Source organism: Gordonia sp. w5E2 (assembly GCF_036540975.1).
Taxonomy (GTDB): Bacteria; Actinomycetota; Actinomycetes; order Mycobacteriales; family Mycobacteriaceae; genus Gordonia; species Gordonia jacobaea.
The window spans coordinates 4,666,654-4,781,996 of the sequence record NZ_CP144213.1; the positions used below are offsets into that span (position 1 = coordinate 4,666,654).

94 protein-coding genes and 1 pseudogene (2 of these 95 only partly in view) are annotated in these 115,343 nt (G+C 66.1%); 42 read left to right on the forward strand and 53 right to left on the reverse strand.

All coding sequences use genetic code 11. The features are described 5' to 3' along the window. Both pta and RND64_RS21180 read right to left on the reverse strand, forming a co-directional pair. A protein-coding gene (gene pta, locus RND64_RS21175) for a phosphate acetyltransferase (RefSeq protein ID WP_049700389.1) crosses the window boundary here: on the reverse strand, positions 1-1,987 show its 5' portion. The gene continues 116 nt to the left of window position 1, outside the view; the window shows 1,987 of its 2,103 coding nt (coding positions 1-1,987); its start codon is at positions 1,985-1,987; its stop codon lies beyond the left edge, outside the window. A gap of 54 nt (positions 1,988-2,041) precedes the next feature. Further along, on the reverse strand, positions 2,042-2,590 hold the full coding sequence (locus RND64_RS21180) for a TetR/AcrR family transcriptional regulator (protein WP_049700388.1): 549 nt from the start codon (positions 2,588-2,590) through the stop codon (positions 2,042-2,044). A gap of 111 nt (positions 2,591-2,701) precedes the next feature. On the opposite strand from RND64_RS21180, the gene RND64_RS21185 reads away from it, so the two are divergent. After that, positions 2,702-3,247 (forward strand): GNAT family N-acetyltransferase, encoded by a 546-nt coding sequence (locus tag RND64_RS21185; RefSeq protein ID WP_049700387.1) that lies wholly within the window; start codon positions 2,702-2,704, stop codon positions 3,245-3,247. Here RND64_RS21185 and RND64_RS21190 read toward each other — a convergent pair. Next, positions 3,164-4,165 carry a DMT family transporter gene (locus RND64_RS21190; RefSeq protein ID WP_200903286.1) on the reverse strand — a complete coding sequence of 334 codons (1,002 nt, stop codon included), beginning with the start codon at positions 4,163-4,165 and terminating at the stop codon, positions 3,164-3,166. The genes RND64_RS21185 and RND64_RS21190 overlap by 84 nt on opposite strands. Positions 4,166-4,248: 83 nt before the next feature. Here RND64_RS21190 and RND64_RS21195 point away from each other — a divergent pair, with 83 nt between their 5' ends. Beyond that, positions 4,249-5,169, forward strand: a complete 921-nt coding sequence (locus RND64_RS21195; RefSeq protein ID WP_049700385.1) for a LysR family transcriptional regulator — start codon at positions 4,249-4,251, stop codon at positions 5,167-5,169. 101 nt (positions 5,170-5,270) lie between these two features. Here RND64_RS21195 and fgd read toward each other — a convergent pair whose 3' ends face one another. Next, on the reverse strand, positions 5,271-6,293 hold the full coding sequence (gene fgd, locus RND64_RS21200; protein WP_049700384.1) for a glucose-6-phosphate dehydrogenase (coenzyme-F420): 1,023 nt from the start codon (positions 6,291-6,293) through the stop codon (positions 5,271-5,273). Positions 6,294-6,420: 127 nt separating this feature from the next. After that, positions 6,421-6,936, reverse strand: coding sequence for a hypothetical protein (locus RND64_RS21205; protein WP_049700383.1), 516 nt, complete (start codon positions 6,934-6,936; stop codon positions 6,421-6,423). A gap of 123 nt (positions 6,937-7,059) precedes the next feature. Between RND64_RS21205 and RND64_RS21210 the strand changes: the two genes are divergently transcribed. After that, a complete protein-coding gene (locus tag RND64_RS21210; RefSeq protein WP_049700382.1) occupies positions 7,060-8,979 on the forward strand; it encodes an ABC transporter ATP-binding protein in 1,920 nt (639 codons plus the stop codon). 248 nt (positions 8,980-9,227) lie between these two features. Here RND64_RS21210 and RND64_RS21215 read toward each other — a convergent pair whose 3' ends face one another. The 3 genes from RND64_RS21215 to RND64_RS21225 form a co-directional block, all read right to left on the reverse strand. Further along, entirely contained in the window at positions 9,228-9,470 is a 243-nt protein-coding gene (locus RND64_RS21215) for a hypothetical protein (protein WP_049700381.1), read from the reverse strand. Beyond that, positions 9,467-10,684: an acyl-CoA dehydrogenase family protein gene (locus RND64_RS21220; RefSeq protein WP_049700380.1), complete on the reverse strand. Its 1,218-nt coding sequence runs from the start codon at positions 10,682-10,684 to the stop codon at positions 9,467-9,469. The genes RND64_RS21215 and RND64_RS21220 overlap by 4 nt, the downstream gene beginning before the upstream one ends. Before the next feature lie 276 nt (positions 10,685-10,960). After that, entirely contained in the window at positions 10,961-11,935 is a 975-nt protein-coding gene (locus tag RND64_RS21225) for an alpha/beta hydrolase (protein ID WP_049700379.1), read from the reverse strand. A gap of 369 nt (positions 11,936-12,304) precedes the next feature. Here RND64_RS21225 and RND64_RS21230 point away from each other — a divergent pair, with 369 nt between their 5' ends. Next, the gene (locus RND64_RS21230; protein ID WP_200903285.1) at positions 12,305-16,270 is read left to right on the forward strand and encodes a Pls/PosA family non-ribosomal peptide synthetase; all 3,966 of its coding nucleotides are present in this window, start codon (positions 12,305-12,307) and stop codon (positions 16,268-16,270) included. A 77-nt stretch (positions 16,271-16,347) separates the two neighbouring features. Here the strand turns inward: RND64_RS21230 and RND64_RS21235 are convergent, their stop codons facing one another. Next, on the reverse strand, positions 16,348-16,920 hold the full coding sequence (locus tag RND64_RS21235) for an HdeD family acid-resistance protein (protein WP_049700378.1): 573 nt from the start codon (positions 16,918-16,920) through the stop codon (positions 16,348-16,350). A gap of 180 nt (positions 16,921-17,100) precedes the next feature. Between RND64_RS21235 and RND64_RS21240 the strand changes: the two genes are divergently transcribed. Both RND64_RS21240 and RND64_RS21245 read left to right on the forward strand, forming a co-directional pair. Beyond that, positions 17,101-18,024 (forward strand): acyl-CoA thioesterase domain-containing protein, encoded by a 924-nt coding sequence (locus RND64_RS21240; RefSeq protein ID WP_235434436.1) that lies wholly within the window; start codon positions 17,101-17,103, stop codon positions 18,022-18,024. A 70-nt stretch (positions 18,025-18,094) separates the two neighbouring features. Further along, complete coding sequence (locus RND64_RS21245; protein ID WP_235434435.1) at positions 18,095-19,195, forward strand: DUF4185 domain-containing protein; 1,101 nt, start codon at positions 18,095-18,097, stop codon at positions 19,193-19,195. Positions 19,196-19,305: 110 nt separating this feature from the next. Here the strand turns inward: RND64_RS21245 and RND64_RS21250 are convergent, their stop codons facing one another. The 3 genes from RND64_RS21250 to RND64_RS21260 form a co-directional block, all read right to left on the reverse strand. Next, complete coding sequence (locus RND64_RS21250) at positions 19,306-20,010, reverse strand: DUF305 domain-containing protein (protein WP_083444456.1); 705 nt, start codon at positions 20,008-20,010, stop codon at positions 19,306-19,308. Between the two features lie 69 nt (positions 20,011-20,079). Continuing rightward, positions 20,080-20,508: a hypothetical protein gene (locus RND64_RS21255; RefSeq protein WP_235434434.1), complete on the reverse strand. Its 429-nt coding sequence runs from the start codon at positions 20,506-20,508 to the stop codon at positions 20,080-20,082. 28 nt (positions 20,509-20,536) lie between these two features. After that, the gene (locus tag RND64_RS21260; RefSeq protein WP_049700376.1) at positions 20,537-21,634 is read right to left on the reverse strand and encodes a phosphatase PAP2 family protein; all 1,098 of its coding nucleotides are present in this window, start codon (positions 21,632-21,634) and stop codon (positions 20,537-20,539) included. A 287-nt stretch (positions 21,635-21,921) separates the two neighbouring features. On the opposite strand from RND64_RS21260, the gene RND64_RS21265 reads away from it, so the two are divergent. From RND64_RS21265 to RND64_RS21275, 3 genes are all read left to right on the forward strand, one after another. Beyond that, entirely contained in the window at positions 21,922-22,134 is a 213-nt protein-coding gene (locus RND64_RS21265; protein WP_049700375.1) for a hypothetical protein, read from the forward strand. Positions 22,135-22,224: 90 nt separating this feature from the next. Further along, positions 22,225-22,995 (forward strand): deoxyribonuclease IV, encoded by a 771-nt coding sequence (locus RND64_RS21270; RefSeq protein WP_049700374.1) that lies wholly within the window; start codon positions 22,225-22,227, stop codon positions 22,993-22,995. A gap of 225 nt (positions 22,996-23,220) precedes the next feature. Further along, positions 23,221-25,053, forward strand: a complete 1,833-nt coding sequence (locus RND64_RS21275) for an acyl-CoA dehydrogenase (RefSeq protein WP_005209041.1) — start codon at positions 23,221-23,223, stop codon at positions 25,051-25,053. Between the two features lie 251 nt (positions 25,054-25,304). Here the strand turns inward: RND64_RS21275 and RND64_RS21280 are convergent, their stop codons facing one another. The 3 genes from RND64_RS21280 to RND64_RS21290 all read right to left on the reverse strand — a co-directional run bounded on the left by RND64_RS21280 (position 25,305) and on the right by RND64_RS21290 (position 27,318). Next, positions 25,305-25,757, reverse strand: coding sequence for a hypothetical protein (locus RND64_RS21280; RefSeq protein ID WP_235434433.1), 453 nt, complete (start codon positions 25,755-25,757; stop codon positions 25,305-25,307). A 136-nt stretch (positions 25,758-25,893) separates the two neighbouring features. After that, positions 25,894-26,670 (reverse strand): SDR family NAD(P)-dependent oxidoreductase, encoded by a 777-nt coding sequence (locus tag RND64_RS21285; RefSeq protein WP_049700373.1) that lies wholly within the window; start codon positions 26,668-26,670, stop codon positions 25,894-25,896. Positions 26,671-26,748: 78 nt separating this feature from the next. After that, on the reverse strand, positions 26,749-27,318 hold the full coding sequence (locus RND64_RS21290) for a TetR/AcrR family transcriptional regulator (protein ID WP_049700372.1): 570 nt from the start codon (positions 27,316-27,318) through the stop codon (positions 26,749-26,751). Between the two features lie 105 nt (positions 27,319-27,423). On the opposite strand from RND64_RS21290, the gene RND64_RS21295 reads away from it, so the two are divergent. Continuing rightward, positions 27,424-27,900 carry a hypothetical protein gene (locus RND64_RS21295; protein WP_049700371.1) on the forward strand — a complete coding sequence of 159 codons (477 nt, stop codon included), beginning with the start codon at positions 27,424-27,426 and terminating at the stop codon, positions 27,898-27,900. Between the two features lie 86 nt (positions 27,901-27,986). Here RND64_RS21295 and RND64_RS21300 read toward each other — a convergent pair whose 3' ends face one another. Both RND64_RS21300 and RND64_RS21305 read right to left on the reverse strand, forming a co-directional pair. Continuing rightward, complete coding sequence (locus tag RND64_RS21300) at positions 27,987-29,690, reverse strand: VanW family protein (RefSeq protein WP_235434432.1); 1,704 nt, start codon at positions 29,688-29,690, stop codon at positions 27,987-27,989. Between the two features lie 239 nt (positions 29,691-29,929). Continuing rightward, positions 29,930-31,225 (reverse strand): acetyl-CoA C-acetyltransferase, encoded by a 1,296-nt coding sequence (locus RND64_RS21305; protein WP_049700369.1) that lies wholly within the window; start codon positions 31,223-31,225, stop codon positions 29,930-29,932. A 161-nt stretch (positions 31,226-31,386) separates the two neighbouring features. Here RND64_RS21305 and RND64_RS21310 point away from each other — a divergent pair, with 161 nt between their 5' ends. After that, positions 31,387-32,751: a 3-oxoacyl-ACP reductase gene (locus RND64_RS21310; protein WP_049700470.1), complete on the forward strand. Its 1,365-nt coding sequence runs from the start codon at positions 31,387-31,389 to the stop codon at positions 32,749-32,751. Next, a complete protein-coding gene (locus tag RND64_RS21315) occupies positions 32,751-33,653 on the forward strand; it encodes a MaoC family dehydratase (RefSeq protein ID WP_049700368.1) in 903 nt (300 codons plus the stop codon). Before RND64_RS21310 ends, RND64_RS21315 begins: the two co-directional genes overlap by 1 nt. 134 nt (positions 33,654-33,787) lie before the next feature. Here RND64_RS21315 and RND64_RS21320 read toward each other — a convergent pair whose 3' ends face one another. Next, complete coding sequence (locus RND64_RS21320; protein WP_049700367.1) at positions 33,788-34,435, reverse strand: TetR/AcrR family transcriptional regulator; 648 nt, start codon at positions 34,433-34,435, stop codon at positions 33,788-33,790. Positions 34,436-34,525: 90 nt separating this feature from the next. Further along, positions 34,526-35,731, reverse strand: coding sequence for a glycoside hydrolase family 3 N-terminal domain-containing protein (locus RND64_RS21325; protein ID WP_200903284.1), 1,206 nt, complete (start codon positions 35,729-35,731; stop codon positions 34,526-34,528). Positions 35,732-35,745: 14 nt separating this feature from the next. Here RND64_RS21325 and RND64_RS21330 point away from each other — a divergent pair, with 14 nt between their 5' ends. From RND64_RS21330 to RND64_RS23190, 3 genes are all read left to right on the forward strand, one after another. Beyond that, positions 35,746-36,351, forward strand: coding sequence for a universal stress protein (locus tag RND64_RS21330; protein WP_049700366.1), 606 nt, complete (start codon positions 35,746-35,748; stop codon positions 36,349-36,351). Between the two features lie 31 nt (positions 36,352-36,382). After that, positions 36,383-36,580 (forward strand): DUF2613 domain-containing protein, encoded by a 198-nt coding sequence (locus RND64_RS21335; protein ID WP_005205438.1) that lies wholly within the window; start codon positions 36,383-36,385, stop codon positions 36,578-36,580. 112 nt (positions 36,581-36,692) lie between these two features. Beyond that, entirely contained in the window at positions 36,693-41,165 is a 4,473-nt protein-coding gene (locus RND64_RS23190; protein ID WP_049700365.1) for an alpha-(1->3)-arabinofuranosyltransferase, read from the forward strand. Positions 41,166-41,179: 14 nt separating this feature from the next. On the opposite strand, the pseudogene RND64_RS21345 reads toward RND64_RS23190, so the two are convergent. After that, a pseudogene (locus RND64_RS21345) lies at positions 41,180-42,253 on the reverse strand (acyltransferase family protein); the annotation flags it as partial. 170 nt (positions 42,254-42,423) lie between these two features. On the opposite strand from RND64_RS21345, the gene RND64_RS21350 reads away from it, so the two are divergent. The 3 genes from RND64_RS21350 (at position 42,424) to RND64_RS21365 (ending at position 47,636) form a co-directional block, all read left to right on the forward strand. After that, on the forward strand, positions 42,424-43,725 hold the full coding sequence (locus RND64_RS21350) for a DUF3068 domain-containing protein (RefSeq protein ID WP_049700364.1): 1,302 nt from the start codon (positions 42,424-42,426) through the stop codon (positions 43,723-43,725). A gap of 1,188 nt (positions 43,726-44,913) precedes the next feature. Further along, entirely contained in the window at positions 44,914-45,870 is a 957-nt protein-coding gene (locus tag RND64_RS21360) for an HpcH/HpaI aldolase/citrate lyase family protein (protein ID WP_049700363.1), read from the forward strand. A 44-nt stretch (positions 45,871-45,914) separates the two neighbouring features. After that, positions 45,915-47,636, forward strand: coding sequence for a hypothetical protein (locus RND64_RS21365; protein WP_049700362.1), 1,722 nt, complete (start codon positions 45,915-45,917; stop codon positions 47,634-47,636). Here RND64_RS21365 and RND64_RS21370 read toward each other — a convergent pair. Beyond that, positions 47,618-48,760 carry a glycosyltransferase family 4 protein gene (locus tag RND64_RS21370; protein WP_049700361.1) on the reverse strand — a complete coding sequence of 381 codons (1,143 nt, stop codon included), beginning with the start codon at positions 48,758-48,760 and terminating at the stop codon, positions 47,618-47,620. The two genes, RND64_RS21365 and RND64_RS21370, sit on opposite strands and share 19 nt — an antisense overlap. 110 nt (positions 48,761-48,870) lie before the next feature. Here RND64_RS21370 and RND64_RS21375 point away from each other — a divergent pair, with 110 nt between their 5' ends. Next, positions 48,871-49,599: a class I SAM-dependent methyltransferase gene (locus tag RND64_RS21375; protein ID WP_049700467.1), complete on the forward strand. Its 729-nt coding sequence runs from the start codon at positions 48,871-48,873 to the stop codon at positions 49,597-49,599. Between the two features lie 27 nt (positions 49,600-49,626). Here the strand turns inward: RND64_RS21375 and RND64_RS21380 are convergent, their stop codons facing one another. The 8 genes from RND64_RS21380 to RND64_RS21415 form a co-directional block, all read right to left on the reverse strand. Further along, entirely contained in the window at positions 49,627-50,433 is an 807-nt protein-coding gene (locus tag RND64_RS21380; protein ID WP_049700360.1) for a hypothetical protein, read from the reverse strand. Positions 50,434-50,634: 201 nt separating this feature from the next. Continuing rightward, positions 50,635-53,193: an ABC transporter permease gene (locus tag RND64_RS21385; protein ID WP_049700359.1), complete on the reverse strand. Its 2,559-nt coding sequence runs from the start codon at positions 53,191-53,193 to the stop codon at positions 50,635-50,637. A 3-nt stretch (positions 53,194-53,196) separates the two neighbouring features. Further along, positions 53,197-54,093 (reverse strand): ABC transporter ATP-binding protein, encoded by an 897-nt coding sequence (locus RND64_RS21390; protein WP_049700358.1) that lies wholly within the window; start codon positions 54,091-54,093, stop codon positions 53,197-53,199. A gap of 101 nt (positions 54,094-54,194) precedes the next feature. Then, positions 54,195-55,217 (reverse strand): esterase-like activity of phytase family protein, encoded by a 1,023-nt coding sequence (locus tag RND64_RS21395; protein WP_049700357.1) that lies wholly within the window; start codon positions 55,215-55,217, stop codon positions 54,195-54,197. A gap of 44 nt (positions 55,218-55,261) precedes the next feature. Beyond that, positions 55,262-57,088 (reverse strand): phosphoenolpyruvate carboxykinase (GTP), encoded by a 1,827-nt coding sequence (locus RND64_RS21400; RefSeq protein ID WP_049700356.1) that lies wholly within the window; start codon positions 57,086-57,088, stop codon positions 55,262-55,264. 217 nt (positions 57,089-57,305) lie between these two features. Continuing rightward, a complete protein-coding gene (locus tag RND64_RS21405; protein WP_049700355.1) occupies positions 57,306-57,656 on the reverse strand; it encodes a DUF6802 family protein in 351 nt (116 codons plus the stop codon). Further along, entirely contained in the window at positions 57,653-59,038 is a 1,386-nt protein-coding gene (locus RND64_RS21410; protein ID WP_049700354.1) for a hypothetical protein, read from the reverse strand. The genes RND64_RS21405 and RND64_RS21410 overlap by 4 nt, the downstream gene beginning before the upstream one ends. A 1-nt stretch (position 59,039) precedes the next feature. Next, positions 59,040-59,873, reverse strand: coding sequence for a hypothetical protein (locus RND64_RS21415; protein WP_049700353.1), 834 nt, complete (start codon positions 59,871-59,873; stop codon positions 59,040-59,042). A 115-nt stretch (positions 59,874-59,988) separates the two neighbouring features. Between RND64_RS21415 and trmB the strand changes: the two genes are divergently transcribed. From trmB to RND64_RS21430, 3 genes are all read left to right on the forward strand, one after another. After that, on the forward strand, positions 59,989-60,840 hold the full coding sequence (trmB, locus tag RND64_RS21420) for a tRNA (guanosine(46)-N7)-methyltransferase TrmB (RefSeq protein ID WP_049700466.1): 852 nt from the start codon (positions 59,989-59,991) through the stop codon (positions 60,838-60,840). Beyond that, complete coding sequence (locus tag RND64_RS21425; protein ID WP_049700352.1) at positions 60,837-61,628, forward strand: hypothetical protein; 792 nt, start codon at positions 60,837-60,839, stop codon at positions 61,626-61,628. The genes trmB and RND64_RS21425 overlap by 4 nt, the downstream gene beginning before the upstream one ends. Positions 61,629-61,754: 126 nt before the next feature. Next, positions 61,755-64,898, forward strand: a complete 3,144-nt coding sequence (locus tag RND64_RS21430; protein ID WP_049700351.1) for an MMPL family transporter — start codon at positions 61,755-61,757, stop codon at positions 64,896-64,898. A 13-nt stretch (positions 64,899-64,911) separates the two neighbouring features. On the opposite strand, the gene RND64_RS21435 is transcribed toward RND64_RS21430, so the two are convergent. From RND64_RS21435 to RND64_RS21445, 3 genes are read right to left on the reverse strand one after another with little or no spacing between them, the layout of a single operon-like run. After that, positions 64,912-65,580, reverse strand: coding sequence for a response regulator (locus tag RND64_RS21435; protein WP_049700350.1), 669 nt, complete (start codon positions 65,578-65,580; stop codon positions 64,912-64,914). Continuing rightward, entirely contained in the window at positions 65,577-66,710 is a 1,134-nt protein-coding gene (macS, locus tag RND64_RS21440; protein WP_049700349.1) for a MacS family sensor histidine kinase, read from the reverse strand. Before macS ends, RND64_RS21435 begins: the two co-directional genes overlap by 4 nt. Then, positions 66,707-68,095 (reverse strand): AI-2E family transporter, encoded by a 1,389-nt coding sequence (locus tag RND64_RS21445; protein WP_049700348.1) that lies wholly within the window; start codon positions 68,093-68,095, stop codon positions 66,707-66,709. Before RND64_RS21445 ends, macS begins: the two co-directional genes overlap by 4 nt. A 34-nt stretch (positions 68,096-68,129) precedes the next feature. Between RND64_RS21445 and RND64_RS21450 the strand changes: the two genes are divergently transcribed. Both RND64_RS21450 and RND64_RS21455 read left to right on the forward strand, forming a co-directional pair. Continuing rightward, positions 68,130-69,263 (forward strand): lysylphosphatidylglycerol synthase transmembrane domain-containing protein, encoded by a 1,134-nt coding sequence (locus tag RND64_RS21450; protein ID WP_049700347.1) that lies wholly within the window; start codon positions 68,130-68,132, stop codon positions 69,261-69,263. A 61-nt stretch (positions 69,264-69,324) separates the two neighbouring features. Then, a complete protein-coding gene (locus tag RND64_RS21455) occupies positions 69,325-69,768 on the forward strand; it encodes a DUF3054 domain-containing protein (RefSeq protein WP_049700346.1) in 444 nt (147 codons plus the stop codon). Here RND64_RS21455 and RND64_RS21460 read toward each other — a convergent pair. Then, positions 69,744-71,396, reverse strand: a complete 1,653-nt coding sequence (locus RND64_RS21460; RefSeq protein ID WP_083444453.1) for an NTF2-like N-terminal transpeptidase domain-containing protein — start codon at positions 71,394-71,396, stop codon at positions 69,744-69,746. The genes RND64_RS21455 and RND64_RS21460 overlap by 25 nt on opposite strands. A 297-nt stretch (positions 71,397-71,693) precedes the next feature. Here RND64_RS21460 and RND64_RS21465 point away from each other — a divergent pair, with 297 nt between their 5' ends. The 7 genes from RND64_RS21465 (at position 71,694) to RND64_RS21495 (ending at position 80,410) form a co-directional block, all read left to right on the forward strand. Beyond that, positions 71,694-72,461 (forward strand): pirin family protein, encoded by a 768-nt coding sequence (locus RND64_RS21465; RefSeq protein WP_049700345.1) that lies wholly within the window; start codon positions 71,694-71,696, stop codon positions 72,459-72,461. Positions 72,462-72,493: 32 nt separating this feature from the next. After that, the gene (locus RND64_RS21470) at positions 72,494-74,488 is read left to right on the forward strand and encodes a M13 family metallopeptidase (protein ID WP_049700344.1); all 1,995 of its coding nucleotides are present in this window, start codon (positions 72,494-72,496) and stop codon (positions 74,486-74,488) included. Then, positions 74,463-75,008: a potassium channel family protein gene (locus RND64_RS21475; protein ID WP_049700343.1), complete on the forward strand. Its 546-nt coding sequence runs from the start codon at positions 74,463-74,465 to the stop codon at positions 75,006-75,008. The genes RND64_RS21470 and RND64_RS21475 overlap by 26 nt, the downstream gene beginning before the upstream one ends. Positions 75,009-75,084: 76 nt before the next feature. Further along, complete coding sequence (locus RND64_RS21480; protein ID WP_049700342.1) at positions 75,085-77,247, forward strand: MMPL family transporter; 2,163 nt, start codon at positions 75,085-75,087, stop codon at positions 77,245-77,247. Between the two features lie 93 nt (positions 77,248-77,340). After that, positions 77,341-78,297, forward strand: coding sequence for a R2-like ligand-binding oxidase (locus RND64_RS21485; RefSeq protein ID WP_049700341.1), 957 nt, complete (start codon positions 77,341-77,343; stop codon positions 78,295-78,297). 48 nt (positions 78,298-78,345) lie between these two features. After that, positions 78,346-79,203: an alpha/beta fold hydrolase gene (locus RND64_RS21490; protein WP_331436297.1), complete on the forward strand. Its 858-nt coding sequence runs from the start codon at positions 78,346-78,348 to the stop codon at positions 79,201-79,203. 490 nt (positions 79,204-79,693) lie between these two features. Then, entirely contained in the window at positions 79,694-80,410 is a 717-nt protein-coding gene (locus RND64_RS21495) for a slipin family protein (protein WP_049700339.1), read from the forward strand. A gap of 25 nt (positions 80,411-80,435) precedes the next feature. On the opposite strand, the gene RND64_RS21500 is transcribed toward RND64_RS21495, so the two are convergent. The 3 genes from RND64_RS21500 to RND64_RS21510 form a co-directional block, all read right to left on the reverse strand. Beyond that, positions 80,436-82,046 carry an HNH endonuclease signature motif containing protein gene (locus RND64_RS21500; protein ID WP_331436298.1) on the reverse strand — a complete coding sequence of 537 codons (1,611 nt, stop codon included), beginning with the start codon at positions 82,044-82,046 and terminating at the stop codon, positions 80,436-80,438. A 223-nt stretch (positions 82,047-82,269) separates the two neighbouring features. Beyond that, positions 82,270-84,441 (reverse strand): 3-hydroxyacyl-CoA dehydrogenase NAD-binding domain-containing protein, encoded by a 2,172-nt coding sequence (locus RND64_RS21505; RefSeq protein ID WP_049700337.1) that lies wholly within the window; start codon positions 84,439-84,441, stop codon positions 82,270-82,272. A gap of 24 nt (positions 84,442-84,465) precedes the next feature. Continuing rightward, positions 84,466-85,677: an acetyl-CoA C-acetyltransferase gene (locus RND64_RS21510; protein WP_039856095.1), complete on the reverse strand. Its 1,212-nt coding sequence runs from the start codon at positions 85,675-85,677 to the stop codon at positions 84,466-84,468. Between the two features lie 126 nt (positions 85,678-85,803). On the opposite strand from RND64_RS21510, the gene RND64_RS21515 reads away from it, so the two are divergent. Next, positions 85,804-86,976, forward strand: a complete 1,173-nt coding sequence (locus RND64_RS21515) for a TetR/AcrR family transcriptional regulator (protein ID WP_049700336.1) — start codon at positions 85,804-85,806, stop codon at positions 86,974-86,976. 60 nt (positions 86,977-87,036) lie between these two features. Continuing rightward, positions 87,037-88,056 carry an adenylate/guanylate cyclase domain-containing protein gene (locus RND64_RS21520; RefSeq protein ID WP_083444446.1) on the forward strand — a complete coding sequence of 340 codons (1,020 nt, stop codon included), beginning with the start codon at positions 87,037-87,039 and terminating at the stop codon, positions 88,054-88,056. Here the strand turns inward: RND64_RS21520 and RND64_RS21525 are convergent. Genes RND64_RS21525 through RND64_RS21540 form a run of 4 tightly spaced genes read right to left on the reverse strand, consistent with a single transcriptional unit; the run spans position 87,978 to position 91,150 of the window. Then, positions 87,978-89,105, reverse strand: coding sequence for a sulfate/molybdate ABC transporter ATP-binding protein (locus tag RND64_RS21525; protein WP_049700335.1), 1,128 nt, complete (start codon positions 89,103-89,105; stop codon positions 87,978-87,980). The genes RND64_RS21520 and RND64_RS21525 overlap by 79 nt on opposite strands. Next, the gene (locus RND64_RS21530) at positions 89,102-89,884 is read right to left on the reverse strand and encodes an ABC transporter permease (RefSeq protein ID WP_049700334.1); all 783 of its coding nucleotides are present in this window, start codon (positions 89,882-89,884) and stop codon (positions 89,102-89,104) included. The genes RND64_RS21525 and RND64_RS21530 overlap by 4 nt, the downstream gene beginning before the upstream one ends. Before the next feature lie 7 nt (positions 89,885-89,891). Further along, on the reverse strand, positions 89,892-90,713 hold the full coding sequence (gene modA, locus RND64_RS21535; RefSeq protein ID WP_049700333.1) for a molybdate ABC transporter substrate-binding protein: 822 nt from the start codon (positions 90,711-90,713) through the stop codon (positions 89,892-89,894). Between the two features lie 32 nt (positions 90,714-90,745). Further along, positions 90,746-91,150 (reverse strand): TOBE domain-containing protein, encoded by a 405-nt coding sequence (locus tag RND64_RS21540; RefSeq protein WP_049700332.1) that lies wholly within the window; start codon positions 91,148-91,150, stop codon positions 90,746-90,748. Between the two features lie 170 nt (positions 91,151-91,320). Here RND64_RS21540 and RND64_RS21545 point away from each other — a divergent pair, with 170 nt between their 5' ends. Continuing rightward, the gene (locus RND64_RS21545) at positions 91,321-92,388 is read left to right on the forward strand and encodes an ATP-binding cassette domain-containing protein (protein WP_270486213.1); all 1,068 of its coding nucleotides are present in this window, start codon (positions 91,321-91,323) and stop codon (positions 92,386-92,388) included. Then, complete coding sequence (locus RND64_RS21550; RefSeq protein WP_049699416.1) at positions 92,385-93,233, forward strand: ABC transporter permease; 849 nt, start codon at positions 92,385-92,387, stop codon at positions 93,231-93,233. The genes RND64_RS21545 and RND64_RS21550 overlap by 4 nt, the downstream gene beginning before the upstream one ends. A gap of 46 nt (positions 93,234-93,279) precedes the next feature. Here RND64_RS21550 and RND64_RS21555 read toward each other — a convergent pair whose 3' ends face one another. Next, positions 93,280-94,596 (reverse strand): ROK family protein, encoded by a 1,317-nt coding sequence (locus tag RND64_RS21555; protein WP_082938102.1) that lies wholly within the window; start codon positions 94,594-94,596, stop codon positions 93,280-93,282. A 557-nt stretch (positions 94,597-95,153) separates the two neighbouring features. Here RND64_RS21555 and RND64_RS21560 point away from each other — a divergent pair. Further along, positions 95,154-96,242: a sigma-70 family RNA polymerase sigma factor gene (locus RND64_RS21560; protein ID WP_049699415.1), complete on the forward strand. Its 1,089-nt coding sequence runs from the start codon at positions 95,154-95,156 to the stop codon at positions 96,240-96,242. Between the two features lie 168 nt (positions 96,243-96,410). On the opposite strand, the gene RND64_RS21565 is transcribed toward RND64_RS21560, so the two are convergent. Next, on the reverse strand, positions 96,411-96,830 hold the full coding sequence (locus tag RND64_RS21565; protein WP_049699414.1) for a VOC family protein: 420 nt from the start codon (positions 96,828-96,830) through the stop codon (positions 96,411-96,413). A gap of 63 nt (positions 96,831-96,893) precedes the next feature. On the opposite strand from RND64_RS21565, the gene RND64_RS21570 reads away from it, so the two are divergent. After that, positions 96,894-97,640, forward strand: a complete 747-nt coding sequence (locus tag RND64_RS21570) for a histidine phosphatase family protein (protein WP_049699413.1) — start codon at positions 96,894-96,896, stop codon at positions 97,638-97,640. A gap of 34 nt (positions 97,641-97,674) precedes the next feature. Here the strand turns inward: RND64_RS21570 and RND64_RS21575 are convergent, their stop codons facing one another. The 4 genes from RND64_RS21575 to RND64_RS21590 form a co-directional block, all read right to left on the reverse strand. Continuing rightward, entirely contained in the window at positions 97,675-98,688 is a 1,014-nt protein-coding gene (locus tag RND64_RS21575) for a phosphotransferase family protein (RefSeq protein WP_049699412.1), read from the reverse strand. After that, on the reverse strand, positions 98,685-99,908 hold the full coding sequence (locus RND64_RS21580) for an acyl-CoA dehydrogenase family protein (protein ID WP_049699495.1): 1,224 nt from the start codon (positions 99,906-99,908) through the stop codon (positions 98,685-98,687). The genes RND64_RS21575 and RND64_RS21580 overlap by 4 nt, the downstream gene beginning before the upstream one ends. A gap of 137 nt (positions 99,909-100,045) precedes the next feature. After that, positions 100,046-100,696, reverse strand: a complete 651-nt coding sequence (locus RND64_RS21585; RefSeq protein ID WP_049699411.1) for a TetR/AcrR family transcriptional regulator — start codon at positions 100,694-100,696, stop codon at positions 100,046-100,048. 4 nt (positions 100,697-100,700) lie between these two features. Next, positions 100,701-101,333, reverse strand: a complete 633-nt coding sequence (locus RND64_RS21590) for a TetR/AcrR family transcriptional regulator (RefSeq protein WP_049699410.1) — start codon at positions 101,331-101,333, stop codon at positions 100,701-100,703. A 66-nt stretch (positions 101,334-101,399) separates the two neighbouring features. Between RND64_RS21590 and RND64_RS21595 the strand changes: the two genes are divergently transcribed. Further along, on the forward strand, positions 101,400-102,248 hold the full coding sequence (locus RND64_RS21595) for an oxygenase MpaB family protein (protein ID WP_049699409.1): 849 nt from the start codon (positions 101,400-101,402) through the stop codon (positions 102,246-102,248). Here RND64_RS21595 and RND64_RS21600 read toward each other — a convergent pair. From RND64_RS21600 to RND64_RS21610, 3 genes are all read right to left on the reverse strand, one after another. After that, positions 102,190-103,452 (reverse strand): alpha/beta hydrolase family protein, encoded by a 1,263-nt coding sequence (locus tag RND64_RS21600; RefSeq protein ID WP_235434375.1) that lies wholly within the window; start codon positions 103,450-103,452, stop codon positions 102,190-102,192. The two genes, RND64_RS21595 and RND64_RS21600, sit on opposite strands and share 59 nt — an antisense overlap. Positions 103,453-103,517: 65 nt before the next feature. Continuing rightward, positions 103,518-106,271 (reverse strand): AfsR/SARP family transcriptional regulator, encoded by a 2,754-nt coding sequence (locus tag RND64_RS21605; protein ID WP_049699493.1) that lies wholly within the window; start codon positions 106,269-106,271, stop codon positions 103,518-103,520. A gap of 61 nt (positions 106,272-106,332) precedes the next feature. Next, a complete protein-coding gene (locus RND64_RS21610) occupies positions 106,333-107,619 on the reverse strand; it encodes an alpha-hydroxy-acid oxidizing protein (protein ID WP_049699408.1) in 1,287 nt (428 codons plus the stop codon). 125 nt (positions 107,620-107,744) lie between these two features. On the opposite strand from RND64_RS21610, the gene RND64_RS21615 reads away from it, so the two are divergent. After that, on the forward strand, positions 107,745-109,985 hold the full coding sequence (locus tag RND64_RS21615; protein WP_049699407.1) for an MMPL family transporter: 2,241 nt from the start codon (positions 107,745-107,747) through the stop codon (positions 109,983-109,985). 104 nt (positions 109,986-110,089) lie between these two features. On the opposite strand, the gene RND64_RS21620 is transcribed toward RND64_RS21615, so the two are convergent. Continuing rightward, a complete protein-coding gene (locus tag RND64_RS21620) occupies positions 110,090-110,599 on the reverse strand; it encodes a hypothetical protein (RefSeq protein WP_049699406.1) in 510 nt (169 codons plus the stop codon). Between the two features lie 123 nt (positions 110,600-110,722). Here RND64_RS21620 and RND64_RS21625 point away from each other — a divergent pair, with 123 nt between their 5' ends. Together RND64_RS21625 and RND64_RS21630 are read left to right on the forward strand one after the other, a co-directional pair. Then, positions 110,723-111,865, forward strand: coding sequence for a sensor histidine kinase (locus RND64_RS21625; RefSeq protein ID WP_235434374.1), 1,143 nt, complete (start codon positions 110,723-110,725; stop codon positions 111,863-111,865). A gap of 36 nt (positions 111,866-111,901) precedes the next feature. Further along, the gene (locus RND64_RS21630) at positions 111,902-112,549 is read left to right on the forward strand and encodes a response regulator (RefSeq protein WP_049699404.1); all 648 of its coding nucleotides are present in this window, start codon (positions 111,902-111,904) and stop codon (positions 112,547-112,549) included. A 483-nt stretch (positions 112,550-113,032) separates the two neighbouring features. On the opposite strand, the gene RND64_RS21635 is transcribed toward RND64_RS21630, so the two are convergent. Beyond that, a complete protein-coding gene (locus tag RND64_RS21635; RefSeq protein ID WP_049699403.1) occupies positions 113,033-113,653 on the reverse strand; it encodes a LysE/ArgO family amino acid transporter in 621 nt (206 codons plus the stop codon). Between the two features lie 70 nt (positions 113,654-113,723). Here RND64_RS21635 and RND64_RS21640 point away from each other — a divergent pair, with 70 nt between their 5' ends. Beyond that, complete coding sequence (locus tag RND64_RS21640; protein ID WP_049699402.1) at positions 113,724-114,665, forward strand: LysR family transcriptional regulator ArgP; 942 nt, start codon at positions 113,724-113,726, stop codon at positions 114,663-114,665. Here RND64_RS21640 and RND64_RS21645 read toward each other — a convergent pair. Together RND64_RS21645 and RND64_RS21650 are read right to left on the reverse strand one after the other, a co-directional pair. After that, positions 114,654-115,142 carry a cupin domain-containing protein gene (locus RND64_RS21645; protein ID WP_049699492.1) on the reverse strand — a complete coding sequence of 163 codons (489 nt, stop codon included), beginning with the start codon at positions 115,140-115,142 and terminating at the stop codon, positions 114,654-114,656. The two genes, RND64_RS21640 and RND64_RS21645, sit on opposite strands and share 12 nt — an antisense overlap. Positions 115,143-115,177: 35 nt before the next feature. After that, a protein-coding gene (locus RND64_RS21650) for a DUF4267 domain-containing protein (RefSeq protein WP_049699491.1) crosses the window boundary here: on the reverse strand, positions 115,178-115,343 show its 3' end. 206 nt of this gene lie beyond the right edge of the window; only the last 166 of its 372 coding nucleotides appear in the window; its start codon lies off the right edge, out of view — the gene reads right to left on this strand; its stop codon occupies positions 115,178-115,180.

Here is a 115,343-nt window from a genome sequence, read left to right on the forward strand (position 1 = left end):
GTCCCTGCAGCACAGGGCCGATCGCGACAGCACCCGCACTACGCTGCACAGCCTTGTAGGTGTTGTTACCGGTGTTGAGGTCGGGGAAGATCAGGACCGTCGCGCGGCCGGCAACCTCGGAGTCGGGCATCTTCGTCGCAGCGACGCTCGGTTCCACGGCGGCGTCGTACTGGATGGGACCCTCGACGGAGAGCTCCGGAGCTCGTTCCTGGACGAGATCGGTTGCGACGCGCACCTTGTCGACGTCGGCGCCGGTTCCCGAGCGACCCGTCGAGTACGAGAGCATCGCGACCCGCGGGGAGATACCGAACGCGGATGCCGTTGCGGCCGAGGAGATCGCGATGTCGGCGAGCTCTGTGGCGGTCGGATCAGGGACGATGGCACAGTCGCCGTAGGTGAGCACCTTGTCGGGTAGGCACATGAAGAACACGCTCGACACCGTCGAGACTCCGGGGACCGTCTTGATGATCTCGAACGCCGGTCGGATCGTGTGCGCGGTGGTATGCGCTGCGCCGGAGACCATTCCGTCGGCGCGTCCCGTGTGCACGAGCATCGTGCCGAAGTACGAGACGTCGCGCATCCGCTCCTGGGCGTGTTCGAAATCCATTCCCTTGTGCTTGCGGAGTTCTGCGTAGATGCGCGCGAATTCGTCTGTCAGCTCGGAGTTCGCCGGATCGATGAGTTCGACGCCGTCGAGATCGACCCCGAGCTCGTTCGCACGGGCGGTCACCGATTCCGGGTCGCCGAGGATGATCAGCTCCACGACTCCGCGCCGCAGCAATTGCCCTGCGGCACGCAGGATTCGGTCGTCGCTGCCCTCGGGAAGGACGATGCGCTTGAGATCCGACCGCGCACGGGTGATGAGCCCGTACTCGAACATCTGGGGGGTGACGACCTCCGACGGCTTGACGTCGAGCACCTTGATCAGTTCCTCGGGCTCCACGTACTGCTCCATGAGTCCGAGCGCCGCGTCGATCTTGCGTGCCGACCCGATCGCGATACGTCCGCGGGTGTCGGCGGCGATTCGTGCGGTGTCGTAGGTGCCCTGTTCACAGGTGATGACCGGAAGCTTGGACTTCAATCCGCTGACCAGGGCGTCGATCATCGGATGCGGTTTGAGACCGCCGTTGAGGATGATGCCGGTGAGTCGCGGAAAGCCTTGTGCGGCATTTGCATTCACCAACGAGAGCAGCACGTCGGAGCGATCGGCCGGGGTGATCACCACCATGCCCTCGGTGAGTCGTTCGAGGATGTGCTCCGCGGTCATGCCGCCGACCATCACCCGTAGCGCTTCGCGGTCGAGGAGTTCCGGGTCGCCGCTGTACATCTCGGCGCCCAACGACTTCTTGAGCTCGGCCATCGTCGGCGCGAAGAGCACGGGCAGTTCTGGCAGGCACCAGCACGGGACGTCGAGTTTGGCCAGTGCGGCGCCGATCTCGTCGATGTGCGCGGGATCGCAGCGGTTCGCGACTATGGCCGCAGTGGTCGCATGCATCGCTGCGATCTCGGTGCGCAGGTGTTCGGCGAGGTCGCGTATCTCGGTGGGTGTGCGGTCGAGTGCCTTGAGCGCCAAGATGATCGGAGCCGAGAGGTTGGCCGCGATGCGCGCGTTGTACGTGAGCTCCGACGGGTTACCGACGTCGGTGTAGTCCGAACCGACGATGACGACGGCGTCGCACTGTGATTCGACGGCGTGGAAGCGCGCGACGATGTCGGCGATGGAGCCGCTCGGGTCTGCGTGTACCTGGTCGTACGTGACGCCGATGGCGTCGTCGTAGCTGATGTCCGCAGAGGTGTGTTCGAGCAGGAGTTCGAGGAGGTAGTCACGCTCATTGTGTGCGGCCCGCGAGATGGGCCGGAACACGCCGACCCTGCCTCCGGTTGCCGTCAGCAGCGACAGCACACCGAGCGCCACCGCCGATTTTCCGGTCTCCGCTTCCGCGGACACGATATAGATCTTCGTTGCGCTCACAGCGTCGGGCGACATAGTGGTCAGCGTAGTTGGTGCCCCGACCGCGCGTCGCGGGTGAGGTGGCCCCGGTCAGGTCACGATTGCCCGAACGATCAGGTCGGCGATCTGCTCGTCGGTGAGGCTGCTGTCGGGAATCAGCATCAGCGAGTAGATGGTCCGGACCATGAACTCGGCGGCGCCACGCGCATCGGGGAACAGTTCGGCCTGCACCTGCGGTGCGACGTCGGGCAGCGTGGCGTCGACGATCTTCTCGATCAGGTCGGGTCCGTCATCGTCGTTGGTCGCGACCAGCGCGCGCACGATCTCCTCGGGCTCCTGACGGAGGACGTACTGCAGCGCCTCGTGCTCGCGGATGTGGGGCAGCACGCCGAGCACCTGTGCCCGCACCTTGCCCGCGGCGTCGGGTGCGGTGTCGGACCATTCGCGTAGTTTCACCCGCAGGAGCGCGATCTCGCGGTCGAGCATGGCAGCGACGAGAGCGTCACGTCCGCCGAACATGCGGTAGGCCGTCGCCCGAGCCACCCCCGCGTGACGGGCCACAGACGTCAGGCTGAGTGCCTTCGCACCGAAACGCGACACCAGCGCGACGCCCACATCCACAAGACGATCCGATTCCATGCTTGAGAAGTTAGCGAATCGGGCAGACGTCGGCGCAGGGTACCGGTCACTTTCGCTGCACGGCGCAGTGCACGCGGTGGCACGTGACCTCATGCCCTAGGCTCGGCGCCCATGGAGATTCGCGACGCGCGCGCAGGCGACGTCCCCGGCATCACGCCCATCTACAACGATGCCGTCGAGAAGACCACCGCGATCTGGAACGAACAGATCGTCGACGACGCGAACCGGCTGGCGTGGTTGACGCAGCGCCAGGACGCGGGGTTCCCGGTGCTGGTCGCGGTCGACGATTCATCGGCAGCTGCGCCGGTCGTCGGCTACGCGACCTACGGACCGTGGCGGCCGCACGACGGCTACCGGCACACCGTCGAACATTCGGTGTACGTGCGTTCCGATCAGCGCGGAAAGGGCACCGGGCAGGCGCTGATGCGCGCACTGATCGACCGCGCGCGAGCCGAGGGATTCCACGTCATGGTCGCTGCCATCGACGCCGCCAACGAGGGGTCGATCCGCATTCACGAGCGGCTCGGCTTCACGCGCGTCGGGCTGCTGCCGCAGGTCGGGACGAAGTTCGGCTCATGGCTTGACCTCGCACTTCTCCAGCTCACTCTCGACGGGCATGCTCTGGATGACGGGGCGGCTCGCGACGCTCACGACTGAGGCGCGCGCCCTGCGCCGCGGAAGGCGGATCAACCCGCGCGTCATCGCCACGCCCGCGAGGCAGAGGACACCTCCGGCGATCCGCAGCGGCGTCGGCACCTCGCTGAGGACCAGCCACGACAGCACGATCACCAGAGCGGGCACGACGAGTGACGTCGCCGCCAGTGCACCTGCACTCGTACGCGAGAGCGCATATGCCCAGGTGGTGAAGGCTATGGCGGTTGGGCCAACGCCGAGGAAGATCATCGCGGCGATGTCGGAGGCAGGTGCCGCGGCAACCTCCCGCACGGCGGCGGGAGCAACCGGCACCGTCGCGAGCACCCCGGCCATGACTCCCCAGAACGTCGCCGAGAGGGCGTCGATGTGGCTGAGCGCCACCTTCTGCACGAGCACGCCCGTGGCATAGAGCACCGCGGCCGCCACTCCGAGCGCGATACCGAGCCAGTCCGCATGCGGCCCCGAGCCGCCGGCCGTGATCAGCACGACGCCCGCGAATGCCACCCCGATACCGACGAGCAGTCTGTGTGAGAACCCCTCACCGAGGAACAGTCCGGCGAACACCGCAACAAGGATCGGCGCGAAGTTCACGAGAAGTGCCGCCGTGCCGGCGTCGAGATGCTGCTCGGCCCAGTTGAGCGTCACGGTGTAGAGCGCGAACCACGCGACGCCGTACACGAGGACCAGCACCAGTCCCCGGCCGCGCGGGAGTGGCGGCAGGCCGCGCCCGAGCCCGTTGCGGCGTCGCATCACCACGACGATCGGCACGAGCGCGACCAGGGCGGTCGCCAGTCGGCCGAATGCCAGCGCACCGGGCGAGAACGACTCGCCCGCCGACCGGATGGCGATGAAGGCCGACGCCCACAGGATCACGGTGACCGTGGCAGCGATGGCGGCAAGGTCGGGGGTTCGACGCGTCATGCCTTTCATGATCTGCCCGAGAATAATTCAGCACAAGTTCATATTTCTTCACGACTCTTGAGTACCGCTGTATATTCACGGGCATGATCGATCCCCACCGTCTGAGAGTGTTCCGAGCCGTCGTTGCGGAGGGCTCCGTCGGTGGCGCGGCGTCGGCTCTCGGCTACACCCCGTCCGCGGTGAGCCAGCATTTGGCGACGCTGCAGCGCGAGACCGGACTCACGCTTGTCGAGCGCGACGGTCGCGGCATCGTCGCGACCGAAGCGGGTCGAACGTTGGCGGCGGAGTCCGAGGGCATCTTCGACCACTTCGCGCGGCTCGAGGGGCTCGTCGCCGATCTGCGGCAGGGCCGGGCGGGCACGCTGCGTGTCACCTACTTCGGGTCCGCGGGGGCGGCGTGGATGCCGACGGTCGTGGCGCAGATCCGCCGCGAATTCCCCGCGCTGCGGCTCGACCTTCGACTCCTCGAGATCACCGATCCCCTCGTCGCGCCACCGGATGTGGAGATCGGCATCGACGACCCCACGCCCGCGATCGGCAGCTCGTCGTCGAACGATTTCGACGTCATGCCACTCGTCTCGGATGCCTACCACGTGGTGGTCACACCCGACTCCCCTTTTGCGACAAGGGATCACGTGTTGCTGCGCGAGCTTGCCGACGAGGTCTGGATCGACAACGATATCGCGCGTGGCCCCTGCCGCGCAGCGCTGCTGCGCGCCTGCACCGCAGCGGGTTTCAGCCCGTGCTTCGGCGTGGAGACGCACGACTACCTGACCGCGATCAACTTCGTCGCCGCCGGGGTCGGGCTCACCGTGGTGCCCGCGCTGGCGCTCGTCGACGTTCCCGACTCGGTCCGCGTGGTGCCGATCGCCGAACCGACTCCGCGCCGGGCGATTTCGATTCGACGCCGCCACACGATCCGCGAGCACCGCGCCGCCGACCGCGTCGTCGAACTGGTGCGGGAGCAGGCGCGGCGGACACACGGCGCGCTGGTCGGGGCGTGAGGCGCGGCCCCGGGGCGCGCAGAAAAGTACACGCCCTGGGCCGTTGACGTGTACCGGTACAGGTCAATAGCCCAGGGCGCGTAGGTTTCTGCGCGTGGTTTCTAGTCGGCCACGGACAGCTTGCGCAGCCGCGGGGCGAGGTCTTTCTCGAAGTTGTCGAGGAAGCGCTGCTGATCGTGGCCGGGCGCGTGGAAGACCAGGTGGTTCAGGCCGGCGTCGGTGTAGAACTTGACCTTCTCGACGGCCTCGTCGGGGTCGGATGCGACGATCCACCGCTTGGCGACCTGCTCGATGGGCAGTTCGTCGGCAAGGCGTTCCATCTCGGTCGAGCTGTTGACGCTGTTCTTCTGGTCGGCGGTCAGCGACAGCGGCGCCCAGAAGCGGCAATTCTCCAGTGCGAGTTCAGGATCGGGGTCGTACGAGATCTTGATCTCGATCATGCGGTCGATCTCGGCAAAGTTCCGGTCGACCTTCTCCGCACCCTCACGAACGGCCGGAATGAGCTTCTCGGTGTAGAGCTCGGGACCCTTGCCGGACGTACAGATGAAGCCGTCGCCCGAGCGGCCCGCATACCGTGCGACGACAGGTCCGCCCGCGGCCACGTAGACCGGGATCTGGTGCTTGGGCAGGTCGTACATGTAGGCGCCCTTGGTGTGGTAGTACTCCCCCTCGAAGGTCACCTCCTCGCCGGTCCACAGCTCGCGCATGAGCTTGATGGCCTCGCGCAGACGAGCGAATCGCTCCTTGAAGTCGGGCCACTCTCCCTGAAATCCGGTGGCGTACTCGTTGAGCGCCTCGCCCGTGCCGACGCCGAGCATGATGCGGTCGGGATACAGGCAGCCCATCGTCGCGAACGCCTGCGCGATGACTGCGGGGTTGTAGCGGAAGGTCGGGGTCAGGACCGACGTGCCGATCTGTACGCGGTTGGTGCGCTCGCCGACCGCGGCCATCCACGACAACGAGAACGGCGCGTGGCCGCCGTTGTGCCGCCACGGTTGGAAGTGATCGCTGACGGCCACCGAGTCCATGCCGTGCTCCTCGGCCGCGACGGCGATCTCCACCAGCTCACGGGGCGCGAACTGCTCCGCCGAGGCCTTGTATCCGAGCTTGAGTTGCTGTGCCATGCCTTCACCTCACTGCCGACGACCGTCTATGTGATCCAACGTACTCAGGCAGCAGGGCCGACAGTTGCGTGGGATCCAGGGGTGCATTTTTGTACCCGTGCGTCCCACACAACTCGACCCGCGAGGCTCACGGGGTGATCGCGTCGGCGGACCGCCCGCGGGGAAGTTCGACGGCGTAGCTGTAGTGACAACCGAGGTCGGTCCGATCAGGCGCGTCGGAGTTGTCACGAAACCAACTGATGCACGCCTCCGCAGCGAGTAGCCGATCGCGCGTGTAGAGGTACCCGTCGGTGCAGTCGTCGAACGGATCGTCGTCCTGCCAGGTTTCGATGGGCATCGATGATGCGTCGTGGTCGACGAAGCGCAGTGTCCGCAGAGCGGTGCGCGACCTCCGCACCAGGAATATGCCGTCACTCAGGACGTAGACCTGCACACAGATGGCGTCCGGCGCGGCGAAGTCGGCCTCGTCGTCGATGTCGAGATCGTCCTCTTCGACCTCGGCTTCCAGCTCGTCCCAATCATCTGCCAATCGGACATCGTTGGGGCCGAGGCTGAACTCGAGTCCGGGCGGTTGGTCGTCGAGCGATTCGGCGACCCACGCAAGCATCGAGTCCCAGTCGTTGATCGGATAAATCTTGGCCATGACTCACATTCTCGACTGTGGGTATGACACGCAGCGCTCTGCGATGGGCCGACTTGGCCCGTCCGCTATTAGCGCAACGCACGGCTGGACTTAAACCTTACTTGAGCTTCTACTCTTGAACTCATGAGTATGCAGTCCGTCGCCTGGGACATGATGTACAAGTCGTCGAACTCGCCGTCGCGCAAGCGGCTGCGCGGTGACCGACGAAGCACGCTGCGTCGCATCATGACCTTCGCGCGCCCACACCGCGCCCGTATCGGGGTGTTCCTCGCGCTGTCGGTGTGCACCGCGGTGCTGACGGTGGTGACGCCGATCCTGGCAGGGCGCGTGGTCAATCTGATCAGCGAGGCTGGATCGGGCGGGACGATCGTCGGACTCGCGGTGTTGATCGCGCTGATCGCCGTCGCCGAGGCCGCAGCGGGAATCGGCACGCGCTGGTTGTCGGCGCACATCGGTGAGGGGCTGATCCTGGATCTACGACGCTCGGTCTTCGACCACGTCCAGAAGATGCCCGTCGCGTTCTTCACGCGTACCCGAACCGGCGCGCTGGTGAGCCGACTCAACAACGACGTCATCGGCGCGCAACGCGCGTTCAGCGACACGCTCTCGGGTGTGGTGTCGAACATCGTGACGTTGGCGTTGACGCTCGGCGTGATGTTCGCGATCAGCTGGCAGATCACCCTGTTGGCGTTGGTTCTGTTGCCCGTCTTCGTGATTCCCGCACGCCGCATGGCTCGACGGATGGCCGCCCTCTCCCATGAGGCAGCCGAGCACAACGCGCGGATGTCGACACAGATGACGGAACGCTTCTCGGCACCTGGCGCGACCTTGGTCAAGCTGTTCGGCAGTCCGACGTTGGAGAGTCGTGAATTCGCCACGCGCGCAGACAGGGTCCGCGATATCGGCGTGCGACGCGCGATGCTGCAGGGCGTCTTCATCACAGCACTGACGTTGGTGTCGGCGTTGGCACTCGCGCTCGTCTACGGACTCGGCGGCTGGCTCGCAGTGCATCAACACCTCTCCGCGGGAGCCGTTGTGGCACTGGCGCTCTTGCTGACGCGCATGTACGCGCCACTCACCGCACTCGCGAACGCGCGAGTCGAAATCATGAGTGCGCTGGTCAGTTTCGAGCGGGTCTTCGAGGTGCTCGATCTCGCGCCCCTGATCGACGACAAGCCCGACGCCACCGACGTTCCCGACGCCGACGACGGTGTGAGCGTCCGATTCGACCACGTCTCCTTCGGCTATCCATCGGCCGACAAGGTCTCCCTGGCCTCGCTGGAAGAGGTTGCGCAACTGGACAGTCGGGGCGGGACTCAGGTGCTGCACGACGTCGACATCGACGTCCCGGCGGGCTCGATGGTCGCGCTGGTGGGGAGTTCCGGCGCGGGCAAGTCGACGATCGCGAGTCTTGCCACCCGCCTGTACGACGTCGACGAGGGCGCCATCCGCCTCAACGGCGTCGACGTGCGCGACCTGCGCAGCGAATCGGTGCACCGGAATGTCGGATTGGTGACCCAGGACGGACACCTATTCCACGACAGCGTCCGCGCGAATCTCGTTCTGGCTCAACCAGATGCATCCGACGCTGCCATCTGGGACGCGCTCCGCAGAGCGCGGCTCGACGAGTTGGTCGCGAGCCTGCCCGACGGCCTGGACACGATCGTCGGCGAACGCGGGTATCGATTGTCGGGCGGCGAACGTCAACGCATGACCATCGCGCGACTCCTGTTGGCACACCCCGCCGTCGTGATCCTCGACGAGGCGACCGCGCACCTGGACTCAACGTCGGAAGCCGCGGTTCAGGAAGCGTTGGCTGAGGCACTGCAGGGGCGCACGTCGATCGTCATCGCGCACCGGTTGTCGACGATCCGTGCCGCCGACCAGATCGTGGTGATCGAAGCAGGGCGCGTCGTCGAACGCGGTGATCACCGAACACTATTGGCGGCCAACGGACGATACGCGCAGCTCTATCGCACACAGTTCGCCGACGCGAGCTCCGAGCAGCAGGCGGAGTGCCGCCCGGAGACGTTGAGCGCGTAGTGGTTTCGACACGGCTGCTCGCTACGCTCGCGGCCTGCTCAACCAGCGGGAGGGGACGGCCTGCCGGCGGGGCGGCTGGCCAGCCAGCGGGATGGAACTGCCTGCCAGCGGGGTGAGCTCGCTCAACAGCGAGCGGGAAGGCGACCAGCGGGGTAAGCGGGCAGAGCGCGTAGCGGTTTCGACACGGCTGCTCGCTGCGCTCGCGGCCTGCTCAACCAGCAGGTCGGCCCGGACCGGTCCGTTTAGCGTTAGTCCTCGTCGTCGTGGCGGTCCGGAATGGGCGGGGCGAGTTTGGCTTTGCGGAACGTGAGCCCGACCATCGCGATGTTCACGACGATGATCCCGATGCCGAGTACCACCCACAGCCACTGCTGGTTGTTCCACCAGTTGACGACGAGCAGCCCGACGCACACCATCAGCACGACGGAACCGAAGATCACCATGCCGCGGGAGAAACCCTGTGCGGCGCGCTGGAATTGGGGATTGGTCACCGGAAGGCATCCTGTCCGGTGAGCGCCTTGCCGATCATCAGTTGGTGCATCTCGCTTGTGCCTTCGTAGGTGAGCACGGATTCGAGGTTGTTGGCGTGCCGCATCACCGGGTATTCGAGTGTGATTCCGTTGGCGCCCAACAGTGTTCGACACTCTCGGGCAACGGCGATCGCTTCGCGGACGTTGTTGAGTTTGCCGAGGCTGATCTGCTCGGGTGCGATCTTGGTCTCGTCCTTGATGCGCCCCAACTGGATGGCGAGCAGGAATGCCTTGCCCACCTCGAGTGCCATGTCTGCGATCTTGGTCTGGCTGATCTGGTACCCCGACAGCGGCTTGTCGAAGACCTCGCGGTCGGCGGTGTAGGAGAGTGCGCTCTCCAGACAGTCGCGCGCCGCGCCGACGACACCGAAGACGATGCCGAACCGCGCTTCGTTCAAGCAACTCAGCGGACCCTTGAGTCCGGTCACCTCGGGCAGCATCGCTGAAGCCGGCAACCGCATGTCCTCGAAGGACAGCTCGGCGGTGATCGACGCCCGCAGCGACAGCTTGTGCTTGACCACCATCGACCGGAAGCCGCGGGTATCCGTGGGGACGACGAATCCACGAATTCCGCGCGATCCCTCTTCGAGATCGGTGCGCGCCCACACGATGGCAACGTCGGCGACGCTGCCGTTCGTGATCCACATCTTGGAACCGTTGATGACCCAGTCGTCGCCATCGCGTTTCGCGACGGTCCGCATGCCCGCCGGGTTCGAGCCGAAGTCGGGTTCGGTCAGGCCGAAGCAACCGATCGCCTCGCCCGCAGCCATCTTGGGCAGCCATTCTTCGCGGTGTTCTTCGCTGCCGAAGGCGCGGATCGCGAACATCGCGAGCGATCCCTGCACCGACATGAAACTGCGCAGACCTGAATCGACGGCCTCGACCTCCAGGCAGGCCAGCCCGTACTCGGTCGCAGACGTTCCGGCGCAGCCGTATCCCTCGAGGTGCATGCCGAACAGGCCGAGCTTGCCGAACTCGCGGGCGAGGTCTCGGACGGGAAGCGTGCCGTCCTCGAACCACTCGCCGACGTGGGGACGCAGACGTTTGGCGCCGAAGTCGCGAACTGTGTCGACGATCGCCCGCTCCTGGTCGTCGAGCAACCTGTCGAAGCCGAAGAGCTCTCCGACCGTCTTGGTCTTACTTGCCCCAGTCGAATGTGACGCAGTCGCACTCACCGTTGTCCACCACCTGTTTCTCGACGCCGCGCGGGATGTCTGCCGCGCCTCTCCACTATGGCAGTTCGACGCCGCGCTTACGTCGACGACCGGGAGGTTGGGCGTTCGACGCCGCGGGGTTGGGCGTTCGACGCCGGGGGGAGTGGTCTCGACAAGCTCGACCAGCGGGCGCAGCTCGACCAGCGGTGGGGTGGTCTCGACAAGCTCGACCAGCGGGCGCAGCTCGACCAGCGGGCTCGGCTCGACCAGCGGCTCGGCTCGACCAGCGGCGTCCGCTCAGCCGACCGCCTTGGCGTCGCGCTCGTCGGCGGCCTTGGCGTCGCGGACCGCCTGCGTGGTGAAGGCGGCGGTGGTCTCGACGGCGTGCAGCGTCTCGGTGTGGCGGGCGTTCATGACCGGGAACGCGTGCACCTGCCAGGAGTAGCTGTGCGCGACGGCGTCGACTCCCGCCTCGTCGAGCCGTTCGATCAGTTCGATCACGTCGGCTTCGAGCATCTCGTTCTCTGCCGTGATCATCACCGTCGGTGGGAACGCCTCGGCATCGATGTCTGCGGCGCGGCGAGCACCGCGCAACGGGATCGGACCCCGGTCGAGCAGCGGGACGAGGCGAGCCATCTTGCTCATCGGCAGATAGGCGTCGGAACGGCTACAGCGGTCGGGGTTGGTGCCCAGGTCGAGGTCGAGTAGCGGGGAGAACCCGATGAGGGCCACCGGTGTCGGCAGACCGGCCGTGTAGGTGCCCTCGGCGACCTTCATCGCCAAGAAGCCGCCCGCGGAGTCGCCCGCGACGATCAGCCGTCGGTATCCGCGCTCGCTGAGCAGTTCGCGGTAGGCGGCCATGGCGTCGTCGACCGATGTCCCGACGCCCGCCTTCGGCAGCTGGCGGTACTCGAGCGAGAAGACCGGCAGCGCGCACGCCTTCGCGAGTCGGGCGACAATCGAGCGGTGTGTTCCCAGACCTCCGACGACGAATGCACCGCCATGGAGGTAGAGGATCGCGGTATCGGCGTCGCGCCGCGACGGTCCGCTCGGCATGACCACCTCTGTGGGTCGGCCTGCGAGCTCCATCTGCTCACGAACAACGTGTCTCGGTTCTGGCGCTCCGGCGAACAGACGATCGATCAAGAAGAGTCCGGCCAACCCTGGCCTGTTCAACGGCCACACCGCGAGCGTTGGTTTCAAGAGTGCACGAGTCGCAAACCACAGTGGGTACGAGAGCGCACTCGCCTTTCGGTGATGCACAATTGGCATGCTGTTTCTCCTCACCCCAACCCAACCGCGAGAAAGTGATGCGCGATCAGAATCGTGTGGCGGCGTCGACGGCAACCACGGGCCGAATTCCCTTGGCTAGTATTCCTGCACAGAGTGCTCCCGCGAGGTTTCCCACGGTGAGATATCTACAGTGCAACTACCTACAGTGTGTTCGGAACCGATGAATGTGAAGCTACACCCGTTTCGGGAGACCGACAGTCTGGCGCCGGGATTTCCGAGCGCGATCTCACCAGCCGCGCAAATCAGAGAGCTAGGACACTCCACAGCAGCCATGTCAGCGACACCATGTGATGCGTACGCATCCGCATCAGGGTCAACATTCACTCTCGAGAATCGGCGGTACCCGGCGTGACTGACACGGATTCGCGTCCTCTCGGGTTGCCCAATTCCATTCCCTCCGAGTTTCTACTGTCGGCTCAGGCGGCACCGCCACGCACATTGTGCGACATCCTCGACGCCTCCGCCGCGCGGTACCCCGACGCTCCCGCCATCGACGACGGCGACCAAATCCTCACATATGCGCAGCTCACCGCCGTAGTACGACGCGGCGCGGCACGGTTGGAGCAGCTCGGGGTGCGTCGTGGTTCGCGAGTCGGCATCCGGATGCCGTCCGGTTCACGCGACCTCTACACCGCTATCTTGTCGGTGCTCTACGCGGGAGCCGCCTACGTTCCGGTCGACGCAGACGACCCGGAAGAACGCGCGACGCTGGTCTTCGGTGAAGCGAAAGTCGACGCGATCGCCGACGCTGAGGGAATTCACGTCACGGCCGGTGCATCCCCCGACCCCGCCGCCGCTTCCCTCACTCCTGACCCAGCAGCCCCGGAATCAACAGCCACGGCCGCCTCATCCGACGCCAACCGCCCGACCCCTGGGGACGACGCGTGGATCATCTTCACGTCGGGATCGACCGGAACCCCCAAGGGCGTCGCGGTCACGCATCGCAACGCCGCCGCATTCGTCGACGCCGAGGCGACGATGTTCTGCCGCGACGAACCGCTCGGCCCGGGCGACCGGGTACTCGCAGGCCTGTCTGTCGCCTTCGACGCCTCGTGCGAGGAGATGTGGCTCGCGTGGCGTCACGGAGCATGCCTGGTTCCCGCACCTCGGTCGCTGGTGCGCAGCGGCATGGACCTCGGGCCGTGGCTCGTCGCGCGCGACATCACCGTCGTGTCGACGGTGCCGACCCTCGCATCACTCTGGCCCCCGGAGGCGCTCGAAGCCGTTCGACTGTTGATCTTCGGCGGCGAGGCGTGTCCGCCCGAACTCGCCGACCGGCTCGCCGTCGATGGCCGCGAAGTGTGGAACACCTACGGCCCCACCGAGGCGACAGTCGTCGCATGTGCGGCTCTCCTGGGTGGCCCCGGCCCGGTCCGCATCGGATTGCCTCTACCCGGTTGGGATCTCGCCGTCGTCGGAGCCGACGGACTGCCCGTTGCCGAAGGAGAAACCGGTGAGCTGATCATCGGCGGCGTCGGCCTCGCGCACTATCTCGACCCGGCCAAGGATGCTGAAAAGTACGCTCCCATGCCAACTCTCGGCTGGGACCGCGCCTATCGAAGCGGCGATCTGGTACGCCTCGACCGTGAGGGCCTGGTGTTCGGAGGTCGCGCCGACGATCAGGTCAAGGTCGGCGGCAGGCGAATCGAACTGGGCGAGATCGACAACGCACTCCAGCACCTGCCCGGAGTGAGCGGCGCGGCGACCGCGGTCCGAAAGACAGCCGCGGGCAACAGTTTGCTCGTCGGCTACCTCGTCTCCGCCGACCCCGAGTTCGACGTCGCCAACGCGCATAGCCTTCTCGCAGAACAACTTCCGGCACCGATGGTGCCGCGACTCGCGCTCGTCGACGAACTGCCGACCAGGACGTCCGGCAAGGTCGACCGCGACGCACTCCCGTGGCCGCTACCGGGCACCGACAACTCCGACGACGAGGACGCAAGCGACCTCAGCAGCACCGAAGCGTGGCTGGCTGCGAGGTGGACAGATGTTCTCGGCGCGACCGTGACGAGTGCAGGGACCGACTTCTTTGCCGAGGGCGGCGGCTCGCTCGCCGCGGCGCAGTTGGTGACGGCAGTGCGCGAGCGCTACCCCGAGATCACCGTCGCCGACCTCTACGACCACCCGCGGTTGGGCTCACTCGCGGAGTTCCTCGGCGAGACGACAGCCGCGGAGGTCGTCGACCCGCGTGAGGTGAAACCGACCCCCGCTGCCACCGGTGTCGCGCAACTACTCCTGTCGGTGCCGCTGTCGACGCTGACCGGACTGCAATGGGCGACGTGGCTCGGCGTCGTCAACAACATCGGTGCGTGGGCCGCCCGCAGGCTGGATGTGTCGGTGCCCTGGCTCGTCGAGGTCAACTGGTGGGTCGTGCTCGTCGCGTTCCTCATCTTCATCACACCGCCCGGCCGGATGGTCATTGCCGCGATCGGATCGCGCATCTTGCTCGGCGGCGTCGATTCGGGCACCTATCCTCGCGGCGGCAACGTGCACATTCGACTCTGGGTCGCCGAGCGACTGCTCGTCGCCAGTGGCGCCGCCAACCTGTCGGGTGCGCCGTGGATGATCTATCTGGCACGCGCGCTCGGCTCGTCCGTCGGGCGCGGCGTCGACCTGCACACGATTCCACCTGTGACCGGAAAACTGACCATTGGCGACGGCGCGTCCGTCGAACCAGAGGTCGACGTCGCTGGCTGGTGGATCGACGGCGACCTCGTCCACATCGGCGAGATCGTGATCAAGCGCGGTGCGACGATCGGTGCGCGGTCGACGCTCGCCCCCGGCGCCGTCGTCGGCAAGGATGCTGAGGTCAGCCCCGGATCTGCGGTGTTCGGTCGAGTCAAGGCCGGGCAGCACTGGGCCGGATCGCCCGCGGTGAAGATCGGTAAGGCGACGCATTCGTGGCCCGATCACCGTCCCCGTCGCGCAAGCATCTGGGTCCCGCTCTACGGGCTGTCGTCGATGGTTCTCGCTGCGATCCCACTGATCTCCCTGGGTGTCGGGCTGCTCGTCATCGGGACATGGGCGCTGCACGCCGACCGGCTCCGCGACGTCGCAATCCGTTCGCTGATCCTGCTACCCGCCGCGACCATCGTCAGCCTCGCTGTGTTCGCCGCGATCACCGCAATCCTCGTGCGCGCGATGTCACTCGGTCTCGAGAAGGGCTATCACCCGGTGCGTTCGCGCGTCGGGTGGCAGGTGTGGATGACCGAGCGACTGCTCGACTCCGCCCGCACCTATTTGTTCCCCCTCTACGCCGGCCTGCTGACACCGTGGTGGTTCCGCGTTCTCGGCGCGAAAGTCGGCAAGGGCACCGAGATTTCGACGGCGCTGGTGCTGCCGAAATTCACGACCATCGCCGACGGCGCGTTCCTCGCCGACGACACCATGGTCGCGTCGTACGAACTCGGCGGCGGCTGGATGCACATCGACGACGTCAAGATCGGCAAACGCTCGTTCCTCGGCAACTCCGGAATGGCAGCGCCAGGCCGCAAGGTACCCAAGAACGGTCTCGTCGCCGTGCTGTCGGCCGCACCCGACCGAGCCAAGTCGGGGTCGAGTTGGCTTGGTAGTCCACCGATTCGACTTCGACGCACCGCCGCGACAACCGACACGTCGAGGACGTTCGATCCGCCCGTGCGCCTCAAAGTGGCACGCGCAGTGATCGAGACGCTGCGACTGATCCCGGTGATGATCTCGTTCGGTCTCGGCATCTTCATGCTGCTGAGCCTGCAGTACATCGCCCAACAGGCGAACTACGCGATCGCCGGTCTGGTCAGCGGCCTGCTGTTGATCCTGTGCGGTGCCATCGCGTGTTGCATTGCGGCAGCGGCGAAGTGGGCCGTCGTCGGCCGGATCGAAGTGTCCGAGCATCCGCTGTGGAGTTCGTTTGTGTGGCGTAACGAGCTTTCCGACGCCTTCGTCGAAACCGTTGCGGCACCGTGGTTTGCCAACGCCGCGACCGGAACTCCGGTCCTGAATGTGTGGCTCCGGCTTCTCGGCGCCCAGATCGGCAAGGGCGTGTGGTGCGAAACCTATTGGCTCCCTGAGGCCGACCTCGTGTCGCTCGGTGCGGGCGCGACCGTCGAGCGCGGCTGCGTCGTCCAGACGCACCTGTTCCACGATCGGGTCATGGCCATCGACCGCGTGGTTCTCGCCGACGGCGCGACGCTCGGACCGCACTGCGTCGCGCTACCCGCGTCCGGCCTCGGCGAATCGGCGACCGTCGGCCCCGCGTCGTTGGTCATGCGTGGCGACGTCGTGCCCGCGCACACCCGCTGGCAGGGCAATCCCATCGCCCCCTGGCACGACTGAGTCCCGGACCGGCCGTCCAACGAAAAGCGGTGGCTCCCCGTTGCCGGGGAGCCACCGCTCGAGGACAAGAGGGGCGGTCAGACCGCCTGGTCGGAGACCTTCTTGGGGAGGTTGAACAGCGTGATCACCGAGATCACGATGAGGAAGATTCCCGCGACCCACACCAGCACGCTCAGCGCCCACATCGACGAGCCGATCAGCAGCACGAGACCTGCCAGTATCGAGATCACGCCGGTGAGGATGAGGTACCAGGTCGGGGCGTGCGCGGTCTTCGAGAACGCGGTCACCAGGTCGCCGATTCCGTCGAAAAGCCAAGCGAAACCGATGAAGAGCGCGAGGAACCAGACCGCATTCGCCGGGCTGAACAGGGCAATGACGCCCATGACCAGAACCAGGAAGCCAAGTATTCCGGTAAGGATGCGCCAGCCCGTTCCGAGGAACTTTGCAGCGAACGCCACATAGATGCGGAAAATGCCCGCAACAATGAGCGCGATACCGAAGAGAACCGCGAGCACGACCACCGTTGCCGAAGGCCACACAACCGCGATGATGCCAAGCACGATGCCGATGATCGATGTCACGATCATGGCGGTCCGAATAGAGCTGATCAATTCGTCAGGGATCTGTTTTGCATACGGCGCAAAGGTCATGCGGTTACCTTATCCCCGCAGCGGTCGTTGTGACGGGATTCAGACGCAACTGAGTGAAAGCGCGTTGCTCGAGGGGGCGGTTCCGTGCACGCGTCTGTGTCCGAGTAAGAGTGATTCGTGTCAAAAACCCGCTCATTTTTCACCCCAAACAGCTCAGCAGCGTCGTCCGACAACGGCGTCGTGACCCCCACTTCGTATGCATTGAGCCTCTGGGCTCCCGGCACGCTCAACGGGCCCGCGGTGTGCGCTCTTGCCGCGCACCGCGTCGAGCAGCAGTTCGGCGAGGACGGTTTTCGACCTGCGCGGTTCACGATCGACATGTTCAAAGTGGCGCGAGAGGTACCGACATTCACCCGTGGCCGACTCGTCCGCGCGGGTCGTCGAATCAGGGTCGCAGAGCTCGACGTTGTGCAGTTCGACGGCGCTGTGCAGTTTGGGGGCGCGAGCACCGGCGACTCGGATGCTGGCGACTCCAGCGCCGAAGAGGTCGTCGTGGCACGGGCGACGGCGGTGTTCCTCCGGACGTCTGCGAACCCGCCGGGCACGCGGTGGCGGCGGCCCGACGAGGCTGTCACCTTCCGACCGCCGACCGAGCCCATCGGTGCCTCGGATGTCATGTCTCGCTTCTCGTCGGATGTTCCAGAAGCAGGTGTTCCAGAAGCAGATGCCTCAGACACAGATGTCCGCGACGCCGCGGGGCCGTCGAACGGCGCGTGGAACACCGACATGGGCGCGCATCAGAACGGTGGGCGCAAGCGGCTCTGGTCGCATCCGCTGCCCGCAATCGACGGCGAACAAGTGACAGCTTTCGTGAAGGCGGTGACCGCTGCGGAGTCGACGAGTCTTGTCACGAACTGGGGATCGAGCGGTATCGGCTTCATCAACTGCGACCTCACCGTCGAACTTGCTTGTCTCCCGCAGGGCGACTGGGTGGGCGTCGAGGCGGACAGCCACATCGAGAGTGACGGCATTTCCATCGGTACCGCCGGACTGTTTGATTCGCACGGAATGTTCGGAATGGGGACTGTCACCGCGGTCAACAATGCCGCCGCGGAGATCGATTTCACCAGCGTCGATCTCACCGATCGATATCGTGAGGCGTAATTGTCTGCTAATCGGAGAGAACCGCTCATTACAACGAGATGTAACCGTTAGGTCTTGATAGGGTCACGCCATGTCACTGGGCTGGAGTGGTCGGAAGGTGCGCGTGGCGGCGCGAAAACGAGTCATGGCGACCGTCGTCGCAGTCGCTGCGACGACGGTGACCATCGGCACGGTGGTGGCTCCGACAGCACCGGCCGCCACCTACGCCGCGGGCGCAGCGACCACAGTTGCGCGCCTGACCGGACCCGGTTCGATCAACGACACCCCTGGCCGCTACAACATCTACGGCACCGACCTCGGCACGATGTGGGACAACGGCAGGGGTGAAATCCTCGCCGCGTTCGGCGACACCCAGACGTTCAACGGGTGGTCGTTGCTCTACGGACAGCTCTGGTACTGGCAGTCCAACGCACTGCTCCGCAGCACCGACCGCAACCTCTCCGACGGCATGACCTTCACCAGCCACGCCGGTCCCCCGAGACAGGCCAAGCGCCTTTTGAAACCTGATCTGCGCAAGGAGATCACGATCATCCCGACCGCGGGTGTCGCCGCAAACGGCAGGCAGTACATGAGCGTGATGTCGGTCAAGCACTGGGGACAGCCGGGAGTCTGGTACACCAACTGGTCGGGACTCGTCGCGTCGGACGATAACGGCAACAACTGGCGCGCACTCAACGCCTTCCGCCCCAACGGCGGAGGAAACAAGAAATTCCAGATGACAGCGTTCCTCAAGGTCGGCGATACCGTTTACACCTACGGGACTCCCGACGGCCGCTTCGGCGCGGTGTACGTCGCGCGGGTGAACGCCAAGGACATCGAGAACCTCGGCGCCTACGACTACTTCTCCTACGGGAACTGGGTGCGCGGCAACCCATCTGCGGCAACCCCCGTCATGCCCGCACCGACCGGCGAGATGTCGGTGGCCTACAACAGCTATCTTGGTAAGTTCATCTCGCTGGGCCAAAGCGACAACGGTGTGGTGATGCGGACCGCCGACGACCCGGTTGGCCCCTGGACGTCTGGTGAGTTGGTCGTGCCGATGAACAACCCGCTGACCGGATACGCGCCCTTTATCCACCCGTGGTCTCAGGGCAGCACGCTGTACTTCACGTACTCGGTGTCGGTGGGATACCAGGTCTACCTGATGCGGTTGCCGCTGCGGCGGGATTGAGCACGACGGTCGGCGAGCGCACCGCGTGCACCCACCGACCGTCGACTCTTCTCACGGCCGAATCATTCCCGACCCGGTCGCCGACCTACTCGCCGATCGGGCCGTCGAATTCACTGACCGAGCATTGAGCGCATGCGGTCGATCTCGGCTTGCTGCGACGTGGTGATCTGCTCGGCAAGCGCTCGCGACGCAGGGTCGATCCCGTCGGCCAGCTCGGTCTTGGCCATGTCGATAGCGCCCTGGTGATGCGCGATCATTCCGTTCAGCCAGAGCGTGTCGAACTCCTGGCCGCGCGCATTCTCCATGGCAGTCATCTCCTGCTCGGACATCATGCCCATGCCCCCGGCACCGTCACCCATATCCATCGAACCGTGGTCCATAGAGCCGTGATCCATGGAGCCGTGGTCCTGGGCGCTCTGCAATTCGGGAGTTGTCGAGACACCCCACGACCTCAACCGCTCGGTCATCTGGTTGATCTCGGGTTGTTGGGCGTTCTTGATCTGCGTCGCCAACTCGCGAACCGCGGTGTTGTCGGTGCGCGACGGTACGAGATCGGCCATGGCGATGGCCTGCTGATGATGGGGGATCATCATCTGGTTGAACGTCACGTCGGCGGCGTTGTGCGTGGTCGATTCGGCCGACGCACTCTGCGATGACGAGGCGTTTCGGCTCGCGTCCGCACTGGTCGACGACGCCTCACCGGATGCGCTGTCAGACCCGCTCTCGGACGTCGAACAGCCCGCGATCCCGACGATTACGGCGACACCAGCGCAGGCAGCGAGCATGCGGGTACGACGAATTGTGTTGCTGGACATACTGGTTTCCTTGTCTGTGGTGACCTGCTGGACTCGGCCCCGGTGCAAGCGGGACCTGGCGTCGTCGAATCAGCAGCGAATCACGTTCAGACACAAGTGATCACGGATCGCCCACGGAGGCGGACGGCCGAGCTGGCGAACAGCCGGCATCCATACCGCAGCCATCGCGAGCAGTAGTGCGGCGAACACCAGGATTGCGACGATCGCGGGCTCGATGGTGGGAAAGTCGATGGCGCGCAGCGACAGACAGTGGTGCCCGAGGACGGCGCAGTGATCGCCAGACGACATGCCCGCGTCGGCACCAGCCGACTGCATCATCTGTATCTCGGCGTGCGCGGGAGGCATCGCGCGGGACTCGGCATGGGTCGGGCCGAGGAGGCCGTGCATCACGACGACGGCAAACACGAGGAGGCCCGCGAATCCAATACGTGCGGGCCTCGCCGCCAAGCGCTGTACGAAACGTCGGCGACCACTCACCCGTCTACGCGATGCGGCCACGGCGACCAGAATACCGGCGCGTGAGCGCTCAGGCTGCCGCGCCGCTTTCCTGCTCGGCGCTCTCCTGCTCGGCGCGGCGTCGTTGACGCGGGAGGATGAATCGGCGGTCGATCAGCGTGTAGACGGCGATCACGAACGCGGCCAGTGCCCATCCGAGCAATATGTCGAAGACGTAGTGCTCCGCGGTGTAGACGAGCGTGAACGCCATCGCGAACGCGTAGCCCATGAACAGCGTTTTGCCCAGAGCTTTCACCCGTGGCCACATGAACAGGGCAAGCAGCATCGTCAGGCCCGCGTGCAGCGACGGGATCGCCGCGACCAGGTTGGCTTTGCCCTGTCCCACCTCGATCAGGTTCGACGCCACGTGGATATTGAGGTACTCCCAGCCGCGCGCCGAAATGCGCTCGACGTAGGGTTGCGCACCCGGATGCTGCGGGTCGGTCGGACCGAGGATGCCGCCCGGCGTCGTCGCCTCAGGTGTCGTCATGCACTCTGCGTCGCGCGGACCGTCGACAACCTGCTCCGCGGTGCACCGTGCAGCAGCCCAGGGCGGCGCGGCAGGCACAAGCGTGTAGCCGACAAGTCCGAGGAACGTCGCTGCCACGAAGCACGCCGCAAAACGACGCCACGACGAACGGTCGCGCAACCACAGCACAGCGGCGACGGCGTACGGCACCACGAAGTACGACATGTAGACGACGCTGGTGACGATCTCCCACCACGGCGCCGACGCTTCTTTCAGGTGGCCCTGCAGCCAGACTGTCGGCACCACGCCGAACATCGCACGGTCGACGTCGGCGGCGAGGTGCCAGTGCGTCGGCATGTCGACGATCCGCGCGACGTCCCGCGTCCAGTCGTAGAGAATCAGAATGAGCGCGAACGGCGCCCAGTCGAGGAGCACGGTGATCGCTCGACGGCGGCCGATACTCGCGGCGAACAGCCCGAGACACAGCAGCACGATCAGGCGCGTGCGGTCGAAGGCGAGGCCGTAGACGGAGAATTCGTAGGCCATGAACGCAACCCACGCCACGATGGCGATGCGTCTGACCATGGTCAGGTCGCGCCGCTTCTCCGGCTCGGCTTCGAGTTCCGCAGCGTCGGCGACGTCGTCGAGAACAGGCGCCATGGTTGCCGGCTCGTCCGAATCGTCGTCGCCTGCGCCTCGCCTCGGAGGCCGTACCGCGTCTTCTACGCTCAAGCGGACAATCCTGATTCCATCGGTCGAATGAGATGCTGACGCATCGCACTCGACAAACACGATGGAACGACGTCCATCCTTAACTGTTTGTCAGCCTAGTGAACACCGGACGGTTACGGGGTGTTTGCCACCCGTTGATGGCGCATCCACAGCAAAGACTTCCTAGACTGGTGATACGCATCACAGCGATGTGGCAGTAGGCGCCGGGAGGTTTCATGCCCAATCGTTTTCTCCGCTACGGCGATCAGCGCTACCTGATCACCAAAGAGGCGGAGGCCCGACTCAACCGCGCACTGGACAAGGTCTACGAGCACGGCTCGGGTCACGAGTGGCTACACCTCTACCGCGACACCGAGGCGCCGTGTCGGCTGTTGATCGCCAGCGGCGTTCCGATCACCATCGAAACCGAGCCGGGACTCGGCGACTGAGCACACGCACGACTGAGCAGTTGCCACGACTGCGCACGCGCCAGGCTGCCCGCGAAAGTCGCCAGCGAGCGGTTCACTATCGTTGGCGTCATGCGCATCGGAGCCCACCTGCGTGAAGACGCCGCACCACTCGAGACCGCAGAAGAACTCGGTATCGACGTCTTCCAGATGTTCGTCACCGACCCGCAGAGCTGGAAGAAGCCTCAGCCACATCCGGAGGCCCAGCAGATCCGTGAGTCGCCCATCGACGTCGTCGTCCATTCGAGCTATCAGATCAACGTCGCGAGTCTGAACAACCGACTCCGGATGCCGTCCCGCAAGGCCGTCGAACAGCAAGCCGACGCCGCAGCCGAGCTGGGGGCCTTCGGCCTCGTCGTTCATGGCGGCCACCTTCGCGATGGTGAAGACGCCGCAGAGGGATTTGCCAACTGGCGCAAGCTTTTCGACCGTCAGCAGGACAAGGGCGGCTTCGGTGTTCCGATCCTCATCGAGAACACCGCGGGCGGCGATCACGCCATGGCCAGAACCCTCGAGGCCATCGACCGGCTATGGGATGCGGTCGGCGATTTCGAGCAGGCCGGATTCTGTCTCGATACCTGCCACGCGTGGGCCGGCGGCGAAGACCTCGTCGGACTGGTCGAGCGCGTGCGTGCCATCACCGGCCGTATCGACCTGGTTCACCTGAACAACTCGCGCGACGAGTTCGACTCGGGCCGCGACCGCCACGCGAATCTGGAGTCGGGTCACATCGATCCCGACGTCCTCGTCGAGGTCGCCCGCATCGCCGACGCGCCACTGATTCTGGAAACACCCGCGGAAGGCATACCCGCCGACCTGTCCTACCTGCGCGGAGGTCTCTGACCGACCTGCGTCGAGACTTCTTACCGCACTGCTTGCAATTGCGAGCACGCTCACATGCGCTGAGGTTGTGAGTGTGTTGCGCCTCGCGGTAAACTGGGGTTACTGGCGAGTAACTTGGTGTCCGCGTCAACGTCCAGATCATGCGCTTTCCCGACGCTCACCTCGGCACTCCCGACGATCGTCAGCCCGCGGCTTATATGCCAGGTCTAGTAGAAGGAACCAGCAATGGGTCATTACAAGAGCAATATGCGCGACCTGCAGTTCAACCTCTTCGACGTGTTCGAACTCGACAAGGTCCTCGAGTCCGGAGAGTTCGGCGATCTCGACCACGAGACCGCTGTCGACATGCTCCGCGAGGTGAAGAACCTGGCAGAGGGCGTCATCGCCGATTCGTTCGCCGAGGGCGACCGCAATCCCCCGACCTTCGACCCCGAGACGCACAGCGTCACGATCCCCGAGGCGTTCAAGAAGTCGTACAACGCCTACATCGAGGCCGGCTGGGACAAGGTCGGTCTGCACGAGGACCTCGGCGGCATGCCCGCTCCGCGTTCGCTGTACTGGGCGCTCGGCGAGATGATCCTCGGCGCCAACCCCGCGCTGTTCATGTACTCCGCGGGCGCAGGATTCTCGGAGATCTTCTACGACAACGGCACCGACGAGCAGAAGAAGTGGGCGCAGATCTGCGCCGAGCGCGGCTGGGGCGCCACCATGGTGCTGACCGAGCCCGACGCCGGATCGGATGTCGGCGCAGGCCGCACCAAGGCAACGGAGCAGGAAGACGGCACCTGGCACATCGACGGTGTGAAGCGCTTCATCACCTCGGGCGATCAGGACATGACCGAGAACCTCTTCCACCTGGTACTCGCTCGCCCCGAGGGCGCGGGCCCCGGCACCAAGGGCCTCTCGCTGTTCTTCGTTCCGAAGTTCCACTTCGACCACGAGACCGGCGAGCTCGGTGAGCGCAACGGCGTCTTCGTCACCAACGTCGAGCACAAGATGGGCCTGAAGGTCTCGGCCACGTGTGAGGTCACCTTCGGTCAGCACGGCGTTCCGGCCAAGGGCTGGCTCGTCGGCGAGGTCCACAAGGGCATTGCGCAGATGTTCGACGTCATCGAGCACGCTCGAATGATGGTGGGCACCAAGGCGATCTCGACCCTATCGACCGGTTACCTCAACGCACTCGACTACGCCAAGGAGCGTGTCCAGGGTGCCGACATGACCCAGATGACCGACAAGACCGCTCCGCGCGTGACCATCACGCATCACCCGGACGTGCGTCGTGCGCTGATGACCCAGAAGGCATACGCAGAGGGTCTGCGCGCCGTGTACCTGTACACCGCGTCGCACCAGGACGAGGCTGCTGCCCAGATCGTCTCCGGCGCCGATGCCGCCATGGCTCACCGCGTCAACGACCTGCTCCTGCCGATCGTCAAGGGCGTCGGCTCCGAGCGCGCCTACGGCACGCTGACCGAGTCGCTGCAGACCTACGGCGGCTCCGGCTTCCTGCAGGACTACCCGGTCGAGCAGTACATCCGTGACTCGAAGATCGACTCGCTCTACGAGGGCACCACGGCCATCCAGGCGCAGGACTTCTTCTTCCGCAAGATCATTCGCGACAAGGGCCAGGCTCTCGCACACGTCGCGGGCCAGATCCAGACGTTCATCGACTCGGAGGCCGGCAACGGTCGCCTCAAGACCGAGCGCGCGCTGCTGAAGACCGCACTCGAGGACGTGCAGTCGATGACCGCAACGCTGACCGGCTACCTCATGGGTGCGCAGGAAGACGCGACGCAGCTCTACAAGGTCGGCCTCGGCTCGGTGCGCTACCTCATGGCCGTCGGCGATCTGCTCATCGGCTGGCTGCTGCTCAAGCAGGCCGAGGTCGCACTGACCAAGCTCGACGAGGGTGCCGCCGATGGCGACAAGGCGTTCTACGACGGCAAGGTCGCGGTTGCGAGCTTCTTCGCCAAGAACATGCTGCCGCTGCTGACCTCGGTCCGCGGCGTCGTCGAGAACATCGACAACGACGTGATGGAGCTCGACGAAGCGGCTTTCTGATCCGCTGATCGACAAGCGTCACAAACCAATACTGCGGCCCCGCAACCGGATTCGGTTGCGGGGCCGCGGTATTTGTCCTGGGGCTTTTCCGGCCGGTCGGCCAGCACCGCTGCAGACAGGGCCTGAATGTGTGTTGAATCGAAGGATGTGGGTGCTGCAGCACCCACTTTTATCGATTGGACACACATTCTCCAGATCCGAGTAGCAGCCGGCACCCGGCAACGCCGCGGATCGATCAGTCCGCGTGGAGTTCAGCCGGCCTCACCGAGTCGTCGAATCAGACCGTTGTTGCCCGCGCGCATCATGTGAGAGTGGTTGAGCGCCAACAGCGGACGACACGCTGTCAGTAGCCAGGCGGGGGTCTTCTTGCGGAGCAACACTTCCTGAGTGAAGTCTGCGGTGGTGATGTCGTATGTCTGCGACACACACCACTGACTCCAGCCGACGAGATCACCGGTAAGGGTCGCGCGGAGGATTCCGCGTCGGGGGTCGCGAACTTCTTCGACCGCACTGACGTACAACGACATCGGGAGAAGCGAACGCAGCCTCGCAGTGCCCGACCGTTCGTCGACGCGGTGGACGTCGTGAACCTGCGGCCACCACGTCGGGTAGGCATCGGCGTCGGCCAACGCGTCGAAGACCGCCGTTCGGGCGAAGGGCAGACGCCAGCGACTCGTCATCCGGAAGAAGCGCGGATCGCCCACGGGTCCAGTGTGATCCGCGCACACTGCATCGGCCAGGGCTGACACCAGCTCGAGACGCGAGAACTCCCACCGCCGACTCGTGCGGTGGGAGTTCTCGCCCTGTGAGAGTGGTCCGGGGTGACCCCGACGCCGTCTACTACTTCGGTGGCATCCGGATGCCGCCGTCGACGCGGACGACCTCGGCGTTCATGTAAGAGTTGCTGACCAATTCGATGACCATCGAGGCGAGCTCGTCCGGTTCGCCGAGTCGCTTCGGGAACAGGACGTTCTTGCCGAGGTTGGCCTTGAATGCCTCGGAGTCGGGGCCCGAGCCGTAGATCGGGGTGTCGATCAGGCCGGGAGCCACGGTGTTGACGCGGATGCCGACAGCCGACAGGTCGCGTGCGACCGGGAGCGTCATGCCCACGACGCCACCCTTCGACGACGAGTAGGCGGCCTGACCGATCTGGCCGTCGAATGCCGCGACACTGGCCATGGAGACGATCGCGCCGCGCTCACCGGTCTCGGTGGGCTCGAGGCGGCTCATCGCGGTGGCCGCGAGACGAATGGCGTCGAAGGTGCCGATCAGGTTGATCGCGATGACCTTCTTGTATGCGTCGAGGTTGTGCGCCGACGCGAACTCGCCGTCCTTGCCGACGGTGCGCTGCGCCCAGCCGATGCCCGCCGAGTTGACCAGCACGCGGAGCGGGCCGAGCTCGCTCGCCTGGTTGACAGCGGTTTCGATCTCGGCGGTGTCGGTGACGTCGACCGAGACGAACTCGCCGCCCACTTCCTTGGCCAGCAGTCCACCCTTGTCGGCGTTGAGGTCGGCGACGACGACCTTCGCGCCCTTGGCAGCCAACTGGCGAACCACTGCGGCGCCGATGCCCGACGCCCCACCCGTCACGATTGCACTTGCTCCGTTGATATCCACGTCGACAGCCTACGACGTACTGTGTCGCGGATAACAGTGGGGCCGAGCGATCGCTCGGGAGCGCGGATCCTCAGAGGTTCACGGCGCCCGATCGGTGAACATCGCGACGAGACGGTCGCGTCGCTGGGAGACCAGCGCGGGATCGAGGCGGTGCTGACGCGCGAGCGTGCACATGCCGTGCAGGGATGACCACAGCAACTCGGCGTTGACACCGACGTCTGGTTCATCCGCGCCCAGCGCGCGCAGGAACGGCGCGAACGCATCACGCATGACCTCCGGGGTGTCGTCGGCAGCGAACGTGACACCGACAGGTAACGCGAACATCGCCTCGTAGGTGGCCGGATGCTTCTCGGCGAAGGCGACATAGCAGTCCACCAGCGCCGCGACCGGCTCGTCGACGTTGGCAAGCGCAGCGTCAGCGGCGCGCGCAAACTCTGAAAATCCCTGCAGCGCAACGGCAGTCACGATCCCGTCGCGACCGTCGGGAAAGTGCTGATACAGGACGGGCGGGGTGTATTCGATCTCGTCGGCGAGCCGCCGCGTCGTGACCGCTGCCCATCCCTCGCGTTCGGCGAGCGTCCGCGCTGCGTCGATCACCTTCTCGTGCCGAGCTGCCCGCTCACGTGCACGCCGTTCCTGAGCACCCATGGCTTCAATTTATCATCGTCATCCGAAACTGTCATTGATATGTACATCTATCGCTGTTAGATTCATGACAGGTCGTCGGAATAGGCACCCCATCAGGAGCAGGTCATGAGTTCAGCAATCATCCAGATCGTCGCCGGGATCTCGATCCTCACCAACGCGATCATCTACGGCATCGACGTCTTCGGTGGCGTCATCATGAAGTCGGTGCTTGCCAAGCTCGACGATGCGACGATGACGTCCGTCGCAGGCTGGGGCCACTACTTCGGCGACCGACGGCTGCCCGTCGCCGGCATCACCGGCCTGGTGAGTGCTGTTGTCGCATCAGTGATTTCGCTGATCACTGCTCACTACGCCGCCGCAGTCGCAACGCTCGTCGCCACCATCGCATTGGTGCTGTGGCTGGGCCTCTACGCAACTGCGGCCAAGCCGATCAACACCCTGCAGAAGGCGGCCGCACTGGGCGGAACCCTGCCCGACGACGCTCGCGAACTCCAAACCCGTTGGGATTCCCTGCTTCCGGCGCGCATCTCACTGCAGACGACAGCACTCGTCGCGCTCGTGGTCGCCGTAGCCCTGGCGTGAAATTCCTGGCGCGAGATACCCGGCGCGAGATGCCCAGTCGACGGTCTCGAGCGCCCAGTCGGCAGTCTCGAGCGCACGGTCGACGGTCAGACGCAGCGGACGATCGGCTCGGGGTCGTACTTCACCGTGCGGGTGTGCCTGCTGATCTCGGCGCCGGTGGCGGCGTCGGAGATGACCCGCGTGTTCGACGTCGTGAAGCCGCGAATCCCGTTGTCGGCCAAGCAGTCGTCGCCGCGCGGCAACTCCACCACCGAGGGTGAGGTGTAGGCGTAGCGGTCGCCGGTGATCGACTCGACGTCGACCGTCTTGGTGCTCCACATGCGTACGGTCACACCCGAGGTCGTCCAGCCGGTCTCGATCAGGATTCCGTGGCGGGTGTTGTTTCGGAAGACGAGGTCGATCGCGCCTTCGAAGACTGTCGCCTCACGCGCCTCCGGATAACGCGAGATGTAGTAGCTGTGCTCGGTGTGGTCGACGTCTTCGAGGCCTGCGAAGTACGACGCGTTGTACAGCGTCGTCGCGAACTGCGAAATCCCACCGCCGACCGCTTTCGACGGCCTGCCGTGATCGATGATCGTCGACGTCACGTAGCCCTGCGCCTCACCGCGTGGACCGGTGTAGGAGTTGAGCGAGAACGTCTCGCCCGGCAGCACCACGGCACCGTCGACCTGCTCGGCCACCAGCCTGATGTTCTCGCCCGACGCCGACGAGAAGCCGCCCGTGGTGAACTCCGAGACCACTTCCTTCACACCGAGACTCTTGGCCTTGTCGGTCGTCACCTTCGGTGTGCGCACCAGGTAGGTGGCGCTCACCGTGTCGGGCCGATCGTCGGCCAGCGCGGCGTCGACGATGGTCTGTGTCGTCTTTCGCCAGTCGATCCGTGCGCCGTCGCGGGCGGGCACCACCTGCGGGCTGCCGCCGCTCAACCGGAACGTCGCGCTGACGGGTGCTCGCTCGGTACGGCCCAGGTCTGCGCCCACACGTTTGGACACCGCCTTCTCGTCGGCGCGGACTACGAGTCCACCGCGACCGTCGGCCACAAAGCGCAGCACTGCGCCCAGATCGTCGGGGCTCAACCGCGTCCGCGCCCCGTCGGTTCCCGTGACGGCCAGCGACGCCGACGTCGCGCGGGTGGCCGGGCCGTCGACTGTTCGACGCACCGTGTCGGCCGACACCGTCGGCGAGAACGGCTCCATGGGGAGATCGATCGGACCGGTGTCGTCGAGCCAATGGTCGGCCAACTCGTCGGCAGCACCCTCGCGCACGACGCGGAGCCCCTTGCTCGGCATCTCCGCGACCGGAGTGGCACCGCGGTAACGAACACCACCCTCGACGGCGGCCTTCTCCAGATCGGCCTTGCGCGCATCGAGCGTCGCGTTCAAGCGCGCCCGATCGACGTCGACGACCGGTTCGACGTCGCGTGTGCGTCCGAACAACGACGCCACGCGGTCGAAGAGGCTGCGCGGTTGCCGCATCAGACGCTCGGCGGTCGCATCGGCGTCGAAGGTGAGTCCGAGTTCGTGCGGCGCCACCACCGCGGTCCCCGACGGGGTCCTGACGGTGACGGGCTGCGCGGCTCGCTTCTGTAATTGCGTGAGCGACGGGGTCAACTGCGTGCGTGAGAGGTTGCCGACGTCGAGGCCCGCTGTGGTCGCGCCACGCGCCGAATGTGAGTTCGTGACGACCAGATCGACGGCCAAAACCAGCGATGTGAGAAGCACCACACCCGTGATCAGCCGCGCCCCCATACGTCGTCGACGTGCGGAGGCGGGGAACACTTTGTCAGTCATACAGGACATTTCAGACGCGGGCGAGGTGGGCTCCGCTGACTCCATCAGGTCTCACTCTGCAGATGAGAGCATCTGACCTGGGAAAAGCAGGCGCTCCGGATGAGCTGTCGGGTCGGGGGTCTGACAGCTCAACCGGAGCTAACACGTATATCTACCCTGCATTCCGATTCGTTACATCTCGGTTGGAAAACCTTTGACGAATCTGACGGGAGGGGAGACTCGATCGATCGGGGAAGAACTCAGCCCTCGATGATCGCGGTGACGCCCTGGCCGCCCGCGGCGCAGATCGAGATGAGTGCACGACCGCCACCGTTGGCCTTGATCTGCTTGGCGGCCTGAGCCACGATCCGACCACCGGTCGCCGCGAACGGATGGCCCGCAGCCAGCGAGGAGCCGTTGACGTTGAGCTTGCTGCGGTCGATCGAGCCGAGCGCGGAGTCGAGCCCGAGGCGCTCCTTGCAGTACTCCTCGCTCTCGAACGCCTGCAGCGTCGCGAGCACGACCGACGCGAACGCCTCGTGGATCTCGTAGAAGTCGAAGTCCTGCAGCGTCAGGCCATTGCGCTTGAGCAGACGCGGGATCGCGTAGGTGGGAGCCATGAGCAGTCCGTCGGGACCGTTGACGTAGTCGACGGCCGCTGTCTCGGAGTCGACGAAGTAGGCCAGCACCGGCAGGCCCTTCTCCTGTGCCCACTCGTCGGACGACAGCAGCACGGTCGACGCACCGTCGGTGAGCGGCGTCGAGTTACCCGCGGTCATCGTGGCGTCGCCCAGCGAGACACCGAAGACCGGCTTGAGCTTGGCGAGCTTCTCGACGGTCGAGTCGCCGCGCAGGTTCTGGTCGCGGATCAGGCCCTGGTACGGGGTGATGAGGTCGTCGAAGAAGCCCGCGTCGTACGCGGCTGCCATCTTCTGGTGGCTCGCCGCGGCCAGTTCGTCCTGGTCGGCGCGCTTGATGCCGAATTCCTTGGCGGTGATGGCCGCGTGCTCGCCCATCGACATGCCGGTGCGCGGCTCGCCGTTCTTGGGGATCTCGATACCCAGATTGGGCAGCGCCTTCAGAATCCCGAGCACCTGGTCCTTGGGCGACCGCGCACGGTTGACCTCCAGCAGCGACAGACGAAGGTCCTCGGAGACACCGATCGGGGCGTCGGACGTGGTGTCGACGCCGCCACCGACGGCGACGTCGTATCGTCCGCGCGCGATGCCGTCCGCGACAGCGGTGATCGCCTGCAGACCGGTGCCGCACGCCTGCTGGATGTCGAAGGCGGGGGTGTACGGCGACAGCGGCGAGCCGAGCACACATTCGCGGATGAGATTGAAATCACGAGAGTGCTTGAGGACCGCACCGCCCGCGACCATGCCGAGGCGCTCACCCTGGAGGTTGAAGCGGCCGACCAGGCCATCGATGGCCGCGGTGAACATGTCTTGGTTGCCGACCTTGGCGTATGCCTTGTCCTGACGCGCGAACGGAATGCGGTTGCCGCCGAGGATCGCGACCGGACGCTCGTCGCGAGTCTTGGGTGTGTAAGCCACTTGGATCTCCCAGGGATGAGGGTTGACACTTATAGCGTATTCTTACTCCAGAGTAAGTTAGTTGTCGAACTGCTTCGGACCCCGGGTCCGTCGACTACCCGACAACCGACTCATCGATTCACCTGCACATGAGCCGCACATCACGATCAGAGGAGATTCACGTGGCTTCCAACGGAACCGCCGGTCTGTATTCGAGTTTTGTCCATTCCGGCCCCGGATCGTTCATTGCCAAGCAGGCAGGACTCCCGGTGCCCCCGACCCTGCGTCGGTACAAGCCGTCGGAGCCCCCACTTCCGGGCCCGGTGCTGCTCGGCGGCAACGGCCGACTCGTGGAGCCGATCCGCGAGATCCTCTCCACTCCTGACTACACCCTGATCCACAACGCGACCACGGGTCGCAGCGCCGACAAGTACGGCGGTCTGGTCTTCGACGCGACGGGCATCAAGAAGGCAGCCGACCTCAGCGCGCTGTACGAGTTCTTCCAGCCGGTCATGCGCTCGACGGCGGCCTGCGCGCGATTCGTCGTGCTCGGCACCACTCCCGAGCTGATCGACGACCCCGACGAGCATGTCGCCCAGCGCGCGCTGGAGGGCTTCACACGCTCGCTCGGCAAGGAACTGCTGAAGGGTTCGACCGTTCAACTCGTCTACGTCTCCCCCGACGCCAAGACCGGTGTCACGGGACTCGAGTCGACGCTGCGCTTCGTGCTCTCGGCCAAGTCGGCGTTCGTCGACGCCCAGGTGATTCGCGTCGACGCCGACGATTCGGTCGCACCGTCGAACTGGGACAAGCCGCTCGACGGCAAGGTCGCGGTTGTCACCGGTGCCGCGCGCGGCATCGGCGCGACCATCGCCGAGGTGCTGGCGCGCGACGGCGCCCACGTCATCTGCGCCGACATCCCCGCCGCCGGTGAAGCACTCGCCGAGACCGCGAACAAGGTCAACGGAACGGCATTCCCGCTCGACGTGAGCGCACCCGACGCGGGCAGCAAGCTCGCCGAGCACGCACTCGAGCGTCACGGCGGTATCGACATCATCGTCAACAACGCCGGAATCACCCGCGACAAGCTGCTCGCCAACATGGATGAGGGCCGCTGGAACTCGGTGATCTCGGTCAATCTCGTTGCGCCGCAGTCACTTGTCAACGCGCTCGTCGAGAAGGATGCGTTGCGCTCGGGCGGTGCGGTCGTCGACGTCAGCTCCATCGCGGGCATCGCGGGCAACCGCGGCCAGACCAACTACGGCGCGTCGAAGGCCGGTGTCATCGGCCTCGTCGACGCGTACTCGCCGATTCTCAAGAAGAAGGGCATCACCATCAACGCGGTGGCACCGGGCTTCATCGAGACCAAGATGACCGCGGCGATTCCGCTCGCCACCCGTGAGGCCGGACGACTGATGAGCTCGCTGCAGCAGGGTGGCCAGACCGTCGACGTCGCGGAGACCGTCGCCTACTTCGCCAACCCGGCGAGCAATGCCATCACCGGCAACGTGGTTCGCGTCTGCGGCCAGGGATTCCTGGGGGCCTGATGAGCAAGACGATCACACTCGACGGCCCGCCGAGCACGCTCGACGTGTACTCGAAGGCTGTCACCGCGATGCTCCCGGTGATCGGCAAGTCGGGACCGGTGCGTCCCGATACTCCGCTACCGGACAGGCGGTATCGCCTCGAGAACGTGCGTGTCGACCCGGATCGACTGCAGGCGTACACGCTCGCGACGGGCCAGCAGTTCGGTCCGGTGCTGCCGATCACGTACCCGTTCGTGCTGCAGTTCCCGCTCGCGATGAAGATCATGACCGACGGCGACTTCCCTTTCGGCGCAGTCGGTTCGGTGCATCTGGAGAACACCGTCGAGCGGTTCCGTCCGATCGGCGTCGACGAGCCGCTGACCATCGAGACGCATGCCGAGAATCTGCGCGAACACCGCAAGGGCATTCTCGTCGACATGGTGTCGGAGTTCAGCGTCGGCACCGAGCCGGTCACGCGCCAGGTGGCGACGTTCCTCTCGCAGCAGCGCACCAGCCTGTCCGACGAACCTCGCGGCCCCGCGCCGCGTGAGCAGGCTCCGCCACCGCCGAACGCGATCCTGTCGGTTGATCTCGGCCGCATCCGCGAGTACGCCGCGGCATCGGGCGACCGCAACCCGATCCACATGAGCGACCTGAGCGCCAAGGCTTTCGGCTTCCCCAAGGCCATCGCGCACGGAATGTGGAGTGCCGCAGCGGCAATCGCCAACGTCGAGCCACAGCTGCCAGACCACGTCACCTACGCGGTGAAGTGGGGCAAGCCGATCCTGCTTCCGGCGAAGGTCAACCTCTATGTTCGACGCATCGACGGGGTCGGCGGGAAATCGTCCGGCAACTTCGACATCGCAATTCTCAACCGGCGCAAGGGATATCCGTACCTGACCGCCACCACGCGAGACGCCTGAGCAGCGCCCACCCGACACGACACCGCCGCCCGCACTCTACGAAGTGCGGGCGGCGGTGTTGTGTTCTATGTGCATCGGCTCTTGTGTATCGGCTCTTGTGTATCGGCGCCTGAAACAGCGTGCGCGCGTGGCGGTCAGGCCTGCGCGCCGGAGTCCTCGGCGTCGACGCTCCCGCCGGCCACGGTGCCGCGCCCGACGCCCTTCAGGCCACGCCAGGTGATGCCGACGAGAAGGTCGGTGGCCGTATCGATGTCGACGTCGCCCTCCGAGATGCGGTCGGCGACGGCCTCACCCGCACCGACGAGTGCCACCGCGGTGAGTTCGAAATCGATGTCGCTCGCGCCCTCCACAGTTGTCCCGCGGCGGATCAGTTCGGCGACCATGTCGGTGACACGATCGCGACTGTCCCGCACGATCTGCGCGAAGTTGGCCGTGCCGATGGCGACGCGGTAGAGCACCTTCCAGGACTGGCGGTGCTGGTCGACGTACCCCAGGAACTCACGGACCACCGTGCGGGCCTGATCACGCTGTCGCAGGGTGGGATCGAAGCCGATCGCCATCGCGTCGATGAATCTTCCGGACTCACGCGCGATGCACGCACTGAAGAGTTCGTCCTTGGAGCCGTAGTACAGGTAGAGCATCGGCTTGCTGATTTGCGCTTCTGCCGCGATCGAGTCCATCGAGGTCTCGCGGAACCCGTTCTCCGAGAACACCTTCACCGCGGCGTCGAGCATCTGTTGCTCGCGAACCGCGCGTGGGAGACGCTTGGTTCCGCCTGCCATCACTCATCTCCTCTTTGCGGCACTGCACATGTTGGGTTACCCACTAATTTTACCAGTGAGTAAGTTTGCGCGGCGGTACAACCGCCACCCTCAGCAGCGCAGCACGCCCTTCGCGCGCAGGATCCGCACGACGGACCGGTCGACGCGAGCCTGCGTGAGCGTGCCGGCGGTCACCGCGCTCTGCATCGAGTCGAGCACGGACGAGACGCGGTCGGTGGTGATCCACAGCGCGATGTCGCCGCCGGCCTTGATGGACATCAGCGCGGCCTGCTCGATCGGATAGCGCTGGCTGATGGCGGCCATACCCGACAGGTCGTCGGAGAACACGACTCCGTTGAACGCAGGACCCCCGTAGGGCTTGCCCGTTCGCAGCATGGTCATCGCACGGGGACTGATACTCGCGGGCGTCTCGGGCCCGGTGAGTCCCGGCACGATCAGGTGCCCGACCATCACACCCGCGTTGCCGGGGTTACGCAGAAGCGTCTTGTACGGCACGAGGTCGCTGGTGATCAGCGACGACAGCGGCGGTGTGCGCACCACCCCGGTGTGCGAGTCGCCCGAGCCGTGGCCGTGGCCGGGGAAGTGCTTGTAGACCGGCATGATGCCCGCGTCCTCGAGTCCCGCGGCGAAGGCGCCCGCGTACTGGGTGACGACCTGCGGATCGTTGCTGAACGAACGATCGCCGATCACCTCGTCGGCGCTCTCGTCGCTCACATCGGCGTCGGGCGCGAAGTCGACGGTGATACCGAGCCGCTTGAGCTGACCGCCGATCGACGCCGCAAGGGTGCGCACCTGGGCCGGCGTCTTGGTCTGAGCCAGCTCGCGCGCCGACGGACTGTCGATGCCGAGCGACGACAGCCGCGACACGCGGCCGCCCTCCTGGTCGACGGTCACCATCAGCGGGAATGGCTGCGAGCGCGAGAGCCGGGCGGCTGCACCGCTGGTCAGGATCGACTTGTCGGTCCAGCTTCCGACGAAGATGCCGCCGATGTGCTCACGTTGCACCACCTGCGTGGCGTCGGCAGTTCCCGTGACGCCGACGACGATGAGCTGAGCGAGCTTCTGTCGCAACGTCATTCGCGAAAGCTCGGGCGCCCCACACGCGTTGGGTGCCACTGCCGGCGACGCCGCGGGTGACGAGGCCACGCTCTGCGAAGAGGGAGTCGAGGCGTACGCCGACGTCACCGACGATCCACCACCGGACGAGCCGGTCTGGCATGCCGTCAGCGTTGCAGCGACAGCGAGCACCACACCAGCCGTCCGGACACCTGTGAAACGTCGTCGATCAAGGCGCATGTACCGAGTCTGGCATGTACGATTCCCCCATGGCTGCGGGGTCGTCACCCTCCCCCACCGGCCCACATGGCCCCGGTGGCGCTGACCAGCGCGAAAAGACCCAGCACGAGAACTCCCGCACCGGCCAGACTCTTCTGATCGCATACGACGGATCGCCCAATGCCGATCGCGCCATCCGATACGCAGCACGTTTCCTCCAGGCACGCGTCGCGCACGTCGTGACCGCGTGGGAACCCGGGGCCATGAGCGCTCCCCGTGTCTCGTCGCTGGCGGCCGGGATGCAGCCGTACCTGGACACAAGGGCAGAAATCGAAGTCGACGAGGCGCTCGAGCGGGAGGCAACCGAGACCAATGCGCGCGGCGTCGCACTCGCGACCGAGTGGGGCCTGGATGCCACGGGAACACTGGTCGAAGCGGATTCGACGGTCTGGTCGGCGCTCATCGCGGCTGCGGACTCGTTGGATGCCGACCTGCTGGTGACGGGGACTCGCGGCGCCACCGGTTTCAAGGCTCTTCTTCGGTCGTCCGTGGCAGAACGCGTCCTCAAGCACTGTCACCGTCCGGTCTTCATCGTCCCCGCCAAGTGCGAGTCGGAGCCACGCCCGGAGATCACCGTCTGAAGTCGACCGGCGAAATGGTAGTTTCGTCCGCATGCGCAACAACCGACTGATCGCCGGAGCCGTGGCTGGTATCGCCGGCATCATCGTCGGCCTGGGTGCGGTATTCCTCGGCGGAGCGATCGCGTCGGAGAACAGCCCGTCGACCGATGTCAACAACATCAACCCCAACAGCGGTTTCGTGCAGGGGTCCGTCGACTACGGCTCACGCCAGAACGCCGACGACAAGTGAGCGCACCTCGCATCGGACAATCACGCATCGAATCACGCGGCATCTGAGGTCCCCCGACCGCTCGGCTGGGAAGGCCCGCTCGGCTGGCGAAGCCCACTCGGCGGATCGCATAATGAGTCGACGCGGCGTCGGCATCGTCTTCGGTGTCGCGCTGATCGTCAGCCTCCTGCAGTCGCCGGGACGTATCTCGGCCGACACCAAACTCGACCTCACCGCTGACCCTCTCGGCTTCCTGGCACGGGCCGCTCATCTGTGGACGCCGACCGCTCCGATGGGCCAGGTACAGAACCAGGCGTACGGCTACTTCTTCCCGCATGGCGCGTTCTTTGCCGTCGGCGAGTTGGCGCACATTCCGCCGTGGATCACCCAGCGTCTGTGGTGGGCGATTCTGCTGACCGTCGGATTCGTGGGAATCGTGCGTCTCGCCGAACTGCTGCGGATCGGCTCACCGGGTTCCCGGCTTCTGGCCGCACTGGTCTTTGTGTTGAGCCCGCGAGTGTTGACGACGCTTGGCTCGATCTCGTCGGAGACACTGCCGATGATGCTCGCACCGTGGGTGTTGATCCCGGTGGTGCGGGCGCTCGACGCCGAACGGCCGTCGCCGTACCCGCTGTGGCGCGACGCGTGCCGGTCGGCGGTCGCGGTGGCGCTGATGGGTGCGGTGAACGCCGTGGCCACCCTCGCCGCGCTCGGCGTCGCCGTGGTGTGGTGGGTGATTTCGACAAGCTCAATCAGCGGGAAGGCCCACCCGCTGGTCGAGCCGGGCGCGAGCGCAGCGAGCACCCGAGTCGAGACCACTCGCGGCCTGCGCTTCGGCGTCGCGTGGGCGGGCGCGCTGGTGCTCGCGTGCGCGTGGTGGGTGGTGCCGCTGCTGATCCTGTCGCGCGTGTCGCCCCCGTTCCTCGACTTCATCGAATCCTCGCGCGTGACAACGGAATGGACGTCGCTCACTGAGGTGCTGCGCGGGACCAGCTCGTGGACGCCGTTCGTCTCGCCCGAGCGCGTGGCGGGTGCCGTGCTGACGACGCAACCCGCGGCGGTACTCGCCACCGGGACTCTCGCGGCAGCGGGACTTGCCGGACTGTGCATGCGCCGCATGCCGTTTCGAGGACGCTGGGTCACCATCCTCGTCGTCGGCCTCGTCCTGATGTGCGTGGGCTACGCGGGCGGCCTGGGGTCGCCGATCGCCGAACCGATTCGCGTCTTCCTCGACGGTCCCGGCGCCTTCCTCCGCAACATCCACAAGTTCGAGCCGTTCATCAGGATCCCGCTGGTCCTCGGGTTCGCGCATCTCCTCGCCCGCGTGCCGCTTCCGGGCACGGCGTCTGCGCGGGAGACGTTCTCCGCGTTCGCCCATCCCGAGCGTTCGCGTCCGGTCGCCGCGACGATGGTCCTCGTCGTCGCCCTGATCGGTGCGGGCTCGCTGGTCTGGACCGGGCAGTTGGCCCCGGACGGTACCTACCGCGCGATCCCCGGATACTGGCAGCAAACCGCCGACTGGCTGCGCGACCATGCCGACGGAGCTGACCCAGACGGCAACAACAACGCAGCACATCCCGATCGGGCGCTCGTGGTGCCCGGAGCCCCGTTCGCCGATCAGCTCTGGGGACTCACCCGCGACGAACCGCTCCAACCGCTGTCGACGACACCGTGGGCGGTGCGCGATGCGATACCCCTGACACCGCCGGGGGCGATCCGCGCCATGGACTCCGTACAACGCGACATCGCAGCCGGGCGCCCCTCGCCAGGACTTGCTGCGACTCTCGCGGGTCAGGGCATCGACTTCGTTGTTCTACGAGCTGATCTCGATCCGGAGACATCGCGGTCAGCCCGTCCTCTGCTAGCCCAACAGACGCTCACGGGCTCGCCCGGTTTACGCCGTGTCGCGACGTTCGGCCCGCGGGTCGGCCCACCGTCGGCGCGAGGTGTTGTGCGTGACAACGGGTTACGACCCGACATGCCCGCCATCCAGATCTTCGCGGTCGACCACAGCGGCAAATCCGACGTCGCGTCGTTCCCGGGCACCGGCCCGATACTGACGGACACGGCGTCCGCGACCCGCATCTCGGGCGGCCCGGAATCGATTGCCGCAGTGCAAGATCTGCGCGCGCGACTCGGCATGGCCCCGCTCGGCCCGTCGCTCCTCGAATCCGACGCCGTCCGCGCAGGTCTGGGCGACGCCCCACTCGTGGTCACCGACACCCCGGCCGACCGCGAAACCGACTTCGGCCGCGTCGACGACCACAGCTCTGCCATCCGGGCACCCGGCGATGCACGCAGAACCCAGAACGCCGCGCCCGACTACCCGGTCGACGGCCAGCCCCTCGTCGAGGGACAGTGGCTTCTCGACAACGCGCCGGGCGAGGTATCGGTCTCGACGTCGGGCTCGGCGTCGGACGCCACCCAGCCGGGCCAGACGTCGCCCGCGAGTTCGCCCGCCGCCGCGTTCGACGGCGACGCGTCGACGGCGTGGGCGAGTAGCGGGCTGTCGTCTGCGGTCGGGCAGTGGATGCGCATCGATTTCACCCGTCCGCGAAGCGATCTCGCCGTCCGGCTCACCACCGCGAAGGCGCTCGGCGAAGACGTGTCGTCGATTCTGGTCACCACCGAGGCGGGCACGACCGTCGCGCAGGGTGTCGAGCCGAACAAGCCGGTGACGGTGACCGTGCCCAGCGGCCCGACCCGCTGGATTCAGATCCGCGCCATCAGTACCGAGAATGGTTCTGCCGGAAACCAGTTCGCGCTCGGCGAGGTCGCACTCACCGACCTCTCGTCGGGCATACCGCTCACCATTCGCCACCGCGTGGTGCTGCCGACACTGCAGTCGGATACGAAGGTATCGAGTTGGGTCCTCTCCCAAGAACTCTCGGGCCGCTCGAGCTGCCTGCTCGACAACACCCCGGGTGACCCCGCTACCGATGTCGTGAGATGCGCTGGCGGACTAGGCCTCTCACCCGAGACGCCCGGGGTCATGACGCGCGCGCTGTCGGTGCCGCAGCCGACGACCGTCGCGCCCCTGATGGTGCTCAGGCCGAAACCGGGCGACGCACTCAACGCGCTACTTGCTCGTCCGGGAACCGTGACAGCACGCGGGCCGTCGTCGGTGTCGGATACGAGAGGCTCCGCGCAGGCCGCTGTCGACGGCGATCCGACAACCGTGTGGACCGCACGCGACGATGGCAAGGACGGTGACAAGCCCGGCCGAAAGTCCCGCCCTCGACTCGACATTTCACTGCCCACGCCGCAACGCGTCGATCGTCTACGCCTCGTGCTGCCGCGCGACTATCCCGCGGCACCGACACGCGTGTCGGTCGACCTCGGAACCGGCCCACAGGAACGCACGGTCGGAAGTGACGGCGTCGTCGAGCTGAATCCCGCAGTCACCGATCATATTTCGCTGACAGTGCTTGCACGACGAGACCTCATCGACGTCAACAGCCTTGGGTTCACAAGCGTCGCACCGACCGGGATAGCCGAGGTGAAGGTGGAACCCGCCCCGCAAGCACCCCCGCTCGACGACGAACGCCCGATCTCCGTCGGATGCGACGGCGGCGTGGGAATCACGGTGTCTGGTCAGGTAACCGGAATGAAAATCCAGACCACCGCCGGAGCACTTCGCCGGGGTGAACCGGTGATCGCGACGCCCTGCACGCCGACCATGCGTCTCGGTGCGGGCGAGCAGGAACTGTCGGCGAATCCCGGCAACGCTTTCACTGTCAACACCGTCGGACTCGACGCCGGCGGCGGCTATGGCACACCAGCGTCGTCGAACAGCACTGCTACACAGCCACATTCAAGCGAGATGCCGCGCGTCCTCACGTGGTCGTCGACGTCGCGTTCGGTACAGGTCGACGCCGCGGACGCCGCGCGGCTCCTCGTCGTTCCCGAGAGCGAGAATCCCGGATGGGTTGCGCGTCTGGGAGGCACCGGGTCGGAAAGCGCTGGGTCAGGAGGTACCGAGTTGCGGCCGGTCGTCGTGAACGGCTGGCAGCAGGGGTGGGAGGTTCCGGCCGGAGCGTCGGGAACCGTCGCTCTCGAGTTCCGCTACGACACTCCGTACCGCTGGGCGCTGCTCATCGGATTCCTCTTGCTCGCACTGCTTTTCGCGCTTGCCCTGTGGCCGATTCGCACTCGACGAGACCCCGACACGGCGCCCGAGCCGACCGTCGAGTCGTCGACGCCGCTCGCGGCGTGTGCATGTGCGGGTGTCGGCTGGCTAACCGCCTCCTGGCTACTGACGGGATGGTGGGGCCTTGCGATCTCCGTCGTCGTCGGCGCAACCGTTGCGGCACTGAGCCCGCGAGCGCGGGTGGTACTGACATTCGTCGCGATGCTGGCGGCGACGATCGGACTCGCGGCGGCGCCGTGGCACGCCGAGTCCGGATACAACGGATTCGCTTGGTGGGTTCAGCTTCCCGCGTTCGTCGCGGTCGCGAGCACCGTCTGGTCGGCACTCGTCTCTGCTGTGCCGGAGTCGTCGCGAGACGCGCTGTCCCGCTGGCTGCGCGCGGCAGGTGTCACTCCGCGGCGCCGCGCTTCCCGAGAGCGCAGCCAGTTGCGCGACGGCTCCTCGACGAACGCGTAACTCGCCGCCGAAATCCCGATACTGAGAACCGCGGTGATGATCCAGACCACCGCGGTGTGGCCGGTGAACGGGACGATCCCGAACAGCCCGAACACCACCGCGAGCACGGCCACATGCCAGATGAAGATGCCGTACGACCACCGCCCGAGCGCGAGCATCACCGGCGAGGTGAGGAACGGGAACGGTCGGTCGGACAGCCGGGACAGCACCCCCGCCCGACCATCCGAGCAGATCAGCGGCGCGAGCAGCGTGAAACCGCAGATCGCCCCCAGCGTGGTCTTCACGGCGAACTGCCACGGCTCGAGATCTCCGAGTCCCGTCGGTCCCGCGAGAGGTGTGCACGCCAGTCCATACGCGACGACGAACACGACGAGCATCAGTCTGCGTCGCGCGCCGATCACGGCGACAACCCGCGTGAAGCGAGTCGGCTGGCCCAGTTCGTCGGCACCCGCCACCTCGGCGAGCACCAATCCAGCGATGAACCACGGAAGATGCCCGACCACCCAGTTCGTCGGTTCGACGCCGTCGGGCGTCGGAAGGAGTTCGGCGATCCACCCCCAGGTCAGGCTCACCACGGCGAGCGCGACCAGCACCGGGATGCGGGCGGACACGCTGCGGCCGCGCAGCGCGAACAACGCGAATCCCAGGATCGGGAGCAGCAGGTAGAACGCGACCTCGACCGAGAGACTCCACATCTGGGTCAGGCCCGCGGTCAGCGACAGCGGGACAAACACCTGCGTGAGCGTCAGATTGGCGAACCACACCGTCGCGTCGGCGCCCTGCGCCTCGGGCAGCAAGGTCAACACGACGACCACGACGACGAGATAGGCGGGCCAGATGCGCACCACCCTGTGGCGCAGGTAGCGACGTATCGGCGGGTGCGCCGCGTGATCCGACCGGCCCGCACCCGACCAGCCGTGTGCGCTCGCCACCCACGGCCGCCACAGCAGAAACCCCGACAGCGCGAAGAACAGTGCGACGGCGAGATCGAGTCTGCCCAGGATCGGGCCGATCACGGGAAGCGCGACGGCACCCGTCTGGAACGCGACGTGCGTGGTGAGCACCCCGAGCGCAGCAACCGCGCGCATGCCCTCGAGTTGCGGAAAGAACCTGCGCGCCGGGCCACTCGACGACGAGGTGATCGGCGTCGTCGATGGCTCTGGCACCAGCCCAGGATACGGACCTTCGCGCGACGCGTATGCGGCCACCGAACCGGCACCCGACAGGCGAACAGCACCCGAACAGTAGTGTCGTGCCCATGTCGCAGGCCCGGACCCCGAGTTCACCCACCCCGGGCGCCCCGACCGCGAGCCGATTCAGCACGGCCGATCTCATCGGGCCGACCCTCATCTTTCTCGGCGCCTTCCTGATCGCGGTGACCATCGCGTTGCCGACGCTGTTCGTCGATCGCCTCCGCACCATCCCGCTCAGCACCGATCAGACAACGGTGTCGACGGCCGGAATGTCCGACGACGAGCACGCGCAGATCCTCGACCGATGCTCGCTGAACACACCGCGCGCACGTGTCCTCGACGCGACGCTCGTACGCCAGCAACGTGTCGTCGCGGTGCGTCCCGCCGATGCACGACGGGTAACACTGCAGGCAGGCGCATCGGTGCAGGCCGACCGCATCTGGCTCGATGGGAAGGAATCCGAGTCCGACGCCGCTCGACCGGGCAGCGAGGTCGCGCCCACCGAGGGCGCCGACGCGTGCACGTCGCCGACGGTGTCGGCTGTCCGGGACCGCGTCACGCTGAACCGTCGCTCGGCGCTGCCCGATCTCGGGGCCGTCGGCGGAACGCGGGGCAACTCCGAGATTCAGTACGACAGCAACTCCGCGCCGGTCCAGGCGTCGGATCGTCGTGGCTACACCTACGTGCTGCCCTTCGATCCGCCGACGTCGGGCGCCCGCTACTTCGACGTCACCACGCGTCGAACCGTGCCACTCGTCGACGCCGGGGAGTCACAGGTGGGCGGCCGTACCGCGATCCGGTATCGCGCCGAGATCCCCGACACCGACCTCGCCGCCATCGGCTCGGGCACGCCCTCGGGCACCCCGGCCACGCGCATCACGCGACCGGCGTCGTGGTTCGGCATCACCGACGGTGACCCGAACCGGCAACTCACCGCGACGCTGCACCATCGGGCTAAGTGGGACATCTCGGTCGACGCCGCGACCGGCGTGATCCTCGACGAACGCGTCGACGTCGAACAGACCTACCGCGTTGCCGGTTCTGATGGCCCAGACTCGGGTGTCGCACTCACCAACCTGCGCGCGACGTTCGGCTTCGACGGCTCGACGCAGCGCGCGATGGCTGACGACGCGGCGTCGCTCGCCGGACCCGTCACCATCTGGGGGCGCGTGGTCCCACTGATCGCGGGAATCGTCGGTGCGCTGGCGCTGATCGCGGGGGCGCTGCTCACGTTCCCGGGTCGGTGGCAGCGCTGGGTCGACGATCACCGACCGCGCCGTCGGAGGCACGACGACCAACCGCACCGTCGGACACGCGACGATCCGGAGTCCGATGTGAAACCCGAAGGGCCACAAGAGTCGTCGTGACCGCGGAGACTGTCGCGGCGACAGCGGCGATCACCGCGAGCCGCATCACGCTGTGCCCGAGCAGAAGGATCGCGGCGGCCTCCATGGCAAGGAAGAGCCAGGCAAGGATCGAAATGCGGGTGCGGTCGTGCGCAATGGCCGCGAGCAGGGCCACCTGTAGCACCGCGAACGCCGCGCCGGTGTAGGCGAACAGTCCGAGCAGGTCGGTCAACTCCCGATAGTCGTCTCCGATCAGCGTGGGCAACAGTGGTCCGGCGAGGGCGCCGAGCACCGTGATCACCAACCCGATCGCGGCAACAACCCCGACCGCTTGGCGCAGTGACCGACCAGACGACGCCGGGTCGGCGAGTTGCGGATAGAACACGACTCCGACCGCCTGCGGCAACCAGAAGGCCACCTTCGTCGCGATGGCACCGAAGGCGTAGACGCCCGCATCACGCGGGTCTAGGACGGTGCGCGAGAGCAGCACGTCGAGCGAGACCGCGACGACGAGCACCAGTTGCACCTGCGACGCCCGGACGACGGTCGACAGGCCGGCACCCGGCAGTCCGGCACCAGACGTGCTCCCGGCAGGCATGCGCGCACGGGCGAGGCCCCACACGACCGCAGCAGCGACGGCGGTCCCCACCGCACCGGCGAGCAGCGCTCCTGCCGGTCCGGCGCCCGCGGCCAGTGCCGCGATCGTCGGAGCAGCGCGCACCACCCCGACCGCCGCGAGGACGACGCCGAGCGTTCGGAATCGTCGACGCCCCTGCAGCACACCCTGACCACCGCCGACGACGGTCAGCAGCGGCGCGGCCGCCAGCCCTGCCGCGGTGAGTGTCCACGACGTCGACGCGACTGCGGAGACGACCGGGACGGCGATGACCGCAAGTACCGCGACGGCGAGCGCACACCGCATGGTGAGAGTACGTATCCGCAGGTCATCGCGGCCGTGAACGACTTCGCGCGCAACCACGGCCTGCAGCGCGAGCGCGGGAACGGTGAGCACCAACTGTGCCGAGAGCGCCACGGCCAGTTCGCCGTACTCCGCGGGCGTCAGCCACCAGCGGCCAGCACCGAGATGGACCGCGTACGAGCAGACGTTCGCGAGCATCGAACCGACAGCAACCCACCCGACTGCATCGACGACGGGGGAACGCACCATGTGGTCAAGTGTGCCTCTCCGGTGTGAAACGATAGACAGCGATGTATGACCAGAACACGCAGACCGACGTCGAGAGCACCGACGTCGGCTTTCGCATCGACCCGGTTCTCGCGCGTAGCTGGCTGTTGGTCAACGGCGCCCAGCACAATCGATTCGCACACGCTGCGCGGTCGCGCGCTGACATCGTCGTGCTCGACATCGAGGATGCGGTCGCTCCCAAGGACAAGCTCACCGCACGCGACAACGTCGTCCAATGGTTGACCAGCGATCCCGGCACCGGCCCCGACGGCAACCCCCTTCCCGGCGGCGCAGGCGACTGGGTGCGTGTCAACGGCTTCGGCACCCCGTGGTGGGCCGACGACCTCGAGGCGCTCTCGAAGACCCCGATCGGCGGCGTGATGCTCGCGATGGTCGAGTCCGTCGACCACGTCACCGAGACCGCCAAGCGGCTCCCCGACGTGCCGATCGTCGCACTCGTGGAGACGGCACGCGGGCTCGAACGCATCAGTGAGATCGCGTCGGCGAAGGGCACCTTCCGACTGGCGTTCGGTATCGGAGACTTCCGCCGCGACACCGGCTTCGGCGACAACCCGATGACCCTGGCGTACGCGCGCTCACGGTTCACCATCGCGGCGAAGGCGGCACACCTACCCAGCGCCATCGACGGCCCCACGGTGGGATCGAGCGCGCTCAAGCTCAGTGAGGCGACGGCCGTCAGCGTCGAATTCGGCATGACCGGCAAGATCTGTCTGACACCTGATCAGTGCGCTCCGGTGAACGAGGGCCTCACGCCGTCGATCGACGAGATCACCTGGGCGAAAGAATTCTTCGCCGAGTTCGAGGCCGACGGCGGCGAGATCCGCAACGGCTCCGACCTTCCCCGTATCGCCCGCGCGACCAAGATCCTCGACCTCGCCCGCGCGTACGGGGTGACCGGCACAGAGTACGAGGTCGATCCCGGCCACGCGTCGGCACCGTCGGACACCTACCACTACTGAGTTCGCCGGACTCAGATCACCGGACCCAGATCACACGGCACGCCATGCACCGGTTGCTGCCGACGCTCTGGGTGATCAGCGCAGCGTTGACCGCGCTGATCCTCGGTCCGCTGCTGCGCCCGGGATATCTGCTCTACCGCGACGCGGTGTCGACGCCTCGGTCGTACGTGACCGACACGACGTTGGGAATCGGCGACCTACCACCGCGGGCCGTTCCGCAGGATTGGGCTGTGGCACTGGGGAGTTCGGTGGTCGACGGCGGATTCCTCGTCACGGCAATCCTGTTCGCCGCACTGACGATCGGTGGTGTCGGATACGGCAGACTCGCGGCGCATCTCGTACCCGGTGCGGGCCGGACCGGCGCCGTCGCTGCGACGATCGTCTCGTTGTGGAATCCCTTTGTCGCAGAACGACTTCTCCAGGGCCACTGGGGGCTTCTCGTCGGGTACGGCGCGCTGGGGTGGATCGCGCTGGCCGCTGCGCAATACGGTTTTACTACCTCGTTGCGTCACTGGTTGGTATTGGCGGCACTCCTCGCCGTCGCCGGATTCACGCCGAGCGGTTCACTGTTCGGCCTCGTCGTTGCGGTGGTCTGCGTCCGCGCGCGGCCGCTGATCGGTGTGCTGGCGGCGTGGGTGTTGTCGGCGCTGCCGTGGCTGGTGGCCGCGCTGCTGACCTCTGCGTCGACCTCGACGGACGGCTCGGCGGGCCTGCGCGCCTTCGGGTTACGGTCCGAACCAGGGCTCGGACCGCTCGGCACCGTGCTGGGCCTCGGCGGTATCTGGAACGCCGACGCCGCACCTGCGAGCCGCACGTTCTGGTGGGCAGCGGTCGCGACGGTCTGTCTGATCGCAGTCGTCGGGGTCGGGTCGATCACGTTGTGGCGCAGGCGCGAACTGCTTGTCGACGCTCCCCTCGTCCGGGCACTGGGCGTACTCGGTGTTGTGGTGGTTGTTGGTCTGGCGATCACGGCCGTCGGACCGGGCAGCGGCGCGCTCGCGGGGGTCGTCTCCGCGATCCCGGGCGGTGGACTGCTGCGCGATTCGTCGAAGTTCGTGGCGCTGGTGATGCCTAGCGTCGCGATGGCGAGCGCTGCCGCGGTGTGGCGGTTGCGTGACCTCGTCCCTTCGGGTTTCGCGCTCGCGGCGGTGGTTCTTCTCGTGGTGGCACCGCTGCCCGACCTCGCGTGGGGAGTCGGCGGACGACTCTCGACGGTGCAGTATCCCGATGACTGGGCGCGCGTTGCGCAACTCGTTCCCGCCGACGCGGGCGACGTCGCGCTATGGCCTCCCGGCACCGTGCGGCAGTACCCCTTCACCGACTCGCCATCACTCGATCCGGCCGCACGCATGCTGCGCGCGCCCGTCGTCGAATCGGGTGAACTCGTCGTCGACGGCGCGACCGTCGACGAGGCGACACCGCGCGCACAGCAGGTGACCGAAGCGCTGCGCACCGGTGGTGACCCGACAACCCTCGCTCGGCTCGGCGTCGGCTGGGTGCTCGTCGAAAATCTCTCGGGCACAGCTCAACCCGATGTACCGGCTAGGCTGGCCGACCGCGCGGACATCGTCTTCCGCGGCCACGATCTCGTCCTGTTCCGCATCGACGACCCGACCGACATCGGCGACGCCTCCAGCGCAGCGCGCGTAACGGCCTACGCGGCACACCTTGTTTGGGCTGCGCTGATCATCTGCGGCGGCGTGGCCGCGCTGTGGCCGCTACGGCGCCGTCGGGATCGCAGTGAGGTTCAGCCGCGCGAGGACTGATCGAAGACCGACATGAAGCCGTCGGCCGTCACCGACCACGAATAGCGTTGCGCCCGTTCGCGTGCGGCCGCTCCGAGGCGGTTGCGTTCGGCCGGATTGTCGAGGAGTTTTCTTGTGGCGGAGAGCATCTCGTCGACACCGTCGACGAGTAGTCCGGTCTCGGCGTCGTCGATCGATTCCGCGAGTCCGGTGGCGTGGCGGTAGCCGATTGTCGGCACGCCCATCTGTGCGGCTTCGATCACCGCTAGTCCCCACCCCTCCTTACGCGAGGGCATCAGGTGCACGTCAGCCTCCGCGAGGATCTGATACTTGCGCTCGTTCGACACGTGACCGTGGAAAGTCACAAGACGCTCGACACCGAGTTCGCTTGCAGCCGAACGCAATCGAGACGACCACCAACCGTCGCCGATGACGTCGAGATGCACATCACGCTCACCCGCGCGGTGCAGGTCGGCAAGAACCCGCAGCGCATCCTCGACCTGCTTGTGCGGGACGAGGCGCGAGAGCACGCACAGCCGAGCCGGCCCGTGATCGTCACGCGGTACCGGCACCGCCGAGTCAGGCGTCGGGTCGATTCCGTTGTGCACCACGGTGATCCGGTCGTCGTCGACACCGAGTTCGACGAGCTCGCGCGCCGACGGCGCCGACACCGTCACATACCGGTTGCGACGGTGGACCCGCGGCGACACCCGCGACTCGAGGAACCATCCCAGCCTGCCGAGGAGACGGCCGGCCACCGGCCACTGCTCTCTGTGACAGTGATGCACGAGCACGATGGTCGGCGACGACGAGACCAGTGTCGCGAAGAACGGGATGCCGTTCTGTGTGTCGACGATGGCGACGGGCGAGACTCCCGCGAGCGGACCGAAGCCCAGCCGACCGGCGACGAGCACGGCCAGGATGGCCGGATACACGGTGATCCGGCCCCCTGCGCGTACGAAGCGCATGCCGTCGCGGTCCTCGGTGCGCAACGCACCCGGGTACGTCGACGTCAGGTAGGTGACGCGCATTCCGCGTCGAGAGAGTTCCGCACCGACCCGCTCGAGGTAGGTTTCGCTGCCTCCACCCTGGGGGTGGCGGGTATCGCGCCAGCACAGCAGCACGACGTCGGACGGGGTGTTCATCGCCGACAATGCTACGCACCCACCCCGGTAGCATCTCCGACGTGCCGCGACCGAGAACGACCACAGACTCCTCGACGGCGGGCTCGACCAAGACACGTGCCGACGCCGGGATGGCCCGAATCGCCACGCTCGCACGCGCGGCGGGGCTGCTCAACGACTTCCGCTTCGAGCAGTCCGACCCCGCCCGCTTCTACCGCGCCCTCGCTGACGACACCGCCGATCTCGTTGGCGCCTTCGCCGAGCTCGACGGTGCCGTGGTGCTCGACGTCGGCGGCGGTCCCGGCTACTTCGCCGATGCGTTTCGCCAGCGCGGGGCGTCGTATCTGTCTGTGGAGCCCGACCCGTCCGAGATGCACGCGGGAGGTCTCGAACATCGGGGATCGGTGCGGGCGTCGGGCCAGCAGATGCCATTCGCCGACGGTTCCGTCGACATCTGCATCTCGTCGAACGTCGTGGAACACACGCCTGCGCCGTGGGAGATGGCCGACGAGATGCTGCGGGTGACCCGTCCTGGCGGCGTCGTGATCGTCAGTTACACGCTGTGGTGGGGTCCGTTCGGTGGACACGAGATGGGTCTGCGGCACTACTTCGGTGGCGCCCGGGCCGCGCGCTGGTACACGCGGCGCAACGGGCATCCGCCGAAGAACCTGTTCGGAACGTCGCTGTTTGCCGTGACCGCCGACGACGGTCTGCGGTGGGCACGCTCCCGACGCGGACGTGCACGGCTGGTCGCGGCCTTCCCGCGCTACCTGCCGAGCTGGGCGTGGTGGGTGCTGCGCATACCGCTGGTGCGCGAGGTTGCGGCGACGAACCTGGTGCTGGTAGTCGAGCCGCGCTGAGGCTTGGGCGCCCCTGTGTCCCTGTGCTCAGCCGAGCCCCGCTGCGCAGCGCAGTGTGCCGCCGTTGCTGGTCGCCGAGGCGAGCAGTTCCTCACCGCGAAGGATGTTGCAGGTCACCGGGCCACGCACGACGACTGCGGTGAGTTCCGCGTCGGTGCCCGTGACGGTGGCCTGCCGTGACCACGGGGTTCCGGTCGCCGCGACGATCTCGTAGTCGTTGCCCTTGCGGAACCGCAGTGCGACGACGTCGCCGTTGCCGGTGATCTGGTAGGTCACGGCCCCTGCCGCCTGCGCGGGTGTTGTCGTGGTGGTGGTTTCCTCGGTGGTGGTTTCCTCGGTCGTCGTCGTGGTGGGCGTCGTGGTCACCGTGGTGGTCGCGGGCGCGGTGGTCGCGGCTGTGCCGCCGTCGCCTCCGGAACTGCGGATGATCGCATAGGCGACTACGGCGATCAGTGCGATGACCGCGATGATCGCCACCACCAGGATCGCGGTGCGTTTCCCTCCGCCCGACGAGTCGGGGTCCTGCCCTGACTGCTGCTGGTCCCCGTAGCCCTGCTGGCCGTACTCCTGGTTGCCGTAGCCCTGCTGGCCGTAGCCCTGGTTGCCGTACTCCTGCTGGCCGTACCCCTGCTGGCCGTATCCCTGATCGGCATAGCCCTGGTCCCCGTACGGCTGCTGGTCACCGTACGGCTGGTTGGCGTAGGGATCGTGCTGCGAGTAGGCCTCGGTGCGCGCCGTCGGGTCGCCGCCCGCCGAAGGGTCCTCGTTGGGGTCGAACGCCCGGGTGTGCGGGTGCTCGGCCGGGTCGTTCGGGTCCTCGGGTGGTCGCGTCATGGCGCCGATTGTGCCAAACCGCCTGTCGCCACATGTGGGACTGGTCCAAGACCTCTCACTCTGGGCAGCGCAGCTTCGGCGATCGGGCCGCGCCGTGTGCCAGCTCGATCCGTATGACAGTCGGCGCCGATTTCGGGCGGAACTGTCATACGGATCGCTGGACATCTGCGCGCCCCGGGCTCGCCGCCCAGGGCCCGCCGCTCACGCCTCGGCGATCGCCTCGAGTGGTCGGGTGCGGGCGGCGCGGTTGGCGGGCCACAGCGCGGCGAGCACTCCGACGACGCCCGCTCCGATCAGCGTCACGATGATGAGCGTCCACGGCAGGACCGGATCGCCGAGTCCCCAGCGCGCAAGTGTGCGCACCAGCGCCCAGCCGACGACCACGCCGATCACCACACCGACTAGCGCACCGTAGATGGCGATGAACACCGACTCGAGGTAGATGCTGCGTCGAACCTGACCGCGCACCATGCCGACGGCTCGGAGCATTCCGATCTCGCGGCGTCGCTCCACCACCGACAGCGCCAGTGTGTTGACGATGCCGAGGATCGCGATGACCAATGCCAACCCGAGCATGGCGTACAGGACGCCGAGCATCTGGTCGATCTGCTGCGACACACTACTCTTGAACTGTTCACGATCTTGCACCTGCACCGTGAGGTACGAACTGGTCGCGTTCTCGAGATCTGTTCGTAGCGTTGATGAGTCGACGCCGGGCTTCGCCTTGACGAACACTCCGAAGCTCATCCGCGCAGGCTCGGGCATCAGTGACTCGTAGACCTTGCTGCCAACGAGCCACGGCTGCAACGTCTCGTTGTCGGCGTACACGCCGTCGACCCGCGTGGGAACCTGCTGACCGAGTGACGAGGTGAAAGTGACTGTGTCACCACGCTTCCAGCCCCTGTCGTTGCTCGTACGCTGGCTGACGAACATCCCGTTGTCCGGGAGTCTGTCCGACGCGCCGTCGAGCATGTCGATGTTGGTGACGGAACTGATCTGGCCCCCGAGCGGCGAGAAGCCACTGACCTTGGTGTCACCGACCCGCGCCTGCGCCACACCGAAACTGACCGAATCCTCGACGCCCTTCACACCTTTCACGGCCTCGGCGACGGCTGGCGAGATCGGCAGGTTGTTGGTGCCGGTCACGATGTAGTCGGCGGTGATTCCCGTGTCGACAGCGGTGTCGACGGTGCCCTTGAATGATGTACCGAGCGTGCCGATCACGGCCACGAGGATCAGCCCGAGTGTCAGCGCGAAGGCTGTCGCGGAGCTGCGTCGTGGATTGCGCATCGCGTTGGTGCGGGCAAGGTAGCCGATCGACCCGAAGGGTGCGCCGATCACTCGTCCGAGCACACCGACGACGGGCTGCAGTAATGCCGGGCCCGCGAGTACGGCCGCCAGAATCGCGGCGCCCGCGCCGAGACCGACGACGATCGCACGCAGCATGCCCTCCCCCATGGCACCCCACACGATCGCGACGACGGCGATCACACCGAACACCACTCCTGCGATCGTGCGGTTGCGCAACGACGACGCGCGCTCGGCGTCGCTTGCGCGCATCGCCTCGACGGGCGGCACTCGGGCCGCACGCACCGCGGGAACCCAGGCGCTGACCATCGTCACCACGACGCCGACGAACAGCGCCGCGAGTACCGCCCACACGCTCACGTTGAGCGACGCCTGCGGTAGCCCCGACGTCGAGGACGTGATGGCCTTGAGCGCAGCCGCCAGCCCGATGCCGACACCGAGACCGACGAGTCCACCGATCACACCGACGATGAACGCCTCGAACAACACCGATCGCGATACCTGGCGCTCGGTGGCGCCCACCGCACGCAGCAACGCGAGCTCCCGATTGCGTTGCGCCACAATCATCGAGAAGGTGTTGTAGATGATGAATGTGCCAACCACCAGACCGATGGCGGCGAAGGCGAGCAGGATGCCGGTGAAGATGGTGAGGAACTGGTTGACGCGGTCCTTCTCGTCCTGGCGCACCTGATCGCCGGTACGGACCTTGAGCGCATCCGACGCGAGGAGCTTCTGGACGCGATCGCGCAGTTCGGTGTCGCTGACGCCCGCGACCGCGGACATGTCGACGGTCGCGACATGCTCACCGTCGGAGAGCAGTTGGCTTGCCGCTTCGCGTTCGAACTGCACGTTCACGAATCCGCCGGTGTCGCCCGTGAGCTGGCTGATGCCCACGACCGTGACGTCCATTGGCTGGCTCGAGCCCTGTCCGACAACCACTTTCGTCTGCGAACCGACCTTGAGATCACCCTTCTCCGCCGCCGATTCGTTGAGGACCACTTCCTGGTATCCGGTCGGTGCACGTCCGCCGGGCAGCAGCTTTCCGTCGTCGGGAGACAGCGACTCGTTCGGCGGGATGTACGCCGAACCAATGCTCGGCGCCCCGCCGGTTTGCAGTGCCTTGCCGCTCGAATCGGCAATGGTCACCAGGCCCGAGTAGTTGGTCGACAGCTTGTCGATACCGAGCTCTTTCTTTTGTGAGTTCAGTTGGTCGACAACCGACTTCGACACCCCGGCGGAGTTCGAATCCTCCGGGGTCACTTCGACGGACACACCGGGTGCGGCGTTGTCGAAGATCGAGTTGAAGGCCTGCGAGATGGTCGACGTGAACACGATCGACCCCGCGACGAACGCGGTACCCAACACGATCGAGAAGACCGTCAGCGCAAGTCGCAGTTTGTGCGCACCCAGATTGCGCAGCGATACCTTCCGCATCACCGAGGACGAGGCCATGTGTCAGCCCGCCTGCGTCGAGTCCGCACCGGACCCGGCGTCCGCAGCGTGCCGGCCGACGCCGGATTCCGGTGCGACAGAGCCGGATTCATGCTTCCCTAGCTCTGCGCCGACAGTCACATCAGAGGTCGCACCGTCATCCGAGCCGGAATCGTCCGCGGGAACGTCGTCGAGATTCTTCATCACCTCGAACACGTCGTCGGCCGTCGGCCGGGGTAGTTCGCGGACGATCTTGCCGTCGGCGAGGAAGACGACGCGGTCGGCGTACGACGCCGCTCGCGGGTCGTGTGTCACGATGACAACGGTCTGACCGAACTCGTCGGTTGCCGCGCGCAGGATGGACAGCACCTCTCCCGACGATCGGGAGTCGAGGTTTCCGGTCGGTTCGTCGCCGAAGATGATCGCGGGCCTCCCGACGAGTGCACGCGCACAGGCGACACGCTGTTGCTGACCGCCGGAGAGCTCGCTGGGCAGGTGATCGAGTCGGTCGCCGATACCGAGTCGGCTGATCACCGTGTCGTACCAGTCCTTGTCGACCTTGCGCCCTGCGATGTCGGACGGCAGCGTGATGTTCTCAGCGGCGGTCAGAGTCGGGACGAGGTTGAACGACTGGAACACGAAGCCGATGCGGTCACGTCGGAGCAGCGTCATCTTCTTGTCGGACAGGCCCGTCAGATCTGTGTCGCCGATGTGGACGTGACCGCTGGTCGCGACGTCGAGTCCGGCGAGGCAATGCATCAGGGTCGACTTCCCCGAGCCGGACGGCCCCATGATGGCGGTGAACTCGCCGGACCGGAACGACAGCGTGACGCCACGCAGTGCGTGGACCTCCGTGTCACCTGATCCGTAAGTTTTGACGAGATCCTCGGCGCCCGCGCTCGCGCCCTGCTCTGATGTCATGGCTTAACCGTGCCAAAAATGGCACCGCATTGCCATCGGGTGATTCCCCTACAGTGTTTCCCCACAACACCCTGAGATCTCAGGGTTGCCGCGACGACGCGTCAGCGGGGCAGCTGGACCTCGAAGGAGTGCACCCTGGTCGGCCCGGCGAAGGCGTTGTTCGTGACGACGAACAGGGTGCGGGTGCGGAAGTCCTGCCACGGCAGATCGGGCTGCCAGTTACCCCACGCCATCGAAGACACGTTGCCCGTCGAGAGTCGGGGTGTGCCGTCGGTGTTGAAGATCGACTGCTTGGGCATCGGCTTCTCGGCACCCGAGAGGTTGGCCCTCCCGCCGACCTGATCGGCGCCACGGGTCGTCGCCCAGTAGATCGCCGTGCTGCGGCCTTTACCGCGCTCGAGGACGAGGAAGTCGGTGTTGTTGACCGCGAGGACGTCGGCAGCGCTCTTACCCGGATCGGTGCGATACACGAACTCGGAGTTCGTCTTTCCGAACGTCAGCAACCGCGCCGACGTTGCGGGGTCCTGACGGAGACCTCCCGCCGTGATCACGCTGATCTGCCCGCGTGGTCCCACAGCGACGCCGGTGAGTCCACGCTGACCGGCGAGACCCGACTTCTTCGATGGCCGCCACGCCGCGGGCAGCCCGAGATCGCGGATGTAGGTGGCGACCGGCCCGGCACTCTGCAGACGCACGAACTGATGGTCGCCACCACTGACTACGACATAGCCGCCGCTCGTGGCGCGGATTCCCTCGTACTGTGCCGAACCCGGCAGCGGCGGGATGTTGCCGGGGCCCAGCAGCACACCGCCGCCGTCGATTCCGGGATTCGACGTGAAGCCCGCAGCACCCGAGGTGTAGCTGAACTGGCTCGTGAAGAAGCGTGCTGGTCCGCCGCGGCCGACGTCGGTCGAGATCATCGCGAATCGGTTGGCGCCGATCCGATCGATGCCCGAGATCGCTCCGAATGTCGGTACGCCGCTGACGTACGCAGTGTCGGTGTAGCGCGCGATTATCGGCGTCGCAGAGTGCGCAGTTCCGGCGGACATACCGGATATGCCGAGGAGAACTGATGTACCCAAAAGCGCAGAGACGACCGTTGCCCCCCACGAGCGAAGACTCATAGGGGGCAACGATACCTCAGTTACAGATGTGACAGAAGGTGAGATCAGGCCAGCCGCTGCTTGAGGGCGTCGAGCTCATCCTGCAGGCTTGTCGGGAGCTTTTCGCCAACGAACTCGAAGAGCTCTTCGATCAACGGGAGCTCACGACGCCACTCGTCGGGATCGACGGCGAGCGCCGCCTCGAGATCCTCGGTGGGGACGTCGAGCCCGGAGACGTCGATCTCCTCCGGCTTCGCGACGATGCCGACCGGCGTCTGCACGCCTTCGTTCTCGCCCTCGATGCGGCCGATGATCCACTTCAGCACGCGGCTGTTCTCGCCGAATCCCGGCCACAGGAAGCGGCCGTCGTCGCCGCGACGGAACCAGTTGACGTAGAAGACCTTCGGGAGCTTCGACGCATCAGCGTTCTTGCCCAGGTTGATCCAGTGCTGGAAGTAGTCGCCGACGTGGTAGCCCATGAACGGCAGCATGGCCATCGGGTCGCGGCGGACGGTGCCCACCTTGCCCTCGGCGGCGGCGGTCTGCTCGGAGCCGACCGTGGCACCCATGAAGACGCCGTTCTGCCAGTCGCGGGCCTCGGTCACGAGAGGCACCGTGGTCTTGCGACGACCGCCGAACAGGATCGCCGAGATCGGCACACCCTGGGGGTCGTCCCACTCCTCGGCCAGCGAGGGGCACTGCGAGATCGGTGTGCAGTAGCGCGAATTCGGGTGTGCCGCAGGCTCATCCGAATCAGGCGTCCAGCTACGTCCGAGCCAGTCGGTCAGGTGCGCAGGCTTCTCGCCTCCGATTCCCTCCCACCAGATGTCGCCGTCGTCGGTCTCGGCGACGTTGGTGTACAGGGTGTTTCCGGCGTCGATGGTCTTCATCGCGTTCGGGTTGGAGTCCATGCTGGTGCCCGGTGCCACACCGAAGAAGCCGAACTCGGGGTTGATCGCGTAGAGACGACCGTCGTCGCCGAAGCGCATCCAGGCGATGTCGTCGCCGACGGTCTCGGCCTTCCAGCCCGGGATGGTCGGCTGGATCATTGCCAGGTTGGTCTTGCCACACGCACTCGGGAAGGCAGCGGCGACGAAGTAGACCTTGTTCTCCGGGCTGGTCAGCTTCAGGATCAGCATGTGCTCGGCCATCCAGCCCTCGTCACGCGCGATCACCGACGCGATGCGCAGCGCGTAGCACTTCTTGCCCAGGAGCGCGTTGCCGCCGTAACCCGATCCGTACGACAAGATCTCGCGGGTCTCGGGGAAGTGGGTGATGTACTTGTTCGGGTTGCACGGCCATGCGACGTCGGCCTGACCGGGCTCGAGCGGAGCGCCGACCGAGTGCAGGCCCTTGACGAAGAAGCCGTCGTCGCCGAGCAGGCGTAGCACCTCGGGACCGACGCGGGTCATGATCTTCATCGAGAGCACGACGTAGGCGGAGTCAGTCAATTCGACGCCGAGCTTCGGGTCGTCGGAGCCGAGCGGGCCCATGCAGAACGGGATGACGTACATCGTGCGGCCGCGCATGCTGCCACGGAAGAGGGGCGTGAGGGTGGCGCGCATCTCGTCGGGCGCGACCCAGTTGTTCGTGGGGCCCGCATCTTCTTCACGCTCGGAGCAGATGAAGGTGCGCGATTCGACGCGCGCGACGTCGGCGGGATCGGACTTGGCCAGGTAGGAATTGGGCTTGTGCTCTTCGTTCAGCTTGAGCAGCGTGCCCGACTCGACGAGTTCAGCGGTGAGGCGATCCCACTCCTCGTCGCTGCCGTCGGACCAGACCACACGGTCGGGCTGAGTGAGCTCGGCGACCTCGGCCACCCATGCCAACAGCGCTTCGTGTTTAGTCGGAGCGGTGCCGGGTTCCAGACCCGGAATCGTGGCGGCGGTCATATTTCCTCCTCCGAGGTGGCGACCCGCATTGGCCGCCCCGTATGGGTTGCTTATCCCCAGGATACTGTGACCGAGCGTGCGCTAGGGCCTGGGGTTACGAGATGCGGTATAGGCCACATTCGCACACCCCGGAGGGGGCTTGCAAGGTGACCGATGTCGGATTTCCGAGGACTTGCAACCCACTGCCACCAGGACTTTCTGCTCTATGCGAACCCACTCACTCGAGTCTGCCGGAGTCCGTGGCGACCCAGATGCCGGTGTCGCGGTCGAGTGTTTGGGAGGCGAACGAGCCGTCGGAGCCCACCTGTGTGATGCGATCGACCTGACCGTCGTGGTCACTGTCGGTGTACACCGTCAGGCCCCCGGGACCACTGCGAGTCAACGAATCGGCCACCCCGTCTGCGTCGGTGTCGACGTCTGCGGGGCCGAGGTCCCAGATGCGGCCGTCGTCGTGCATCAGCAGGTTGTCGGCGGGCGAATCGGGCTGCGACCCCGGTTCGGTGAGGCCGGCCCAGTCCCGGTGCTCCTCACCGGATACGTCTCCGAAGTCGAACGAGTCGATGTTCACTGGCTACCCCCACTGACTGCCCCGCCCGCTGCGCGGAGCTCTCTGAGACGTTGATCGATCTCGGCGACCTCGTCGGCGATTCGACGACCCTGGCGATCGTATGCGCGCAGCACCTGGCCGCCGATGCGCGATTCCGCCTCGGTGAGCTGCATGGCAACCCGACGTTCGACCCGGGCACGAACGTCGGCGAGAACGTCGTTGACCCAGGTGCGCACCTGCGCGCGAACGGTTGCCGCACGCCGCATCCGGATCACCCACACCGCCACCGCGAGTCCGAGCAGGAGCGCCGCGGGCATGCTGATCCACTGCAGCGTGTGCACCGAGGCCAGCGGCGCGACCGCGAGTCTGCCGATTCCGATACCCGTCGACGCACCGATCAGCAGCAGCATGGCGTCCTCGCCCGTGCGTCGCCCGGACGGCAGATCGCGACGCGCGACGATCGGCTCGTCGTCTCGGTGCGCGGGCGGATCGTCGACGTCGAGTCCGACGAGCGTCGACGACGCGACGGCGTCGAGTCGGGTGTCGGTGATGGCGTCGAGGTCGGTGACGAGACCGTCGATCTCGCGGTCGAGCCAGGCGGCGTCGGCTTCGACGTCGGAGCCGGTGGTCGCGGCGCCACGGTGTTCGGCGCGCGCGACGAGCGCACGAACCCGCGCCGTGATGTCGGCGCCGCTCTGCGCACGCACGCGGACGATTCCCGCGCGAAGCGACGCCAGCCTGTCCGCTCGTCCCCTGTCTCTGAGCGCCAGTAATCGTGCGCGACGGATCGCCAAGGCGTCGGGGTCGACGCGGTCGTCGGAGTCCACAGGGGTCGGTGCTTGCGGGATTTTCGGTTGCGGGGTTTTCGGTTGCGGGATGCGTGCGGTGGGCTCGGCGTTCGGTGTCGCGAACCAGTCGAGCAGATCGCCGATCCCCGACTCGTCGACGGCGCCCGCGAGTGCCGCGGCTGCTGACACCGCGAAGACCGGTAGCGCTCCGGCGGGATCGAGTTCTGACCGATATCCACGCACGATCCGCGGCCAATCCCAGAACGACTCGATGCGGCAACAGACCAGAGCAACATGCTCCACCGCCGAGGTCAGCTCCCGCAGCGCGGCGAGATCCTCGTCGTCGACGACCGCCGATGCCGGATCGATGACCAGCACCGCAGCGTTGGCGCCCGCGAGGTCGCGGTTCGGATCGAATGTCACGAAGTCGATGGCCGAACCCCCAGGGCCCTCTGTCGACGCAGAGCCCTCTTTTGACGCAGCACCCTCTATCGACGCCGCGACCGCCCGACACGCCTCCACGAGAGGCTCGACGTCGACACCTTCGGCGGCAGCCACGGCGACCCGACACAGCGGAACGAGACCGGCGGCGAGCGTCGACAACTCGGAGCCCACGTCACACACCTTCCGTCTGCAGGAGCCGTTCGACGCTGTCGCGGTCGGCGCCGGCTGCCGCGGCCAGCTCGAGCGATGCGCGCACCTGCGCACCCCGATGGGCAGCGACCGCGGGCATGCACGTCTCGATCGCGTCGCGCAGAGCGTCGAATCCGCTTGTCGCTCGTAAGTATCTGGTGAGTGCCGCTGCGGTGGCGGCCGCCGGGTCGTCGACGGCCAGAAGAGTCAGCGCACGCCCGATACCAGCGGCGTCGAGGCGTCGAATCAGGTCGGCGCGCATCTGCGACTGAGGCCGTGCGGGCGCGAGAAAGTGGCCGGACATCGACGGCATCGCCTCACCGTCGGCGGCGAGTGTGCGGAGGAACGCTAACTCGTCGTCGGACACCGTGACCCACGCCGACAACTGCGAGACCGCGACGACCGGCCTGCCGAGTGACTCACTCGCGACGCGGACCAGCCCGTCTGCGGCATCGGCCGAGAGTGTGTCGGCCTTTCCGAGGACGACGACGGTCCGCTCGCCTGGCGAGGCGGCGAGCATGTCGTGGTCGGCACCTCGCGGCGCTCCGGCGAGCACGTGCACTCGAAGATCGGCTCCGGCGAGGACGCCCGACCCACGCTCGGCCACGAATGCCGCGACCCCGAACCGCTCACACAACGCGCGCGCCATGGTGTCGCGACCCACCCCGCGCCGACCGACCACCGCAACCGACAGTGGCTGCACGTAGCGTCGCGCGGCGGCGTCGAGCGTGCCGAAAGCGGGCGAATCGGGCGCGACGAGCTGCCCGATCGATCCCGACGACAGTGCGCGAGCGAGCGGACCCGTTGGATCGATCACGCACTCACCCCCACTCGAGACCGGCCGATCTTCCCTGGTGGAAGGGTAGTCGCAGTTGGGTGAGGTGGCGCAGCAGATTGCACAAGCGGGTGTCGACGTGTGCATGACCGACCCGATGAGCCACGATGGACCGGTGAACTCCTCCCCCGGACCGGCCGACGGCCAAGGCGACGCGTCACGCCTCTACCCGCGCGTGACCAGCTTCCGCTTCCGCCGCGGCTCGCTGACGCCGGGCCAGCAGCGCAACTGGGAGACGCTGTGGCCGGTGCTGGGCCGCGACCTGGCAACCGACCCGGCCCAGACCCCGGAACCACCCATCGACTTCGACGCGCTGTTCGGGCGTGAGGCACCCCGCGTGCTCGAGATCGGCAGCGGAACCGGCATCTCGACCGCCGCGATGGCGGCAGACGAACCCGACGTCGACGTGATCGCCGTCGAGGTCTACAAGCCGGGCCTGGCACAGCTCGTCGGACTCGTCGACCGCGCAGGCCTGACCAATGTGCGCATGATCCGCGGCGACGGCGTCGTCGTGTTGCGTGAACTGATCCCGTCCGGATCGCTCACCGCGATTCGCCTCTTCTTTCCCGACCCCTGGCCCAAATCGCGCCATCACAAGCGCCGCTTCGTCCAACGAGGCACCATCGAACTCATGGCTGACCGACTCCGGCCCGGCGGCGTCCTGCATATCGCCACCGACCATGCGGACTACGCGGAGTGGATCGCCGAAATCCTCGCAACACAGAATCCCGAGCGGGTCCATGTCGTACCCGCGACCACTGCGGTGCCGGTCTCGCTCGAGCGTCCGACCACCAAGTTCGAAGGTCGCGCAGAGCGCGAGGGCCGCGAGGTCAACGAGTTCGTCTACGTCCGACCCCGTGAGAAGGCGACGGCTGAGGGCTCAGACAACCCAGAATCTCCAGAAACCCCTGAATCTCCAGAGATCCCGACAGGCGGCGAAGGCTCATGACCGACACCCGTGGCACGGCCGCACGCTTCGCCGACACGATCTCCGGACAAAGCGGCGCGCAGCGCGTCCTTCTGGTCTGGGACGCACCCAACATGGACATGGGCCTCGGGTCCATTCTCGGCGGACGGCCGACGGCGGCGCACCGACCGCGGTTCGACGCGCTCGGCCGCTGGCTACTCCAGCGCACCGCCGACATCTCGGCACAGGCAGCCGTCGCGGCCTACGATCGGTCGGTCGGCGACGACAACGCCGATGACAGTGCGATCGACGATGACGATGCTCGCGACGGCGATAGTGATGTCGACGACATTTCGACGACGTCGGACACCGCGGTCCAGATCGAACCCGAGGCGACGGTCTTCACCAACATCGTGCCTGGTAGCGCCGACGTCGTGCGGCCATGGGTCGACGCGTTACGCAACGTCGGGTACGCGGTGTTCGCCAAGCCGAAACTCTCCGAGGACAGTGATGTGGACTCCGACATGCTCGACCACATCGAGCTTCGCAGGCACACTGTTGGGTTAGCCGGGCTTATCGTCGCGTCCGCAGATGGTCAGGCGTTTCGGGATCCACTGATCGAGATCGCAGCCGAAGGCGTTCCGGTCACGGTCATCGGGTTCCGCGAACACGTGAGCTGGGCGCTGTCGACGGACGGACTCGAGTTCGTTGATCTCGAGGAGATACCCGGTGTGTTCCGGGAGCCGCTGCCTCGGATCGGGCTCGATTCACTGCCAGACGACGGCGCGTGGCTCACCCCGTTCCGGCCGCTGCGCGCACTTCTCCGCTGAGAGAACAGTCCGCTCGGACCGCAAACCCAGCCCGAAACACCAAGAGCCAAACCTCAGCAAGCACTCAGGCACCACTGAAACAATCTCGGCAACTATCTCGGCGAGACTTTCCCGAAAGGAGTCGGCGTGTTCGGAGCCATCGGAACATTCGTCTTCCGGATGCGCTTTGCCGTCATCGCGGTGTTGGTCGCCATCATGGGCGGCCTCGGCCTCTACGGACTCGGCCTCGGCAACCACCTGTCGCAGAGCGGCTGGTTCGACCCGACCGCCCAGTCGTCGAAGGGTTCGGTCGTCGCCGACACCGCCTTCGGCCGCGACCATCGCTCCGACGTCATCCTCCTCATCACCCCGCCCGCAGGGACGCAGGTCGACGACAAGGAGTTCGGCACCAAGGTCGAGAAGGTCGTCGACGATCTGCTGCAGCAGCATCCCGATGTGGTGCAGCGAGCAGCCGAGGCTCCCGATTCGACCGATCAGCAGGCCTACGAGAACGCACTGCGCAACAACCACGAGATCATCGACCCCTTCTACCTGAAGGACGACACGGTCGCGCAGAAGGCGGCACAGGACACCATCAGGTCGCGGACGTTCACCGCGGACAAGAAGCAGGCCTTCATCAGCATCGGCGTCGCGGGCAACGACGACACCTCCGTGCTCGCGAACTACCAGAAGATCGAACCGTTCCTGCAGGGCGTCGTCGACGATCCCGGTAAGTACGGTCTCGAGGGCACCCGTTTCCAGTTGGCCGGCCTCCAGCCCGTCGCAGGAGCGATGGCCAGCGGCATGGACGACGACATCCGACGCGCCGAGGTCATCGCGCTTCCGCTGGTCGCGGTGATGTTGTTCTTCATCTTCGGCGGTGTCATCGCCGCCTGTCTCCCGGTGTTCATCGGCGGTCTGACCATCGCGGGCTCGCTGGGCATCATGAACATCATCGCCCAGCTCACCGAGCTCAATATCTTCGCGCAGTCGGTGGTCACCCTGATCGGCCTCGGCATCGCGATCGACTACGGCCTGTTCATCGTCAGCAGATTCAGAGAAGAACTCGCAGAGGGTTACAGCACCAAGGCCGCGGTACGAAGAACCGTGATGACCGCGGGACAAACCGTGGTCTTCTCGGCGACCATCATCGTCGCCGCAATCGCATGTCTGCTGATGATGCCGCAGGGCTTCTTGAAGTCCGTCGCGTACGGCGCGATCTTCTCGGTGTCGTTGGCCGCGATCCTCTCGATCACGGTGCTGCCGGCCATCCTGAGCATCCTCGGACCGAAGATCGACGCCTTTGGGCTGCCGTTCCTCCGGCGCACCAAGACCAAGGCCGAGATCGAGAACGGCTTCTGGGGTCGCCTGTCGGGGTGGGTCATGCGCCACCCGGTCGCCACCGCGGTTCCGACCGTCCTGATCCTGCTGGTGCTCACCATCCCGATCGGCGGCATCAAGTTCGGCGGCATCAGCGAGGCTTATCTGCCGCCGGACAACCCGAGCCGTGTCGCGCAGGAGGACTTCGACAAGGCGTTCCCGAAGGAACGCACCGAAGAGGTCAAGCTCGTCATCTCCTACGACGTCAACGACCCCGACAGCGGCACCAAGATCCAGCAGATCGCCGACGAGGCCAACAAGATCCCCGGCTTCACCAAGCCGTTCAGCCCGTCGGCCGACGACGGAGCACTCACCGGGACCTACGGCTTCAACGGTCCGCAGGTCATCCAGATGTCGGCGGGTCTGGTCAATCGCGATACCGCCGGCGCGGCCGTCAAGGACCTGCGCGCCATCGACAAACCCGCGGGCATCCAGATGTGGGTGGCCGGAACTCCGGCACTCGTGCAGGACTCCATCGACGCCCTGCTCACCCGACTGCCCCTCATGGCGATCCTGCTCGTCCTGGTCACCGGATTGCTGATGTTCCTGGCGTTCGGATCGCTGGTGCTACCGATCAAGGCGGCACTCATGTCGGCGCTGGGCCTCGCGGCGACGCTGGGCATCTTGACGTGGATCTTCGTCGACGGTCACGGCGCGTCGATCGCCAACTTCACGCCCGGCCCGCTGTTTGCGGCCGTCTTGGTGCTGATCATCGCGATCGTGTTCGGTTTATCCACGGACTACGAGATATTCCTGTTGTCCCGCATGGTCGAAGCGAGACAGAAAGGCGCGAGCACCACGGAAGCGGTCCGCGTCGGTACAGCACACACGGGTCGGATCATCACCGCGGCAGCTGCGATTCTCATCGTCGTGACGGGCGCTTTCGGACTGTCCGACATCGTGATGATGAAGTACATCGCGTACGGCATGATCGCGGCCCTCATCCTCGACGCGACCATCATCCGCATGTTGCTGGTGCCGTCGACGATGAAGCTGCTCGGCGACGACTGCTGGTGGGCACCGCGCTGGATGAAGACCATGCAGCGCAAGATCGGCCTCGGCGAGACGATTCTCGACGACGAGCCCGACGCCAAGGTCGCCGGTGCGGGCGCCGGCACGCAGGGTATGCGCGCGGGCACGCTGATCTCCGAGGTACCGACGACCGCCATGCGGGCGGCTCCGCGTGCCGCCGCAACGGTCTCGGCGGGCGCAGCCACACGCTCCATGCGCGCAGGTTCGGCGCCGCGACCAACCCCCGCGCCCCAGCCGGCCCCGGCGCCGCAACCGATGCAACGTCGCGCTGCGCAGCCTTCCGCGCAACCTGCAGCGGCCCAACCTGCAGCAACCCAGCCGGCAGCACGCAGCGGGCCGTCGCGTCCGCCGTCGGACCGACGTCCTGCCCTGCGCGACCAGCGTCCCGCACAGACGCTCGACGAGATCGAGCCGGTACGTACGCGCACCGCTCGCCCGCCGTCACCGCGGCGTCAGAAGTCCGATCGTCCCGACACCGGCGGGTGGATGCTCGGCGAGGGCGGCATCCGCCTGAACCAGCCGCAGTCGGGCGCCACAGGCCCGTCGCCGCTGGGTCGACGCCCCGATCTCGACAAGACCGGCAAGCGTCCGCTCGTCGCGTCGCTGTCGCCGGAGCAGGCGCGGGCAACGCAGCAACGCGCACCCGAGGGTGCACAGTCGCCGATGGAGCGTGGACTCTCCCCCGACGCGGCGCGCCGAGCACAGCCACCCGTCGCACCGAGCGAGGAACATCAGACCCGCACGACGCCGCCCCGGCGTTCGCGCCCCGACGATGGACCGAGTCGGTCGGATCGCCACGCACGCGCCGACGAGACGCCCGGCGAGAACCGGCAGATCAGCGTGCAGGAGTTGTTGCGCCGCAGCCGTTCCGGCGAGTAGCGGGTCAGTCAGCTCACTCGTCGTCGATCCCGTGCTCTATCGCGTACCGCGCGAGTTCGACACGGTTGCCGAGCTGTAGTTTGCGCAACGTCGACTGCACGTGATTCTCGACGGTCCGGTGGCTCAAGGTCAGCTTCCGGGCAATCTGCTTGGCGCTCATGCCCTTTGCGACGTAGCGCAGCACCTCGGTTTCACGCTCGGTGAGCACCGGGGTCTGCGGTGCGCGGTCGGGTTCTGACGACATGCGCCGGAATTCACCGAGTACGAGACCCGCGAGTCCCGGCGTGAACACCGCCTGGCCTGCCGCGGTCGCCCGCACCGCGTCGATCAGTTCCTCCTTCGACGCACTCTTGACCAGATAGCCACTCGCGCCGGCCTTTACGGCGTCGAGCACGTCGTCGCGCTCGTCAGATGCCGACAAGACCAACACCCGCGTCTTCGGCGACACCTCGAGGACCGCCGCGGTGGCCTCCGCCCCGTTGCCGTCGGGCAGTTGCATGTCCATGAGCACGACGTCGGGTCGCACCGCACCGGCACGACGCCCCGCAGCGCCGGACGAATCGGCAGTCGCCACGATCTCGAACCCCGCGTCGGAGAGATCGCGCGCCACCCCGTCCCGCCACATCGGATGGTCGTCGACAACCATCACCCGCAGTTGGCTGGCATCTTGCGTATCGCTCATCTCTTCTCCCGCGTCACCGGTACCGTCAGTTCCCACTCCGTGCCTATTCCCTCGTCGGAGTCGAGTATCGCTGTGCCACCGAGCGATTCGATTCTCGCGACGATGGACTGCGCGACGCCGAGCCTGCCGGCGCGACGTGCCTCGTCGAGCCGTCCCGCCGCGATACCCACACCGTCGTCGCGGACACTCACGACCACGGTGTCGTCGAGGTCTTCGAGGAGTACGTAGGCCCGCGCCCCCGCACCCGCGTGATGAGTGACGTTGTCGAGTGCGTTGATCACGGCGGCGCTGATCTCGCGTGCCGTCGTCGCGTCGATGATCACCGGGTCCGCGGGCGCGCTCACCGCGGCGGCGTCACCGCCGGCAGCGCGCAGCAGCGCGGTCAGATCCGCAGTCCCACATGTCGATTCACCGCCGACGTCGACATCGGAGATCAGGCGACGCAAGGCGACCTCCTGAGTTGCCGCGAGGTCGGCGAGTTGCGCTGTCGGACCGCCTATCTCACGCCCACGTTTGGAGATGAACGAAAGTACCTGAAGCACACCGTCATGCACCTCGCGGGACAGTCTCTCGCGTTCGGTCGCAGCCGCCGCGACGCGCGCAGCAGCGGCCAACTCCGCTTGCGCCCGACGGGCGTTGACCGCCGCGAGTCCCACCGCGACGCCGGACGCCATCATCACGAGGATCGTCGCGTTGCGGCCGAAGTTGAGGTCGAGCCAGCCCTTGACGAAAGCGCTTGTGCCGCCGACGACCAGACCTGCAACGAGGCCGACGATCGGCCCGCCGAGCAGCGCCGCGGAGATCACCGAGTTGGTGGCCCACAGCGTCGTCGGCCATGTCTGATTGTTGAGCGCCCACGATTCGCTGGCCACATACGATGTCGACAACATGAGTGCGCAGGCGATCACCAATTCTGCGCCGACCCAATACCAATTGCGGCCGAAGCCAACGTAATACGCGATGCCGCAGGCCACGGTCCACGCGGTGAGTAACCCGAACAACACCCACGTCACACCCGGGTGCAGCAGGTCGTCGTCGATCGCGATCCGGAACCCGAGCGCGTAGAGGTACGACAACAGTCGCAGCACCTGCGCGCCGCGCCAGAGCGGCGTGACCGGATCACTTCTCATGACGTCTCGTCGGGGTCCTTCACGGGTGCTGTGTCGTCGGGCGCCGTGTCGTCGGTTGCCGTGTCTCCCGTGTCGTCCACGCGAGCACCATCACCGTCGAGCCCTCGCTCGACGTCCGCCTCGGCGTCGGCTTTCGAGACACCGACGCCCTCCTCGACCGCGACGCCCGCCGAGGCGGTCGCGGCATCGAGATCTCGGTTGTCCCAATGAGGTTCGTCGGGTTCGGCGTAATGATACGAACCCTCACCACTCGAGATCGGCAGGTTGCGGTGGCCCGCGAGATATCGCACGGCGGTATTCGCGAACGCGATGATCGGTACGGCGAACAGACCGCCGATGATTCCCGCCCCGACGATGCCCGCGGCGATCGCGAGGATCACCGCGACCGGATGCAATCGCACCGACCTGCCGAGCAGGAACGGTTGCAGCACATGGCCTTCGAGCTGCATGACGCCGACCAGGATCGCCAATACGATCACCGCGGTCAGCCAGCCCTGCGTGACCAGCGCGATCACGACGGCGAGCGAACCACTGATCAGTGCGCCGACGATCGGGATGAACGAGAACAGGAAGATCACCGTTGCCAGCGGCAGGGCCAGCGGAACGCGCAGGATCGCCAGCCCGATGCCGATACACACGGCGTCGACGAGGGCGACGATCACCGTCGCACGCACGTAGCCGACCAGGGTGCCGAAGCCCGCGACTCCCGCGGCAGCGACCCGACCTCGGGTATTGCGAGGTACGAGTCGGCAGCAGAACTCCCAGATCTGACCGCCGCCGTAGAGGAAGAAGATCGTCAGGAAGACCATCAGCAACGCGCCGGTGACCAGTTCGGTCGCCGTCGTTGCCGTGGCGACGGCACCACCGGCGAGTTTGGCCTGGTTGTGCTCCATGAGGTTGATGATGTTCGACCCGAGGTTGCGCACCTGCGATTCGTCGACGTCGAGTGGGCCGTCGACCAACCACTCCCGGGTGCGGTCGATGGTGACCGTGATCTCGGCGGTCAGTGCGGGGAATCCGTGGACGAACGCTCGGCCGACAAACGTCAGGACGGTGGCAACGACACCGAGCGCGACCAGCATCATCACGACGACGGCGAGCGAGCGCGGCAGACCCTTCCGATCGAGCCAGTCGACGCCCGGCACGAGGAATGCCGACACCAGAATCGCCAGCGCAACCGGAACGAGTACCTCGTCGAATTGCAGGAACAGACGCCCGAGGACGTAGATGGCGAGGAGGATCAGCAGGAGCCGCCAGACCCACTCGGCTGTGGCACGGACAAACGGGTGGACCTTGGATCGGTCGAGCTCGGCCAGCGACCTGCCAGACGCACCCGCTTCTGCATCTTCGGGATATCCGTCGTTCGTTCGAGCGGCATGGTCCACGGAAGTCACACTAGCTGTCGTTACCCTTGGCCGTATGACGTCGGATACACCGGCGGTCCACCGCACCGCCACGCGCTCACGCTTCTGGTGGGTTCGGTGGGTGCTGGTGGCGGTCGTGGTGGTCGTCCTGGCGGTCGAGATCGTGCTGATCTGGCCGAAACTCGAAGAGGCCGCGCACCGAATCGGTGATCTCGATTGGGTGTGGCTCGTCGCGTGCATCGTCGCCGCATTGCTCTCGATGGACAGCTTTGCGCAGGTACAGCGTGCGCTGCTGCGCTCGGCGGGTGTCCGTGTGTCCGAGTGGAAGTCGCTGTCGGTGGTGCTGGCCGCGAACTCGGTCAGCCAGACGCTGCCGGGCGGTCAGGTGCTCGCGCCTGCCTTTACCTACCGCGAGACCCGAAAATGGGGTGCCACGCCCGTCATCGCGTCGTGGCAGGTCGTCATGTCCGGACTGCTCGCGGGTGTGGGGCTCGCGGTGCTCGGCTTCGGGGGCGCACTGCTCGCGGGCGCCAAGACCAGCCCGTTCTCTGTGGTCTTCTCCGCGGTCGGATTCATCGCGGTGGCTGTCGTGCTGCAGTACCTCGCCAGCCATCCGGAGTCGTTGCAGTCGACCGGCGAACGTGTACTCGGCTGGATCAACCAGGTACGCAGCAAGCCGGCCGATCACGGGGTGGCGCGGCTGCTGGAGACACTCGAACAGCTGCGGGCCGTCCAGCTCACGCGCCGCGACACCAGCGTCGCCTTCGCGTGGAGCTTGTTCAACTGGATCGCCGACGTCGCATGTCTGATGTTCGCGTGCTGGGCGGTCGGGGCTCATCCGAGCATCTCCGGCCTGATGGTCGCCTACGCGGCGGGCAAGGCGGTCGGTACGGCCATCCCGCTGCTACCCGGAGGCATCGGTGTGGTCGACGCCGTGCTCGTCCCGGCGCTGACCAGTGCGGGGATGCCTGCCGCCGACGCGCTGACAGCGGTGCTCGTCTACCGCATCATCAGCTATGTGTTCATCGCCTTGATCGGGTGGATCGTCGTGTTCTTCCTGTTCCGGTCGCGTATCCGAACCGACGATTCGATCGGCGAGGAGATCGATCGCGACGTCGAGTCGGGCGACTTCGACCCGGCCGCGAATCCCGGGCAGAAGGAGTTGGGGCCCGAGCCGCCCCCCTCATGAAAACCCCACCCCGCGACCCGCAGCACGTCGTCGACGGTGGGTGGCGCTACCGTGGATACCCATGTCGAAGTCTGACGTGAGCGATCCGACCAGCAGTCGGCACTCGACGACGTTTCCGCTGGCCGCGGCAGCGCTCTGCGACGCCGTCGCCGTCGTCGTGTTCGTACTGATCGGCAGGGCGAATCACCACGACGGCTTCGCGCTGATCGGAGTGTTGCAGACCCTGTGGCCGTTCCTGGTCGCCACCGCCGCGGGCTGGTCGATTGCCTACGTCTACGCGCACGTCCGGTCGAGTGAATGGTTCGGCAGCGACTTCCGGCCGGCCCGCATCATCCCGTCAGGTCTGGTGATCTGGATCTGCACCGTCGCGATCGGCATGGTGCTGCGCTACCTGCTGCACCAGGGCGTCGCTCTGAGCTTCATCATCGTCGCGACCATCGCGCTCGGCCTGTTCATGCTCGGCTGGCGCGCGGTCGTCGCCTACGCGATGCGGAAGTACTTCTGAGCGACCTGTAGCGCAGCGGTCCCCGACTTCTCACCCTCGGTGTAGATCACGATGACCTTGCCGCCCTGAATGCCGACGAACCAGCCCGGACCCTGCGGTCCGTTGGTTCCGACCAGCGCTTTCAGGCCGGGCGCGCGGGTCAGGTCACTGGCGTCGCCGGTCTTGGCCGTTGTCGTCATGGCCGCGAGGATCGGTGCGCTCACCGACTTGTCGATCGCGCCGAGCGAACCTCCGTCGACCTTGGTCGGCGCTCCCGAGATGACTGCGGGAGCAACCGAGCTCTGATCCCCCGCATCAGCGCGTGCCATCGACACACCGAGCGCGGCCATGTTCAGCATGGTCGCCGTCGCCGACTGTGGTCGATAGTCGATGGTCGCGACACCTGGCTTCGGTGTCGTCGGCGTCGACGCTCCGGGAACCGTGAAGGTGACGCCGAGCCCCAGCCTGTCGAGCGCCGTGTCCGACGACTCCTTGTTCGACGACTGCTTCTGCGACGTGGCCTTGTCGACGGCCGAGAAGACGGGATCGAGTGTCGCGCCGACCGGATACGCCTGGTCGACGCTGTTGCCGCGCTCGGCCGCGTAGTCGTTCTGCGCAAGCCCGAGAATCCGGCCCGACCCGGCGTCGAGCGCCATGATGGTCGCGGGTTGCCCGACCTCGACGGCCGCGTCACCGAGGGTCAACTGCACCTGCTGGTTGATCGACGTCGCCACGTCGGGACCAGGAGGCCCCTGCTCACCCGCGAGCTTGCGCGGCGCGAGACCGGGGCCGACCATCTGGACCTGCCATCCGGCCGTCGCGTCGCGGATCGCCTGCCAGTAGTTGGTCAGTGCCGGTTCCAGAGGCGACGAGAGTCGACGGTCGGCCATGACGAGCATGCCGGTCTTGTTCACCGAGACTCCGGGAACCGCAGCAGGATCGCTGGTCATTACACCCATGTCGGGATCGCGCAGGGTCACCGCGACGATCGGCTTGTCCGGTGTCGCCGCGAGCTTCGCGTTGATCACCTCGGGTGTGATCAGCGGCGCGATCGGCGCCAGCGTCCGCGAGAGGGCGCGCACCGACGCTTGCAGATCCTTGGTCTTGGCCGGGTCGAGAATGATCTCGTTGACCGGCGCCAACACCATGAACGGCTTGCCGGACACGCTGTTGACCGTCGGGGCCGGCCGCGCATCGGTCCGGATCTCACGGAGGTTGCCGCCGACGGGCAACCCCTGGGCCAGGAGAGCGGGATCCCACGTGATCTTCCAGCCGGAACTCAGGTGCCGAGCAGTGCCCGACGTCGCCGACTCGAACGAGCGGTCCTTGTCCCACCGCCAGGTGGTCTTCAGATTGAACGACGCGGTGCCGTCGCTGTACTCCTCCGGCTTGTCGACGTCTACGTCGATCGATTGAGGGTTCATCGCGGTAACGGTCTGCGTCAGGGCATCCGCCGCCTGTCCGGGGGCGGTGGTGAACGACGCTGCTGCGGCGGCGTCTTTCCTGCTCAGTGCGCTGGCGAACTCGCTGACCGCCGCCGCGGCACCGGTATCTGGACCGCTCGTGACCATTCGCCAGGTGACGAAACCACCGGCACCGACGAGGACTACGCAGGCAACAAGAGCTACCCACCGCAAGCAATACTTCATAGTCCCATTCTTCACTTTAGTCACACGAGTAACACCATCAACCTGCTTGCGGTCGGAACTCGGACTAGTCACGATCTCGTCTCGGCCCCCGTCAATCTCACGGTCGGCCGTGCGATCGGGGGCGTCGGCCAGGGACTTCGCGGTGGCCGAGTCGATGAGTTTCTCGCCGTCGGAATCGTCGTCTCGCGGACCGGAGTCGACGAGGAGGTCTGAACCCTCAGCCACGCCGGAGTCAACCTCTGCTGCAGCGCGGTGGCGGCCTGAACTCCGCGTCAGAGCCGATGCCCATAATGGGTCATGGTCTTCACGGTGCTCCGGGCCGAAGTCCGGGAGGTGACGTCGACCGATTGGTTGACCTCCCGTCACTCGTTCTCATTCGGCGATCATTACGATCCATCAAACACCCATCATGGACTTCTCATTGCATGCAATGAAGAAGTTTTACTACCCGGACATGGATTCGATGCCCACCATCATTCGGATTCCGAAATCGTCACGTGGGTGGTCTCCGGCACGTTGGTGCACACGGACTCCGCAGGTCACACCGGCGTCGTCTATCCCGGTCTCGCCCAACGAATGAGCGCCGGCTCCGGCATCGACCACACCGAACGCAACGACCCGTGGCCTGACCTGCACGAATCGGGTTCCGAACCGGTCCACTACATACAGATGTGGCTGGTACCCGACGAGTACGGCATCACGCCGTCGTACGAGCAGCGCGACATCTCCGCAGCACTCGCCGGGGGCGATCTCGTCGCCGTGGCGTCGGGCGACCCATCGGTCGATGCCGCGATCACGATCAGCAACCGCGCCGCGACGCTTTTCGCCGTCCGTATCGCACCGGGCTCCTCAGTCAGCATCCCCGACGCCCGGTTCACCCATGTCCTCGTCGTCGACGGCCGGGCCGTGCTGTCCACAACAGATCAGGCCGCCGAAGTCACCCTCACGGCAGGCGACGCTGCGCGCGGCGTCGACACCTCCGGGGCCACGCTGCAGACGGACGCGGGAGATGGACCCGCCGAGATTCTGATCTGGGCCATGGACAAAGCACTCGGAGAGCCGTAACTCAACTGAAGGTAGCCGGGCGGCGTGACAGGATGGATGCCGTGACTGCTGCGAAGACCGATTCCCTTCCCTCCGGCATCGACCTCGAGTGGGTCGACGACGCCGTCCGCGTTCAGGACGACCTGTTCGCCCACGTCAACGGCAAGTGGCTCGACACCCACGAGATCCCCGACGACCGCTCCGTCGACGGAGCGTTCCACGTGTTGCGTGACCGCGCGGAGGAGAACGTCCGCGACATCATCACCGTATGCGCCAAGGCCGATCCGCCCAGCGGTTCCGACGCCCAGAAGATCGGCGATCTCTTCGGATCGTTCATGGACACCGACCACATCGAGGCACTCGGGATCGGTCCGATCCGCGGTGAGATCGAAGCCATCGAAGCGGTCGCGTCGACCGACGAACTCTCCGGCCGCATCGGTCGCCTACAGCGCCACGGCGTCGGCGGACTCTTCGGTTTCTACGTCGACACCGACGCCAAGCAGTCCGATCGATACCTGGTGCACGTGGTGCAATCAGGCCTCGGACTGCCCGACGAGTCGTACTACCGCGACGACAACCACGCGGAAACCCGTGAGGCATACCGCGATCACGTATCGCGGATGTTCGCGCTCGCAGGCTACGACGACGCCGACCAGCGCGCGACCACCGTCCTCAACCTCGAGACCGCCATCGCGGGCCATCACTGGGACGTGGTTCGACGACGCGACGCCGACCTCACCTACAACCTCTTCTCGCTCGGCGAGTTCGATTCGCTCGCTTCGGGTTTCAACCTCCACGAGTGGTTCGGCGGCCTCGGTACCGTCGGAGACGTCACCTTCGCGGAGGTCGTGGTCAGTCAGCCGTCGTTCATCGACGACGTCACCACCCTGTTCGCCGAGTCGCCGCTCGAGCACTGGAAGACGTGGCTGACCTGGCGGCTGCTGCATTCGGCCGCGTCGTACCTGTCGTCGGAGTTCGTCGATGAGAACTTCGCTTTCTACGGCCGCACCCTCACCGGAGCCGAGACCATCCGCGACCGCTGGAAGCGCGGCGTCGGATTCGTCGAGGGCGCAATGGGATTCGCCGTCGGCAAGCTCTACGTCGAGGAGCACTTCCCACCCGAGGCAAAGGCCCGGATGGACGAGCTGATCGCCAACCTCGTTGCGGCGTACCGCCAGAACATCTCCGACCTCCCCTGGATGACGCCGTCGACCCGTGAGCGCGCGTTGGTCAAGCTCGAGAAGTTCACCCCCAAGATCGGCTACCCCGCGCAGTGGCGCGATTACAGCGCACTGTCGGTCGACCGTGGCGATCTCATCGGAAACTACGCGCGCGCAGCATCATTCGAGAACGAGCGCGAGTTCTCGAAGATCGGTTCGCCGGTCGACCGCGACGAGTGGTTCATGACGCCGCAGACGGTGAACGCCTACTACAACCCCGGCATGAACGAGATCGTTTTTCCCGCAGCGATTCTGCAGCCGCCGTTCTTCGATCCCGACGCCGACGACGCCGCAAACTACGGCGGGATCGGCGCGGTTATCGGCCACGAGATCGGACACGGATTCGACGACCAGGGCGCCAAGTACGACGGCGACGGCAATCTCGTCGACTGGTGGAGCGATGCCGACCGCACCGAATTCTCCAAGCGCACAAAGGCATTGATCGAGCAGTACGGCGATTTCACCCCCGAGGGACTCGACGACAAGTACAAGGTCAACGGCGAGTTCACCATCGGTGAGAACATCGGCGACCTCGGCGGACTGTCGATCGCACTCGTCGCCTACCGCCTCGCCACCGAGGGCACCGAGCCCCCGGTCATCGACGAATTGACCGGCATCCAGCGTGTGTTCTACAGCTGGGCCCAGATCTGGCGCACCAAGACCCGCGACGCCGAAGCGATCCGTCGACTCTCCATCGATCCCCACTCTCCGCCCGAATTCCGTTGCAACGGCGTGGTTCGCAACATCGACGCCTTCTACGACGCGTTCGACGTCGCCGAGGGCGACGAGTTGTTCCTGCCCGATGTGGACCGTGTCCGCATCTGGTAAGTCCCCGAGTTCCGGCGGCAACTCGGCGATCAGTGGCCCACGCCTCGCGAGCGCACTTCTGCGTCCGGCGCTCGCGGGGTTGGTGTTGCTCGTCGGCTATTTCCTGCTGCCGATCAACCAGGACAACGACGCCAAGTTCATCGGCCTTGTCGTGGGGGCACTGCTGCTGACCGCGTTCTGCGGCTGGGAGATTCGACATTTCATCCGGTCGCCGTATCCGGTCGCCACAGCCGTCGAGATGATCGCGGCACTCGCGACGTTCTATATCGTCGCCTTCGCCACCACGTACTTCCTGCTCTCCGAGTACGGCACCGACAGCTTCAATCTCCGACTCACGCGAGTCGACGCGCTCTACTTCAGCCTGACGGTGTTCACGACCACCGGCTTCGGCGACATCGCGGCGGCGTCGCAACCAGCGCGCATCTTCGTGTCGATCCAGATGGCGAGCAGCTTCGCCCTGATCGGCCTCGGCATCCGCCTTGTCACGCTGCTCGTCTCGTCGAAGCGCTCGTCCGACTGAGCTGTCTCGTCCAGCTGAGCCGGTCGGGCACCCTGACTCAGCCAGGCATTTCGGGCAGCGTGCCAAGATAGACGGCATGGCCACCCCGCAGCGGACCGCGTCGTCGACCTCCCGTCTCCGCTGGCTCATCCCGGCACTCGGCATTCTCGCCTGGATCGTCGTCGGCTCGTTCACCGGACCGTTCGCGGGCAAGCTCGCGTCGGTCTCGACCAACGACAACACCGCGTTCCTGCCGGCCTCGGCCGAGTCGACCCGCGTCAACGACGAACTCGCGAAGTTTCAGGACACCAGCTACATCCCCGCGATCGTTGTCGCCGAACGTTCGTCGGGATTCACCGACGCCGACGCGACCTATCTGACCGACACCATCACGCCGCTCGCCGGGACCGAGGGATTCGGGAAGGCATTCTCACCGGCGATCCGCTCCGCCGACGGCAAGGCAGCCGAACTCATCGTGCCGATCTCGACTGCGGGCGAGCCTGCCGACACCGTCGAGAAGCTGCGCGATCTCCTGGCGAATCCACCCAACGGGCTGAGCGTCTACGTCACCGGTCCTGCCGGGCAGGTCGCCGACCTCGGCGAGGCCTTCGCGGGTATCGACGGCCTACTGCTACTCGTTGCGGGCGCGGTGGTGATCGTCATTCTCGTCATCGTCTACCGCAGTCCCATCCTCCCGTTTGTCGTCATCATCTCGGCGGTCTTCGCGCTCGGGCTCGCGTCCGGTGCCATCTACTTCTTGACCAAGCAGGGCGTTTTCGAGCTCAACGGTCAGAGCCAGGGCATTCTGTTCATCCTCGTGTTCGGCGCCGCAACCGACTACGCACTCCTCCTGGTGTCTCGCTTCCGTGAGGAGCTGACTCAGACAGCAGACAAGTATCAGGCGATCAAGGTTGCGTGGCGAGCGACGATCGAGCCGGTCGCGGCGTCGGCCGGCACGGTGATCCTCGGAGTGCTGTGCCTGCTGTTCTCCGACCTCAACTCCAATCGCAGCCTCGGCCCGGTTGCCGCGATCGGCATCGTGGCCTCGTTCCTGGCGTCGATGACCTTCCTGCCCGCGGTTCTCGCGCTCCTCGGCCGAACCGCATTCTGGCCCGTCCGACCCCACCTCGCCGAGTCGGGCACCGAGACCTCGACGCACCGCTTCTGGCACAGGATCGCCGAAAAGGTCGCTGCCAAACCCCGAGCCATCTGGGCATCCACCCTGATCGTGCTGCTCATCGGAGCCGCGTTCGCCCTGATGTTCCGCTCCGACGGCATCGCCCAGACCGACTTCTTCCTCGGCACCGTCGAGTCCGTCGAGGGCGCCGACGTCCAGGCGCGCCACTTCGACGCGGGCAGCGGCTCACCGACGTGGATCATCGTCGACGCCCCGCAGGCCCCGGCGGTCCTCGACGCCGTGAAGAGCGTCGACGGCGTCGCGCAGGCACAGGTCTACCCCGCGGGCCAGACACCGGTGGTTCGCGACAACCGCGTGGCCATCGAGGCGACGCTGACCGACAACGCCGACTCGCTCGCAGCGCAGGACACCGTCGTGCGCATCCGCGAGCGTGTCCATCCGATCGACAACGCAAACGCTGTCGTCGGCGGAACGACGGCCACCGACCTCGACACGCGCACCACCGCCGAACACGACCGCAATCTGATCATCCCGATCGTCCTGCTCGTGGTGCTCGCGGTGTTGATCCTGCTGCTACGCAGCATCGTCGCGCCGGTCATCCTGCTCGGCACCACTGTGCTGTCGTTCGCGACGACGCTCGGAGTCGCGGCGTTGCTCTTCAACGGACCGTTCGGTTTCCCGGGCGCAGACCCCGTCGTGCCGCTGTTCGCGTTCGTGTTCCTCGTCGCGCTTGGCATCGACTACAACATCTTCCTGATGACACGCGTACGCGAGGAATCGAAGACTCATGGCACGCGCCAGGGTGTGATCCGCGGGCTGACCGCGACCGGCGGCGTGATCACCTCGGCGGGTGTCGTGCTCGCCGCGACGTTCGCGTCGCTTGCCGTGATCCCGCTGCTGTTCCTCGCCCAGGTGGCGTTCCTCGTGGCGTTCGGCGTCCTGATCGACACGCTCATCGTGCGGACGCTGCTCGTACCCGCGCTGTCGATCGACATCGGGCGACGAATCTGGTGGCCGAGCGCGCTGTCGCGCAAGAGTGAGACCGCACAGGGTGAGACAACCCGGAAGGGGTCACCCCGGAGCGAGAACGCACTCGCGAACGGCGACGCAAGTGACGCGTGAGTAACCTGAGAGTTCGCGCAATCCAACCGGTCCGGTTCGATCGCGGCGCTAACGTCAGCATATGAGTTCCGAACGATCGTTGATCGGCGCGCCATGACGCTCGCCGACCGCCCATCCATCGCGCGTCAGGATTTCGCGTCACTGCGTCGCGGCGGCCTCAACTGGCAATCCCTACCGCTGCGTCTTTTCGTGAAGGGCAACGCTCGGTTCTGGGACCCCACGGCCATCGACATGTCCCGAGACGCCGCCGATTGGTACGAGCTCGACGCCGAACAACAGCGCAGCGCAACGTTTCTCGTCGCGCAGTTCGTCGCGGGCGAGGAGGCGGTGACCCAAGACATCCAGCCGTTCATGAAGGCGATGGCCGCGGAGGGACGGTTCGGCGACGAGATGTACCTGTCGCAGTTCTGCTTCGAAGAGGCCAAGCACACCGAGGTATTCCGCCTCTGGATGGACGCGATCGGCCTCACCGACGACCTGAACCCCTACGTCGCCGACAACCCCTACTACCGACAGCTCTTCTACGAGGAACTCCCCGAATCACTTCACCGCCTCGACAACGATCCGTCGCCGCTCAACCAGATCCGCGCCAGCGTCACCTACAACCACGTCATCGAGGGCTCACTCGCTCTGACCGGTTACTACGCCTGGCAGCGGATCTGCACCAGGCGCGGAATCCTGCCCGGCATGCAACGGATCATCAAGTTCATCGGCGACGACGAGCGTCGCCACATGGCGTGGGGCACCTTCACATGCCGTCGCCATGTCGCCGCGGACGACAGCCTGTGGGATGCGGTCGGCGTTCGGATGGGCGAACTGATGCCGCTCGCGCTCGGGATGATCGAGTGGGTCAACGCGCAGTTCGACGAGCCGCCGTTCGGAATCGACAACTCCGAGTTCCTCTCCTACGCCGCCGACCGCGCGCAGCGTCGACTCAGCGCCATTGAATCGGCGCGCGGCCGCCCCGTCGAGGAGATCGACTTCGACGTCTCGCCCGAACTGCTCGAAGAGCGCTTCGGCGAGGAGGACGCCGAATCCCTGGGTACCTGAGCTTCCCAACTCGTGACAAGAAACTAGAACACGTTCTAGTGTGGTCGTGTGGATGTCACCTACGACGAGACCAGACGCGAACTGAGCACCGACAACGGCGTGCTGCGCTATCACGAGGCAGGCGACCCCGACGCGCCGCCGCTGATCCTGCTTCACGGCTCCGGCCCCGGAGTGACGGGGTGGCGCAACTATCGCGGCAATCTCGGGGTCTTCGCCGAGACACACCACTGCTTCGTTCTGGAGTTCCCCGGTTTCGGTGTCAGCGATCCCTGGGAGGGCATGCCCGTTCTCACCGCGGGCAAGTCCGTGCTCGCGTTCATGGATGCGCTCGGGATCGCCACCGCACCGATGATCGGCAACTCGATGGGCGGCGTCGTCGGAGTCAATCTCGCGATCCGCAAACCAGACCGCGTCGAGAAGCTCGTCACCATCGGCGGCGTCGGGCCAAACCTGTTCAGCCCGAGCCCAAGTGAGGGACTGCGACTACTCCAAGAGTTCGCCGACGACCCCGACCGCGACAAGCTGGTCCGCTGGCTCCGCGCGATGGTCTACGACAAGGACCTCGTCACCGAGCAACTCATCTCCGAGCGGTGGGAGGCTGCAATGAATGCCGAAGCACTCGCCACCGGCCGCGCGATGTACGGCTCGGCGTCGTTCGAGATGCAACAGCAGTTCCTCGCAACCTCCGACGTCCCGCCCTACTGGGCGATGATGCACAAGATCTCCTGCCCCACACTGCTCACCTGGGGCCGCGACGACCGCGTGAGCCCACCCGACATGGCCCTCGCCCCAATGCGTCTCATCCCCAACGCCGAGCTGCACGTCTTCCCCCGCTGCGGACACTGGGTGATGATCGAGGCCAAAGAGGCATTCGAGTCGACGGTCACCGCGTTCCTCGCGCGCTGACGCGCCCCTCCCCCGCCTATAAAACCCGTTGCCCCCGCCCAACCCGCTCGCCAACCGCTGGTTGAGCCGGCGCGAGCTTGCGAGCACCGAAGTCGAAACCACCCCGCCCCGCCCCACCCGGCCCGTAAAACCCGTTGCCCCCGCCCGACCCGATCTGGCATCGTTACCTCTCGCACGAGAGAGCAGCCGATTCCGGGGTACCGTCGATCATGTTCTGCGCGTTGGACTCTCGAGCACCATTCACGGAAACGGCAGGGCTCTTACAGCCCGAGGTTCAACTCCTCACCAGACACCGCCCCCGGGAACCCAAGGTCGACGCCGGTCCTGCGGTCGTCCGACGACCGACTCCGGTCGGTCGGCGGGCGACCCCATCGACGCGATCTCCCGCGGGCGGTGTCACCCTGCCGAACATTCTGCGCCACAACCGAATACATAGCTAGCAACTACTTGCACACACGACATGCGCGACAAACGAAGGGAGGTTCGCATCATGTCTGCTTTCACCGAACTCCGCCTGGCGACCAAGCCCGCCAAGCGGTGGTTCCCCAAGATCTCCGTACCCATCGGGTACAAGGGACTCGAGTACCGCAATGGCGAACTCTCCCGGGAACTTTCGCCCGGCGAGTACCGCACGCGCAGGGGCGCGATGTACACGTTCGTCGACATGCGTGAACGGGTCATGACCCTCGCTCCGCAGGACATCCTGACCTCCGACTCCGTGTCGCTGCGCGTCACGATGGCCGTCCGCGCGTCTGTTGTCGACGGGGTCGCATTCACCGAGCGGGCCAGCGATCCGTGGGCGTCGGTCTATCTCGCCGCGCAGGTGGCGTTGCGTGAAGTCTGCGCAGCCGTGACCGTCGATGAGGTGATCACCCGAGCCGACACCGTCGACACCGGGTCGATCATCGCCGCGACGGCACGTGCTGGCCTCGCTGCGGGCATCGAGGTGCTCGACGTGGCGGTCAAGGACGTGATCCTGCCCACCGAGATCCGTTCGGCAGCAACCGAATTGGTCACTGCCAAGGCACGCGGGCTGGCCAAGTTGGAGACCGCGCGCGCAGAAACTGCTGCGCTGCGTTCGTTGGCCAACGCCGGTCGCGTGCTCGACGCCCACCCCGCACTGGCGCGCTTGCGTCTGGTGCAGGATGCGCCCTACGGCACCAAGTTCGTGGTGGCGCTCAGCGACGCCGAGCCCGGCGCCGACTGAGCCAGGACGATCCCAGGGAGACCCGTCAGTAGGGTGGCGGGTTTTCTTCGTTCCACTTTTCTTCGGCGCGTGTGACTTTGGCGCGTCGTTGGGCGTGGATGGTGTCGATGGAGCGGCGGGCGGGGTGATCTGGTGGCTTGTCGGGGATGAGTTTGGGGAACAGATCGAGTCCGCCGAAGGCGTTGCCGACAAAGGTGTGCCCGGTGGGGGACACGAAAATTGCTGTCTGCAGGTCGAGTTGGTAGTCACGCCAGCGGCCGAATGTTTTGGTGCGGTGATGAAATCGGCACAGCGGTTTGAGGTTTGCGCGCACGGTCAACCCGCCGCTGGATGGGTTGTGGTGGGCGTATGGGGTGCTGTGGTCGACGTCGGCGTGCCACACCGGGTTGGTGCACCCGGGGAAGGTGCAGCACAGTTCCCCCGAGCGGACCAGCGAGAGGAGTTTCTTGCTGGGCACGTAGCGCAAGGCGGCGCGGGCGGCCGCGGCGTGGTCGGGGTGGCGCGGGTCCAGAGCGCCGACGCCGACGCCCGTGTCGAGGTAGTCGAATGCTGCGTTAGCGGCGAGTTCGCGGACGGTGTCGGCGTCGATGACTCCGACACCGTCGAGGTAGCCGGGCTGATCGTCCTTACCGTCAAGGGTGGACTGATTCGCCACCACGTGGATCATTGCGCGCGGACCTACCGGCATTGGTGCTGGCGTCGGGTCGGAGTCTGAGTCAGCAGGTTCGGTGTTGGGGGTGGTGCAGGTGTCGCATCGGCAGGCGAGGGTGGTGTCGCCGTTGGCGAAGGCGGTCAGGGCGTCGGCGCGACGTTGCGCGTGGGTGCGGGGGTCGGCGTCGTGGACGCTGGTGGCGAGTTGGGTGAGGCGTTGGTCGATCAATGCGCCGGAGGCGGCGGGCACGGTGCCGGTCAGTCGGGATTGGCCGGGAGTCCACCGATCGGGCCGGACCTGGATGTTGCGGTCGGCGTCGATGCGGGCACGACGTCGTGTGACGGCGTCGGCATCGACGTGGGCGACAACCGAATCGACGAGCGCAGCAAAGCGTGTTGTCGACAAATGGTCACGTGCTGAGAGTGCTGCGGTGAGGCGGGCGTCGACCTCGTCGATGGTGTCGGGGCCGCACAGGCTGGTGCGGGCGACAGCGATGTGGAACCGCTGCAGATCGATGCGCCCGCAGGCCAGGAGTGAGGAGGTGTAGGGGAGTCGGTAGCGCAGGGCGTGGGCGTCGATGATCAGTTCGCGTGCCCGACCCGGCGGTAGCGACAAGACTGCGCCGACGTCGGAGATGGTGCGTTCCAAACCATTTGGGCCGTATTGTGCGCGGGGGTCGTCGCCGGTCTGTCCGCGAGCAGCGAACTCGCGCACAGCTTCTGGTGAGTCGGCTCGGCCGTCGGTGAGTTCGCCGATTTCGGCGCCGTAGTCTTCTTCGTGTTCCTCGTGGATGAGGCTGATCGCCGTCAACAGACGGAACTGTGCCGACGCGATGGTCGATGCGCAGTGCGCGATCACCTCGACCAGATCGGTTTTCGACAGGGATTCGTCCTCGACAACACGCGCGAGCACCGGCGGCTGCGACACGGGCACGCCTGTGGCGTCGGCCGCGCCGGCCGGGTCGGAGTAGCTCTCCAAGGACATACATCGAACATACAGACGAGGTCTGACAATTCTCGCCGCTCATCTGCGGCGGATGCCGGAGCCCACTTCCCTCAGCCGACTGTGCGCCCCATCCCGCCGACCGTGCGCTGAATCCCGCCGACTGGGTAGCGAACACAAAAGGTGGGGGAGGAAAGTTCCTCCCCCACCTCGTGTGGGTTACTTCAGACTCAGCCAGATCAGGGACCCGGCCAGATCAGAGAACTCAGTACTTCTCGCCCTTGGCGGCCTTCTCGACGAGCGAGGCAGGCGGCTCGAAGTGCGATCCGTACTTCTTGGCCAGGTCGCGCGAGCGGTCGACGAAGCCCTGCAGTCCACCCTCGTACTGGTTGATGTACTGAATCACGCCACCGGTCCACGCGGGGAAGCCGATGCCGAAGATCGAGCCGATGTTGGCGTCGGCGACGGAGTCGAGGACTCCCTCGTCGAAGCACTTCACGGTCTCGAGGGCCTCGGCGAAGAGCATGCGCTCCTGCATGTCCTCGAACGGGATCTCGGTGCTGCCCGACTTGAAGTGGTCGCGCAGTCCCGGCCACAGCCGGACACGCTTGCCGTTCTCGTCGTACTCGTAGAAGCCCGCGCCTTCCTTCTTGCCCGGACGACCCTCGTCGACCAGGTAGTCGATGACCTCGAAGGAGCCGTGCTGCGGCAGTTCCTTGCCCTCGGCCTTCGCGCCGTCCTCGCTGGACTTGCGGATCTTCTGCATCAGGACGAGGTTGAGCTCGTCGGACAGCTGCAGCGGTGCTGCCGGGTAGCCGGCCTGGGTGCCCGCGTGCTCGATGAACGCAGGCTCGATGCCCTCACCGACGGCGGCGATGGCCTCGTTGATGAACGTACCGATGACGCGGCTGGTGAAGAACCCGCGGCTGTCGTGAACGACGATCGGGGTCTTGCGGATCTGCAGCGTGTAGTCGATCACCTTGGCCAGCACAGCATCCGAGGTCTTCTCACCGCGGATGATCTCGACCAGCGGCATCTTGTCGACCGGCGAGAAGAAGTGGATTCCGATGAAGTCCTCGGAGCGCTTCACGCCCTCGGCGAGGATGGTGATCGGCAGCGTCGAGGTGTTCGAGCCGAGCACTGCGTCGGGTTCGACGACGTCCTCGATCTCCTGGAACACCTTGTTCTTCACCTCGACCGACTCGAAAGCGGCCTCGATGACCAGGTCGACGCCCTTGAAGTCGGCGGCATCGCCGGTCGGCTGAATCCGACCGAGCAGCGCGTCGCTCTTCTCCTGGGTGGTCTTGCCGCGGGAGAGTGCCTTCTCCTCGAGCTTGACCGCGTAGCCCTTGCCCTTCTCCGCGTTCTCCAGCGACACGTCCTTGAGGACGACGTCGATGCCGGCCTTGGCCGACACGTAAGCGATTGCGGCGCCCATCATTCCGGCACCGATCACGCCGACCTTCTTGGCCTGCCACTTCGGGTAGCCCTCGGGACGCGAGCCACCGTTGTTGATGGTCTGCAGGTCGAAGAAGAACGCCTTGATCATGTTCTGCGCGACCTGGCCGGTGACCAGCGAGACAAAGTAGCGGGTCTCGACGAGGTCGGCGGTGTCGACGTCGACGTAGGCACCTTCGATGGCAGCGGCCAGGATGGCACGTGGCGCAGGCATGTTCGCGCCCTTGATCTGCTTACGCAGCAGAGCGGGGAACGCCGGCAGGTTGGCTGCGACCGACGGGTTGGTCGGTGCACCACCGGGGATCTTGTAGCCCTTCTTGTCCCACGGCTGCTGTGCCTCGGGGTTCTCCTTGATCCACGCCTTCGCGGCGGGCAGGAGCTCCTCGACCGATCCGACGACCTCGTCGACCAGACCGGTCTCCTTGGCCTTGGTCGCGTTGAAGCGCGGACCCTGCAGCAGCACGCCCATCAGCGCGTTCTGCATGCCGAGCAGGCGAACGGTACGCACGACGCCGCCGCCACCGGGCAGCAGGCCGAGGGTGACCTCGGGCAGGCCGACGACGGCACCCTTCACGTCGGCGATGACGCGGTAGTGGGTGTGCAGCGCGAGTTCGAGGCCACCGCCGAGGGCAGCGCCGTTGATGGCCGCCACAACGGGCTTGCCCAGCTTCTCCAGGCGACGCAGCACGGTCTTCATGCCGTTGGTGCGCTCGGTGATCGACGCGGCGATCTCTTCCTTGGACTGCGTCCGCTCCGCGGTCATGTCCTTGAGGTCGCCACCCGCGAAGAAGGTCTTCTTCGCCGAGGTGATGACGACACCGGTGATGTCGTCCTTCTCGGCCTCGAGACGATCGACGGTAGCCGCGATCGAGGCGATGAACGTGTCGTTCATCGTGTTGGCGCCCTGCGCCTTGTCGTCCATGGTGAGGACGACAATGCCGTCGGCGTCCTTCTCCCAGCCAATCATGTTGTCACTCATTGCTTTTGAAAGTCCTTCTGTAGGTCAGAGACGCTCGATGACGGTCGCGACGCCCATGCCGCCGCCGATACACAGGGTGATCAGGCCGTAGCGGCCGCCGGTGCGCTCGAGCTCGTCGAGGCAGGTGCCGAAGATCATCGCGCCGGTTGCACCGAGCGGGTGACCCATGGCGATGGCGCCACCGTTGCGGTTGACCTTCTCGTGCGGGATGTTCAGGTCCTTCATCCACTTCAAGACGACGGCCGCGAACGCCTCGTTCAGCTCGAAGACGTCGATGTCGTCGACGGTCAGTCCGGCCTTCTTCAGCGCCAGCTCGGTGGCCGGGGTGGGACCGGTGAGCATGATGGTGGGCTCGGAACCGATCTCGGCGAAGGAGACGACACGACCGCGCGGGGTCAGACCGTTGCGCTTGCCTGCCTCTTCGCTACCGATGAGGACCAGCGACGCACCGTCGACGATGCCGGAGCTGTTGCCGCCGGTGTGAACGTGGTCGATCTTCTCGACGCTGTGGTACTTCTGCAGCGCGACGTCGTCGAAGCCTGCCATCTCGGCGAGCGCGGCGAACGCGGGCTTGAGCTTGCCGAGCGACTCGACGGTGGAACCCGGACGACGATGCTCGTCGTGATCGAGCACGATCACGCCGTTGATGTCACGAACCGGAACCACAGACTTGGCGAAGTATCCACCGTTCCAAGCGTTTTCGGCCCGCTCCTGCGACTCTGCTGCGAAGGCGTCTACGTCTTCGCGGCTGAATCCCTCGATCGTCGCGATGAGGTCGGCACCGATGCCCTGCGGCACGATGTAGTTGTCGTACGCGGTGGTCGGGTCCATGAAGAGTGCGCCGCCGTCGCTGCCCATCGGGACACGCGACATCGACTCGACGCCGCCGGCGAGCACGAGGTCGTCGAAGCCGGACGCGACCTTGGCCGCTGCGAGGTTGGTGGCTTCGAGGCCCGACGCGCAGAAGCGGTCGATCTGGGTGCCGGGGACGGTCTCGGGCAGGCCGCTGTTGAGAGCTGCGGTACGCGAGATGACGCCGCCCTGCTCGCCGACCGGCGAGACGACGCCGAGGATGACGTCGTTGATGTCGGCCGGGTCGAGGCTGCCGTGACGTGCGAGAACCTCGTTGATGAGGCCGGACGCGAGGTCGACGGGCTTGATGCTGTGCAGCGAGCCACCGCGCTGCTTGCCACGCGGCGTACGGATCGCCTCGTAGATGAATGCTTGATCAGGCACGAATGTTCCTTTCACATGAACCAGCGATGGTTACCCTACGAGGCTAACGCGGGATCACTTCTTTGGCTATAGCAGGTGGTCAACTAGTCGCGGAAGCGGACAGATCTGAGCTAAGGTCGATTAACAATGTCTACTCAGAAGCCACGCCGCTCACGGCCTGCCGACCGCAAACGGCAGTTGGTCGACCACGCCGCGGCACTGTTCCTCGATCGTGGCTACCCGCATGTCTCGGTTGCCGACATCGCCCGCGCCTCGGGCGTGACCGCGCCGTCGGTCTATCGACACTTCGACGACAAGCAGGCGTTGCTGTCCGCGGCCGTCCTCGCGGGCGTCGACGACCTCGAGGCATGCACCGACCGCACCCTCGGCGACGGTCAACGCCCCCTGAGTGAACTGATCAACGCGCTCTGCGACCTCGGCGTGCACCACCCCGAATCGGTGTCTTTGTGGCGGTGGACGAGCAACTATCTGTCGGAGGACCAGAACAAGCAGATGGTCCTGCGCACCCAGCAGGTCCTGGCACGCTGGGCGACTGCGATCGTCAGCGAGCGTCCCGGCCTGTCCGACCGCGAGGCCCGCTCACTGGGTTGGGCGGCATTGAGCGTCGCGGGCAGCCTCGCGGTACACAACTCGCGGATGTCGGCGGCCCGTGCGCGCGCCGAACTCGTCGTACTCACCGAGCGACTGCTCGACCTGCACCCCGCAACCGCACCCGACCTACCTGCCGAGCCCACCATCGCAGGCCTTTCGTCGTCGCGGCGTGACGAGATCCTCGACGCCGCGGCCGCGCTCTTCGCCGATCACGGATACGCCGACGTGGGAGTCGACGACATCGGCGCCGCCGTTGGAATCACCGGACCCAGTGTCTACAAACACTTTTCGTCGAAACTCGCCATCCTGCTCGGCATCGGCCAGCGCAGCGCCATGCGACTCGAGACCGGCGTCATGGCCGCGCAGTCGACGACCGCCGACCCCGCCAAACTCCTCGGGCTCCTCGTCGACTCCTACGTCACCGTGATCACGTCCACGCCCGACCTCTCCGTGGCGTTCAACAGCTCGGCGGTCTTCGCCGGGCAGGAGGCCGCGGCCGAGCTACTCGACGTCCAGCGCCGCTACGTCCGACGCTGGATCGATCTCCTCGGCCAGATCCAACCCGACGTTCGGCCCGATCAGCGCGCGGTCGCGGTGCACGCCGCGCTGTCGATCGTCAACGACGCCGTGCGTATGCGCCGCGGCACCGCCCGCCCCGACTTCGCCGCCGAGATGGCCTACCTGATGAAGGGCGTCCTGGGACTATGAGGTCGGCGAACCGCTACCGTTGACTCATGCACAGCAGCACGGCATGGGCGGGGGGCGTCCGTGAGTGACCAGGAACGTTCGGGACTGAGCGCTCCCGAGCCGCGATACACGCGCGACGAACTCGTGGAAGAGCTGGGACTCTCTCCCGAGTATGCCGAAAAGATCTGGAACGCTTTCGGTTTCGCGCGACAGTCGACACCCGACAAGATCTTCACGGCGGAAGAGGTGAAGGCACTCGGACTCTTTGCCGACTCTGAACACACCATGCCCGAGATCGCGCAGGTCGCCACCGCACGTGCGATCGGCCAGACGATGTCGCGCCTCGCCGAGTGGCAGGCCGACCAGTTGACCGAACTCGAACGCAATCCAGACGTTCCATGGACCCGCGATCAGATGGCGAATGCCTTGGGCGTGATGCAGCAGTTGATCTGGCGCAGGCATCTCGACATGTCCATGACCCGCGACGAATCCCGCGAATCCGACGAGCGGATGGAGCTCGTCGTCGGGTTCGCCGACATCGTCGGATACACCAGCCTGTCTCGACGTACCCCTCTCGACGAGCTCGAGCATCTACTCGAGACGTTCGAGGACCGCACCTTCGACGTCGTGGCCAGGTACCGCGGCCACGTCGTCAAAACCCTCGGCGACGGCGTGATGTTCACCTTCACCTCATCGGAGGCCGCCGCACAGGCAGCGCTTGCGATACACCACCTCAGCGACGACAAACCCATCCCGGCACTGCGCGTGGGACTTGCGCGCGGGCAGATACTCTCCCGCCTCGGCGATGTCTTCGGTGAGCCCGTGAACATCGCGGCACGCCTGTGCGGTTCGGCCCGACCGGGCACGACTCTGATCAGCGAGCCGGTGGCCGACGATCTCGCCGATGATGACCGCTTCTACGTGCGGTCGATCTCCCCGCTGTCGGTCCGCGGCTACCGACGCCTACGTGCAAAGGTGTTGGACGCCAATAAGTATTACGAATCGGACGCCAAGTCAGGAGATCAGGCCGAGTCAGGAGACGAGGCCGAGTCCGGGGCTGAGTCCACATCCGACGGCTCGGCCGAAGACGTCGCCTCGTAGACGCGCACCTCATTCGCCTTGATGACCAGATAGACCTCGCGGCCGGCACCGAGTGCGAGATCTCCGACGGCTCCCCATGTCACCTCCGCCGAGATCACCTGCCCGGCAACGTCGCAGCGCACGATCGCGTGATCGCCCTGGGGCATGACCTCCGAGACCGTTCCGCTCAAGACCGTGCGCGGACTTCCCTGCGGCGCATCGAGATACAGCGCCACCGCACGCGGTGAGAAGGTGGCCACCGCCCCGACACCCGGCCTGCTCGCGTCTGCCGACACGCCCGTTACGCTGCCGCCGTCGACTCCGATGACGGTTGCGGGCGCCTGAAAGGTTCCGACGAACATGTTGAGACCCGTGAGCGCGGCGGCGAACGCTGTCTCCGGACGCCGCAACACCTCTCGTGTCGGACCACGACCGACGACCCGGCCATGCTCGATGATCACGACATCGTCGGCGAGTGCGACAGCGTCGACGAGGTCGTGTGTGACGAGCACCGTGCAGCCCTTCCGCTCGGTGATCAGCGACCGCAACAGCGTGCGCATCTGTTGTGCCACATCCACATCGAGCGCAGCGAAGGGCTCGTCGAGGAGTAGTACGTCGGGCTCGGTCGCGAGAGCGCGTGCGATCGCGACGCGCTGTGACTGTCCACCCGACAGTTGTTTCGGGGAACGGTCGGCGAACTCGGCGACACCGACCGCGGCGAGCCATCGTTCGGTACGGGCCGCAACCTCTTTCCGCGACAAACCCGCGGACTCCGGCCCGAATGCGACGTTGCGCGCGACGCTCATGTGGGGGAACAGGCGTGGTTGCTGAGCGAGCAGCACCACCGACCGGCGATGCGGTGGCACAAAGCTCTTCCCGTCCTGCAGACTGCGGCCGTCGTAGTCGACCGTCGAGTCGTCGGTGCGGCGCAGCCCTGCCAGCACGGCGAGGGTGGTGCTCTTACCCGATCCGTTGGGTCCGAGTATCGCGCAGGTCTCCCCATCCGCGACGTCGAGGTCGATCTCGAGAAACGGCGTCGCACAACGGATCGACGCCCGCAGGCCGCTCACGCACCCACCGCCGGGGTCCGTCGTAGATGCACAGCGACGACGACGATCAGCGCGACAGCCATGAGCACCAGAGACAGCGGGAGAGCCTCGATCGGATCGTTGATCGAGTCGAGGTAGATCTTCAGTGGTGCCGTCTGAGTGGTTCCCGGCAGGTTACCCGCGAAGGTGATGGTCGCGCCGAACTCGCCGAGAGCTCGCGCAAAGGCCAGTACCGCACCTGCTGTCAGCGCCGGAAAGACCAGCGGCAGTGTGACTTTCCACAGAGTCCTGGTCGGGCTCGCACCGAGCGTCGCTGCGACCTGTTCGTAGTCTGCTCCGGCCGACCGCAACGCGCCCTCGACGCTCAGGACAAGGAACGGCATTGCGACAAACGTCTGCGCGACAACCACACCGGCCGTGGTGAACGCCAACTGGATGCCCGCCCGGTCCAGATACTGACCGACGATTCCGTAGCGGCCGAGTGCGTACAGCAGGGCGATACCACCGACCACCGGTGGCAACACCAAGGGCAGCAACACCATTGCGCGCAGCACGCGGACAGCGGCCCCCTGAAACCGAGCGAAGACGAAGGCGATCGGCACACCGAGGAGCACGCATATCAGAGTGCTTGTCACCGCGGTGAGCACGCCGAGCCGCAGAGCGTCGAGAGATGCCTGCGAGGTGATGGAGCCCCAGAAGTCCCCCCACGGCATCCGTACGATGATCGCGAGCGGACCGATCAGGATGAAGCAGATTCCGAGGATGGCGGGGACATACAGCCACAGCGGAATCCGACGCATGGCTTGCTCAGGAGGTCGCGGGCTTGAAGCCTGCGGCAGCCAGGATCTCCTGACCCGTCTGACCCGTCACCATGTCCTTGAACTGTGCCGCCTGCTCGGAATGCTTGGTGCCCTTGACCGTTGCGATCGGATACTTGTTGACCACCGTGGCGAAGGCCGGATCGTCGACGGTGGAAACCTTGTCACCAGCCGACTTCGCGTCCGTCACGTACACGAGACCGGCGTCGGCCTCACCGGAGGTCACCTTCGTCAGCACGGAGGTCACCGACGTTTCCTGACTCACCGGCGACAGCTCGACACCCGTGTTCTTCTCGACCGTCACCGTCGCCGCCCCGCACGGGACCTCCGGCGCACAGACGACCGTCTTCACGTCGGCATTCTTCAGACTCGCGAATCCGTTGATCTGCTTCGGATTTCCCGGCGCCGTGGCGATCACCAACGTATTGGTGGCGAAGATCGCCGGGTCGACCGCCTTGTCGCCGAGCTTCTGCATCGTCCGCTCATCCGCGGTGGCGATCACGTCGGCGTCAGCGCCCTGGTTGATCTGGGTGACCAACGCCGACGACCCCGCGAAGTTGAGCTTCACGTCGACGTCGGAATGTGCCTTCTCGAACGCGTCGGCCAGCTCGGTGAAGGTCTTCTTCAACGACGCCGCGGCGTACACGTTGAGAGTTACCTTCTGCCCGTTCGCACTCGAAGAAGCACTGCCCGACGAATTGCTGTCCGACGAACACCCGGCGACGGCGGCGATCACGGCGATGAGCGCCGCGCAGACAGCGAGTAGACGGCGAACCGGTACAGGACGAGACGACCCAGCACGAGATGACACAGCAGTTCTCACTTCTCTCCCGCGCACGCGGGTCACTTGTTCGGATCGGGACGTTCGACGATCACCGTCGTCGCTTTGACCACCGCGGTGGCGACGACGCCGGGCTCGAGTTGGAGTTCGCGCGCGGCCTCGGCACTCATCAACGACGTGACCTCGAACGGCCCGCACTGCAGAGTCACCTGAGCCATCACGGTGTCGACGATCAGCTCCGTCACGAGACCGGTGAACCTGTTGCGCGCCGACCGAAGGACGCCGGTGCCGTCGTCATCGGGTACGCGCGACCTGCGACGCGCAAGCTCTGCAAGGCCTACGCCGTCGACGGTCGCGACAGCCTCGCCTCCGCCCGGCTCGAGCTCACCGGAGGCCAGCCAGCGTCGAATGGTGTCGTCGCTGACCCCGAGTAGCGTCGCGGCATCGCGCACTTTGATCGCCGTCACCTGAGCGAGTTTAACCGCATTAGCGGAGAAGTGGGCTATTGATCCACGCACTTGAGGATCGACCGATGAGTTTCGGTGCCCGCCCGAGTCGACACCCGTAGGCCGTTCACACCACCCGGCCCCGAAAACTCAGTCGCCGATGTCCGACTCGCCCGATACCGTGAGGAACCATGAGCCAGCCAGCACCCCCAGCCTCCGCAGGCCCGCGCCCCACCGCCCCCGACGCCGTCCTCGATCTCGCCGTCGAGGCCACCAATCTCGTCAAACGCTTCGACGACTTCACCGCCGTCGACGACGTCAGCTTCAGCGTGCCCACGGGCTCGGTTCTCGGTCTGCTCGGTCCCAACGGCGCAGGCAAGACGACGATCGTGCGGATGATGACGACACTCTCGCTTCCGACGAGCGGCACCGCCCGCATCGCCGGATTCGACGTCCGCACCGACCCCGAGATGGTGCGCCGCAACATGGGGCTCACCGGTCAGGCCGCCACGGTCGACGAGATCCTCACCGGCCGCGAGAATCTGCGGATGGTCGGCGGCCTGTACGGCATCACCCGAAAGGCGTTGGCAGCACGCACCGATGAACTCCTCGAACAGTTCTCGCTGACCGACGCCGCCGACAAACAGGTCCGCGCCTACTCCGGCGGCATGCGCCGACGTCTCGACCTCGCCGTCAGCCTGCTCGCCGCGCCCCCGGTCCTGTTCCTCGACGAGCCGACGACGGGCCTCGACCCACGCAGCCGCGCCGAGCTCTGGGACGTTCTCCGACGCCTGGTGGCGGGTGGCACCACACTGGTGCTCACCACGCAGTATCTCGAAGAAGCCGACCAACTCGCCGACAACATCGTCGTCATCGACAAGGGTCGCGTCATCGCCGAGGGCACACCGCTGCAACTCAAGGAACGCGCAGGCGCGGCAAGTGTGGTCATCACCGTGTCCAACGCCGCGTCACTGCCTGCGGCGCAAGATCTGTTGCGTCGCAACGGCGGCGAGGTATTCATCGACGAGACCGCACGCACCCTGACGTCGTCGGCCTCCGGCCTCGCCGACCTCACCCGCATCGCGGGCTGGTTCGACGAGTCGGGAATCACCGTCGACGACATCGGTCTCGCCCGACCGAGCCTCGACGACGTCTTCCTCTCCCTCACCGGCCACCGCGCCGAGACCACCGACGACGACCCCGACGCCGACAACGCCACCGACAACGCCACCCCCACCTCGAGCGGAGACATCCGATGAGCACCACATCGCTGACATCCCAACTGGTCGAACGCCCGCCGATCCACCCGACGAACGTCTGGCAACAGGCGTGGATCATGGTGAAGCGCAACATGATCCATACTCGACGCATGCCGGAGATGCTCTCCGACGTGACGATTCAGCCGATCATGTTCGTCGTGCTGTTCGCCTATGTCTTCGGACCGGCGATCAGCGCGGGCAACCCGGCGATCAATTACAAGCAGTACCTGCTGCCCGGCATCATGGGTCAGACGATCGTGTTCACCGCGTTCATCGTCGCCACCGGCATCACCGCCGACATCGAGAAGGGCATCATCGACCGTTTCCGGTCGCTGCCCATCCGACGATCGGCCGTGCTGATCGGACGCAGCATCGCGAGCCTGCTGCACTCGTCGATCGGCATCGTCGTGATGGCGCTGACAGGCGTGATCATCGGCTGGCGGATCACCACATCGGTGTGGGAGGGAACCCTCGGCTTCCTGCTGGTGCTGGTGTTCGGATTCGCGATGATCTGGTTCGGCGTCATGATCGGCTCGTGGCTGCGCTCGGTCGAAGCGGTCAACGGGTTCATGTTCTCCGTGCTGTTCCCGCTGACGTTCGTCTCCAACGCGTTCGTGCCCACCGAGGCGATGCAGCCGTGGCTGCGGACCATCGCCGAGTGGAACCCCATCTCGTCACTCATCCAGGCGATGCGCGTGCTCTGGGGCAACGGACCCGCAGCGGGAGCCGACGCCGCACTCCCATTGCGCTACCCGGAGTTGTCGACGCTGATCTGGGCCGTCGTGCTCACGCTGCTGTTCATGCCGTTCGCGCTGCGCAACTACGCGCGCCGCACCACCGACTGAGCATCAACGCAAGGCTCGCCGGCGCACGCCGCGCCGGCGAGCCCCCTTATGCTGTCGCGGCGAGCGCCTCGAGCGGATCGCCGTAGACGGCGTCGAGCGAGACGGCTCCCGCCGCCTGCTGCTGCACCGTCACACCCGAATGAGACACACGGACATCGCGTTTGGGCGATACCGAGGTCTCGCGGATCGCTGTGGCAACCAGCGGCAGCGTCGACGGATTGTCCGTGAACGCCTGCCCGCCGAGGATGATGTGGTCGGGGTTGAAGATGTCGGCCATCAGCGCCACCGCACGGCCGAGGACCGTCGCGCGCTCTTCGAGAAGCGCGCGGGCGGTTGCGTCACCGCCGCGGGCGAGCGCGTGCACACCCTCGATGTCGGTCACGTCGAGTCCGAGTGCGAGCGCGGCCTCGACAACGCCGGTGTCACTGGCGGTCGGCTCGAGTCGACCGGTGTGCCGCGGGTCGAGCAGGGTGGTCGCCCCGGTCGGGAAGTGCCCGATCACCGGCGGGCCCGCGGTCGGTGTGTGCACAGCGCCGTCGACGCTGAACGCGATGCCGACCATCTCACGCGCGTAGAAGTAGAGGAAGCTCGAGCGCTTGTCGCTGGGGTTCACCACGAGTTCGGCAGCTGCCATCGCTTCGACGTGCGACGCGACCGAGACGGGCAGCCCGACGGCTTCGGCGATGATGTTGCCCACCGGGGCATCCGACCACCCGAGACGCGGATGGTCGACAAAGCCGCCCTCGGCAACACGGCCACCGATCGCGACACCGGCCCACAACACTCGACGATTCGACCAGCGGCCGACGAAGCGACGTGCGCTGTCGCCGATGGCGGTCAGCGTCTGCTCGGGGGTCTCGGCGATCGGCGTCGGGATCTGGATGGCACCGACGACGCGGTGTAGCAGATCGTGGGTGGTGATCGAGGTGACCTTGTATCCGATGTGGATACCGAGAGTCAGGAAGTCGGTCACGTTGATCTCGAACGGCAGGCGCGGACGTCCGATGGCCCCGGCGGGCGCAAGGTCGGCGCGTTCGCGTAGGAGACCCGCCTTCAGCAGCGCGCCGACCTGGCGATTCACGGTCGAGATCGACAATCCTGTTGCCTCTGCGGCGTCGTCGCGGAAAATCGGGCCGGAGAGTCGAGCGGTGCGCAATACGAGCGCTGCGGGTTTGTCGGAGAGCTCAAGGCGCGGTGTCGCGATCTGAATCGGCCGCCCCCCTCTCCGGACGCTACGTGGTTCGAGTCCTGGCACAGGCGTCGGCCGTGGCGTCGACCTGCGTGGGATCGGACGTGCGGCCGGCCGTCGGACCGGTGAGGAAAGCGTAGCGGTGCGGATGGGCTGATCAACGGTTGCGGTCATGAGTTGGTGTCCCTAGGTGTCGGTGCAGCGGTGTCGGTGCAGCGAATCCGTGGCGCGCAACATCGTGGCGCCGCGAGCTATTTGTCTACGCGTCCGGCAACGATGTGCACGGCAGGCGGTCGACGATGATCGCGGAGGATTCGCGTGGAATGCGGAAGGTTGGTGAAGAGTGAAGAACTCGGATCAACGCATTCGGCGACAACACAGCACACGGGCGAACGGCAGACGACAACCCAGAGCGGTGATCACGTAGGTCACCTCTGAGATCTGCGCCAAGGCGCGGTCGTGCTCGCTCGTCATGAGCACGAAGCTAGCAACTGATCGCAGCGGGCCGCAACTCCCTTGCACAAGCCTTGCCGCAGGTCACAGACCACTTCGCGCGCTCGGCAGAGGCGTTTACCGGCGAGAATAGGCCGCCGAGAGCGCGGCGTCGCGGGTTAGACGCACCGCGCGCAAAAGTCGCGTTCCACTTCGATCGGGATAGGAACCCGACCTGCGCGTCTATCGAACGTTTTCAACCGTAGAGCTTGTCGGTGCCCTGTCGTAACCTTGATCACATGCCCCCGCAGACCGCCACCACTGCGCATCTTTCCAGCGAGTCGTCCACCACGGGCGACGCCGAATTCCACGCCGCGACCGAGCCGTTGCGCCGCGAGATCCTGGCCCACTGCTATCGAATGATGGGGTCGCACCACGACGCAGAAGACCTCACCCAGGACACCTACCTCCGGGCTTGGCGCGCGTACGACAAGTTCGACGGCCGCGCATCGGTACGGACGTGGCTGCACAAGATCGCGACCAACACGTGCCTGACCGCACTGCAGAGCAAACAACGCAGGCCGCTGCCCTCGGGGCTCGGCGGCGACGCCTTCGACCCCACCGACACACTCGAGACCGACGGCGAGGTCCCGTGGCTCGAGCCGTACGCGGGCGCCGTCGACGAGATCTCTCCCGGCGACGACGCCGACCCCGCCTACGTCGTCGGTGCACGCGAGTCGATCCGCCTCGCATTCATCGCGGCGCTACAGCACCTGCCCGAGCGGCAGCGAGCCGTCTTGATCCTGCGCGACGTCCTGCAGTGGCGAGCCGCCGAGGTGGCCGACACCATCGGCGTCACAACCGCAACCGTGAACAGCCTTCTGCAGCGCGCCCGCGAGCAACTCAAGAATGCTGCGCCACAGCACGATTCGACAGAAGAGATCACCGACGACGCCAAACGTGAACTGCTTGCACGGTATGTCTCGGCGTTCGAGCGGTACGACGTCGACGCCATCGCCGACATGTTCACCGACAAGGCGATCTGGGAAATGCCGCCCTTCACCGGTTGGTACCAGGGTCCGGCTGCGATCGGCACGCTCATCCGACACAACTGCCCCGCAGAGAAGGCGGGCGACCAGATCCTCATACCGACCATCGCGAACGGGCAACCCGCATTCGGCCTTTACATGCGCGAACCCGACGGCGTGCACCGCCCGTTCCAACTCCAGGTTCTCGAACTCGGCACGGCGGGCCCCGACTCAGCACCCGGCGTCACGCACGTCGTCGCTTTCTTCGGCGACGACCTCGCCACCGACTTCGCCCGCTTCGGCCTGCCCGCAACCCCGTACGACGCGCCGCCCCGCACCCAGCCGAGCCCCTGGCACTGATCGAGCGCCCCACCCGCTGATGGAGCTGCACCTGCTGGTCGAGCCTGTCGAGACCACCTCAGGTGATTTCGACTCGGCAGCTCGCTCCGCTCGCGGCCGGCTCAATCAGCGGGAAAGGGCCGCCCAACCGCTGATCGAGCGCCCCACCGCTGATCGAGCTTGTCGAGATCACCCCGCCTCGGTGATCGCGCCCGGGTTCATCCACACGATCTCCCAGGCGTGGCCGTCGGGATCGCAGAAGCTGCGGCTGTAGGTGAAGCCGTGGTCGTCGGGCTCACGCAGCGCGGTCGCGCCGTTCGCCAGCGCGGTGTCGGCCATGTCGTCGACTTCGTGCCGAGACGACGCAGAGAACGCGAGGACCACCTCGCGCGACGTGCCGGCACAGAACCGCGCGCCCCGACCCGCCGCGGAGTACCCCGCGAAACGCTGGGCGGCAAGCAGCACCAGCATCGTGCGCTCGTTGATCGGGAGACAGACTGTTCCGGCGTCGCAGAACCATTCGTCGGTGCGGAAACCGATGCTCTCGAAGAACCTGCGCGAGCGCGCAGTGTCGTCGACGGGCAGCGTGATGAACAACGTTGACGCCATACACAGACCGACCTCTACGCCACCCGGAAGTCATCGTTCCTCGACCGCATAGGCTCTACGACCATGGGAGTGATCTACCTCGTACGACATGGCCAGGCCAACCCGTCCGCGTACGGGGTCGCCGACAGTGCGCCCACCGGAGACGCGCCCGCCGACGACTCAGCCTCAGCCGTGAGCAACCCCGGCCCCGGCCTCACCGACACGGGTCGGGTCCAGGCGGGCCTCACCGGAACCCTGCTGTCCGCGCAGATCAGCGGTGTCACCGCCGCGATCAGCGGCGACCTGGCCCGACAGACCGAGACACTTGCCGGCGTTCTCGCCCGACTCGACTCCGCACCGGAACCGATCGTCGACCCGGCGTGGAACGAGTACGAACTGCCCGCGCTCGTCGGCGCAGCGACCCCGGACGAGTTCGCCGATCAGAAGTCGTATCAGCAGCGCCTCGACGCAGGCCTCGCGCACTGGATCGACCAGACGAGCATGGCGGAGGCCGAGGGCGCGACCACGCCACCCGGCTCCGGCGAAACCTATCCCGAGTTCCGCTCGCGGGTCACCGGTGCCGGCGAGCGTGCAGCGGAGTTGGCAGGCAGCGGGCAGACCGTCCTCGTCGTGTCGTCGGCGGGCACCATCACTCAGGTGATCGCCGAACTGTGGGGAGTGCCGCCGCACCGCTGGCCTGCGATGGCTCGCACGATGGTCAACGCATCGGTGACCAAACTCCTCGTTGGCCGAAGCGGGACCTCGGTGATGTCACTCAACGAACACGCCCACCTCGTCGACCGCGACGGCGGCATCGCGACGTTCCGCTGAACGCCGACGTTCCGCTGAACGGTTCGGCCCGACGCTAACCCAGCGCGGCCAGCCCCGCGGCGATGAATTCGCCCGTCGCCTCGGCTGCGTGCTCTGCGCCCTCCGACGCCGCGCCCGCACGTGCGCGATGGCTGATGCCCTCCGCGATCACACCCAGCTTCAGGTTGGCCAGCCCGAGGTAGAACGGCCAGTCGCCGAGGTCGTTCCCGGTCAGTGTCGCGTACCGCTGGGCCATCTCATCGGCCGACGGGTAGCGGTCACTGGTCCAGGCGCCGTCGAAGCCGAGAACCCGATCGAAGATCGGCGTGCGGTAGACGCACATCAGGGCGACGTCGGTGATCGGATCGCCGAGCGTCGACATCTCCCAATCGACCACTGCGGCAACAGTTCCCGGGTCGTCGGTCGAGAGGATCGTGTTGTCGACGCGGTAGTCGCCATGCACAACGGTCGCACGCGCCTGCTCGGGCACTCGCTCACCGAGTGCATCGACGAGCCGATCGACGTCGGGCAGATCCCTGCCGCGGACGTGCGACCACTGCCTGGCCCACAGCTTCACCTGCCTACCCGCGAAACCCGTTGGCCTACCGAACTCCCCGAGTCCTACCGCCTCGAAGTCGACGGCGTGCAGCGCGGCGAGGGTCGAGATCAGCCCCTCCGCATTGCGTGCCACCTCGTCGTCGGAAAGTGCCGAGAGGTCGTCGCCGGTCCGGATCACCGTTCCGTCGACGAATTCGACGATGGTGCACGGCGCACCGAGCACCGAGCCGTCGGCGTCGAAGGCGACCGGCGTGGCAACCGGGACGTCGGTGCGCGAAAGTGCCGATGTGACAGCCCATTCCCGGCCCATGTCGTGCGCCGAGGGCGTGAGGCCACCTGTCGGAGGCCTACGCGCAACCCAGCGGTGCACGCCGTCGGAGACCATGAAGGTGAGATTCGACTTTCCGCCGCTGATCAACTCGACGTCGAGCGGCCCCGCGACGTCGACTCCGTTTTCGACCAGAAAGCGTTGCAGGACTTGCGGTTCGAGTACGAGCTCCGCGGTGCTCATGCGTTCTCTCCAGGCTGCGTCGACGTGCGATTCTTGCGCGCACGCCCGACGGCTCTGCGCGCAAGTGCCCAGCGGTGCACCTCGGACGGACCGTCGTAGATGCGGAACGGACGCAATTCGCGTTGCAGCCGTGCGAGCGGCAGGTCGTCGGAAACGCCGAGCCCACCGCACATCTGGATCGATCGGTCGACGACTCGCAGATAGGCCTCTGCGGCGAAGGTCTTGGCGATCGAGGTCTCCGACGACGCGTGACGCCCCTGATCGAGTTCGTAGCAAGCCTTGACCAACAGCGCACGCGACGCCGCGAGGTCGATCTCGTTGTCGGCCACCATCTGTTGGATCATGCCGAGATCGCCGAGGGTTCCGCCGAATCCGTTGCGGTGTGCGACGTAGTCGACGCCAACCTCGTGACAGCGCACCGCCACTCCGAGCCAGCGCATGACGTGGGTCATGCGCGCCGGACCCAGCCGCACCTGGGCGTAGCGATAACCCTGGTCGACCTCTCCGAGCACATCGGCATCGGGAACGAAGACATCGGTGAATCGCACCTCGCAGTGGCCGCCGATCATCGCGCGATCGGTGGTGTGGATGTGGCGCGTGACCTCGATGCCTGGCGTGTCTCCGGGCGCCAGGAACATCGTTGCCCCGCCACGGTCGCCGGGTGCCCCGGCGGTGCGCGCCATGATGATGTAGAAGCCTGCGCCCTCGGCTCCGGTGATGAATCGCTTCTCGCCGTTGATCTTCCACCCGCCGTCGACCTTGGTCGCCTCTGTGCGCAGTTGGTTGGGATCCGAACCGGCTCCCGGCGCGGGCTCGGTCATCGCGAATGCCGAACGCACGTCGCCATTAGCAAGTGGCGCAAGGTATTTGAGCTTCTGCTCGTCGTCGGCGATGTGGGCGAGCATGTGCACATTACCCTCGTCGGGGGCTCCGATGTGCAGCGCGGCAGGCCCGAAAGTCGAGTATCCGCCCGCCTCGAAGACCGGCACCCGATCCGACATCGAGAGTCCGTGACCACCCAACTCGACGGGGGCGTGCGGCGCGAAGATACCCAACTCCTTGGCCTGGCTATTGAGATCACGCCGCAGATCGTCGCCGCCTGCCGCGGTGATGTCGCCGTCGTTCGCATTCTCGATCGGCAGCACGACCTCGTGGATGAATGCGGTCGTCCTCTTCACCAGATCGTCAACCTCGGGCGAATAGCCCAGTTCCACTGCCATCAGGGTCTCCATCCTCGGGGTGCCACGCAGGTTCAACTCGAACCCCACGCCCAATCTCTCCGACCGAGCGTTCGTTCGGTGGCCCAAGACTGCCAGAGACCGTCGACTCAGGTCAACCCATCGAGGCGCGAAGCGCTTCAGCGCTCAACGTATCCGACGGTCGCCCTCGACAAGTCCAGATTGCGCGCGATCAGCTCGTCCGGTCCCAGTTCGCCGTCCAGCTTGAACCAGGTCGAGACGCCGACACACATCGTGGTGACCGCACGCGCGGCATCCTTGGGATAGCTCGTGCGGAAGTCGCCGGCCTCGACCCCGGCGAACACGATCCCGTCGACCATCCGCTGCTGACGGTCACGAAGACCGATGTAGGTCTGCTTGTACGAGCTGTCGAGACTACGAATCTCGGTCGATCCGACGAACGCCTGCTCACGCCGGTACATATGGAAGCGCAACAACGACTCGACGACCGCGTCGAATTGGTCGACCGGTTCTGGCCCAGCCTCGGCAACGGCCTGCTCCGACCGCGCGAGCAGGTCGGTCATCGTCCTGTCGAGCAGGCCCTGCAGTAGTGACTGCTTCGACGGATAGTGGTGATAGAGCCCCGGAACGGACAGGTTTGCCCGCGCGGCGATCTCGCGCACGGACGTGCCGTGGTAGCCGTGCTCAGCGAAAGCCGCGAGTGCAGCCGCGAGCGGAACGGGCAACTCGGGCTCGCCGAAATCGCGCCAACGCCCGGTCTGCTCCTCCACTTCCGCATCGTCGACGCCGCTACTCATGGCATCCAACATATCCCTATCCCCTCCGCGTCACCGCAGGCACCAGCGACATCATCAATGCGACGCTGAGGTCGACGACCTCGTCTCGACCCAGCGGCACCTCGTCGTCGAGCCACGAAGACAGCAGGCGTGCGAGTCCTCCGACCTGGAATTGCGCAGCCCCCACCGCCTGTGGACTGGGAGGGGTGTGCAGTGCCGCAGAGGCGGTGTCGAGCGTGATGGCCGCGAACACGGCCGTCGAATCGCGTCGCTTGTCGGCGAGGACGGGACTCGTCAGCATCGGGGAGAAGAGCAGTCGTCCTTTGCGACGGTCGGAGTCGATGATCGAAACGATGGTCGCGACGGCGGCACGAACCTTGTCGCCGACATCGTCGCCGGTGGCGAAAGCCGCGAGCGCATCGTGCGAGATCTCGTCGATCACGCGGTCGTAGGTGGCTGCGACCAGCGCGTCTACCGTCTCGAAGCTCTCGTAGAAGTAGCGAGGATTGAGCGACGCCGCGCCACACACCCCACGAACCGTGACCGACTGCGGCGGCTGCCCGCCGAGCACCTCGAGCGCGGCATCCATGAGGGCGGTGCGTCGACGCGCAACACGCTCATCGCCCTTCACCCCGCTGTAGGTCCGCAGTTCTTCGCTCACGCAGACCATCTTGACATCTGCCGCGATACCGGCGTTGAATCAGGCAACGGCCGTTACCAGATAGGAGCCGCTGCGATGACGGTGCCCGACACGCAGTCCGACCACCCGGCAACCACGCGCGACGAGATCGACAGCTCTGATCTCACGATGCTCGGCGCCGCAGCGCTCGCCGGGCCGGCGAACGTGATCATGCAACTAGCGATGCCGGCCGTCGGCTACGGCGTCTACGAGAGTCGCGTCGACTCGGGAAACCTCTTCAAGCATCCGGTCAAACGCACGAGGACCACCCTGAGCTATCTCGCCGTCGCCGCCATGGGTTCGCCGTCGGACCGTAGGGCGTACCGGCGGGCGGTCGGTCGGGCACACGCCAGGGTCCACTCCACTCCCGACAGTCCGGTCGCCTACAACGCGTTCGATCCGGCACTGCAACTCTGGGTCGCCGCGTGTTTGTACAAGGGTTGGGAAGACGTCCAACACATCTACGGCGATCCGTCGATCATCTCGGAGGAGACCTACCGTGCGGGCGCGGTCATGGGCACCACCTTGCAGGTGCCGCAGCACATGTGGCCGGCAACTCGCGCGGACTTCGAAACCTATTGGCAGAACACTGTTTCCACGCTCGAGATCGATCCGCCGATACGGGAACATCTGCTGGCGATCGCACGCATGGAGTTCGCAGGCCCGGTCGTGTCACGGCTCGGCGGTTGGTGGTCGTACATCATGACGATCGGATTCTTGCCCGAAGACTTCCGCGACAAGATGGACGTCGAGTTCACCCCGCGGCAGCAGACGGTCTTCGACGTGCACAACGCGATTGTTCGACGCGTCGTGCGCCACCTTCCGAAACCGTTGCAGCAGTTCCCATTCAACGTTCTGCTCGCCGACGTGCGGCGTCGTATCCGCACCGGCCGACCACTGGTCTGAGGGCGACGCTGCCGGCGAGTACACCGTCGAGCCAGTCGTAGACCACGCCGTCCCAGACGCGCTGGCCGAGACCACCGCAATGGCCGGAGATGCCGGTACGTGCATCGGGGGCGAAGAGTTGTTTGGACTCGACGTCGAGTGCGTCGAACAGCAGCTTGCCCTGCCCGCCGACCGGGTCGCCGTGAGATTCGACGATCATTGTGGGACAACTGATCTCGCTCACCCGGTCGAGCATGGTGAAGGTCTTCAGCTCGCGGAAGTACTGGGCGATGGTTCGCACCCCGTGGCAAGCCATGCGGGAGCCGAAGAAGTCGGCGCGTTCGCGACTGACCCGGCTCAGCACGGTCATCAGCGGTGCCGCCATACGACCCTTCCACCCGGCGGGAATCTTGGCACCCATGTCGGGCTGCGCGGGATCGCAGATCATCGCAGCAATGCGGTTCTCCCCCGCGACGCCGCGGGGTACCAGGTAGCCGGCGAATGAGCGTCCTTCGGCGACGAGTCGGCGGTCGTCGACGCCGGGCACTGTGACGAGCCAATCGAGGATCTGCGAAAGCACTGTCTCGTAGTCGGGTCGGAAGTACACGCGGTCGACGATGAGCGTCGACCCCTGTCCGGGTCCCTCGACGGAGAGCACGTTGTAGCCGCGGGCCAAGGCGCCCTGCGCGAAGCCCCACCCCGATTCGGCGGTGGAATCGTAGCCACAGGGCATGACGATGGTCGGCCGCCGACGATCGTCTACGACCGGCCGAAACAGCCAGCCGTGGATGTCGATCCGATCGCCCGACGAGACGAAGGGGATGGCCACTTCGGCTGCGGTGACAGGGCTGGCGGTATGTGGCAACAGCGCCATTGCCTGCGCAAAGGTCTTGCAGTGAGCCTGGTAGGCCTCGCGGAGCCGCTCATCGTCGAGGTCGGTGCGCAGGTAGAAATAGGCCTGGCGGTAATACTCCGAGGCCCTGAGGTAGCACTGGTGGGCTGTCACGAGATGCCCACCGGCATGTGCCTGTTCTGCGGCGTCGCGCACCGACTCAGCGCGAGCCAACCACCGCTCGTACCACCGCTGCGGGTGGTACTTACCGCCGATCTCGCCGGCAGTCGTGTACGCCTCACCCAGATCGGCTGCGCCGACGGCCGCCGCCATCAGGGTGCGGCCGAACTGACCGTCGAACTCCTCGTTGGCGAATGCCAGTCGTTGCCTCATCTGAACCTCCGGGATCTGGTGTCGTGTGGTGCCACCTACGAGACCCCGAGGTCCTCACAAAACGCTCACATCCCGGAAAAGGCCTGGTGATCGTTGGTGCTCAGTGCGTCGCCTGCATCGCCCCACCCGGCGTGCCACCCGTTCTCGAACTCCGTCGGATCGATCTCTCGGCAGGTGCGCAACGAATCGCGCGTGAACGGACTCCGTGGCCACTCGAGTCCGGCATCGACGGCGTAGCGACGCGAAACCGCGAATGCCCGACCCGCCCGCCCGATCTCGCCTGCGGCCGACAGATGGTTGCCACGCTGCTCCATCGAATCGCAGATCTGGACGCCCCCGCATTCGAGGTACGAACGAAAGGCCTGGTCATTCCATCGCAGGCCCATACGGGTGTCGCCGGAGACGAGTGCCGCGATGCCCAGCATCACGGCGGCGAGATAGGTGGCAAGCGGATCGCCGCGTTCGGTGCCGAGAGCGAGCGCTGTGTGCGCCATGTCGAGAGCCTGCGCGATCTCACCGGCGATCACCGCGCACAGCGCCTGAGCAGCGATGACCGTTGGTGCGGTGTCGACGTCTCGTCCCTCGATGGTGGCCGCGGCCCACTCTGCGTAGTCGGCCGCGACGGCGTGGTCGTCGCCGGTCCATGCCGCCAACGACGCCAGAGCAAGGCGGACCGTATGCGTGTCCGGGTCACGGTCGCCGGGCACGATGAGGGACTCGAGTTCGTCGGGTGTGTACGCCGTGAGGTGCTGGTGCGCCTCGTCGGTGTTCTGACTGAAGGCGAGTGCCGAACCCAGCGCCAGAGCGACCATGGCCGAAGTCCGCGGACTGCATGCACCGTCGGCGACAGTGGCCGACGCCAGACGCAGAACTCGGATCCCGTCAGCCAACCGACGGCGAAAGAACCAGTAGGCGCCGAGTCGTTCGAGGAGGTCGATGTGCGAATCGAGCAGGACCGGGTCGATCACGACCGATTCCAGGAATGCCATCACACTGCTGTGATCGTCGTCGACGCGGGCGAGGTCACGTGCCGAATGCGCCGTGATACGCATCGGAGTGGCTGCCAAGAGTTCGACGATCGCCGCGTCACGCGCCTGTGACGCGGCTGCTGACTTGTCAGGGCGCTTCGCGCGAGCGTGGTCGGCAACGCTGTCCGGGATCGTGAAACGCGTTGGACGGTACCGGGTCCCGCGTATACGCCACAACAGTGAGCGCCGCGCCAACTCGCTCAGGTCATCGGCGATCGATGGACTGTCGCAGACCGCTTCCGCGAGCGCTGCGGTGAATGGATTGCGCAGTGCAGTGAGCCGGGTGAAGCGATCGAACAGATCGTCGTCCATCGCGTCGAAGGCGAGTGCGAACGCCCGCGTCACGGGTTCGGGCACCGCGGTGTCGAGTTGATCGGCCACCTCGCCGATCGAGAAGGTCACGGTGCGGGCAGCGGCGAGCTCCAGGCCGAGTGGGAGGCCGCCCATCGCGCGGCAGATCCGGTCGAGGTCGCCCAGATCGTCCGCCCCGACGTCGAATTGGCCAGTGGCGCTTCGAATCCGGTCCACGAGCAGACGATGTGCCGGCGGCATCGTATCGCCGGGTGCCTCTGTCGGTAGCGGGTGGACGGTCACCACGTGTTCACCGTCGACCCCGCTCGGTACGCCGACCGCGAGCACGGTCACGGCGGCGCAGCGTCGTAAAATCGTGTCAATGTCTTTGTCTACCAATCCGTCTCGAACCAGTTCCGACTCCGACACACGGTCGAGGACGAGAAGTACAGACATGGCCGACAGGTGGTTGCACACCTGATCGAGGGCGGTGCCCGCGTCAGCCGATGGCTGAATCCGCATGGTCTCGGTTATCGTCGTCGCGACGTCGGCATCGCCGCGCAGACCGATGTACCAGACGCCGTCGTCGAAGGAATCCGCCGCGCGCCTTGCCGCCTCGATCGCGAGGCGTGTCGCGCCGACGCCGGGGATGCCGGTGATGGCGACGGCACGCTCGGCGTCGAGGAGGCCGACCACCATGGAGAGTTCGGTCTCTCGCCCGACGAAGGACGTGTGCTGCGACGGCAGCCGTACGCGTCGTACCGCGCGACTGTGGTCGTCGAGCACGTGCAGTTGCGCGGCCCGCACCTGCGCGCCCGGTTCCACGCCCAGTTCGGTGGCGAGCAGTTCCCGGATGTCGCGATAGGCGGTGAGCGCCTCGGCCCGTTGACCACCCGCCGCCAACGCCGCGATCTTGACCGACCATGCGTGCTCATCGAGCGGGTCCAGGGTGATCAATGCCTGCGCTTCTCCGAGAGCACGGTCGGCGTCGCCTGCGGCGAGAAAGAGATCGGCACGGCGGCCCAAGACCGCCGCGCGGACGGAGATCAATCGTCGCCGTGCCTGATCGACGGTCGGTGTGGAGATCGCAGTGGTGAATGGCTCGCCACGCCAGCGCCGCAGCACATCGTCGAGGTCGTCGATGGTCGCGGTGCCGGACTCGTCGAGTGCCGCGCTCGCAGCGGAGTCGAAGTCGACGGAATCAACGGTGGCCGCGGAGAGGTCGAGGCGATATCCAGCCCGGTCGGTGACGATCACCGATGCCTCGCCCCGCGGTGAGAGTGCCTTGCGGAGCCGCCAGATCTGCGACTCCAACGCGCGCTGAGTCCGTTCCGGCGCATCCGGACCCCAGACTTCCGCGATGAGCGTCGCGGCAGACACCGGATGCCCGGCATGCGCACACAGCACAGCAAGGATCGTCCGTGGTTTGGCGCCACCGATGTCGCAGCGATCGGTTCCTCGTTCGGCGACGAGCTCACCGAGGTCGCGGATCACCAACATCGACACGGCTCATCGCGTCGGTGGTGCCTCATAGAGAGATCCTATCCGCGGCCGCCAGCCCTCACACGAGCGTCGCCAACGCCTCCGGCGTGAGTTCGTCGACGTTCGTGTGACCGGCGAGACCAAATGTCAGGTCGAGTTCGGCGATGATGTTCGCAACGGCATCGCGAGCACCGTCTGCACCTGCGAGGGCGAGCCCGTACATGTGCGGACGCCCGATACATACCGCGTCGGCGCCGAGCGCGAGCACCTTGAAAACGTCTGCGCCGGAATAGATCCCCGAGTCGGCGAGCACCTTGATCCGCCCATCGACGACAGGCGCTATCGCGGCGAGAGCGTCGACAGAACTGATGGCGCCGTCGATCTGACGGCCACCATGGTTGGAGACGATGATGCCGTCGACACCCGAGTCGACGGCACGCCGCGCGTCGTCGGGGTGCAGTACGCCCTTGAGAACGACCGGCAGCGCCGTGCGCTCGCGCAGACTCTCGATCTCCGTCCAACTCAACGACGGTCGCGAGTAGATGTCGAGGAAGGTCTGCACCCCCACGCGCGGCTCGGGACGAATGATGTTGCGCAGCAGCGATCCCGGGGTGTTCTTCGCAATGCTGAACAGGGTGCGCAACGCACCGAGCGAGATCTCGGGACGTTCCGAACTCCCCTGGGCCGCACGCTCGGAGACGATCTCGGTGAACCGCGGGTCCGAGGTGTACTGCGCGATGCCTTCCCCGCGCGCGAACGGTAACGACCCGATGTTGAGGTCACGTGGTCGCCAACCGAGCATCGTCGTATCAAGAGTTACGGCGACTGCCGACGCTCCGACGCCTTCGGCACGCTGCAGCAGACTGTCGACGAGGTCGTCGTCGGTCGACCAGTAGAGCTGAAACCATCGCGGCGCGCCGGGCCGTACGAGGTCCATCTCCGCGGCGACGTCCTCCATCCGAACCCCGCCCTGGTTGGAGAATATGTACGGAAGTCCCAGTTCTGCTGCGGCGTGACCGATCATCCTGTCGGCCCCGCGCGCGACGAGATCTCCTGCTCCGACAGGTGCGAACAGGATCGGTGCGGGTAGCCGGTCGCCGAACAGCTCGATTTCCAGCGTCCGCTCGGAGACGTCGCGCAACACCCGCGGCACGATGGCGCGTCGATCAAGTGCCCTGCGGTTTGCGGCCATCGTTCGACCCCCGCCTGCCCCGCCGGCGATGTACGCCCAGGCCCGATCGGACATCTCCGCTCGCGCTCGGCGTTCGAGTTCATCGAAATCGGTCGGTACGACGGGTGTACGACCGTGTACTCCCGCTTGGTAGATGTCGTTCTGGCGGGCACGCCCGAAGAGTGGTGACGGCATACTCCACAGCGTATGACCCGCCTCACACCGCGTTATCGGCGGCCATGACCGTAGTCACAGACAGCATCCGGGGTCGACTCTCGTTACTCTGGCGTGCGACCAGTCGGGGATATCAAAGGGTTCAGATGGCTATCTGGTTGTACAACCTCGGGCGTTCGGCATTCCGCCACAAGTGGATCGTGATCAGCGCGTGGATCGTCGTATTGATCGTTCTCGGTGCTCTCGTCGGCGTACTCAAACCGACCTTCGCCACCAATTTCGAGCTGCCCGGCACCGACTCCGATCGCGCGATGTCGGTGATGAAGCAGGACTTCCCAGCGGCAAACGATCAGCAGTTGAATTCGTCGACCAGCATTCTCGTCGAAGCCGACGACGGTCTCGAGAACCACATGGGCCAGATCGACGCACTCGTCGCCAAGGCTCGAACGCTACCCAAGGTCATCGAGCCACAGACCGTCGTCAATCCGGTGACGGCTGCCAAGGCCAATCCCGCCATCGCCCCGAAGGTTCTCGGCGACAACGGCAAGGTCGGGCTGATCCAGATCAGGCAGGACATCCGGGCCAACGAACTGACCCACGACGACATGGCGCAGTTCGAGGATCTGCTCGCCGAGTTCCGCGGCAACGGGTTACAGGTCGAGGGCACCGGCTCGCTGATGCAGGTCTTTCAGCAGGGCGGAGTGTCTGAGCTGCTGGGCTTCGTGATCGCGTTCATCGTCATGATCATCGCGTTCGCGTCCATCGTGGCCGCCTTCATCCCGATCGTCACCGGCATCTTCGGTGTCGGCATCACCATGCTGCTCGTCACGTTGAGCGCCAAGATCTTCGACGTCCAGCAGAGTGCCACCACGATCATCACGATGCTCGGGATCGCGGTCTCCATCGACTACGCGCTGTTCATCGTGTCGAGGTATCGATCCGAGCTGAATCTCGGCGGGTCGCGTGAGGCCGCTGCGGGCAGAGCGGTGGGAACCGCCGGCTCCGCAGTGGTGTTCGCTGGTCTGACCGTCGTGATCGCCGTGTGTGCGCTGAGCGTCGTCGGCATCCCCTTCATCACGCAGATGGGTATCTCGGCGGGCCTGGCCGTCGTGGTCGCGGTGCTCGGCGCCATCACGTTGATCCCCGCACTGCTCGGCGCGTTCGGCAGGTTTGCCTTCAGCCCCCGCATTCCCGGCCTGCGTCACGGCGACGAACCGGATTCGAAACCGTCCAACGGTCTACGCGTCGCCCGCTTCATCACCCGGTTCCCGCTGCCCGTCGCACTCGTCGGTCTCGTGCTGCTCGGCATCGCCGCGATCCCGATGTCGAGCATGCAACTCGGCATGGACTCGACCGGCGACAAGGAGTACGCGGCAACCAAGCTCCTCGAACGCGGCTTCGGCGAAGGCGTGAACGGGCCGCTACTCGTCGTCGTCAGTGACGCGTCGAACGGAGACATCGCTCCCGCAGCCAATGCGGTTGTCGCTCAGGTGAAGACACTGCCGAACGTCGCCAACCCCGAGCAGATCGTCTGGGTCGGCAACGGCCAGAACCAGCAGAACCCCCAGCAGGGTGCGACGGCCGCGCTGATCTCGGTCACTCCGGCGAAGTCTCCCTCGGGCCCGGAGACGCACACGCTGATGGATCAGATACGTGACTACGGGTCGTCGAACCCCGGTGGCGCGACAGTCAATGTCGGCGGCCAGACGGCCATCATGTCGGATATCTCGAGCAAGCTCAGCAGCGCGCTGCTGCCGTTCCTCATCGTGGTGGTCGGGCTTGCCTTCATCATCCTGACCATCGTGTTCCGGTCGCTGCTCGTGCCGCTGACGGCAACCATCGGTTTCTTGTTCTCGGTATGCGCGACGTTCGGTGCGACGGTGTGGATCTTCCAGGAGGGCCACCTCGGACTGATCGAACACACCAAGCCGATCATCTCGTTCCTGCCGATCTTCCTGATCGGCGTGGTGTTTGGACTCGCGATGGACTACCAGGTCTTCCTCGTGACACGAATGCGCGAGGAGTACGTGCACGGGTTGTCGGCGAAGGATTCGGTGATCGTAGGCTACCAGCACGGAGCGCGTGTGGTCGCCTCTGCTGCGGTCATCATGATCTCCGTGTTCTCGGCCTTCATGCTCGCGCCCGACACGATCGCGAAGATGATGGGCTTCGCACTGGCCGCCGCGGTCTTCTTCGACGCCTTCATCATCCGCATGGCCGTCGTGCCCGCCGTGATCACGATGATGGGCGACTGGGCGTGGAAGATTCCCCGCTGGCTCAACCGCATCCTGCCCAACGTCGACATCGAGGGCACCGAGATCCGCAAGATCCCGATCGACGACGAACCCGCCGAGACGCGCGAAGCCGTCTCGGCGGGCCAGAGCTGACGTCCGCTGGTCGAGCGTCCCCCGCTGGTCGAGCGTCCCCCGCTGGTCGAGCTGCACCCGCTGGTCGAGCTTGTCGAGACCACCCCAGGTCGAGCTGCACCCGCTCACCGCGTCATCGCGCTGTGTGTCCGGTGATGCTCGGCGACCTTGCCGCTGGTGACCGCGGCCTGCGCGCCGAGGCTGATCGCGAGGTAGATCATGATGCTCGCACCGTCGAGTCCGCCCATCCCGTGCTGTATGCCGTCGCCGAAGAAGGCGGGCACCACCAGGCTGATGGCGACATGTGCCGCGATCGCGACGACCCACAGCACGATGGTCAGCGCACCTCCCTTGCGGACCATCACGCCTGCCGGATTGCGGTAGACCTGCATGCTGTGCGCTCGCGGCACCGCCAGAATCGCCGCGACGACGAAGCCGACGAGGACCGCGACCGTCGCGCCGACAGTGACATGGTGTCCGCCGCCGAGATACTGCGCAGTTTCGAAGACGCCGATGATCCCGATGATCAACGGCAGCTTGAACAAGTTGTCCTTGAGTGGTTGTTCCCGCGTCTGGCGGTACAGGATGAAGACGACGACCAGGGCGGTGATGACTGCTGTGCTTGCAATGTTCATGCTTTGAGCATCGGCTCGCGGAGCAGGCGAAACATCAACCCGAGGGTGGAACCCGGGTGGAGATCGGGTGGATCGTGCTACTCCTACACCCCTGATCTCCGACGTCGACATTACGGTTGCCATGTGACAACGAGTCAAGATCCGGTGGCGACGGACCGTCTGCTGATCCGCGGGATCGTCGCGGTCTCGGTGCTGGTCTCAGCGTTCGCCGACACCGGCAAGCAGCCGATCTGGGCGACCGCCATCGGCTGGATAGCCACCTGTGTCCTGGTGGTGTTGCTATTGCGTTCGGTGCTGCGCGACAAGAATGCGCGGAGCTGGAGCACTCAGGCCTCGGCCCTTCACGCCATCGCCACGGTGGCGGCGTCGGTTGTCGCAGCGTTCGCATTTCACGGTGGCGCGACGGTCTGGCTTCCCTATATCGGCGTTGCCGCGGCGGCGATGTCGCAAACGACGGTCCTCGTGTCGGCGCTCATCGCATCGCCATCGCTGACCGCGCTGGGAATACTGATGTGGTGGCAGACCCACAACGCCTGGGCTGTCTGTATCAATGTCGCCAGTGCGGCAGCGGTTTTCGCCTTCATGCAGTTGCGGCGCCGTCAACGCGAAGCCGCAGAGCTTGCCGCAACCCAACGCGAGATCATTGCCGCCGAACGCTCCCGGGCGGCCTTGGCCGAGCAGCAACGCCAGATCTCCGCACAACTCCACGACGTTCTCGCGCATACACTCTCGGGCCTCATCATCACACTGCAGGGCGCCACTCTGCAGGCTGAGCGCGAGTCCGTGTCTGCGGAACTGACCGAAAAGCTGCGCACCGCAACCGCGTTGGCGCGTGATGGCCTCAGTGAGGCAAAGACTGCCGTCGAATCACTGCGCGACAGCGCAACGCGAGAGTCGGTGCCACTCGACCACTGGCTACCGAAGGCCTTGGCGCAGTTGAGGACCGGCGCGGGACTCGACGTCGAAGTGTCCGGCGATGTCGAGGTTGTGCCAGCGATCTGGCACGACGACGTGCGCGCGGTGCTCATGGAGGGGCTCACCAACTCGATGCGTCATGCCGCCGGCGCACCCATACGTATCGAGTTCACACCGCAACTCGTTCGGGTGCGCTCGGTCGGCGACCCGTCGACCTTCGTCGACCGCGGTCACACCAGCGGCGGCAACGGTCTGACCGGATTGACCGAACGCATCTCTGCGGCAGGCGGATCGCTGGAATACGGTACGACCGCACAGGGTTTCGATCTGACGGTCCGGTTTGGTTCATGACGGTACAGGTGGGTTCGTGACAGTACGGGTGGGTTCATGACGGTACGGGTGGTGATCGCCGACGATCAGACGGTCGTGCGCGAAGGGTTGCGCTCGATGCTCGGATTGTTCGACTCTCTCGACGTGGTCGGCGTCGCGTCGTCGGCCGAAGATGCTCTCGTGTTGGTGGCCGAGCAGACTCCCGACGTGCTTCTCACGGACCTTCGAATGCCGGGAATCGGTGGGATCGAAGGGATTCGACGACTCGCCGCGTCCGGGGCCCCGACCCGCGCGGTGGCATTGACCACCTACGACGACGACGCGACGATCGTCGAGGCACTCGACGCCGGTGCCGTCGGCTTCTTGAACAAGGACGCCGACCCCACGGCGATCGAGTCAGCGCTCCTCTCGGCGGCCGCCGGCCGCTCACTGCTCGACGAAAAGGCCATGCGCGCCTTGCTGTCTCGGACATCGGCGACGCCAGACCAGAGCAATCCACGCGCGCTCAACCCCGACGGCCTCACCGAACGCGAGTCGGAGGTCATCACGCTGATCGCGCAGGGGCTGTCGAATCAACAGATCGCCCGAACACTCGTCCTGGGGGTGAGCACCGTCAAGACGCACATCAACCACATACTCGCCAAGACGGGATGCCGCGACCGCGCGGCCGTCGTGGCCTACGCCTACCGCCTCGGGCTGGCCTGAGCCCGGCCGACATCCCCTGGTCCAGCTGCACTCTCCGATCGAGCTGCACCCGCTGGTCGAGCTGAACCCGCTGGTCGAGCTTGTCGAGACCACCCGCCGGTCGAGCTGCACCCGCTGGTCGAGCCTGTCGAGACCACCACAAGTGATTTCGACTCGGCAGCTCGCTCCGCTCGCGGCCAGCTCAATCAGCGGAAAGGGCGTCCCCCCGCCAATCGAGCTGCACCCGCTGGTCGAGCTATACCCGCTGGTCGAGCCTGTCGAGACCACCACAAGTGATTTCGACTCGGCAGCTCGCTCCGCTCACGGCCAGCTCAATCAGCGGAAACGGCCCACCCGCCGGCCGAGCTATACCCGCTGGTCGAGCCTGTCGAGACCACCCCAAGTGATTTCGACTCGGCAGCTCGCTCCGCTCGCGGCCGGCTCAATCAGCGGGAAGGGGCCACGCTCGCTCGCGGCCGGCTCAATCAGCGGAAAGAGACCACATCACGCCGAGAACAGCAGCGCAGCGCCCATGCCAACCATGATCACGGCCACGATGCCGTCGAGGATCTTCCACGCCCGGGGTTTGGCAAACAGCGGGGCGAGCCTGCTCCCGCCGCGGCCGATCAACGTGAACCACAGCACGCTCGCCGCGCACGCGCCGATCGCGAACGCCCACTTCGCATTTCCGTGACTGTTGGCGATCGCCCCCATCGTGAGCACCGTATCGAGATACACGTGCGGATTGAGCCACGTCAGCGCGAGCGCCGACCCGATCGCCACCCAGCGCGACGCGGTGCGCACCTCGTCGGCGTTGGCCGTGATGGCCTCGCTCGACCGAAGACACCGCCGCGCAGCCAGCAGACCCAAGACAACGACGTACGCCCCACCCGCGACCTTCGCGACGGTGACCACGGAAGGATGCGCCGACACCAACGCGCCGAGTCCCGCGACCCCCGCGACGATCAGGACCACGTCGGAGAGCGCACACACCGCGATCACCGGATTCACATGCACTCGGCGCACACCCTGCTGCAGCACGAAGATGTTCTGCGGCCCGATGGCCACGATCAAGCCCGCTCCGGTAAGCAGACCCATCATGGCTGCGAGGAGATATGTCGTCATGACACGAACGTAAGAGCACGTCACCGACAAGTACAGCGAATGTTTCTGTCGAAACATTAGACTCTCTTATGTGGATCTCGGATCGGACGCACTACGCACGCTGTCAGCGGTACTCGACGCAGGCACGTTCGACGCCGCGGCCGAGCAACTGCACATCACACCGTCGGCGGTGAGTCAACGCATCAAGGCGCTCGAGGTCTCCGTCGGACGCATCCTGGTCCGTCGCACCAAGCCGATCACCGCGACGCGCGACGGCGAGGTGCTCGCACGGATGGCCAAACAGTGGAATCTGCTCGCCCTCGAGGCTCAGCTCGAACTGACCGGCGACCTCGACGACGCCGTGACCGCCCCACTCACCGACCGCCCGCGCGTCCATCTCCCGATTGCCGCCAACGCCGACTCGCTCGCGACCTGGCTCCTCCCCACACTCGCGCGCTTCCACCGCGAGAACCCAGTTGCCGTCGAAGTGATCCGCGACGACGAAGCAGTCAACAGCTCGCGCTTGGTGACCGGCGAGGTGATGGGCGCCATCACCTCCGATCCCCTGCCCATCCGGGGGACCACACTGCGACCGCTGGGCATCATGCGCTATCTACCCGTCGCCACTGGGCAGTTCCTCGACACCTGGATGCCCAACGGCGTCGACGACGAATCCCTCGCCAAGGCCCCGATGGTGCAGTTCGATCGCAACGACGAGCTGCAACGCAGAGTGCTCCGAATGATGTCGGGACAGCGACTCGATCCGCCCGCCGTCTACATCCCTGCCTCCACCGAGTACCACCGTGCCATCGAAGCCGGAATGGGTTGGGGCGCAGTCCCTCTGGCGCAGATCGCCGATGCTCTCGACAGCGGCCGGGTGGTCACCTTCACCGACCTCCACGTCGACGTGCCGCTCTACTGGCAGTACTGGAAGCTCGGGTCGTCGTTGCTGCGCACTCTCACCGACCTCGTCGTCGACGGCGCTCGTCGCCATCTCATCGCGCCGCCGGACACCGACTCCTCAACCGCGTGAGCTCTGGCGGTCACTCCACCACTCGGGCGCGTCGACGAAATGGTTGTCGTACGGTTCCTGCGCAGCCACCAACTCCTCGAATGTGGCCTCGCCCGCCTGGATTCGCGAAAGCAGTCGGAAGTACTCGAATCGTTCGACGCCGGGCGTGAGGACGATCAGGACGCGTGCCGCAGCGTCGGGCACCGCACCGAAGGCATGCGGCATGAGTCGCGGAATCGACACTGCCGCACCAGCTTCGACTGTCACGATCTCATTACCGGCCATCAGGCGCAGGCCACCCTCGATGACGTAGAACATCTCGGACGACTGTCGGTGAAAGTGAGGCGCGGCGCCGTCGACACCCGCGTCGAGGCGAACTTCGAGTGAGCTCAGCGCGCCTGCGGTGTCGGATGCGTCGAACAGCAGGTGCATCGACGCGCGCTCGTTGCCGACGACATCGTCACTGGCGCTGCGGAATACGGGTGCAGTAGTGGTCATCGTGGTCTCCATTGCTTTGTTGATTGATTGTCGGATCAGAGAAAGAGCAGAACTGCGGCGACGATCAGTGCAAGTGCGGTCGCGCCGTGGATGCCGTAGGCGGCTGCTTTGCTGCCCCGATTGGTCAGCACGATCACCATGTCCCCCAACGGGATCAGGGCAAGCACTAGGACCAGAACACCGAGGTAGTCGAGTGCGACG

Bases quoted from the DNA above. Each gene is read 5' to 3' on its own strand.
- RND64_RS21180 (WP_049700388.1), bottom strand. From the start codon at position 2,590: ATGGAATCGGATCGTCTTGTGGATGTGGGCGTCGCGCTGGTGTCGCGT.
- RND64_RS21185 (WP_049700387.1), top strand. From the start codon at position 2,702: ATGGAGATTCGCGACGCGCGCGCAGGCGACGTCCCCGGCATCACGCCC.
- RND64_RS21190 (WP_200903286.1), bottom strand. From the start codon at position 4,165: ATGACGCGTCGAACCCCCGACCTTGCCGCCATCGCTGCCACGGTCACC.
- RND64_RS21195 (WP_049700385.1), top strand. From the start codon at position 4,249: ATGATCGATCCCCACCGTCTGAGAGTGTTCCGAGCCGTCGTTGCGGAG.
- fgd (WP_049700384.1), bottom strand. From the start codon at position 6,293: ATGGCACAGCAACTCAAGCTCGGATACAAGGCCTCGGCGGAGCAGTTC.
- RND64_RS21205 (WP_049700383.1), bottom strand. From the start codon at position 6,936: ATGGCCAAGATTTATCCGATCAACGACTGGGACTCGATGCTTGCGTGG.
- RND64_RS21210 (WP_049700382.1), top strand. From the start codon at position 7,060: ATGAGTATGCAGTCCGTCGCCTGGGACATGATGTACAAGTCGTCGAAC.
- RND64_RS21225 (WP_049700379.1), bottom strand. From the start codon at position 11,935: ATGCCAATTGTGCATCACCGAAAGGCGAGTGCGCTCTCGTACCCACTG.
- RND64_RS21235 (WP_049700378.1), bottom strand. From the start codon at position 16,920: ATGACCTTTGCGCCGTATGCAAAACAGATCCCTGACGAATTGATCAGC.
- RND64_RS21245 (WP_235434435.1), top strand. From the start codon at position 18,095: ATGTCACTGGGCTGGAGTGGTCGGAAGGTGCGCGTGGCGGCGCGAAAA.
- RND64_RS21250 (WP_083444456.1), bottom strand. From the start codon at position 20,010: ATGTCCAGCAACACAATTCGTCGTACCCGCATGCTCGCTGCCTGCGCT.
- RND64_RS21260 (WP_049700376.1), bottom strand. From the start codon at position 21,634: ATGGCGCCTGTTCTCGACGACGTCGCCGACGCTGCGGAACTCGAAGCC.
- RND64_RS21265 (WP_049700375.1), top strand. From the start codon at position 21,922: ATGCCCAATCGTTTTCTCCGCTACGGCGATCAGCGCTACCTGATCACC.
- RND64_RS21270 (WP_049700374.1), top strand. From the start codon at position 22,225: ATGCGCATCGGAGCCCACCTGCGTGAAGACGCCGCACCACTCGAGACC.
- RND64_RS21275 (WP_005209041.1), top strand. From the start codon at position 23,221: ATGGGTCATTACAAGAGCAATATGCGCGACCTGCAGTTCAACCTCTTC.
- RND64_RS21290 (WP_049700372.1), bottom strand. From the start codon at position 27,318: ATGGGTGCTCAGGAACGGCGTGCACGTGAGCGGGCAGCTCGGCACGAG.
- RND64_RS21295 (WP_049700371.1), top strand. From the start codon at position 27,424: ATGAGTTCAGCAATCATCCAGATCGTCGCCGGGATCTCGATCCTCACC.
- RND64_RS21300 (WP_235434432.1), bottom strand. From the start codon at position 29,690: ATGACTGACAAAGTGTTCCCCGCCTCCGCACGTCGACGACGTATGGGG.
- RND64_RS21315 (WP_049700368.1), top strand. From the start codon at position 32,751: ATGAGCAAGACGATCACACTCGACGGCCCGCCGAGCACGCTCGACGTG.
- RND64_RS21320 (WP_049700367.1), bottom strand. From the start codon at position 34,435: ATGGCAGGCGGAACCAAGCGTCTCCCACGCGCGGTTCGCGAGCAACAG.
- RND64_RS21325 (WP_200903284.1), bottom strand. From the start codon at position 35,731: ATGCGCCTTGATCGACGACGTTTCACAGGTGTCCGGACGGCTGGTGTG.
- RND64_RS21330 (WP_049700366.1), top strand. From the start codon at position 35,746: ATGTACGATTCCCCCATGGCTGCGGGGTCGTCACCCTCCCCCACCGGC.
- RND64_RS21335 (WP_005205438.1), top strand. From the start codon at position 36,383: ATGCGCAACAACCGACTGATCGCCGGAGCCGTGGCTGGTATCGCCGGC.
- RND64_RS23190 (WP_049700365.1), top strand. From the start codon at position 36,693: ATGAGTCGACGCGGCGTCGGCATCGTCTTCGGTGTCGCGCTGATCGTC.
- RND64_RS21350 (WP_049700364.1), top strand. From the start codon at position 42,424: ATGTCGCAGGCCCGGACCCCGAGTTCACCCACCCCGGGCGCCCCGACC.
- RND64_RS21360 (WP_049700363.1), top strand. From the start codon at position 44,914: ATGTATGACCAGAACACGCAGACCGACGTCGAGAGCACCGACGTCGGC.
- RND64_RS21365 (WP_049700362.1), top strand. From the start codon at position 45,915: ATGCACCGGTTGCTGCCGACGCTCTGGGTGATCAGCGCAGCGTTGACC.
- RND64_RS21370 (WP_049700361.1), bottom strand. From the start codon at position 48,760: ATGAACACCCCGTCCGACGTCGTGCTGCTGTGCTGGCGCGATACCCGC.
- RND64_RS21375 (WP_049700467.1), top strand. From the start codon at position 48,871: ATGGCCCGAATCGCCACGCTCGCACGCGCGGCGGGGCTGCTCAACGAC.
- RND64_RS21380 (WP_049700360.1), bottom strand. From the start codon at position 50,433: ATGACGCGACCACCCGAGGACCCGAACGACCCGGCCGAGCACCCGCAC.
- RND64_RS21385 (WP_049700359.1), bottom strand. From the start codon at position 53,193: ATGGCCTCGTCCTCGGTGATGCGGAAGGTATCGCTGCGCAATCTGGGT.
- RND64_RS21390 (WP_049700358.1), bottom strand. From the start codon at position 54,093: ATGACATCAGAGCAGGGCGCGAGCGCGGGCGCCGAGGATCTCGTCAAA.
- RND64_RS21395 (WP_049700357.1), bottom strand. From the start codon at position 55,217: ATGAGTCTTCGCTCGTGGGGGGCAACGGTCGTCTCTGCGCTTTTGGGT.
- RND64_RS21400 (WP_049700356.1), bottom strand. From the start codon at position 57,088: ATGACCGCCGCCACGATTCCGGGTCTGGAACCCGGCACCGCTCCGACT.
- trmB (WP_049700466.1), top strand. From the start codon at position 59,989: ATGAGCCACGATGGACCGGTGAACTCCTCCCCCGGACCGGCCGACGGC.
- RND64_RS21425 (WP_049700352.1), top strand. From the start codon at position 60,837: ATGACCGACACCCGTGGCACGGCCGCACGCTTCGCCGACACGATCTCC.
- RND64_RS21435 (WP_049700350.1), bottom strand. From the start codon at position 65,580: ATGAGCGATACGCAAGATGCCAGCCAACTGCGGGTGATGGTTGTCGAC.
- macS (WP_049700349.1), bottom strand. From the start codon at position 66,710: ATGAGAAGTGATCCGGTCACGCCGCTCTGGCGCGGCGCGCAGGTGCTG.
- RND64_RS21450 (WP_049700347.1), top strand. From the start codon at position 68,130: ATGACGTCGGATACACCGGCGGTCCACCGCACCGCCACGCGCTCACGC.
- RND64_RS21455 (WP_049700346.1), top strand. From the start codon at position 69,325: ATGTCGAAGTCTGACGTGAGCGATCCGACCAGCAGTCGGCACTCGACG.
- RND64_RS21460 (WP_083444453.1), bottom strand. From the start codon at position 71,396: ATGAAGTATTGCTTGCGGTGGGTAGCTCTTGTTGCCTGCGTAGTCCTC.
- RND64_RS21465 (WP_049700345.1), top strand. From the start codon at position 71,694: ATGGTCTTCACGGTGCTCCGGGCCGAAGTCCGGGAGGTGACGTCGACC.
- RND64_RS21470 (WP_049700344.1), top strand. From the start codon at position 72,494: ATGGATGCCGTGACTGCTGCGAAGACCGATTCCCTTCCCTCCGGCATC.
- RND64_RS21475 (WP_049700343.1), top strand. From the start codon at position 74,463: ATGTGGACCGTGTCCGCATCTGGTAAGTCCCCGAGTTCCGGCGGCAAC.
- RND64_RS21480 (WP_049700342.1), top strand. From the start codon at position 75,085: ATGGCCACCCCGCAGCGGACCGCGTCGTCGACCTCCCGTCTCCGCTGG.
- RND64_RS21485 (WP_049700341.1), top strand. From the start codon at position 77,341: ATGACGCTCGCCGACCGCCCATCCATCGCGCGTCAGGATTTCGCGTCA.
- RND64_RS21495 (WP_049700339.1), top strand. From the start codon at position 79,694: ATGTCTGCTTTCACCGAACTCCGCCTGGCGACCAAGCCCGCCAAGCGG.
- RND64_RS21500 (WP_331436298.1), bottom strand. From the start codon at position 82,046: ATGTCCTTGGAGAGCTACTCCGACCCGGCCGGCGCGGCCGACGCCACA.
- RND64_RS21505 (WP_049700337.1), bottom strand. From the start codon at position 84,441: ATGAGTGACAACATGATTGGCTGGGAGAAGGACGCCGACGGCATTGTC.
- RND64_RS21515 (WP_049700336.1), top strand. From the start codon at position 85,804: ATGTCTACTCAGAAGCCACGCCGCTCACGGCCTGCCGACCGCAAACGG.
- RND64_RS21530 (WP_049700334.1), bottom strand. From the start codon at position 89,884: ATGCGTCGGATTCCGCTGTGGCTGTATGTCCCCGCCATCCTCGGAATC.
- RND64_RS21545 (WP_270486213.1), top strand. From the start codon at position 91,321: ATGAGCCAGCCAGCACCCCCAGCCTCCGCAGGCCCGCGCCCCACCGCC.
- RND64_RS21550 (WP_049699416.1), top strand. From the start codon at position 92,385: ATGAGCACCACATCGCTGACATCCCAACTGGTCGAACGCCCGCCGATC.
- RND64_RS21555 (WP_082938102.1), bottom strand. From the start codon at position 94,596: ATGACCGCAACCGTTGATCAGCCCATCCGCACCGCTACGCTTTCCTCA.
- RND64_RS21560 (WP_049699415.1), top strand. From the start codon at position 95,154: ATGCCCCCGCAGACCGCCACCACTGCGCATCTTTCCAGCGAGTCGTCC.
- RND64_RS21565 (WP_049699414.1), bottom strand. From the start codon at position 96,830: ATGGCGTCAACGTTGTTCATCACGCTGCCCGTCGACGACACTGCGCGC.
- RND64_RS21570 (WP_049699413.1), top strand. From the start codon at position 96,894: ATGGGAGTGATCTACCTCGTACGACATGGCCAGGCCAACCCGTCCGCG.
- RND64_RS21575 (WP_049699412.1), bottom strand. From the start codon at position 98,688: ATGAGCACCGCGGAGCTCGTACTCGAACCGCAAGTCCTGCAACGCTTT.
- RND64_RS21580 (WP_049699495.1), bottom strand. From the start codon at position 99,908: ATGGCAGTGGAACTGGGCTATTCGCCCGAGGTTGACGATCTGGTGAAG.
- RND64_RS21585 (WP_049699411.1), bottom strand. From the start codon at position 100,696: ATGTTGGATGCCATGAGTAGCGGCGTCGACGATGCGGAAGTGGAGGAG.
- RND64_RS21590 (WP_049699410.1), bottom strand. From the start codon at position 101,333: ATGGTCTGCGTGAGCGAAGAACTGCGGACCTACAGCGGGGTGAAGGGC.
- RND64_RS21595 (WP_049699409.1), top strand. From the start codon at position 101,400: ATGACGGTGCCCGACACGCAGTCCGACCACCCGGCAACCACGCGCGAC.
- RND64_RS21600 (WP_235434375.1), bottom strand. From the start codon at position 103,452: ATGAGGCAACGACTGGCATTCGCCAACGAGGAGTTCGACGGTCAGTTC.
- RND64_RS21605 (WP_049699493.1), bottom strand. From the start codon at position 106,271: ATGTTGGTGATCCGCGACCTCGGTGAGCTCGTCGCCGAACGAGGAACC.
- RND64_RS21610 (WP_049699408.1), bottom strand. From the start codon at position 107,619: ATGCCGTCACCACTCTTCGGGCGTGCCCGCCAGAACGACATCTACCAA.
- RND64_RS21615 (WP_049699407.1), top strand. From the start codon at position 107,745: ATGGCTATCTGGTTGTACAACCTCGGGCGTTCGGCATTCCGCCACAAG.
- RND64_RS21620 (WP_049699406.1), bottom strand. From the start codon at position 110,599: ATGAACATTGCAAGCACAGCAGTCATCACCGCCCTGGTCGTCGTCTTC.
- RND64_RS21630 (WP_049699404.1), top strand. From the start codon at position 111,902: ATGACGGTACGGGTGGTGATCGCCGACGATCAGACGGTCGTGCGCGAA.
- RND64_RS21635 (WP_049699403.1), bottom strand. From the start codon at position 113,653: ATGACGACATATCTCCTCGCAGCCATGATGGGTCTGCTTACCGGAGCG.
- RND64_RS21645 (WP_049699492.1), bottom strand. From the start codon at position 115,142: ATGACCACTACTGCACCCGTATTCCGCAGCGCCAGTGACGATGTCGTC.